The sequence below is a fragment of the Pelagovum sp. HNIBRBA483 genome (assembly GCF_040931995.1).
Lineage (GTDB): Bacteria > Pseudomonadota > Alphaproteobacteria > Rhodobacterales > Rhodobacteraceae > JAEPMR01.
Window position 1 is genome coordinate 2,682,283 of record NZ_CP162412.1, and the last position, 112,961, is coordinate 2,795,243.

Consider the following 112,961-nt stretch of genomic DNA (forward strand, 5'->3'; position numbering starts at 1 on the left):
ATCCGCAAGCTGTGGAACAGGCCGCCCGGTCCGCCGTTCTCGCCATAAACCTGCTGAATGCCGTATTGTTGGGGGATTCTCCAATCCATGTCCCACAGCTTGAAACGATCCCCCACTTCGATAGAGATCACAACAAAATCGGCACCGGGCAGCGCCTTGGCCAGATCCATCTCAACTGAAATGCTTTGCTTGAGCCCATGCTCTGAGATGAACGCCTTTGCGACCTCGGCGGTTTTGAGCGCGGCAGACTCGTTGATGTCATTTAGAATGATCTCGGCATCCGTCAGTACTTTTGACTGAAAGATGTCACCGAGCATTCCGGTTCCGAATTGCAGGCTACCAGCGCCAACAAGAACGATCTTTGTCATTGGCAATATCCTTTCATACCCGGTGAAGTTCCGAGCCGTGGTTGGGTCATCAATTTTGTCTTTTTCCTAGCGGATCGGTTTTTCGTCCGCTCCGAAACGATGGAGATGGGCGTCGAGCGGCCTGAGCGTCACCTCACGCCCCAGCGCACCGGACATTTTGCCGGGTTGGCGGACGATCACAGGCTCCTCCGTTCCGATCTCGACGAAGAGGAAGTGATCCGAACCAAGGTCTTCGGCATGAACGATCTTGCCCTTCCACGGTCCCGCGCCCTCTTCCACGATCTCGATATGCTCCGCGCGGATACCAAGCGTGGTGCAGTCAAACGCATCGGCAAACGCACCTTTAAGGAAATTCATCTTGGGCGAGCCAATGAAACCCGCCACAAAGATCGAATTCGGGCTGTCATAAAGCTCGGCAGGTGTGCCAACCTGCTCCACGATACCGTCACGCAACACACAGATACGGTCAGCCAAGGTCATCGCCTCGACCTGATCATGGGTGACGTAGATCATCGTCACATCGTCCATATCATGGTGCAGCTTGGCGATCTCGAGACGGGTCTGCACCCGCAGTGCTGCATCAAGGTTCGACAACGGCTCATCAAAGAGGAACACGCGCGGGTCACGCACGATCGCGCGCCCAATTGCCACCCGCTGCCGCTGACCGCCCGAGAGCTGCTTCGGCAAACGATCAAGCAAATGGTCGATCTGCAACAGCTCGGCGGCCTTGCGCACGCGCTCGTCTTGCTCCTGCTTGGACGCCTTCGCCAACTGCATGCCGAACGCCATGTTGTCGTAAACCGTCATATGCGGGTAGAGCGCGTAGCTCTGGAACACCATGGCGATGCCGCGCTTGGACGGCACCACGTTGTTCACCAACGCACCGTCAAACATCAGGTCGCCCGAGGTGATCTGCTCCAAGCCCGAGATCAGGCGCAGAAGGGTCGACTTACCGCAGCCCGACGGGCCGACGAAGACCATGAATTCGCCCTTCTGAATCTCCAGATCAATGCCTTTGATAACCTCGACATTCCCGTAGGACTTGCGGACGGCCTTGAGTTCAATATTTGCCATGTCGTCGCTCCTATCAGCCTTTGACGCCGCCTGCGGTGAGGCCTGCTACGATTTTTCTTTGGAAGATCAGCACCAGCACGATCAGCGGCACGGTCACCAACACGCTTGCGGCCATGATCGGCCCCCACGGGATTTCCTGCACGCTGGCGCCTGAGAGCAGCGCGATTGCCACTGGCACTGTTCGTTGAGTCTCTGAGATCGTGAAAGTCAACGCAAAGAGGAATTCGTTCCATGCCCCGATGAACGCCAGCAGACCCGTCGTGACCAGAGCAGGCCAAAGTAACGGCATGAAAACCTTCGTAATGATGACCCACGGCGTCGCGCCATCAACGATGGCAGCCTCTTCGATCTCCACCGGCAGTTCCCGCATGAAGGTCGTCAGCACCCAGACCGTGAACGGCAGCGTAAAAATCGTGTAGCTCAGGATCAGCGAGAACGGGCGGTTATATATGCCAAGGAAGTTGACCAGCTCATAAAGCCCAGACAGAACCGCAATCTGCGGGAACATCGAAACCCCAAGGATCGTCATCAACAACAGCCCACGCCCACGGAAGCGCACCCGCGCCAGCGCATAAGAGGCCGTCACTGCCAGAAGCAGCGCAAAACAGACCGTCGTGCTCGCGATAAAGACCGAGTTCAGCACCGAGCGCCCAAAGGAGCGCTGGTTCATCACCTGATCGTAGTTCTTCATCGAGAAGGCTTCAGGCAGCAGATTTGGCCGGAAGATCGCCGTCCCACTCTCGAAGCTCGTCAAAACCGCATAGTAGAAGGGGAACACCGCGATCACCACGATCACCAGCACGCCGAGATAGAACATCACGTTCCAGAAAGGTGTCCGTTCCATCAGCTTTTCTCCCCGCTCAGATCGACCTTGCCCAGCTTGATGTACAGGAGGACAAAGAGCGTGATGATGAAGAACAAGAGCGTCGACATCGCGGACCCTTCGCCGTAGTCACCGAACTGCTGGATTTCGCGATAGCTGAGAACAGACATCGTCACCGTTGCATCAGATTGCGGCGTCAGAAGGTAGATCAGGTCAAAGATCCGCAGCGCATCGAGAGCGCGGAAGATAACCGCCACCATGATCGCAGGGCGCAACAGCGGCAGCGTGATCTTGAAGAACACCCGCACCGGATGCACGCCGTCAATTTTGGCGGCCTCATACATATCGCGGGGGATCAATTGCAGGCCCGCAAGGATAAGCAGCGCCATGAAGGGCGTTGTTTTCCACACATCCACGATCAACACCGCGATCATCGACGTATCGGAGGATGCCGTCCACGCAATCGGCTGATCTATCAATCCGATCGACATCATCAAATGGTTGATGATCCCGAACTGGTCATTGAGCATCCAGCCCCACATCCGCGCCGAAACCACAGTTGGAATGGCCCAAGGTATAAGGATCGCCGCGCGGACCAGGCCACGGCCTTTAAACTCTGCGTTCAGAACAAGCGCGACGAGCAGGCCGAAGAATGTCTCCAGCGACACCGAAATCAGTGAGAACCGCACAGTATTCCAAACCGCGTTCCACCAATCGCCATCGGCCAGAATGCCGCGCCAGCGCACTTCGCCATTCGAGCGGACCCGCCGTTCGAGGTAGTTCTCGAAGCCGATCCACTCGGATTGTCCATTAAAAATCGTGTTCGCCGATGCATCGGTGAACGAAAAGCTGATCGAGCGGAAGAGCGGCCAAGCGGCGACAACGGCCAGCATCACCAGCATTGGTATCAGGAACATATAGGCCGCACGAACGCGCTGTTGTTGCAGGTTAAGCTCCCTGCCCCGCGCAGTCCGGGCCGTTCCAACATCTGTGGATGACATGATTTCCCCCGACCAGTTTTTGGCATCCTATCACAGGTGATGCCTTGTGTGGCGTCGGGCGGGTGGCCCGCCCGACGCGATCCTTGAAGGCGTGCGGATTACTCCAGCAGGTCTTCGAGATCCATTTCCAGATCGGCCAGCGCATCGGCTGCGCTCTCATCACCAGTCAGGACGCTGTGAACAGCGGAGAAGAACAAGGTCGAAACCTCGTTATAGTCCTGCTTGGTCGGCGCGGACGGACGCGGCACGGCCTGAAGGAAAACATCCTTCCACTGCGGGATGATCGGCTGTTCGCGCGCGATATCTTCGTCCTCATAGAGGTCGACGATGGTCGGCAGGTTGGAGGCGATCAGCGAACGGGTCTTCTGCGCTTCCGGACCTGCAAGATACATCGCAAGGCTGATAGCTGCTTCCTGGTTGTCGCCATACTTGGAAACACCGACGTTCCAGCCACCCAGCGTTGCCGCCGAAGTGTCATGGCCCTGACCTGTCGGCAGGGTGGTCACTTCAAAGAGGCCCTTCACAGCCGAATCGTCGCTGTTGCCGAGGCCGTAAGCATAGGGCCAGTTGCGCATGAATACGGCGTTGCCTGTTTGCCAGACGCCGCGTGCTTCTTCTTCTTGGTAGGATACAACGCCCTCAGGGGAGATCGTGCCGGGCCATGTTGCGGCCAGCTCGATTGCAGCGATTGCGTTCGGGTTGTTGATGGAGATCGTGCCATCAGGCTCGATGATCTGGCCACCGCCGGAGGACTTCACCCACTCAAGAGCGTCACAGGTCAGGCCTTCGTAGGAGTTACCCTGCCAGACAAAGCCCCAGATGTCGGCATTGCCTTCGGCACGCTCAGCATCCTGAACCGCTTGTGCAACTTCGGTCAGCTGCTCCCAAGTGGTCGGGACCGGCTGGTTATGCTTCTCCAGAAGGTCTTTACGGTAATAGAGCGCCGGAGCGTCGGTGAAGAGCGGCAGCGCCACGAGACGGCCATCAACGGTCTGCGATTCCACGATGGAGGGGAAGTGCGATTCCATCAGCTCGCCCGCAACATCCGACAAATCAACAAAGTGATCAGCCAACTGCGGCGCCCAGATCACGTCGGTCTGGTAGAGGTCGATATCGCCGTTACCAGCAGCGAGCCAGAGGCGGTACTGGCCGAACTGGTCGGTGGTGGAAGCAGGCATCGGCACCAGCGTCACGGTGTGGCCGGTTGCTTCTTCCCAAGGGGCGACGATTGTTTTGAAGTCTTCGATCGCGTTGCCGACAGCGCCCGAAACATATGTGATCTCGGCCGCAGACAGTGCCGACGCGCCGAAAGCAGCGATCGAAACAGCAGCGGTTGTCCGCAGCATGGCGGATTTAACGGATTTAATCATGTATTCCTCCCGGTTTTCAAAACCCGGCCTCCAGACCGAGTCAAAACGCCTCAAAGACTCAATTCTTCCGAAACGTTTCGGTTAACGCTAACGCAACAAATTGGCGACCGTCAACAAATTTTTTAGGGGAGGTCTATTGCCAACATTCGCGGCGCGGCGGCTACCGCAGCGCGCGCACGGAACCACGCTCGAGAAGCTCGTGGCTGGCAATCTCCTGCACATCAGAAAGCACCGCGCCTTTGAGATACCGCTCAAGCAATTGCGCCAGCGGCTCCCAGCTTTGCACCAGTGGCGCGCGGGTGCAGGTGATCGGAACGGGGAACATATTCACCGGACAATCCGGCAGGTCATCGTCATGCGCAACAACCGACAAATCATCAGGGATCGACAGGCCCAATGCCTTCGCCGCATCAAAAATACCCTGCAAAATCAGCATATTAGAGGCAACTATCGCCGTCGGCTTTGCCCCACTGCCCTGAAACATTCGCACCGTCTCAAGCAACCCCAACTCGCGGGTCATGGTCCCGCAGCTCTGCCATTCGTCACGCCATTTCAGCCCTGCTTCGGCAAGCGCTTTGCGATAGCCAGTGAAGCGCCGCTCAACGAAGGAGTCCCCCGCCTCACCGTTGATAAAGGCGATGTTTTTGTGACCGGCATCAACCAAGAGTCGGGTCAAGTCATAGCCGACCGCGACGTTATCAATGTCATAAAAAGGATAGTCCGGTTGATCCATGGTTTGCCCATGCAAGACGAAGGGAACCTTGCGTTCGCGCAGCAACTGAACGCGCTTGTCGTTCGCTTTTGGCACAATAATTACGAATCCGTCGATCGAACGGGTCCGAATGAGTTGGTCGTGAATTGCCAGACCCCGATCAGGCCCGTCGCTCATATGCAGCATGAACTGCATGCCGTGCTGCGAAAACCGTGAAGACAGACCACCAACAAATTGGGTGAAATACCATGCGTCAGCCTGATCGGGCATATAAGGATACACCAAGCCGACGATACCAGAACGCCCCGTAACCAACCGCCTCGCCGCAGTATTTGGGTGATAATTCAGAGCCTTAGCAGCCTCTTTCACGCGCTGTTTTGTCTTGGCGCTGACATCGTCGTGATTATTCAGCGCCCGACTAACCTGTGTCACGGACAGCCCAAGATGCTTGCTGAGTTCTTTAAGGGTGGTCACGCGATCACTTCCTGAATGCCATGCAAAATCTTAATGCACCTTGCCAATCCGAAACGATTTGGGCAATGCCTTTCCAAAACCGAAACGTTTCGGCAGTATTGGGAGGGGCTGTAATGACCATGACAGACGCAAATTGGTGGCGGGGTTCAGTCACCTACCAGATTTATCCACGCTCTTTCATGGACAGCAACGGCGATGGCGTTGGTGACATCAAAGGCATCACCTCGAAACTCGACTATATCGCCGATCTGGGTGTCGATGCGATTTGGCTCAGCCCCATTTTCACCTCGCCGATGAAGGACATGGGCTACGATGTCTCCGACTACCGCGACATTGACCCAAGCTTTGGCAGCTTGGCCGATTTTGATGAAATGGTCGCGAAGGCACATGCGCTTGGCCTGAAGGTGATCATTGATCAGGTTCTATCGCATTGCTCAAACGAGCATCCGTTCTTCCAAGACGCCCGCCAGAGCCGCGACAGCGCCAAATCTGATTGGTTCGTCTGGGCTGATCCGAACCCCGATGGCAGCGCCCCAAATAACTGGCAGTCCATCTTTGGCGGCATCGCATGGGAATGGGAGCCGCGCCGCAAGCAGTATTACTTCCACAACTTCCTAAAAGAGCAGCCCGACTTTAACTTCCATAACCCCGAGGTGCAGCAATACGCACTCGACACAATGCGGTTTTGGCTCGAACGGGGCGTTGATGGCTTCCGCCTCGATACCGTCAATTTCTATTTCCATGACAAGCTTCTGCGTAACGATGCGGCCGATTTCCGCCCCGAAGCCCGCGAAGCGTTCAACCCCTACTACATGCTGTATCACCTGTTCTCGAAGAACCAACCAGAGAACATCGCCTTCCTCGAAAGGATGCGCGCGCTCTGCGATGAGTACGATGCCCGCACTATGGTCGGAGAGGTGGGCGAATGGCACCATCCGATTGAATTGATGGGGAAATATACGACAGGAAAGCGCCTTCACATGGCCTATTCCTTTGACATGCTCGGCAAGACTTTCACCGCCGGACACTTCCGCAAAACAGTTGAGAGCTTCTACGAAATCGCGCCCAAGGGCTGGCCCTGCTGGGCATTCTCGAACCATGACGTGGTGCGCCATGCGACCCGCTGGCAGGACCACGGAACGGATAATGCAGCGCTCGCCAAGCTTTGCGGCGCGCTGTTGCTGTCTCTCGAAGGCTCGATTTGCATGTATCAAGGCGAGGAATTGGGCCAGACGGAAACGGTGCTCTCCTACGACGAACTGACCGACCCGCAGGGACTGACATTCTGGCCGGAGGACAAGGGACGCGACGGATGCCGGACGCCGATGGTCTGGGACAAGACCGCCCCCAATGGCGGCTTTTCGGATGCCCCGCGCACATGGCTCCCCGTCAAAGAGCCACAACTGGCCAAGGCCGCGTCAGAACAAGGTGATGGCAGTGTCCTATCGTTCTACAAAACCATGCTCGCGCTGCGGAAGTCCGAAACCGTTTTGAAAGATGGCAGAACATCCTTCCTTGACCTGCCCGAGCCGCTCCTCGGGTTCACACGGGGCGATGCGTTTATCTGCGTGTTCAACCTCTCCAGTGCTCCGCAATCCACACCGCTGGAAAAGGCGCGGGAGATCGTCCTCTCAGAAGGCGAGGAACTGGATCAAGGCGCCCTCAAACTCGCAGGGAATGGCTTCCTGATCGCACGGAAGGCACAGTAGCCAGCGGCCGAGGTGGGCGCAAAATGCGCTCACCCCGGCCCTGCGATTTTCTCGATGCCGCGGTCAATCGACACGGCCAGCACCAGCAACAGCCCCGTCACAATGAGCCGCGCCTCATTGGCAACGCCCATCAGGTTCAGGCCGTTGGAAACGGTCGAAATAATCATCGCGCCAAAAAGCACACCGACGATCCGGCCCCGCCCGCCAAAGAGGCTGACCCCGCCAATCACCGCCGCGGCGATGCTTTCCAAAAGCAGCGCACCGCCACCGATGCCACCGCCAGACGATACCGAAACGCCGAGGATTCGCGACGCCGCAAGGATACCGGCAAAGGCCGCAAGGCCACCCGCAATCGCAAACGCCGCGATCTTGATCCGGTTCACATTGATGCCCGCACGGCGCGCGGCTTCGGCACTGTTCCCGATCGCATAGAGATAGAGGCCAAAACGTGTTTCTCCGGTCAGGTAGGCGCAGGCCCCGAGCAAGCCGAGGAACAGGATAATCGGCATTGGCAAGCCCTTGAGGGACGAAAGCACCAGTACCAACACCAGCAACGCACCGCCGATGATTCCCACGGGCAGCAGCACCATCTGCCCAAACGAAGCAGGCAAGCGCTGCGCTTTGCGCGTGCGGTAACTGCTCCACCGCACCCAGCCGACGGCGCAAACAGCAATGGCAAAGATGACCCATGCGCCGGCGCCGCTGATCGTCGTTGATGCGATATCGTCCACGCCGGTATTGAGCAGGTTATAGCGCCCCGTACGCGGCAAGAGCATGAGCTGGATGCCATTCAGTACAAGGCCCACGCCCAGCGTCACCACGAAAGACGGCACACCGATCAGAGTGATCCACCGCCCCGAGGCCGCGCCGATCAATACGCCACACAACACGCCCGCCAGCACCGCCACGGGTACCGGCGCGCCAAAATCGACAACCATCTTCGCCATGAAGACACTGGCAACGCCGCTTGTTCCCGCGACTGACAGGTCAATTTCACCCGACAGAAGGACGAACACCAAGCCAAGCGCAATGATGCCCGTCACCGTGCTCTGGATCATGAGGTTATTGAGGTTGCGGCTGGTCAGGAAAACATCGCTTTGCGTGGCAAAGAAGATGAACAGCGCCAGCAGGCCAACCGCCACTGGTACAAACCGCAATTCATTGGCCAACCGATCCGCAAGGCTCCGCTTCGCTGTCGCCTTGAACGCTGTCTCCAGCCCTTGATCCGCGCTCTTCATTCTTCGGTCCTCTCTTGGGGGATATGGGGTCATGCGGGTCAGCCCGCGGAATTGATGCCTTCTTCGCCACCGACCATGGCGTTCACAACACGCTCGCCAGTGACGTCTTTGGAGGCGAAGCTCGCGGCGTTCCGGCCAAGTCGCAGCACTTCGATGCGGTCTGTCACATCGATTACAAAGTGATGAATATCGTGCGAAATCACGAGCACCGCCAAGCCCTGCGCAGCCAATTCCCTGATCAACACGCCAACCTGTTCGGCGGCCGAATGGCTCAGCGCAGCGGTTGGCTCATCAAGCAGCACAACCTTCGGCTCCCACAAAATCGAACGCGCGATGGCAATATTCTGGCGCTGCCCTCCAGACATGGCCCCCACATTGCGATCAAGCGCGATACTGTCGAGGCGCAACTTGCGGAGCACCTGACGGGCGCGCACTTCACATTCGGCGCGTCGGATACGGCCACCGCGCCACCACGGGCTTGCATCTTCTTTACCCAAGAACAGGTTCTGCACCGCGTCGAGGTTATTGCACAGCGACAAGTCCTGATAGACGGTCTGAATACCCAGATTCGACGCATCAGCAGGCCCGTTGATCGCAACAGCCTTACCTTCAAATGTGTACCGCCCGCTGTCCGGCTTCACGACACCTGCCATAGTCTTCACGAGGGTAGATTTGCCCGCGCCATTATCCCCTACCAGCGCGACAACCTCGCCCGCATGGAGCGAAAGCGAAACATCTGTGAGGGCTTTTACCCCTCCATAGGATTTGGAGATTCCCTCCAGTTGGAGGATCGGTTCTCGGGCCGAGTGATCTAGGGCCATATCAGCTCCCCTCGCTGTGGATGCGGAGACGCCCGGCCCCGAGGAACATGGGGCCGGGCAGGACACACCGCAGATTAGAGGTTATCAGCACAGATTGTGGAGTCTTCTGCGCCCTTGCAAACCTCTTCCCATGTGTAGATGCCAGCATCGACAACGTCAGAGATGTTCTCGATTGTTACGTTGTTCACTGGGAGGAACGCCGCTGGAACATCCATGAACTCGTTGTTCACTTCGCCATTCATCCACTCGCTGGGGAGCGGGTCTCCATTCAGGATGGCAACCGACATATCTGCCGCTGCCTCGGCCATCACGCGCAAATCCTTGAACACGGTGTTGTCCTGCCACCCTTGGGCAATGAACTGCAGTGCTTCGATCGTGGCGTCCTGACCGCCGGTAACGACGATCTCGCCCTTCTCGTAGCCTTGGCTGATCAGTGCGGCGACCGATCCACCCGTCGTACCGTCATTCATCCCGAGGAACATATCGACCCCACCGCCGGTACGGGTCAGGCAGTCTTCGGCAAATGCCTGCGCTCTGACCGGATCCCAGTTCGGGGTGAAGTCTTCACAAACGATTTCGACCTTGCCCTCAGCGATCAGCGGATCGAGGTATTCGTTTTGTCCAAGCTCATATTGGGTCGTGCCATATTCGCCCTGATTACCTTTCACGCGGGCGATATGAACTGTACCGTCCATACCTGCGATCAACTCGGCAGCACGCGCGCCCTGCGCACGTCCGACAGCCCGCGCATTGAACAGCACATGGCCCTCGGCCTTGCCGCCAATCGCGTCATGCTCATACAGCAGAACCGGAACGCCTGCATCCTCAGCGGCCTTCAGCGCACCAGCGGCAAGGTTGGCATCCGAAGATGTGTAAACGATCAGATCAGCGCCTTGGGCCAACGCATCTTCAACAAGGCGCTGCTGGCGCGTCGGGTCGCCTTCGCCGTTTTGTACGGTCACGGACGCACCCGGCATCCGCTCGGCCATCGCCGCCACAAACAGCGGCGCATCACGGCGCTCGAAGCGGATCGTGGTGCTGTTTGGCAGCATGAAGAACACGTTCGCGCCCTCCTGCGCGGCCAAAGGGGCCACTCCTGCCACTGCCGAGAGGCCCGCCGCGAGGGCCGTTCCGAGCATCATTTTCGATGTAAGTTTCATTTCAGTCTCCCTTGATTGGTCTTTTGTTCCGGCGCCCCTCCCCAGAGGCGTCATTCTTTCGGCTTCGGAAGCGGGGTCGCCTCGTAGCAGCCGATCACCCCATGATCGAAATCGATCACAGAACCCGTCATGATCCCTGACTCAGGCCCCGCCAGATGCGCGATCCAGCGTGCCACTTCAGGCATCTTCAGCAGGCGTCCAGCGGGTAGCGCCTTGCCTGCCGTTTCTTGCCAGCCATCTGGCATATCGTGGAATTTCTTCTGCGTTGCATCCTCTGCCGGCGTATCCATCCAGCCAATCGCCAGCGCATTGATGCGAATGCCATCCCGCGCCAGCGAAAATGCGGCATTCTTCGTGGTCGCGACCAGCGCCGCTTTGGATGCGGCATAAACCGTCAGGAACGGAACGCCGCCATGCGCCGTCACGGTGGCAACATTCACGATCGAGCCGGGCTTGCCCTGTTCAATCATGATCTGCGCGGCCCGCTGAATCAGGAAAAACGGCGCCTTGGCGTTGATCTCAAACGTCCGGTCCCAAAGGTCTTCATCGCCATCGAGAATGCCGCCACGGTCGGTGATGCCTGCCGAGTTTACCAAGATATCAAGCGTGCCAAATTCGCTCACCGCGCGGTCAATCACCGCCGTGCAATCTGCCCGCTTGCGGAGATCGGCTTGCTGATAAACCACCTTCTGGGCGCCACTGCTCAGGCGCGCGGCCTGCGCCGCTCCCGCCTCGGCGTTGCGTCCGCAAATCACCGCACCTGCCAGGCCTCGCTTGAGCATCAACTCGACCGCCGCAAGCCCAAGCCCTTGGGTCGAGCCGGTCACAACGGCGATCTTCCCGTCGAACTGGTGGTCCAGCGCCAGTTCATTCTGCGATGCCGCATGATCAGCGGCCTGCCCGAAGGGGCTGCGCGACACATTCATAGCACTCTCCTCAGTCATAGCGCACCGTCACGGGGCGGTTTTCACGGAACGATGTGATTGCCGCTTCTGAAAGGAGCAACGCACGGCGGCCGTCCTCAAAACTGACGCTCGGGGCGCGTTTAGCCCTTAACGATTCTATGAAGTCGCGGATTTCGCCCTCGTAGGCGGCGCGATAGCGCTCGATGAAGAAATACAGCAATTCATCGCGGCGTTGGGTGCCCGCGCCGGAGTAACGGGATACCTCCGTCGGGCGCAGGTTGTTCGACCGCACCATCCCCTCACCGCCAAAAGCCTCGACCCGCTGGTCATAGCCATAATTCGTGCGGCGCGAGTTATTGATGTGAACCAGAGCGCCAGATTCCGCCCGCATCACGATCATCGCGGTATCGACATCGTTCAGTTCAGCAAAGATCGGATCCACCCGATTTGCCGCCATCGCATAAACCTCGACAGGCTCCTCGCCCAAAACGTAACGCGCCATGTCAAAATCGTGGATCGTCGTATCCCTGAACAAACCTCCGCACGCCTCTAGGATCGGGCGGGGCGGCGGCGGGCCAGGGTCGCGGCTGGTGATCACCAGCAGTTCAAGCGGGCCAATCTCCCCCCGCGCCACGGCCTCGGCAACGGCGCGGTGGCTGGGGTCGAAACGGCGGTTGAAGCCGAGTTGCAACGGCACATCGAATGCGCGCAGCTTTTCGCGGCAATCCTCGACCTTGGAGATATCAACATCAATCGGCTTCTCGCACAGGATCGGCTTGCCCGCTTCTGCAGATTTCAAGATCAGCTCGACATGCGTATTGGTCGGCGAGGCGATCAGAACCGCATCAACGTCATCAGCGGCCAGAATGCTGTCCACGTCCGTCGAAGCGCGGGCGCCGACCTTCTCCGCGGTGATACCGGCACGGTCCGCATCCACATCGTAGCACCATGTCACCTCCGCATCAGGCTGCTGCGAAATGATCTCGGCGTGCATCTCCCCGATACGGCCAGTTCCAAGGACAGCAAATCGCGTCACGCTCCATCTCCCCATGTGATCTTGTTTCGAGGATCAGGTTAACTCGTCTCTGCCAACCGGACTCAGGTGCATTCTGTCCACTCTGGAATAGATAAAATTCCATCTTGGAATTTTTCTGTATTCCCACAGGCTGTCGGACCCCGTTGAATAAAGGGGTAAGAATGAAAGCGCGAAAGCCAGCTCCAGATGAAACATCGCCCCCCTACAGAAATGTCGGAACTGGAACTCCAGCGGTTCGTCGATTTCTTCGCGCAATACGTCTCAGAAACCGAAACAGCGCTGGGGCTTCAGAACGGACTCAGGGAGATTCGCGTGGCGCTTCCCCTGCTCAAGGGGCACTTCGAAGGCCGCTACGAAACGCCCTCTTCGCTGATCGACAGGTCCGGCCTGCCGCGTGGCACGGGGCATCGGACAATCGAGACAATGGTCGATCAAGGCCTGATCCTAAAGCGCCAGCGCACCAAAACCGGCAAGACATTCACCCTGCACCCCAGCGCCCAAATGCTGCAACAATGGCTCGACTATGCGCGCCGGATCAAATCGCTGGTCGGCTCGGTTTTCGGGCTCTCAAGCGGGCAAGACTACTTCTTTGGGGCTTCTTATCTGTCGAATGCCGTCATCTCCCCGCTCGAAGTGATGGGCGAGACGCTCAAGCTCAGGGGTGATCTGCGGGTTCTCCTCCACGCCGACCCCGCCTTCATGGCAATGCAACGCGTGCGCAAACAGTTCGAGGTCCATTTTGGAACGGACATCAACGTCCGCGCCCTCAGCATTGACCGGCTCCGTCAGGAAATTCTGTCCAACACGGAACTACAGCATTCCAAATACGATATCGTCACCTGTGATCTTTGCTGGATGCCCGAAATGATCGAACGTGGCGTCTTGCGCCCCATCGGGCGGCTTGATGACGCTGACTTTCCTGACCTTCAGGACTTCCACCCCGAAGCACTCTCCACCGCCGTCGCCGGAAACGAGCTGTTTGGCCTACCCGTCCAAACCACGCCGGAGCTGTTGATATACCGAAAGGACATCTTCGAGACGCAGAACCTAACCCCGCCGGAAACGCTCGATGACATGCTGTCCGTCGCCCAGCAGTTGCACAACACCGAGCCTGACATGGCCGGTATCTGCTGGAACGGCGCACACGGGACGCCAGTTGGCACGACATTCATGATGTTGATGGCCGACTTTGGCCAACCCGTGCTCGATCTCCCACCCCGCGGCGGCGGTTTCGCCAACCGTCCGCGCCTCCCCGAACAAAACCGCCCGCTGCTCAACAGCCCCGAAGCAATTGAGGCAGCCGAATACCTACTGGAACTGCGCCGATACTCGCCCGATACCGTGCTGCAAATGTCATGGTATGAACGCGCCCTGTGCTATGCCGAAGGGCGTGCTGCGATGGCCTATTGCTACACGCAAATCTCGCAGCTTTATGAAAGCGACGACCAATCGCCCGCCTACCGGCAAACCGGCTATACGCTCCACCCCAACAAACACGCCGATCAGCGGATCGCGCCGCTCGGCGGCTGGATGCTCTGCGCGCCCGTAAACCTCCCCGATGCACGGCTGGACGAGGTACGCCGTGCGATCTCGGGCCTCAGTTCACCGCAGGCAACCAAGCTCTACATTCAAAACGGCAGCATGGTCAGCTCGCGCTTCAGCGTTTGCAATGACCCTTCCGTCGCGCATGAACATCCAACGATCCCGATCGTTGACCGCATGGCGCGGTCGGGAAAGCTGCAAATGTGGCCCCGCCCCGCAGTGCCCGAGCTGAACCGGATCGTGACGATTCTGGGGGACGAAATCCACACAATGCTCCTGCGGAACAAGCGCCCGAAGGAAGCACTGCGCGATGCCCAAGCCAAGATCGACAAGCTGATGCGCGAGGAAGGTCATTACTGACCAACAAGCCAGCGCGGCGGCGTCAGATCACACCGCTTCGGCGAGCAAACACCCGCGCGGCAACCGAACGCCCTGCTTCGGTTACGCAACCCTCAGCTTTTTCGCGCCGGACAGCCAGCCAGGGAGCCAGTCTCCATGCTTCACGATCAGCTCGTCGACCATTTCCCAAATCTGGTCGAGATCCAGCTCCGCGCCCGTATGCGGGTCCATCATCGCGGCATGATAGATATGCTCGCGGTTCTCAGTCAGGAGCGCCTCTACGACCAACTCCTGCACGTTGATGTTCGACCGCATGATTGCTGCCAACTGCGGCGGCAGGTTTTCAACGCGGGTCGGCTGGATGCCGTTACGATCAACAAGGATCGGCACCTCCACCGCGCAGCCTTCCGGCAGTGCAGGAATATAGCCCTTGTTGGCGATGTTGCCGTAGATCACGCTCGGCGTGCCGGTCCAAACCGAGTTGATGATTTCGGACGCATTTTCGACCGAGTTCGGCACCTCGATCTTGTCTGCCGCGCGATATTCCTGAAGCTTGGTTTTCCAGTCAGCAATCTGTTCAACACAGCGCTTCGGATATTCGTCCAGCGGAATGCCAAACCGTTCGATCAAGTCGGGGCGGTCGCGCTTGATAAACCACGGCACATATTCGGCAAAATGCTCCGAGCTTTCAGTGGCAAAATAGCCAACACGCTTCATCATCTCGTAGCGAACCTTGTTAGGGCAGCGCGGGTTCCAGCTTGATTCAGGCCGCGGATAGGTGCCATCGGCATAGCCTTTGTGCAGCGCGGGATAGAGGTCGCGGTAACTGCCATCCTCCATGATCTCCTCGAACTTGAGGAAATAGGCAACGTGATTGATCCCCGCCGAAAGGTAGCGGATCTTCTCGACCGGAATTTGCAGGTCGCTTGCCAGTTCCGCCGCCGTGTGCTGCACCGAGTGGCACAGGCCCACTTGCTTGATTTTGGGATATTTCGCGGCAATCGCCCATGTGTTGATCGCCATCGGGTTGACGTATTGCAGCATCAGCGCCTCTGGGCAGACGTCCATCATGTCCTTGCAGATCGACCACAAATGCGGCACGGTCCGCAGCCCCCGCATGATGCCACCGATGCCGAGCGTGTCAGCAATCGTCTGGCGCAAACCAAACTGCTTCGGCACCTCGAAATCTGTGACAGTGCAAGGCTCAAACCCGCCGATCTGGAATGCCACAACCACAAAATCAGCGCCCTCAAGCGCCTCGCGCTGATTGGTATGAATCGAATGCGTCGCCTGAGCACCGACCGAAGAAACGAGCTTTTCAAAGACGATCTCGCTCTCTTTCAGCCGCTGTTCGTTGATGTCCATCAGCGCCACATGCGCTCCCGCCAGCGCGGGCCGCTGCAACACATCACCGATAATGTTCTTCATGAAAACCGTCGAACCGGCGCCAATGAAGGTAATTTTTGGATTGGCTTGCATGATTAATCCTCTTGCAGAACAGACACCGCGATTAAGCGGCTAAAACATTGAACGCAGCATCGACGAGACGCTGATTATACTCGGTTTTCGGGTCTTGCAGGACCACATCGATCAGCCCAGCCTCAGTAATATGGCCGTTTTCCATCACGATCATACCGACTGGCGCCATCAGTCGCCTGAGCAGGCGTTTTTCGATTGTCATGGAAAGCCCTCACTTATGACTGGGTACCCTTCTAGGGGATTCGTGACGGCAAGCTTCCGGTTTTCCCCTGAAGATTTCCGGAAACCGATTGCGAAATTCATTCTACCATTTATGGAATGGAACGACCCAGCATCGAGTAACCGATCATGCCCAGCAAACCACAAGACGCAGCAGATCTTATCCCGTTCTCCGAACAGGTGGATCAAACACGGGTTCCGGCTACCAACGATTTTATCATCGAACGGCATGTGCCCGCTCTCTTCGACACGCCCTACCATCACCACACGTCGGTCGAAGTGAATTTCCTACAAGGCTGCGAAATGACCTATTCGTTTTCCGGTGCTCCGGCGCGGCTATTGGGAAACCGGATCACTGTCTTCTGGGGCGCAGCGCCGCATCGGGTGACAAACGTCACCGGGGTTGGCCAGATCACCAACATTTACCTCTCGCTTGGGCAATTCGTCCGTTGGGGTCTCCCAACCGAACTGGTGGACGCCGTTCTTTCCGGCGCGGTCATCTCCTCGGCTGAGGTGGACGACATGGATGTTATGCTCTTCGACCGCCTGCTTGATGAGGGAAACAAGAAGTCAGCCGCATGGCGCCGCCTCCATATGTCCGAAATCGAAGGCCGCCTGCGCCGCCTCGCTTTGGAAGGCTGGACAACCCTCCTGACCGCCCGCAGCACCCCTCTCGAAATGGAACTCACATCCCACGCGATGATGCATGTCGAGTCCATGCTGCGCTTCATCGCTGACAATTTCACCATTCCGATCAATGTCGAGGATATCGCGAAAGCGGCCAATCTCTCCGCCGCGCGCGCGGGCTACCTGTTCCGGCAGGTGATGGGTATCAGCATCAAGCAACAACTCATGCGCGCGCGTCTGTCCCATGCGCGCATGCTGCTGACAGAGACCAACCTCAAGGTTTCCACCGTCGCCCTCGACAGCGGCTTTGCCTCGCTCTCGGCCTTCTATGAGGCGTTCTCCAAAGCGAACAACATGTCCCCCGCGCAATACCGCAACAGCGCCAAACGCTCCAATCCCTTCATCGCCGAGCACAGCAAGCTGTAAGCATCGCCAAGCGCAGGATGCGCGCTCGCCGCGAATAGATCCATCATTGCTTGTCTAGCAACTAGGAGCGGCACGCACTCACAAAATCTACGGCAATCAATTGAGGGTAATGGCGGAGACGATGGGATTCGAACCCACGAGACGGTTTCCCGCCTACTCCCTTAGCAGGGGAGCGCCTTCGACCACTCGGCCACGTCTCCGCCGGCGTGTCTATGTTCCGCTCACGGGGAAAACAAGAGGGAAATTGCCGCTTTTTCGATTCTCGATAGCCGCCGCCAAACCACCACTGGTTTCCGGCCCCCTAGCGGGGCGGGCACCACTGCGCTGGGATCAATCCCCGCAGGCTGTTGCCGACCCAGATCGCCCGCGCGGCGTCGAGATCCGCACAACACAGCGGCGCTTCCTCCCAGCCATCTTGCAGCAGCGCCTCGCGCAGCACGCCAGGCAGCACACCGCTGTAAAGCGGCGGCGTCACCCGCTGTCCGTCAGCCCGCTCGACAAAAAGGTTGGTGATCGTGCCCTCGCACAGCTCGTCGCGTTCATTGAGGAACAACACCTCGTCCACCCCGTCCGGCAAATCCGCCCGCACCTGATCGTAAAGCTGCCTTTGCGTCGATTTCACCTGCAACCACGGGTCATCGGAGGCAAGCCGCTGCGCGGCCAAGCCAACACGCCATTGTTGCGGAGATTCGCCCGCTGGCGCGGTGGTCAACGCCACTTGCCCTTGGGCATCCAGCGTCAGGCGACAGCGCAGCGCACCCCCACCCGCAATCGCCGCAACCGCGCGATCAATCTTTGCTTCCGGCGCGGGGAAGCCAAGCCGCGCGGCAGCCGCCAGCAAGCGGGCGCGGTGGCGCGGCCAGCGTGGCGCGCCCCCCTCCGGACGCCAGCCAAAGGTTTCGATCAGCTGGGTTCCGTCAGGAACGCTTGCACGAAACGGCTCTTCCACAGCGCCTCCTCATATTCCGATTGCGCGGTGCTGTCCCACACGACGCCCCCGCCCACATTCAGCACGCCACGGCCGTCGTCCTCAAGCATCAATGTCCGGATCGCAACGTTGAAATCCGCCCGCCCGTCCGGTGCCGCCCAGCCGATGCTGCCGCAATAAGCCTCGCGCGGGAAGGGCTCCAGATCGCGCAGAATCTCCATCGCGCGCAGCTTCGGCGCGCCAGTGATCGAACCACAGGGATAGAGCGCCGCAAAAATCTCGGCGAGCTGCGCATCGGGGCGCAGTTGCGCGGTGATCCGGCTGATCATCTGATGAACGGTGCGGTAGCTCTCTACATGAAAGAGCGCCGGCACCGCGACGCTGCCCGCCTTCGCCACGCGGCTCAGATCATTGCGCAGCAGATCGACGATCATCAGGTTCTCGGCGCGGTTCTTCTCATCAAAGCGCAGCCACGCGCGGTTTGCCTCATCCTCTTGCGGGGTCGCACCGCGCGGCATCGTGCCCTTCATCGGGCGGGTTTCGATCTGCCCGCCCTCATCAACACAGAAGAACAGCTCCGGCGACCGGCATAGGAGGTCCGGCAAATCCGGCTGGGTGATCAAAGCGCCGTGGCCAACGGGCTGATGCGTCGCCAACGCAGCATAGACCTCAGCCGCGCTGCCCGAGAGGCGCAGATCAATCGGAAAGGTCAGATTGGCCTGATAGATATCGCCCGCGCCAATGTAATCCCGCACGCAATTGAACGTCGCCCCATAACGGGCCGCATCCCAGCGCGGCGTCGCCTCCAACAAGGCAACAGGCTGTTCCGGCGCAGCAACGGGCGGAGCGGAACGTGGGCCATCATAAACCCCAAACCGCAACAGCGGCAGGCGGCGGTCCTGCGGCATCCGGTCTGCAAGCTTCGGCTCCAACGCATAGCCCAGCTCATAACTTGCAAATCCCGCAAGCCACTTCCCTTCGGCCCGCGCAACATCAAGCGCGGTCAGAGCATCCGGCACATCGGCGGGTTCATAAGCCTCGATCAGCCGTGACGGTGCATCAAAAACAACCGGCGCCGCGCCGCGCGTGCGGGCGGCGGGCCTGATCCCCGGTCCTTGATCGAAGCGAATCCTCATCGGTTTACCCCACCGTCACTGATGGCGATGAAATAGGCCGCTTCATCGCGAAACGACAGAAGAATTCCGGCATTTCACCGATTTCCCCGCCATCATCCACGTTGCCTTTACGCGCCTTGCGTGTAACCTGCCTTAAAAGTGCAAGCGAAGGCAGCAGCAGATGGCAGACATCACAGGCCAGAGACGGCGCGACAGCCGCCTGCTTCTTCTGCTTGTTGCCCTCACCGCATATTCAGTCTTGTTGCTGGCCGCCAAGACCTCTGCTGATCTGATGGCGTCATGGCTGGCGGGGCACTTTCACGCGATTGGCGCGATGGATCAGATCTACCCGCCCGACACCGATATTTTCACCATGCATCCGCCGTCCGACTGGGGGCCACTCCTCGCCGCGCGTGGCTATGAGGGCGCGGTGTTCCCATTCATCTACCCGCCGTTTTGGGTGGTTCTCCTGTCATGGATTACGCCGTTTACCACGCCTGAAGGGATGATTTGGCTCGCTTCGCTGCTCAATCCGGCGCTTATGTTCGGCATGGTGATGCTGGCTCTGCGCCTAACGAACCTGCCTGCGGAGCAGCGGTTCCTTGCCGCGGTCACAGCCCTGATTGTGTTGTTCTTCTCGGTGGGCGGCACCATCGCCCTGATCCAGAACCAGCCACAAATCCTCGTCTCGTTCCTGATCGTGCTGGCCATCGAACGGGACCGCGCCAACCGGCCACTGGCGGCAGGCACCGCACTGGCTTTTGCCGCCGCGCTAAAACTCTACCCCATCCTCTTCATCGCGCTCTGGGCCGCCGCTGGGCGCTGGCGCTCTGTCCGCTGGGCGCTCGTGGTCGGTGGCGGCCTTGGCCTTGCCTCGCTGCTGCTGGCCGGATGGCCACTCCACGCCAGCTTCCTGCAACAAACCCTGCTGATCAGCCGCACGGCGATGATGACACCGCTCAACTACGGCCTCGACTCGCTGATTGGCAATCTCGCCTTTGGCAGCAGCGCGATTCCTATCGAGCAATACACAATAGGCAGCACCAACGGCGTCGATATCGGCTGGCAAATCCTGCCAAAACCCCTCTGGTGGCGGCTCGCCTCGGTCGGGCTGTTGCTCGCAACGGTCGCTCTCCCCGCTTGGCGCATCGCGCAAGGCAAGGCCGACGCGCGATTCCTCTGGCCACTGACAATCGCCGCCATTGCCTTTTTCAGCCCGTTGAGTTGGACCTACTATTATCTGCCGCTCCTCGCCTTCACACCGCTCCTGTTCGAGAAAATCCCGCCAAGGCGCCTGCTCCTCGCGCTCAGCCCGCTGCTCGTGACCTATCTCGTCACCCTGATCCATAGCATCGGCTCGCTCAGCGACAATCCGTTGATTCACGGCCTCTTTTTGACCCTGATGACCAACCCCTATGCAGGGGTGATCACTATGGCTTGGCTCTTCGCCCTCTTCGTGTACGCTGCCCGCAAAACCTGATCGCCTCTTCTTTTTGCGGATTCTATGCTAAGGGCCTCTTGCGCCCCGCGTTCCCATCCCTATAACGCACGACAATTTGGGCACCGGTGGGTGCCGCAAACCCGAACATTAGAGGTCAGCGCCATGCCGAAGAGAACCGACATCCAGTCGATCATGATCATCGGAGCGGGGCCCATTGTCATCGGGCAAGCCTGCGAATTCGATTACTCCGGCGCACAAGCCTGTAAGGCACTGCGCGAAGAAGGCTACCGTGTCATTCTGGTGAACTCGAACCCCGCCACGATCATGACCGATCCGGGCCTTGCCGATGCGACATATATCGAGCCGATCACACCCGAGGTCGTCGCCAAGATCATCGAGAAAGAGCGCCCCGACGCGCTGCTGCCCACAATGGGCGGTCAGACCGGCCTCAACACCTCTCTGGCGCTGGCCGATATGGGCGTGTTGGAGAAATTCAACGTCCAGCTCATCGGCGCCAACCGCGAAGCCATCGAAATGGCCGAAGACCGCAAACTCTTCCGCGAAGCGATGGACCGCATCGGGCTGGAAAACCCCCGCGCCACCATCGTCACCGCTCCGAAGAAGGCCAACGGCAACCATGATCTCGATGCAGGCATCGCCCTCGCGCTCGACGCGCTCGAGGATATCGGCCTGCCCGCCATCATCCGTCCTGCCTACACACTAGGCGGCACCGGCGGCGGCGTTGCTTATAACCGCGAGGAATACATCCACTACTGCCGCTCCGGCATGGATGCCTCCCCCGTCGGCCAGATCCTCGTCGATGAATCGCTCTTGGGCTGGAAAGAATACGAAATGGAAGTCGTCCGCGACAAAGCGGATAACGCCATCATCGTCTGCTCCATCGAAAACGTCGATCCGATGGGCGTGCATACCGGCGACTCGATCACCGTCGCCCCCGCCCTGACCCTGACCGACAAAGAATACCAGATCATGCGCAACGGCTCGATTGCCGTTCTGCGCGAGATCGGCGTCGAAACCGGCGGCTCCAACGTGCAATGGGCGATCAACCCCGCCGATGGCCGTATGGTCGTGATCGAGATGAACCCCCGCGTCAGCCGCTCCTCCGCTCTGGCCTCCAAGGCCACCGGCTTCCCGATTGCCAAAATCGCCGCGAAGCTGGCCGTCGGCTACACGCTCGATGAGCTGGACAACGACATCACCAAGGTGACGCCCGCCTCCTTCGAGCCGACCATCGATTACGTTGTCACAAAGATCCCGCGTTTCGCTTTCGAGAAGTTCCCCGGCTCCGAGCCCTACCTCACCACGGCAATGAAATCCGTGGGCGAGGCGATGTCCATCGGCCGCACCTTCCACGAGTCGGTGCAAAAGGCGCTCGCTTCGATGGAAACCGGCCTCACCGGCTTTGACGAGGTCGAGATCCCCGGCGCGCCGGACAAAGCCGCCATCGTCAAGGCGCTCTCCGTCGCCACCCCCGACCGCCTGCGCACCATCGCGCAAGCCATGCGCCACGGCCTGACCGATGAGGAAATCATCGCCGTCACTGCTTTTGATCCGTGGTTCCTCGCCCGCATCCGCGAGATCATCGACGCCGAAGCCAACATTCGCAAAAACGGCCTCCCCGTCACCGAGGCCGAGCTGCGCGCACTCAAAATGCTGGGCTTCACCGATGCCCGCCTTGCCACCCTCACCGGCCGCAGCGAGGACAACGTCCGCCGCGCCCGCCAGAACCTCGGCGTCACCGCCGTGTTCAAGCGGATCGACACCTGCGCCGCCGAGTTCGAAGCGCAAACCCCCTATATGTATTCCACCTACGAAGCCCCCGCGATGGGCGATGTGGAATGCGAAGCCCGCCCCTCTGACCGCAAGAAGGTCGTGATCCTCGGTGGCGGCCCGAACCGCATCGGTCAGGGCATCGAGTTCGATTATTGCTGCTGTCACGCCTGTTTCGCGCTCACCGATCAGGGCTACGAGACGATCATGGTCAACTGTAACCCTGAAACCGTGTCGACCGACTATGACACCTCCGACCGCCTCTATTTCGAGCCGCTCACCTTCGAACATGTGATGGAAATCCTCCGCGTCGAGCAAGAGAACGGCACGCTGCACGGCGTCATCGTCCAGTTCGGCGGCCAGACCCCGCTCAAGCTCGCCAACGCTCTCGATGCGGCTGGCATCCCGATCCTCGGCACCTCGCCCGACGCGATCGACCTCGCAGAAGACCGCGAGCGCTTCCAGGATCTCGTCAACCGCCTGAACCTGAAGCAGCCGCATAACGGCATCGCCTCGACCGACCAACAGGCGCTCGATATCGCCGATTCCATCGGCTTCCCGCTGGTGATCCGCCCGTCCTACGTCTTGGGGGGCCGCGCGATGGAAATCGTCCGCGATATGGACCACCTCAAGCGCTACATCAAAGAGGCCGTGGTCGTCTCCGGTGATAGCCCCGTGCTGCTTGACAGCTACCTCTCCGGCGCCGTTGAGGTTGACGTTGACGCGCTCTGCGATGGCAAGAACGTCCATGTTGCAGGCATCATGCAGCATATCGAAGAGGCCGGCGTCCACTCCGGCGATAGCGCCTGCTGCCTGCCGCCGCATTCCCTGCCCGCCGACATCATCACCGAAATCCGCCGCCAGACCGAAGCCCTCGCGCTGGCGCTCGAGGTCAAAGGCCTGATGAACGTGCAATTCGCGGTGAAGGACGGCGATGTGTACCTGATCGAAGTCAACCCCCGCGCCTCGCGCACCGTGCCCTTCGTGGCAAAGGCCACCGACAGCGCCATCGCCTCCATCGCGGCACGCCTGATGGCTGGTGAGCCGCTCTCCAACTTCCCGCTGCGCCCCGCCTACCCCGAGGCCGATGACCCGATGGACGTGCTGCCGCTCGGCAACCCGTTCACGCTGGCCGATCCCAATACGCCTTGGTTCTCGGTGAAAGAGGCCGTCATGCCCTTCGCCCGCTTCCCCGGTGTCGATACGATCCTCGGGCCGGAAATGCGCTCCACAGGCGAGGTCATGGGCTGGGCTCGTAACTTCGCCCGCGCCTTCCTCAAAGCACAGCTCGGCGCTGGTACCAACCTGCCGACCGAAGGCACGGTGTTCTTCTCCATCAAGGACGCCGACAAAGGCACCGATATGCTCGAAGCCGCAGGTATCGTCCGCGAACTGGGCATGAAGATCGTCGCCACGCGCGGCACCGCTGGCTGGCTGACCGAAAACGGCATCACCTGCGAGATCGTGAACAAGGTCTACGAAGGCGGCCGCACCGTGGTGGATTGCCTGAAGGATGGCGAAGTGCAGCTGGTGTTCAACTCGACCGAGGGCGCACAAGCCGTCGAAGACAGCCGCGATATCCGCTCCGTGGCGCTCTACGACAAGATCCCCTACTTCACCACCGCCGCCGCCAGCCAAGCCGCCGCGCTGGCCATGAAAGCCCGCGCCGAAGGCGAGATCCGCGTCCGCAGCTTGCAAGGCTCGTAAGGCTCAAAGCCGCGACAGCGCCCGCCCGTGGGTTGGCGCCGTCGCGCTATTCTTGTGAATGACCTTCCAAGAACCGTGACAGGAAGTCGATCTCGGCCATCGTCGTTGCATATGCCAACTGGCTCGACGCCGAATTGACGTGGTCCTTGTCGGTTTCATGGTGCTCTGCCACGATCCTGCGCCGCATGGCGCACTGGGCTTCAAACATTTCGGTGACGTCCACGCCGCTGTCATGCAGCAACATCAGCGCCATCAACGGCGATAGCGAAAGCCCGCCTGCTTCTGCTGCCAACGGATGAATGGCTGCGCGCCCCTGATCGGTGATATGGCTCACACGCCGGTCAGGAAATTGGCCGCCCGCCTGCTCCTCGACGGTGATCCACCCACGCTCCGAGAAACGCGCAAGGATGCTGTAGACCGCAGCGCGCTTCAGCCCCAAACTGTGCAGCGGCCATTTCTCGAAAGCCGCTGCAACTTGGTAGCCATGCAAAGAATGCGTGTTCAACAGGCTCAAGACAGCCAGTTCACGCGCCTTTGTCAGGCTCATGCCGGCAGACGTCCGGCTTGAGGTGTCAAATTGAACATCTCGAATGTCTCGATGATTTGTTCCATTTCGCCAGCATCACCATGTTCAGCCTGTCCTTCAGGCGAACTCAGATATGCATCCATCGTCTCCTTGCGGTCAAGCGTGACCCAGATAACGACCGAGTTCTGCTCCCGATCAGCCGCGACCTGCCAGGCGATCACGCCGTCCGCGGCCTTATCAATAGCCGCCGGCGGCGCTTTTGTGATCCGGATCAAATCATCAAACCGCCCCGGCTTTGCAGTCGAACGCGACATAAACGTGTAGGTGGGATTCATTTCACTCTCCTAATCATTAATGACTAGTAATTAGTGACTTACAGACTGACATTCAAGCCCCCCATCAACCCCGCCGCTGCACTGGCGCGGCAGTTCAAGGCTTGTGAATTGGTGATGCCACTCCCCGGGGCCCAACAGCACCGCAGGTGCCGGCCCATCGCCAGACCGCCCCCCAGGGCTGGCGACTTGGTGGGGCAGGGTGTCTCGTTCAATCGCCATCCCGCAGTCTGCCACTCGGCCTCCTGTCAAAAACCGGTCGCAAGCGCGGCCCCACCAGCACCTACTCCCCCCGCTTCTCCCCTCCCAGAAACCGCTCGAAATCCCCCCACTCCCCGCGCTCTTTCGGCACTTGGGGCATGCTATCGGGCCGCAGGATGTAATCCGTCGTATCCGGCCCCTCGACGATCCCCGCCAGCCGGTAATGCATATAGGCCCGCAGCACACGGTTAATCCGTGGCTGGTACCCGTCCCCCATCGCCTTGAAAAACCGCACCACATCCGCATCAAGCGATATGGTGATCCGCGTGCGCTTCGCGTCGCGGCGGTCCTTGTCCTTCCACACCGCGTCCCATGCAGGCGGCATCGCCCGTTCCCGCTTCAGGAAGTCATGCAGATCATATTCGATCATCCGCCGCGCATCGATTGCGTAGCACAGCTCACGCCGTTGCGCTTTGGTCAGTTTCGGGGCTTGCGTCATGCGCCTACCCTGCCGCGCAACGGTTAACATCCCGATCCGCCACCGCGCGCCAGCGTTCATCCCACTTGCCCATTTCCACGCCTGAAGCTAACCAGCGGCATGGCCAAGCTCTACTTCAATTACTCCACGATGAACGCCGGCAAATCGACGGTGCTGCTGCAAGCCTCGCATAACTATATCGAGCGCGGCATGCAGACCTATCTGCTGACCGCCCAGTTCGACAACCGCGCCGGTGAAGGCCGCATCGCCTCCCGCATCGGCATCGGGGCGTCGGCCGATACCTTCGCCCCCGGCGAAGACCTCTTTGCCAAGCTCGAAAAGCGCCTCGCGGACGGCCCCTGCGCCTGCGCCTTCGTGGATGAGGCGCAGTTCCTCACCCCCGAGCAGGTCTGGCAACTCGCCCGCGCGGTGGATGACCTGTCGATCCCGATCATGTGCTACGGGCTTCGGGTTGATTTTCAGGGCAAGCTGTTCCCCGGCTCGGCCGCGCTGCTGGCCCTCGCCGACGAAATGCGCGAGGTCCGCACCATCTGCCACTGCGGCAAAAAGGCCACCATGGTCGTCCGCAAGGATGCCGAGGGCAACGTGCTGACAGATGGCGATCAGGTCGCGATCGGCGGCAACGAGCGCTACGTCTCCCTTTGCCGCCGCCACTGGCGTGAAGCCACGGGCGACTCCGCCTAAACCACCCGCTGCGGCAGGTCGCGCCCTTCCGCATGGGCGATAATGTTATCCAGCGCCATCTGACCCATCGCCTCGCGTGTTTCCAGCGTTGCCGATCCCAGATGCGGCAACAGGACCGCGTTATCGAGCGCTCTCAACGCCTCTGGCACAAACGGCTCCTGCGCATAAACATCCAAGCCCGCCGCGCCGATGCGCTTCTCGGCCAGCGCCGCGATCAGTGCCTCTTCATCCACCACATCGCCCCGCGCGATATTGATGAAGATGCCCTCCGGCTTCATCGCCGCCAGCGCCTCTGCATCGATCAGATGCCGTGTCTCCGCACCTCCCGGCACAGTCACGACAACGAAATCCGCCTGCGCCATCACCGTGGCCAAGCTCTCTACCTGCCGCGCAGGGAGGCCAGCATCCTTGGCGGAACGGTTGTAATAGATCACCGGCATATCAAACCCGTAATGGCAGCGCTTCGCCACCGCCTGCCCAATCCGGCCCATCCCGATGATGCCGACCGTCTTGCCGGTGACATGCGTGCCCATCATCTGCGTCGGGCCCCAGCCCTTCCAGCCGCCACCACGCACCAGCCGGTCCCCCAGCGCCGCCTGCCGCGCTGTCGCGAGCAGCAGCGTCATACCGATATCGGCGGTTGCATCGGTCAGCACATCCGGCGTGTTGGTCACTGCCACGCCCGCTGCGGCTGCCGCCGCCGCATCAATGTGGTTATACCCCACCCCGAAATTCGCCAGCACCTTACAGCGGATATCGCCCGCCATCTCGAAGGCCCGCGCCGAGAACTGATCGCCCAGCGTCAACAAGATCGCGTCATAGTCACGCAACGCAACGGCGGCCTCTTCCTCGGTCAGCCCCACGCACGGCTCGTCGCGGAAGGTCACATCAAACCGCGCCTTGGCCGCTTCGACGATCCGCTCGGGGATCTCTCTGGTGATCAGAACTTTCATCAATGCATCCTCTCTCCTGCGGCCACGTCCTTGTCAGGGCCGATCAACACGATCCCGCCCTCCGCATCCGCCACGCCCAATACCAAAACCTCCGACATAAATGGCCCGATTTGGCGCGGCGGAAAGTTCACCACAGCCATCACCTGTTTGCCAACCAGCGCTTCCGGCGTGTAATGCGCCGTCACCTGCGCGGAGGTCTTTTTCTCCCCGATCTCGGGGCCGAAATCGATCCACATCTTGATCGCGGGCTTGCGCGCTTCGGGGAACGGCTCGGCGCGGATCACCCGCCCCGCCCTGATATCCACCTTCAGGAAATCATCGAACGTAATCTCACCCACGCGACAGCTCCTTTGACCGCTCCGTCGCCGCCGCCACCGCCCGCGTCAACAGCGCGGGGAAGCCGTCAGCCTCATTCATCAGAACCTCCAGCGCCGCCTGCGTCGTGCCGTTGGGCGAGGTGACGTTGACCCGCAATTGCGCAGGGTCTTCCTCCGCTTGCTCGGCCAGCGCACCCGCCCCCGCGACCGTCGCCTTGGCAAGCTGCATCGCCAGTTCCGGCGGCAGCCCTTGCGCCGCACCCGCCGCCGCGAGCGTTTCGATCAGGTGGAACACATAAGCCGGGCCAGAGCCGCTCACACCCGTCACCGCATCCATCTGCGCCTCGGCCTCCAGCCGCACGACCTGCCCCACGGCAGAAAGCAATTCCTCCGCGAGCGCCAGCGCAGCCTCATCAACATGCGCATTGCCGATGATCGCCGTGATCCCACGGCCCACCGCCGCAGGCGTGTTCGGCATCGCGCGGATCACCGGCGTTTCTTGGCCCAACACCTCCTCGAACCGCGCAATCGGCGTGCCAGCCGCGACCGAGACAAACAGCGTCCCGCCATTGCCCAGCGCCTGCATCGCGGGCAGCGCCTCGCCCATCATCTGCGGCTTGACCGCGATCAGCGCAATCGCCGGATCGGTAGGCAGATCCGCGTTCACATGGCAGCCCTGCGCCTTCACCCAGTCGCTCGGAAACGGGTCGATGATCCAGACCGACGCGGCAGGCAACCCGCCTTTGAGCCAACCCGCCAGCATCGCTGATCCCATCTTGCCACAGCCCAGCAAAACCAGCCCGCGGCGCGCCACATCATCCATATTCATGGGGAACCTCCCTTTGCGTTGCCCAAGTGTTAGGCCGCGCCCGTGGGAGGTTCAAGAGCGCGGCCTGAGCCTGCGTCGCCAAGTGGGTGGCGCGGGCCGCGCGCGGGGAGATAACGCGCGCGTATGCAATCCCTTTGGCCGAACCCTCTGGCGCGGTTTACGCGCGCCCGTAAGCCTCGGCGATAGCAACCTGTAACGCCTCTTGCGGCGTCCTGTCGGCCCATGTGACCAGTTGCAGCGCCGGATAGAAGCGCTCGCAGCTCATCACCGCCGCATTGATCATCGTGTCGATCTGCTCTGGGCTGGCGACCTGATCACCGGCCAGCATCAGCCCGTAGCGGAAGACCATCATCTTCTGTTCGTCCCACCAGGTAAAATTACCCGCCCAGCATTGATCATTAATGCCGTTCAAAGTCTCGTAGAGCGCCGCCATACGCTCGCTGGGCGGCTCCATCTCGAAGGTGCAGATCAGCCGCAATGTTTCGTCATAGCCTGACCATGCCAGCGTAATCGCATATGTGCGCCACTGACCTTCGACCGCCATCGCGATCTGGTCGTCGGCAATGCGGTCAAATTCCCACTCGTGATGTTCGGCGATGGTTTCCACAAGGTCGATCGGATGGATTTCACCGGCGTCGATGAACTGCTCAGACAATGCCATAGCTCGGCCTCATTCGTTATAGCGCTGGGGAAATGGCAGCACCCCAAGCGCTAGGTGCCTGCTCTAGAAGCGGTGGGTGTTCCCTCCGTTCCTACGATATATGGTGGGCCTGAATGGGGCATTCTGTAAAGCAATTTCTTGGGGATAACTTCATTTTTCACACAACCGTCACGTCGCGTCCCCCCTTGCACCTTCCGCGAAGCCCCATCATCTTCGCCACCAATAAGGAGGCACTTCATGAATATCGATCTACTCAAAAGGCTCTGCGAAACCCCCGGCGTCCCCGGTCACGAGGACCGCGTCCGCGACCTCATCACCGCCGAAATCGAAGGCATGTTTACCGAGGTTAAGACCGATGCGATGGGCTCACTTCTGTGCCGCCGCGAGGCAACCAGCGCCGACGCGCCCCGCATCATGCTCCTGTGCCACATGGACGAGATCGGCTTCCTCGTCAGCCACATCAGCAAGGAGGGTTTTCTCTACCTCCAGCCGGTCGGCGGCTTCGACCCGCGCAATCTCTTCTCCCGCCGTGTCCGCGTCTGCACCGACGAAGGCGATCATATCGGGGTGATGAACCCCGGCGGCAAACCTGTGCACATCTCCTCCCCCGAAGAGCGCAAGAAAGTGCCCGAGCTGGGCGAATTCTTCGTCGATCTCGGCTTGGGGGAGAAAGCCCGCGATCTGGTGAAGGTCGGTGATTTCGTGGTGATGGAAGAACCGTTCCTCGAAATGGGCGATAAGGTCGTCTCCAAGGCGCTCGACAACCGCATCGCCTGCTGGCTCGGCATCGAAGCGATCCGCGCCTTGGGCGACAAGGGCCGCGGCGCTGAAATTCACGTTGCCTTCACCTGTCAGGAAGAGGTCGGCCTGCGCGGCGCCCGCACCGCCGCCTACGCGATCAAGCCAGACATCGGCCTTGGCATCGATGTGACACTGTCCTGCGACACCCCCGGCGTGCCGGAGAAAGACCGCACCACCAAACAGGGCGACGGCTTCGGCCTTCATGTGCGCGACAGCTCCTTCATCGCTGACAAAAAGCTGGTGTCAGAGATCGAGCAACTCGCCATCGCCAAGGATATCCCCTACCAGCGCACCATGCTCGGTGCCGGCGGGCAGGACGGTGCCGCCGCCCAGCAAGCCGCTGCCGGTGCTCGCGCCGTGGGGATCGTGGTCGGCACCCGCTACATCCACACCGTGACCGAAATGGCCGACAAGCGCGACCTCGAAGCCGCGCGCCAGATGCTCACCGAATACCTCGCCTCCTTCACAGGCTAGGCAAAAGCAAACGGGCGGCAGGTACACCCGCCGCCCGTTTAATCAATCTCCAAAAACGGCCAAGCCGCTCAGCCCTTCTGCCGGGCCTCCAGCGCCTCGATCCGCGCCAACAGTGCGGCGTTTTCCTCGCGGGCCTTCTGCGCCATCGCGCGGACCGCATCAAATTCCTCCCGCGTGACCAGATCGCGGCTCGCCAACCAGCGGTCAAACATCGACGACATCGCCGTCTCCGCTTCCTGACGCGCGCCCTGCGCCACGCCCATCGCATTGGTGAAAAGTTGCGACATATCGTCGAGTATCTTGTTGCGGGTCTGCATGTGAGCCTCCGTTTCGCTTGCCCCCTATATGGGCATCATAACCGCGCGGGGCAAGGCGCGATGGCGGTTGACTTCCCCCCGCGCCTTGCTCAGGACTTGTCGCATGTTGGCTGCACTTCCCTTCCCCGATATCGGCCCCGATATCTTTTCGTTCACGCTGTTCGGGCGTGACTTCGCGCTGCGCTGGTACGCCATGGCCTATGTGGTCGGCATTCTCATCGGCTGGCGCATCCTTGTCGCCGCGCTGCGCCGCCCCGCATTGTGGAAGGGCGGCACACCAGCGCTGAGCGAAACGCAACTCGAAGCGCTTCTTACATGGATCATCCTTGGGATCATCGGCGGCGGGCGCTTGGGCTATGTGCTGTTTTACCAACCTGCCTATTTCCTCGCCAATCCCGCCGAAGTGCTGGCCATCTGGCAGGGCGGCATGTCCTTCCACGGCGGCTTTCTCGGCGTGGTGCTGGCAATCCTGATCTTTTCCCGCCGCGAAGGCATAGCGCTCGGCTCACTGGCCGATTCCATCGCGCTGGCCTCGCCGCCGGCATTGCTCCTCGGGCGGATCGCCAATTTCATCAATGGCGAGCTGTGGGGCCGCCCCACCGATCTGCCTTGGGGTGTGATCTTCCCCGGCACCGCCGCGCAAGACTGCGGCGAAGAGCTGCTCCTGCTCTGCGCCCGCCACCCCTCGCAGCTCTATGAGGCGGCACTAGAAGGGCTGATCTTGGGCGGTCTGCTGGTCTGGCTGGTGTTCCGCCGCAAGGTTCTGCACCACCCTTGGCGCCTGGCGGCGACCTTCTTCACCGGCTACGGGCTTGCCCGTTTCGCGGTGGAATTCGTCCGCCAGCCTGACGCGCAATTTGTCTCCGAGGGCAACCCGCTCGGCCTCGCGCTGCACATTGGCGGCTATGGCCTGACGATGGGCCAGCTCCTCACCCTGCCGATGATCCTGATCGGGCTTTGGTTGCTCGCACGCACACGAGCTGCCCATGACTGAAGCAACGCTCGACACGCTGACCGATATCCTCGCCGCGCGGATCGCCCGCACCGGCCCAATCACGCTGGCCGATTACATGGCCGAAGCACTGCTCCACCCCGATCACGGCTATTACGCAACTCGCGAACCCTTCGGCAGTGCCGGTGATTTCGTCACCGCCCCCGAGATCAGCCAGATGTTCGGGGAGATGATCGGCCTCTGCCTCGCCCAATGCTGGATCGACCAAGGCAGCCCCGCGCCCTTCGCGCTGGCCGAGCTTGGCCCAGGTCGCGGTACGCTGATGGCCGACATCCTCCGCGCCACCCGCGCCGTGCCGGGCTTCCACGATGCGCTGGAGCTGCACCTCGTCGAAGCCTCGCCCCGCCTTGAAGCGCTGCAATCCGAAGCGCTCCCCGCCGCCACATGGCATGCACAGGTCCACGACCTGCCGCAAATGCCTCTGTTCCTCGTGGCGAACGAGTTCTTCGATGCTCTGCCCATCCGCCAGTTCCAGCGCGAAGGCGACGGCTGGCGCGAGCGCGTCGTCGGCCTCAACGACAAAGCCGCGCTCACCTTGGGCCTCACCGCCCCCGCCCCGATCGCCGCTCTCCAGCACCGGCTGGAGGACACCAGCGATGGCAATATCGTCGAGCTATGCCCCGCCCTGCCCGCGATTGTCGGCGATATCGCCTCCCGCATCGCGGAACACGGCGGCGCGGCGCTGATCATCGACTATGGCGACTGGCGTTCGTTGGGCGACACGCTTCAGGCGCTCAAAGAGCACCAGTCCGTCGATCCCTTCACCGATCCCGGCAGCGCCGATCTCACCGCCCATGTGGACTTTGAGGCCATCGCCAACGCCACGGCCCCCGCCGCCCATACGCGGCTCGCCACGCAGGGCGTGTTCCTCGAACGGCTCGGCATCACCCAGCGCGCGCAAGCGCTCGCCACGCGCCTCAGCGGGGATGCACTCACAAATCACGTCGCCGCACACAGACGCTTGACCCACCCCGCCGAAATGGGCGACCTATTCAAAGTGCTGGGCCTCTATCCCGCCAACACGCTGCCACCACCCGGGCTCGAACCATGACACTCGAAATCCTCACAGCTGATTGTCTCGCGCCCCTGCGACACGGGTTCTTTACCCGTCGTGGCGGCGCGTCTTCGGGCGTGTTCGAGGGGCTGAACTGCGGTTTTGGCAGTTCCGACCAGCATGCAGCAGTGTCGATCAACCGTGGCCGCGTCGCCCAAGCGCTCGACGTCGCCGCAGACAGGCTCTGCGGCGTGGTGCAGGTCCATTCCAGCCGCGTCGATACCGTGACCGAGGCGAACCCCACCCCGCCGGAGGCCGACGCCATCGTCACCGCCACCCCCGGCCTCGCGATCAGCGTGCTGACCGCCGATTGCCAGCCGGTGCTCTTTGCCGATGCGGAAGCAGGCGTCATCGGCGCGGCCCATGCGGGCTGGCAAGGCGCGCTGAACGGCGTGCTCGAAGAAACCGTCACCTCGATGGAGGCACTCGGCGCCACCCGCGAGGACATCTGCGCCGTGATCGGCCCGACGATCAGCCAACGCGCCTATGAGGTCGGCCCCGAATTTGTCGAGCGTTTTCTCGATGACGACCCCGACAATGCCCGCTTCTTCGCTAACGGCGAGGGCGGCAGATATCAGTTCGATCTGCCTGCCTATGGCCTCTACCGCCTCCGTTCCGCAGGGGTCGGCCATGCGGAGTGGACCCGCCACTGCACCTATTCCGATCCGGCGCGATTCTATTCCTATCGCCGCACCACCCACCGCAAGGAGGTGGATTACGGCAGGTTGATTGCGGCAATCCGGCTCTGATCGCGGCGGGATTGCGACAGCCACCCGTCCGATTTTCGCCTGATTTCCGGAAACAATCGCCACAACCTCTGCTGAACTGTCTACAGAAACGTGGCAAAATCTATATTTTTCAGCACCTTATCGAATTTGGCAGGAATGCCCCATTCATTGTTTCCAAGCTGGCAAAAAAGTCTCAAATTGTTTCTTCCGCGCCCAACTCATGCCCCGAACAGACATCAATTTGATCCCAACACGATCAGACACCAAGACGATTTCAAAGGTTGATAAGATGACAAAGACCCAGACCCAGATCAAAACCCGCTGGATGACCGCCATGATCAAGGAAGCCGAGGCCTGCACCACCCAGATGCCTTGGGCCCGTGGCGCCCGCCGCAAAGAGATGATCGCCCGCCGCGCCGCCACTGCTGTGGCCCCGCGCAAGGTCGCGTCTGCCTGATTCCTCCCTGTCCGGATTTCCCCTCCGGCATTCCCCGACTGGCCGCGCCTCGTTGCGCGGCCTTTTCTTTACGCAAAGCCCGTTTCGGGAAACAATCCAAATCCAACACCACCTTTGTTGCGAATTGAGCCGCTATTTGCCGCAATTCTTTGACAGAAGCGCCATAACAGCGGCATTTATGAAGAATAGACATGATGCACTCTGACGTTGTCGGTGGGGGCCGACGACAGAGGAAGCACACGGAGAGCATCGCATGAACATACGCCCCCAGACCGCCTCGATCCGCGAAATCCCCGCGCCATCCTCGCCTGCATCTGCCTCGGCGCAAGAGCCGCTGATTTCCCGCGCCGATTTCCTGTTTCTCAACAATCGTGGCGAGATCGAGGATCGCAACCGCCCGATCCCCCTCCGCGCGCCGTTCCTCGACGCCTTTTCCGCCTTCTCTCACGGCACCCTCCTGCCCACGCCCTCCGGCCCCGTCGCCGTCGAAGACCTCCTGCCGGGCGATAGCGTGTTGACAGAGAATGGCGGCCCGCAAACCCTCCTTTGGAAAGGCTCTTGGCAAACGACGCCTCACGCTGGCACGCAACTGATCCGCGTTGCCGCCGATGCGTTCGGTGATGGCTTCCCCTCCCGCGATATGATCTTTGGCCCTGCCACACGGGTCATCCGCCGCCATCCGGCGGTACAGGCTCGGCTCGGAATGGACAAAGTATCCCTGCCGCTCGCTGATCTGATCGACGGGATCGCGGTCGTCGGCATCACCCCGCCGCGCCCGATCACGCTCTGCCACCTTCTGTTCGACAGGCATCATTCGATCCGCGCCTGCGGGCTGGAGGTCGAATCCTACCATCCCGGCCCGCTGCATCGGCTCAGCCTCAGTCAGGAACTTCGCGCGATCTTCCTCGGCATGTTCCCGCATCTCGGCTGTATAAGCGATCTGGACGCCCCGCGTTTCACGCGGTTCAGCAGCGCCGATCTCGAATTGTTGGAAGTGTCCTAAGCGTCCTGCGCCAGCCGCGCTTCCAGCACGTCAAACGGCACACCCGGCTCGTCCTTTGCACCACGGATCACCAGCGATGTCTTGACGCTCGCCACATTCGGCGCGGCCGTCAGATGCTCGGTGAGGAAGTTCTGGAAGCTTCGCAAATCAGGCGCCACGCATTTGAGGATAAAATCCACCTCGCCGTTCAGCATGTGGCACTCGCGCACCAGCGGCCATCCTTGGCACCGCTGCTCGAACGCGCTCAGGTCCGCCTCGGCTTGGCTCACCAGCCCGACCATCGCGAAAACCTGCACCTCAAAGCCCAGTTCCCGCGCATCCACATCCGCATGGTAGCCCCGAATGTAGCCTTGCTCCTCCAGCGTGCGGACCCGCCGCAGGCACGGCGGCGCAGAAATGCCCACCCGCTTTGCCAGTTCCACGTTGGTCATCCGGCCATCGGCCTGCAATTCCGCAAGGATCATTCTGTCGATTTCATCCAGCTTCGTGCCTGGCATCGAATCGCTACCCCAAATTATTGAAATTTTGCAAAGGTTACACTGCCCGAGGTTTGTGCGCAATAATATTTCAAACTTCGGCAAGAAACTTGCGGACGCCTCGCATAACCCCGCCCATACGAGCCTGCAAGCCGGCGATGCACCTGCGGCAAAGCTCCGCTCTTTCAACCCCCGCGCGGGATGGCTATATCGGTTCGGAAACCGCGATGAAAGAGGCCCCCATGTCCGAATCCCGTCACACCCGCGTTCTTATTATCGGCTCCGGTCCGGCAGGCTATACCGCAGGCGTCTATGCCTCCCGCGCGATGCTCGAACCGGTGCTCGTGCAAGGCATGGAGCCGGGCGGCCAGCTCACCACCACCACCGAGGTTGAGAACTGGCCTGGCGATACCGAGGTCCAAGGCCCCGATCTCATGGTCCGCATGGAAGCCCACGCCAAGGCGATGGGCTGCGACGTGGTGATGGACTTGATCACCGATCTCGACCTCTCCAAGCGCCCCTTCACCGCCAAGGGCGACAGCGGCACCACCTACACCGCCGATGCGGTGATCCTCGCCACCGGCGCCCGCGCGAAATGGCTTGGCCTGCCGTCGGAGGAAAAGTTCAAAGGCTTCGGCGTCTCCGCTTGCGCCACCTGTGACGGCTTCTTCTATCGCGGGCAGGAAATCGTCGTCATCGGCGGCGGCAACACGGCGGTTGAAGAGGCTCTCTTCCTCACCAATTTCGCCTCCAAGGTCACGCTGATCCACCGCCGTAACGAATTGCGCGCCGAGAAGATCCTCATCGACCGCCTGATGAAAAACCCCAAGATCACCCCGCTCTGGGATCACGAGCTTGAGGAAGTCGTCGGCGGCGAGAACCCGCTCGGTGTCGAGGCGATCCGCGCCAAGCATGTCAAAACCGGCGAAATCACCGAGATTCCGGCCAAGGGCGTTTTCATTGCCATCGGCCACGCCCCCGCCTCCGAGCTCGTCGCCGACCAGCTTGAGTTGCACCACGGCGGTTATGTAAAGGTCAAGCCCGGCTCCACCGAGACGTCGATCCCCGGCGTTTTCGCAGCGGGCGACCTCACCGATCACGTCTACCGTCAGGCCGTTACCTCGGCAGGCATGGGCTGCATGGCCGCGCTCGATGCCGAGCGCTTCCTCGCCGCACAGGAAGACTAAGCCTCAAACCAACGGCGCGTCGCCCTCCGTGGGCGGCGCGACCACCCCCAATACGGCTGGCGCAGGCTCCACCGCGATCCGCGCCCGTCCCAGCCTTGGGTGCAACGTCCGCGCCAATACCCAGCAGGCAAAAAGCCCCGCACCGCCGGCGATAAATATCCCTGAAAGCGGCGCCGCCAGCAGCACCAGCCACGCCACACCCGGCGTCACGATGCCCGAAACATCGCGAAAGCTTGAATAGATCGCTGACATTTCGGTTCGTTCCGAGGGCTTCACCGCCAGCAAGAACGGCAATCCGCCGCAGACATCGAGCAGGATCAAGAACAGCGATCCCGCCATCAGGCAGGCCACCGACAGCATTGGCACCCCATGCGGCAGCCCCGCCAACAGGAACAAGAGCGCCGACATCAGGAACCCCGTCCGCACCGCCATCCGCACCGAACTGCGCTGCATGAACCACAGCATCACGGGCGAAAGGAATAGCGCGCCATTGGTGATCGATAGCGCCACCCCGCCCAGCGTGTCGCCCAGCCCGTTCTGCACCGCGTAAATCGGCAGATACACCACATAGACCCACCACCCGCAGGAGCGGATCACCGCGAATATCCAGCCCGTCACCAGTCGCGGCTGCACGGCAAACCGCCCGAAATAGGCAAACGGATTGGTCGGCGCGCGCTTGCGCCGCGTGATCAGGCGGCCATTGCCCAAACGCATGAACAAGAAGACCCCCAGCATCCCCGCCGCTGCCACCGCCGCGATGAGGAACGGCGCAGGCCGCCACCAGCCGTAAAGCACCACGCCCAGCGCTGGCCCCGCCGTCCAACCCGCCGCGCTGTAAAACAGCCGCGATGTCTCGAACCGTCCCAATTCGAACTTGGCAACATAATCCAGCACATAGGCGTTGAAGCAGACGAATGTGATGACCACGGCGAATGTGATCAGCGCCAGCCCCGTCACCACCATCGTAGGCGTTTGCAGGATCGTCACCAACGCCCCCGCGACAAACATCATCGCGCCCATCGAATAAAGATACCGGCGCGGGATGTAGCGGATCAGATACGGCACCAACAGCCCGATCATCAGCGAGATCACCCCGATCACGAAATACACGCCCGATACCAGCAGCGCATCGCCCAGCGCCTCGTAAACCACCAGCGGGTAAACCGAGATCAGGATCCCCCGCGCCACCGCCTCCGCACCGGCAAGCACAGCAAAGCCCCGCACACTGGGTGCGGGCGCATGGCGCAGCCATTCAGGTATTCGCCGCTCGTGCATGGGGACGGTCCGTTATTCCTGCACCCAGCAAACGGAATCGCCTCTGTGATTGCTGTGCCGGAACCGACCCTGTGTCGTTTTCGCACCAAGCCGCCCTGATTTTCTACCTCAGCGGGTGGATTTTCCCTTCCCAAACGGCCCAGTTTGTGAAATGTGTTCACCATTGAACACACTTGGACCCGCCATGCCCGCCGCGCAGCCCCTCTCCATGCGACCGGAAGATGACCACCTCTTCCGCCTCTTGCGTCAGCTCGATCTGGCGCCGGAAGCCTCGCAACGGGCCACTGCCAGCGCGCTCGGCATCAGCCTCGGGGCGCTGAACACGCAACTCCGCGCCGCTACTGATGCCGGTCTGATCCGCATCGCCCAGCGCCCCGGTCCCGACAAGCGCCAGCGCTTCGCCTATTCGCTCACCACCCGCGGCGCAGCCACCAAGGCACAACTCGCTGACCAGTTCCTCGCCCGTAAACTCGCTGAATATGATGCCCTGCACGCCGAGCTAACCGGCTCCGCCAGCGGCCTCCTCTCGCTCAAGAAAAGGACACCCTTGATGCTTAACAACCTCTCCCCCATCCCAGAGCTGTATGTCTCCTATGACAGCGCCCAAAAGCTGAAGGTCGAGGCCGCGGACCTCACCAGCCACGATCTCACAGCCCGCCAGATCTGCGATCTGGAGCTGCTGATGAACGGCGGTTTCAACCCGCTGAAGGGCTTCCTGTCCGAGGCCGATTACAACGGCGTCGTCGACAACATGCGCCTTGCCGATGGCACGCTCTGGCCGATGCCGATCACCCTCGACGTCTCCGAAGCCTTCGCCGACAGCATCGAACTGGGTCAGGACATCGCCCTGCGCGATCAGGAAGGCGTGATCCTCGCCACCATGACCGTGACCGACCGCTGGATTCCCAACAAATCGCACGAGGCCGAAAAGGTCTTCGGCGCCGATGATCTCGCCCATCCGGCGGTCAACTACCTGCACCACACCGCAGGCAAGGTCTATCTTGGCGGTCCGGTCGTCGGCATCCAGCAGCCCGTGCATTACGATTTCCGCGCCCGCCGCGACACGCCGAACGAACTGCGCGCCTATTTCCGCAAGCTCGGCTGGCGCCGCGTCGTCGCCTTCCAGACCCGCAACCCGCTGCACCGCGCCCATCAGGAATTGACCTTCCGCGCCGCGAAGGAAGCGCAAGCCAACCTGCTGATCCACCCCGTCGTCGGCATGACGAAGCCCGGCGACGTCGATCACTTCACCCGCGTGCGCTGCTACGAGGCGGTTCTGGATAAATACCCCTCCTCCACCACCTCGATGAGCCTGCTGAACCTCGCCATGCGCATGGCCGGCCCGCGCGAAGCCGTCTGGCACGGCATGATCCGCCGCAACCACGGCTGCACCCACATGATCATCGGCCGCGACCACGCCGGACCGGGCAAAAACTCCGCAGGCGAGGATTTCTACGGCCCCTATGACGCGCAGGAACTCTTCCGCGCGCATCAGGAGGAGATCGGCATCGAAATGGTCGATTTCAAACACATGGTCTATGTGCAGGAACGCGCCCAATACGAGCCCGCCGACGAAATCGAAGATCGTGACAACGTCACCATCCTCAACATCTCCGGCACCGAACTGCGCCGCCGCCTGCGCGAAGGGCTGGAAATCCCCGAGTGGTTCTCCTTCCCCGAAGTTGTCCGCGAATTGCGCCGCACCTCGCCGCCGCGTTCACAGCAGGGCTTTACCGTGTTCTTCACCGGCTTCTCCGGCTCCGGCAAATCCACCATCGCCAACGCGCTGATGGTCAAGCTGATGGAAATGGGCGGCCGCCCCGTCACGCTGCTGGATGGCGATATCGTGCGCAAGAACCTCAGCTCCGAGCTGGGCTTCTCCAAAGAGCACCGCGATCTCAACATCCGCCGCATCGGCTATGTGGCCTCCGAGATCACCAAGAACGGCGGTATCGCCATCTGCGCCCCCATCGCGCCCTACGCCGCGACGCGCCGCGCGGTGCGCGAAGATGTCGAGCAATTCGGCGCGTTCGTCGAAGTGCATGTCGCCACCTCGCTCGAGGAATGCGAGCGCCGCGACCGGAAAGGCCTCTACAAACTGGCCCGCGAAGGCAAGATCAAGGAATTCACGGGCATTTCAGACCCTTACGATGTGCCAGTCGAACCCGAACTCCGCGTCGAAACCGAGAATGTCGAGGTTGATAACTGCGCCCATCAGGTGATCCTGAAGCTCGAAAGCCTCGGCCTGATCACCGCCTGATCCGGCACCACCGCAAAGAAAAGGCCGCAGCGCCCCGCTGCGGCCTTTTTTCTTTCCCGAAGGGGTACGCACATACGCCTAGCGCATCCGGTTCAGCAATCCGTCTTTCAGCACCACATGATAGTAAATCGCCATCAACGCATGGCCCAACACGAGCAACAAAAGCAGGCTCGTCAGCGCTTCATGCACCTCGCCCAGCGCCTCGATCTGCCCGTTAAAGGCCACCGCGCCGGTGATCGGCACCGCCAAAATCAGCGCGTAGAGCGCCACATGCCCCGCCTTCGCCGCCGGTTGCAGCCACAGCGGCCCAGCCGTGCTTTCCGCCGGTGCGCCCAAGCGCCAGCGCAGCACCAGCCGCACCAGCACGAGCAAAATCACCGCAACCCCAATGGCGCGGTGGCTGTTCGCCGCAAGGCCAATGTCTCCGACCACGCCCGTGTCGATGACCCGCTCAAACGCCTCGCCCATGAAATCGCCCAGCAAGTAGTTGGCGCCGATCAACACCGCCACCAACCAATGTAAGATTATCTGCGAACGCGCGTATTTTTCCTGTTGCGCCATAAAACCCTGCCTCTCGTTATCCATTACAATGGCAGGGCCTGTCCTTTGCGGATCAGTGCACCGCCACGGGTGTCATATCATATTGCCGCGCAAGCACGAAGGCCAAACGCCGGTCCGCGACCAGCGCCAGTTGCTCACCCTCGGCGTTATGCACCGCAAACAGCTCTTTCAGATCACCGACCTTGTTGCGCACCTCATCGGGCAGATCGTCTACCAGCACCGGCTTCACATAGACGATCTTTTCCCCCAGAGCGGACAGATCAACCTTTGTATGCATCAGCTTGTGCCCTTCCGGATTTTGATGGTCTGCACCACGCTCTCCGGCACCTTGCGGGTCAGATCAACATGCAGCAGCCCGTTTTCGATGATTGCCTCGCCCACATCCACGCCGTCTGCCAGCACAAACGAGCGCTGGAACTGCCGCGCCGCGATGCCACGGTGCAGATAGATGCGGTCCTCGCCGTCGTCGTTCTGACGCCCGCGAATGACCAACTGGTTGTCCTCAACCGTGATCGCCAGATCGTCCTCGGCAAAGCCCGCGACAGCAAGCGTGATCCGGTAGGATCGATCCGATGTTTGTTCGATGTTGTAGGGGGGGTAGCCGTCATTTCCGGTTTTCGCGGTGCGTTCCACGAGCCGTTCCAGCTGCTCAAACCCCAGAAGGTAGGGGTGCGTCCCCAATGTAAGTTTCGTCATACGACATGCCCTCTTTGCAAGCGACCGTCCAACAGGCCCCATTCAGGCGACCCTTCAGAGTGAAATATGGGGTGCAATCCGCGACGACGCAAGAGGAAGGGCTAGGCGAAACGCCGCTGACCCCCTATCTATGGGTCAGGGCAACAACCACCGGATCGAGTCGATGAACAGTTCTGCGAAGATGGAACAGATCGAAGTTTTGCGCGTCGAGCTTGCCGTTCTCAAGCGCGAGCATCGCGATCTCGATGAGGCAATCAATGCCCTGCAAGAGCGCGGCTCTTCGGATATGTTCACTATCCGCCGTCTGAAAAAGCAGAAACTGCAATTGAAAGACCAGATCGCCCGCCTCGAAGACCGTATCTTCCCCGATATCATCGCCTGAGGCCCCCGCTTCCCCATTGCGCCGCACCGCAGCACCGCTATAGTGCCGTTTCCTTAAATACGGGGATGGATCATGAGCCAGCAGCCACCTGTCGGAATCATCATGGGCAGCCAGTCGGACTGGCCCACGATGAAAAACGCCGCCGATATTCTCGATGAATTGGGCATCAGCTACGAAACCCGCATCGTCTCGGCGCACCGCACCCCTGACAGGCTCTGGTCCTATGGAAAAACCGCCGCCGAACGCGGGCTGAAAGTGATCATAGCAGGCGCGGGCGGTGCCGCCCATCTGCCCGGCATGATGGCCTCTAAAACCCGCGTGCCGGTCGTCGGCGTTCCGGTGCAGACCAAGGCACTCTCCGGCGTCGATAGCCTCTATTCCATCGTGCAAATGCCCAAGGGCTATCCGGTGGCGACGATGGCGATCGGTGCCGCCGGTGCGGCCAACGCCGGCCTGATGGCCGCTGGCATCCTCGCCACCTCCGATGACGCCCTCGCCGCCCGCCTCGATGCGTGGCGCGATGCCCTTTCCGCCTCCATCCCCGAAGAGCCGACCGATGACTGATACCCCTCTCGCCTCAGGCGCGACCATCGGCATTCTGGGTGGCGGTCAGCTTGGCCGGATGCTGTCCGTTGCCGCCGCGCGGCTCGGCTTCCGTACCCATATCTTCGAACCGGGCGCCAACCCGCCCGCCGGTCATGTGGCCGATCAGGTCACAACCGCCGCCTATGAGGACGAAGCCGCGCTGCGCGCCTTTGCCGCCAGCGTCGATGTGATCACCTATGAGTTCGAGAACATCCCTACCGCCGCGCTCGATATTCTGGAAAAACTGCGCCCGATCCGCCCCAACCGCCGCACATTGGCGGTGAGCCAGGATCGCCTGACCGAGAAAGCCTTCCTCTCAGAGCAAGGCCTCATGACAGCGCCCTTCGCCGCCGTGGACGATTCTATCGATCTGGCCGAAGCCATTGCCGAGATCGGTACCCCCGCGATCCTCAAAACCCGCCGCTTTGGTTACGATGGCAAAGGGCAGGCCCGCCTCAAATCCGCCGATGATGCCGAACAGGCTTTGGCGGATATGGCCGGCGCACCCGCGATCCTCGAAGGCTTCGTCAATTTCAGCCACGAGGTTTCCGTCATCGGCGCGCGCGGGCTTGATGGCAGCGTTTCCTGCTTCGATCCGGGCGAGAATGTGCACCGCGACGGCATCTTGCACACCACCACAGTGCCCGCCCGCCTGTCGCCTGCGCAACGCACCGATGCTGTGCTCCTAACCGCCAAGATCCTCGGCGCGCTTGATTATGTCGGCGTGATGGGCGTCGAGCTGTTCGTCACCCCCGCAGGGCTCGTGGTCAACGAAATCGCCCCCCGTGTCCACAATTCCGGCCACTGGACGCAGAACGGCTGCACCATTGACCAGTTCGAGCAGCACATCCGCGCCGTTGCGGGCTGGCCGTTGGGTGATGGCAAGCGTCATTCCGATGTGGTGATGGAGAACCTGATCGGTGACGACATCGCCCGCATCCCCGAGATCGCCAAAACCGATACCGCGATCCACCTCTACGGCAAGGCCGAGGCCAAGCCCGGCCGCAAGATGGGCCACATCAACCGCATCACCGGCCCCGCGCCGCGCTAGGTGCCCTGTCACCCATTTGCGAGGGGGTCAATGAGCAGGTGTCTGTTCGGGCGCCTGTCGATGAACTCCTCCTTGATCCAGCGCAGAACGCATCGCTGGCCACCAAATGGAACGAGCGCAACCGCCTCATCAAAGCTCAGCCATCGAAATGCGCTGTGCTCGTCATTTAGTAGACGTCAGCGGCGCGGTCTAGGAACGCCACAAAGACCGGCGCGATGGTAATCGCATCACGATCCGCCTCGTAGAATTGCTCACAGATATCAGCGGAACAAAAGGCATCCGGCGCTAAATCGGTTTCTTCATAAAGCTCGCGCAGCGCCGCCTGCCAAGCGGTTTCTCCACCCTCGACCTTTCGTGCAATCTGGCACCAGATCCCTGCCAAAGGCCACAAGTCATACCCAAGGCAAGCCGAGCCGACAACCTGTCCCTCCAACATGCGGAACAGTCTCATTGCCGCCAGTTCGATGCGGCACCCGTCAGCATAAACCACTGGCTTTGTGGCAATGGCATGAACCATCACCGCGCCGCGCTAGGTGTCAGCCTCCACGCGGTGCAGCGAGGATCACCGCCGCGCCGGTCAGGCAGATCGCCGCGCCGATGAGATCCCAGCGATCTGGCGGCGATTTTTCCACCAGCCCCATCCAGCCCAACGATGCCGCGATGTAGACCCCGCCATAGGCGGCAAAGGCGCGGCCCGCATTGGGGCTTTGCGCCCATGTCAGCGCCACGGCAAAAACGAAAAGCGCTCCCAGCGCGGGGATCAGCCACAGCGCCGAGCGGTCCAGCCTCAACCACATCCAGACGGCATAGCAGCCCGCAATCTCAGCGACTGCCGCAATCAGATAGGCAGCAACCGTCTGCATCAGCCGTCGTCACCCGAGTGAGAGTCGTCCTCCTCATCGCCAAAGACGATATCGCCCAAATCCAGATCAGGGTCGAACGCGCCCGTCTCGAGGAAGGTCGCCACCTGCACCATCGCCACCGGATCGTTCATCATGAACGTGTGGGTGACTGGCAGCACCAGATGGTCAGCCATCCCCTCCATGCGGGTCGATTCCACTGACACTTTCCCGTCATCCGGCCCGTCGATCATGCTCGAATAGATCGGGTTCAGCGATTGGTTCCCCGCGATGATCCCCACCTCATAGGCGGGCAGCGCGAGCCGGTTCGGCAGGCTGTTCTCGCCCGTGCCCAGTTGCAGCCCCGCAGGGCCGTTCACCCATTGAAACGGCTCGAAATCGCCAAACATATCCACCAACTGGCTGCCCTTGTTCGGCGGTCCGAGCATCACCACGCGGCCCATATCGGCGGGGCGGTTCTTGCTCAGCCATGCCCGTACCAGAATCCCGCCCATCGAGTGGGTCACGAAATTCACCCGCCGGTCGCCACAGGCCTCCACATCGCGCGGCAGGGCGATCTCCACCAGCGTCTGGATCGTCTGTTCGGTCGAGGGATAGCCGCGATTAACCACCGTGTAGCCAAGGCTTTCGAGGTAGAGCTGCATCGGCGTCAGCGAGATCTCCGTCCGCGCCAGCCCGTGCAGCATCACCACGCAATCCCGCTCGGGCGAGACAGAGCCGCCATCATCGGCGGCAGCGACCACGCCAATCAGCGTCAAAAAGGCAATAATCAGGCTGTTCATAGTCCTCCATATAACGTTTTTGCACTGCAGCGTAAGGTCACGCCCTTGCCTGACCCTGCGTCACAGGCCACTCTCCGCCTATGACAAAGCCCCCTGCTCCACGAGTCGCCGTGCGCGGCATCATCCTGCACGAAAATCGTCTGCTTCTGGTTAACGCTTGGAAGGGCCGGACCCATCTGTGGTGCGCGCCCGGTGGCGGGGTCGAATCGCACAGCTCCCTGACCGACAATCTCCAACGCGAGATCATGGAGGAAACCGGCCTCACCGTCCGCGTCGGCGCGCCCTGCCTCGTGAACGAGTTCCACGATCCGCACGGCACCTTCCATCAGGTCGATGTCTATTTCCGCTGCACCATCGTCAGCGGCGACCCCTTCGGTGATTGGACCGATCCCGAAGGCATCGTCAGCCACCGCCGCTGGGTCACACGGGCAGAACTGGCCGATCTCCGCGTCAAGCCCGACAGCCTCGCCGCCGTTGCATGGCGCGATCCCGATGCCCCCGCCTATGATCCGCTGGAGCCGATCCTGCGCTAGCCGCCGAACGCCTTGGCATAGATCAGTTCCACCTCCGGCGCCTCGCCCTCCGGCCCCGCCAGCGCCAGATGCTCCACCGGATAGGGTGCGCGCAATTGCGCCGCCCGCGCATGGCTAAAACCGGCCCGCTCGTAAAACCGCACATCGCCCAGAACCACCACATGCGCCCGCGCGATCCGCGCCCATTCGGCGCACATGCCGACCATCCGCCGCCCCACGCCGCGCCCCTGATGCTCCGGCGCGACAGCCACCGGCCCCAGCGCCAGCCAGCCCTTCGGCGCGACCATCTTTGAGAGCGCGTAATAGCCTATGATCCCGCCCGTGCCGGGCACCACCATTTCTCCCGCCATCGCGCCGCTCTTGCGCAACTGCCGCACCAGCTTGGCCTCGTCCTCACCGCCAAAAGCGGCGCGCAGCAGCGCCTCGGCCTCATCCTCCTCGCCCCGCTTCATCTCCCGCTGAAAATTCATCCCCGCCTCCCTGCGAAAGTCGAAATCCCGATACCGCCCAATACCAGCGCCGCCGCGACGATCAACTCCCGCGTCACCGGCTCGCCCAGCAGCACCGCGCCTGCCGCCACCGCGATCACCGGCACGCTCAGCTGCGCTATCGCCGCTGTCGCGCCTGCCATCTGCGGCAGCACCCGATACCACAGCGCATAGCCCAGCCCTGATGTCACCGCGCCAGACGTCACCGCCAACGCCTGCGCCACAGGGCTCAGCGCCCATTCTGCCACCAGCGCGGGCAGTACCATCACCGGCAGCAGCAATCCAAAATTGGCAGCCGTGCCTTCCAGCGCATCCGCCGCGCCACGGCCAAGGATTGAATAGATCCCCCAGCCCAGCGCGGCACCGGCCATCAGTACCGCACCCCCCGCATCCACGCTCACCGCCCCGCGCGGCCACAGGAGGTAAACCAACCCCGCCATCGCCACCACCGCGCCCAGCCAGCGCAAGGGCGGCACTGACTCCCGCGCCATGACGCTCGCGGCAAACATGGTGATCTGCACCCCACCAAAGAGGATCAACGCGCCAATCCCCGCATCCAGCGTCAGGTAAGCCAGCGAGAACCCGACCATATAAAGCCCGAGGCTCGCCACCCCCTTCCACCGCCGCGAAGGTGCATAATCCGGCAACCGCCCCACGCGCCGCCACACCAGCGCCGCCAGCACCACTGCCCCCGCCGCCACGCGGATCACGGCAAAGGCCAGCGGGTCCATGCCTGCGTCCCAAACCGCCATCCGGTTCAAGATCGAATTCGCAGCAAAAGCCAGCATCGTCAGAGCGGTGAGCAGAAAGAGTGTCATGCCCCATGCTACGCGCCGCGCCGCCATCCGTACCAGCGTTTTCGCCCCGCACCCTTTCATATTCTCGCGCCCGCCCACGCCTTGCATAAACCGCCACATCAGACAAAAGTGCCCGCAATGGAACACAGCCCCGCCTCCCCCGCGCCGGATACCGGCTGGCCGCGCATTCGCACCGCCGGATATGACGGCTTTCTGGTGAGCTTCGCGGACCGCCTGAGCGAACCGGCCAACCGCGCGGCACTGGCCTTTCGCGCAGCGCTGGATGCCGCAGGCTGGGCAGGCGTCGAGGAAACCTCCACCTCTCTCACCTCCGCCTATCTCCGCTTCGATCCTATGTGGAAGCCCCACGCCGAGGTGCAGGCGCTTCTTGCCGATCTGCTTGCCACGCAGGACTGGTTCGCCGCCGCCCTGCCAACCGGCCGCCGTTTCTGGCGGGTGCCAACCGTCTACGGCACCGACCGCGCGCCGCAACTGGCCGAGGCCGCAGCCGCCGCTGGCGTGACGCCCGAGGCCGCGATCGCAACAATTTCCACCACCCGCGTCCGTGTGCAGACCATCGGCTTTGCCGCGGGCCAGCCCTACCTTGGCGAATTGCCCCCCAAATGGGACATCCCCCGCCAAACCGCGCTGACCCCGCGCGTGCCTGTTGGCGCACTGACCGTGGCGATCCGGCAATTGGTGCTGTTCTCTGTCTCCACCCCTACCGGCTGGCGTCACATCGGGCAAACCGGCTTCCGCCTGTTCCGTCCCGAAAGCGATGCGCCTTTCGTCCTCCGCCCCGGCGACGAGGTGCTTTTCGAGCCAGTGTCGGGCGAGGAGCTTGACCGCCTTGCCGCGACCGGCCCCGATGGCGGGGCGATAGCGGAGCCGATCCGATGAACGCCGCGCTGATCATCCACCAAGCTGGCCCCAGCGTCACCGTGCAAGACCTCGGCCGCAGCGGCACCCTGGCTTTCGGCCTCTCGCGCGGCGGCGCGGCGGATCGGCTTGCCTTGGCCGAAGGGGCCGCCCTTCTGGGCCATCCCGAGGGCGCGGCCTGTATCGAGATGGCAGGCATGGGCGGCATGTTCGAGGTCACCGCCGATTGCCGCATCGCGCTCACTGGCGCCCCCATGCGCGCCAGCATCGACGGCACGCGGCTTGCGTGGCACGCCAGCCATCTCCTCCCCGCAGGGGCGCGCCTTAGCATCGGCGCGGCGGAGAGCGGCACCTACGGCTACCTGCATATCGGCGGCGGCATCGCCACGCCGCCCGTACTCGGCGCCCGCGCCACGCATCTTGCCGCAGGTATCGGCGCACCGCTCGCAGCGGGCGACCGTCTCCCCCTCGGCGCGGATACCGGCACCCGCACCGGCATGACCTTCGACCCTGAGCCGCGCTTTTCCGGCGGGGTGGTGCGGCTTGTCCCCAGCTTGCAGACCGATCTCTTCAGCCCTGCCGAGCGCACCCGCTTCACCGCCGCCACCTTCACCCGCGACACGCGCGGCAACCGCATGGGCGTGCCGCTCCCGTCGGATGGTGCAGGTTTCCACAGCGAGGGCGGCCTGTCGGTCCTGTCCGAGGTGATCGTCCCCGGCGATGTGCAGATCACCGGCGATGGCACGACCTTCGTCCTGCTCTCCGAATGCCAGACAACCGGCGGCTATCCCCGTATCGGCGCCGTCCTGCCCGCCGATCTGCCCCGCGTTGCCCAAGCCCGCGCGGGCGACACGCTGCGCTTCAGCTTCGTCACGCTCGACGAGGCCCGCGCCATCGAAACCCGCGCCACACAGGCCCGCGCGAAGCTGCCCCGCTTGCTCCGGCCGCTGATCCGTGATCCCCATAGCATCAGCGATTTGCTTTCCTATTCCCTGATCAGCGGCGTGACCGCTGGCGACGATCTCGAAAGGAACACCCCATGACCCGCACCGTCGATCTCAATGCCGACATGGGCGAAAGCTTCGGCCCTTGGGTGATGGGCAATGACGCCGCTCTGCTGAAGATCGTCACCTCCGCCAATATCGCCTGCGGTTTCCACGCGGGCGACCCCGATGTGATGGCCACCACCATGCGGCTGGCGGGGGACAACGGCGTCGGCATCGGTGCGCATCCCGGCTTCAACGATTTGCAAGGCTTCGGGCGGCAGCGGATCAAGCTGCCATCTGACACGCTCGCCAACCTCGTCCGCTACCAACTTGGCGCGGCACAGGGGATGGCCCGCGGGCTGGGGGTGGAGCTACGCCACCTGAAACTACATGGCGCGCTCGCAAACATGGCCGCCGAAAATCAGGAAATGGCCGAAACCTGCTACCGCGCCGCGCTCTCCGTCGCGCCCGAGATCACCATCATGGTCCTCGCAGGCACTGCCCAGCAAAAGGCGGCGCAAGCGCTCGGCTGCAACACCGCCTGCGAGATCTTCGCCGACCGCGCCTATAACGACGACGCCACGCTGGTGGACCGCTCCCTGCCTGGCGCGGTGATCCACGACGCGCAAAAAGCCGCCGCGCGGATCGTCGCCATGGTGCAGGAAGGCGCGATCATCGCCGAAAGCGGCAAACGCATCCCCACGCGGATCGACACGATCTGCCTGCACGGTGACACCCCCGAGGCCATCGACATCGCCCGCGAAACCCGCGCCGCACTCGAAGCCGCTGGCATCACGCTGGCAAAATTCGCAGGCTCGCCGCTCTAAGCGCGCGACCTGGCAATCCTTTGGGCAACATTAACCGTTTCGAGAAGATAAACTTGCTTTTTACGAATCTCTGACTATGTTTCCAACCAAAGGTTCCCTCCCGATGACAAGAACCCAAGGGGTTCTCCGAAAGGTAGTCGGGGGGGTCATATTTTTAGTAGTAAAAACTCGATCCATTTTTAAAAATCTCGAACTCGCTTTGGATCTGTTGCGAAATGATGTTGTGAAACGAAACATCGCCCTTCTCCCAGCGCCGAAAAATTGCCCAGTTGAAATAATCCGCTATTTGTAGGCCATAATGTGCACGGGATGCATGATGCATAACCCGATAAGGTGTTGCAGCCGGCAACATCTCAGCTAATGAAATTTTTACGGCTTTCTCGATGGCTTTTCGTTTCTTGGCGACAGGCAGACTGTCAGTAATAACCACAACCTCACCTATACCGTGTGTCGCTCTCGAAATAGCGTACCGCAATAGATATCCGAGCATCTTTGGATAGAACTTTTCAGGCGGCTGCAATGCCGGACCAGTCTTGCGCTTTTCGACAACAACTGAGTCAACCGAATTAGGAGGAATTGACCCCGCGAGTAGCGAAAAAACCTTGCGCCGCACGAACCGATTATCATTGCCGCAATGAAAGTATTCCATTTCGATACGGGGTGCTATCCGGTGTTCAATAAGGTCATATTTGTAGGTGTCTAGGTCAGTATGAAGCGTAAACGGACGATACAAACTAACGCAAGTGAGCGTAAAATATGTCGAACCTGAGGGTGAAAAATCGAAATTCCCACCCTCATCTAGAAAAATATAGAGAGTGTCTAATCCGGGTAATGGTGCAAAATTTGGCATCAAGAGTCAAAAAAGTGAAGGTGCATTAGCCATACACGCTAAGGTTTAGCTCCCCAAATTGGAAGGCGACTTTTCGCCATTTTGAAAATTCAATCACTTCATCGATACGATGCGCCCCCGCGCGCGGCAGCACTCCCCGCGCGGCACCCCCCAAAAGAAAAAGGGCCGCCCGAAGGCGACCCTCAAACTGTTCCGCGAGGAACGGCGTGATTACATCATGCCGCCCATACCGCCCATGTCACCCATGCCGCCCATGCCGCCGGCCGGAGCGTCTTTCTGCGGCTTGTCGGCCACCATTGCTTCGGTGGTGATCAACAGGCCAGCAACGGATGCTGCGTCTTCCAGAGCGGTACGCACGACCTTCGCAGGGTCGATGACGCCGAACTTGAACATGTCGCCATATTCATCGGTCTGTGCGTTGTAGCCGAACTTCAGGTCAGAGGATTCACGGACCTTGCCAGCAACGACGGAACCGTCAACGCCAGCGTTCTCGGCGATCTGGCGCAGCGGAGCTTCCAGAGCCTTACGAACGATGTTGATGCCGTTGTTCTGGTCAGCGTTTGCACCTTCCAGACCGTCGAGCGCCTTCGCACCCTGAACCAGAGCAACACCACCGCCGACGACGATGCCTTCCTGAACGGCCGCACGGGTCGCGTTCAGCGCGTCATCAACGCGGTCCTTGCGCTCTTTCACTTCAACTTCGGTCATGCCGCCAACGCGGATGACAGCAACACCGCCAGCGAGCTTGGCAACGCGCTCTTGCAGCTTCTCACGGTCATAATCGGAGGAGGTTTCCTCGATCTGGCCACGGATCTGCGAAACGCGTGCTTCGATCTCCGCCTTGTCGCCAGCACCGTCGACGATGGTGGTTTCGTCCTTGGAGATGGTCACTTTCTTGGCGGAGCCGAGCATGTCGATGGTGACGTTCTCGAGCTTCATGCCGAGGTCTTCGGAGATCACCTGACCACCGGTCAGGATCGCGATGTCCTGCAACATGGCCTTACGACGATCACCAAAGCCCGGTGCCTTCACGGCAGCGATCTTCAGGCCGCCACGCAGCTTGTTGACCACCAGCGTTGCAAGAGCTTCGCCTTCCACGTCTTCTGCGATGATCAGAAGCGGCTTCTGCGACTGGATGACCGACTCGAGCAGCGGCACCATCGGCTGAAGCGAGGAGAGCTTCTTCTCGTGCAGCAGGATCATGCAGTCTTCGAGATCTGCAATCATCTTCTCCGAATTGGTCACGAAGTAGGGCGACAGGTAGCCACGGTCGAACTGCATACCTTCGACAACATCAGTCTCGGTTTCGAGGCCTTTGTTTTCTTCGACGGTGATTACGCCTTCGTTGCCAACCTTCTGCATCGCGTCTGCGATCTGACGGCCGATTTCAGCTTCGCCGTTGGCGGAGATGGTGCCAACCTGCGCAACTTCTGCGCTGTCGTTTACCGGGCGTGCAGCCGCTTTGATGGCGCCGACAACCTTTGCGGTGGCGAGGTCGATGCCGCGCTTGAGGTCCATCGGGTTCATGCCAGCAGCAACCGACTTCATACCTTCTTTAACGATGGCCTGAGCCAGAACGGTTGCAGTGGTGGTGCCGTCGCCGGCTTCGTCATTGGTGCGGCTGGCGACTTCTTTCACCATCTGCGCGCCCATGTTCTCGAACTTGTCTTCCAGTTCGATTTCCTTCGCCACGGAAACACCGTCCTTGGTGATGCGCGGTGCGCCGAAGGATTTGTCCAGAACCACGTTACGGCCTTTCGGGCCGAGAGTTACCTTCACCGCGTCAGCAAGCGTGTTTACGCCGCGAAGCATGCGGTTGCGGGCATCGGTATCGAATTTGACGTCCTTAGCCATTGAGCTTTCCTCGTCTATAAATCAGTTGAGTTGTTCAGGTGGAAGCCGTCGCTCAGGAGATGATCCCGAGGATGTCGCTTTCCTTCATGATGAGCAGTTCTTCACCGTCAACGGTGACTTCAGTGCCCGACCATTTGCCAAACAGCACCTTGTCGCCAGCCTTGACAGCCATTGCGATCAGCTCACCGCTATCCTTGCGGGCACCTTCGCCACAAGCAACGATTTCGCCTTCAGCAGGCTTTTCCTTGGCGCTGTCGGGGATGATCAAGCCGCCAGCGGTTTTCTCGTCGCTTTCCACACGGCGGACCAGAACGCGGTCGTGCAGCGGTTTAAAAGCCATATTCGTAGCTCCTCAGCTATCTGTTGTTTCCTAAAACCTCCGCAGGGCGGAGGTGTTATCACTCACTCACTGCGAGTGCTAACGGCGGATAGGTAAGGAGGTCGCCCCCGCCTGTCAAGAAGACTCGCGGTAAAAAAGTCACGCCGTCGTGATGGTTTTTTAACGCCGCGAAAAATTCCCTTGAGACTCCCGCTCCGGTTGCTATCAGCGCCCCATCGAATGCCCCAACGGGGCAAGGAGGCCGCTATGTATCTAGGATCTTTCTTTACCGCCTGGTGATCCCACCAAGCCCGCGCCCCCTTTCTGGCCTCGCGCCACTCCCGTTTTCAGGACAGTTCGATGTATCCCCCGATCTTTGTGGCCGATCACCGTATCGGCCCCGCAGCCTCCCTCGGCGATTCCCGCCACCATGACCGCCCACCCGCGCCGCGCCGTGGTGCGCCCGTGGTGCTGGTGATGATGCCCGATCCCGCCACCGCGCCACATGGCCCACATGCGGCAGTGATTCCGGTCGTTCCCGCCCCGCCAGAGATCCGCCGCGCGGCGCTCGTCGCCCTCGCCGCCGATCCCCGCTTCCAGCGCCGCGCCCTGCCCGCGCCCCGCACCGGCCTGCGCGTCCGGCTCGGCCAATGGCTCATGGCGCTCGGCTGGCAGCTGGTGCGGCGGGCGCCATAACCTGCATCAACGTGAATTATCGACGCGCACAAGGTTACAAGAATAACAAAGTATTAACGATTCAGCCTCACCTTGAATTCGTATTCAGAAAAACACACCATGATCAATGTCAGGACCACGAATTGACGAATCCTCCTCCAGTGCTCACATATAGTCAGCAGGTAACAAGCGAAGGAACAAAGGGTGAGCGACTTTATTGAGGGACAACCCGCGCGTGCCGATGCCTCGACTGATGAAATCATCGAGGCTTATCGCGTCCCTGCGCCAGGTGCCAATAAGTTTATCATAAACCTTGGGCGACCTGGGCTTCGCATAGCCTTCGGTGAGATGCATGACCAATTAGAGAAGCCAGTCTTCCACAGCGGAGTGACACTTCACCCATTGGATGCAATCCGACTTTACAAGATATTACAGGAAATGCTCGAACCAATCGAACGGAATTTTCGCGAGCAAGGTGTCATTTCCAGCGAGCCGTCAGAAGACGGAGGTCACTAATGGCTGACAAAAGCAATATTTATGACTTCTCACCCGCACAGGGACACGGAGGAAGCGGTGGATCAGGAGGGGGGAACATTTCATGGAGAGACTATGTAGATGCCCAAGACAAATTAACTCGAGCAGAAAACAGCGCGAGTTTTGCAGAAATCCGATATGGATTGGCTCACATCGGAGATCAATTCGAGATCCAAAAAGAGCTACTTCAAACTACTAAATCGGCGGCGAATGAAGCAAAAACGGCAGCGGAGGGAGCCATGGCAGCCGCGACCAATACGAAATGGAACATCATCGCGACGGCAATTGGTGTTGTTGGCGTTTTGTTTGCCGCTTGGGCGATATGGGGCCAAGGTATTGAAATGGTAGCCAGCATTCTGAACTCAGCGGGTTCAATCTCAAAATAGTGCTTGGTCTGACATCTGAATCCTAGCGCAGCAAGCACAGATTATTCCGAATTGACCTTCCACACTTGCCGCCATCGCGCGGCCATATCGTCGCGCAACCCCGCTTTGCGCGCGCGGCAGGGTGACAACCGCCGCGCGCCTTTCTATAAGGCCCGCGATTTCCATTCCTTCTTCTAAGGACACATCATGACGACGCTCGTTTTCGGCCACAAAGCCCCCGACACCGATTCCACCGGCGCCCCGCTGATCTGGGCGTGGTATCTCTCCCATAAGGGCGAGGCTGCCGAGGCCCGCCTGCTCGGCCAGCCCAACACCGAAGCCACCTTCGTCGCCCAGCGCTGGGGCTTCGACCTGCCGCAGGTGATCGAGGACGTCGCCAATGATCAGCCCTGCGTGATCGTTGACACCAACAACCCCGCCGAACTGCCCGCCAACATCAATAACGCCGATGTCCGCGCGATCATCGACCACCACAAGCTCGTCGGCGGGCTGGAAACCAAAGGCCCGATCGACATCACGATCCGCCCGCTTGCCTGCACCGTCACCGTCATGCACGGCCTGATGGGCGCAGACGCCGCCGCGATGCCCGACGCGATCAAGGGCCTGATGCTCTCCTGCATCCTGTCCGACACGCTGGAATTCCGCTCCCCCACCACCACCGAGACAGACCGCGCGCTGGCCGAAACCCTCGCCGCTGACCTCGGCATCAACATCGCTGACTACGCAGCCGAGATGTTCGCCGCGAAATCCGATGTCTCGGCCTTTTCTGACGCCGAGCTGATCCGCATGGATTCGAAAGCCTACGAAGTCGGCGGCACCAATTTCCGCGTCTCTGTGCTGGAAACTACCGCCCCGCAGATCGTCATGGACCGTAAAGACAGCCTGATGGCCTCCATGCCCACCGTCGCCACTGAGGATGGCGTCGATCAGGTGCTCCTCTTCGTGGTGGATATCCTCAAGGAAGAGGCCACCCTGCTCGTCCCCAACGATCTGGTGAAAACCGTCGCCGAAAAGAGCTTCGGCGCCAGCGTTTCGGGCGATACGGTCGTCCTGCCCGGCATCATGAGCCGCAAAAAGCAGATCATCCCGAACCTCGCGGTTTAAGAGTTTCGGATCGGGCCGCCTCGTGCGGCCCTTTTCATTTGAGGAGGAGCCATGACCTACCGCAACACCATACTGGCAACGGCCATCCTCTTCCTCGCACTTGCCACAGGGCTGCTGACTGCGCCAGGTGTCTTTGCCACAACATTCGGCCTTGAGCCGCTCTCAGGTACCGCAGTTATGGCACGCCGCGCGGGCATTCTTATGATAGGGCTGGCAGGTCTCGCCTACGCGGTGCGCGATCTCCCCTCAGGCGCCACGCGAAAAACCGTTATCCAAACATTCGCCGTGGTCTTCATCGCCTTCATCATTCTGGGCCTCATCGACCTGATCCGTGGCACGGCCGGTGCTGGCATCTTCGTGGCGATCCTGCCGGAAACCGTCTTCGCCGCGCTCTTTCTCCGCCTGTGGTTCAAAACCGGATAACGCAGCAACGCAGAGCTCCCGTCACCCGATGCAAAACGGCGGCGCCCAGGCCGCCGCTATTCACCGCGCCGCATCCCGCCGTTACGCGGCCCAGCCACCATCGCGGAACACAGGCACCCGCGTGCCATCGGCCTTGATCCCGTCGATCTCTGTTTCCGGCCCGCCGATCATCCAATCCACATGGATCAGGCTCTCGTTGCCACCCGCTGCCGCCATCTTCTCCTTGTCACCGCTCACGCCCTCGACAAAGCACTCCGAATAGCACTGCCCCTGCGCAATATGACAGGCGGCGTTCTCGTCGAACAACGTATTGAAGAACAGCACACCCGTATCCGAGATCGGTGAGCGGAACGGCACCAGCGCCACCTCGCCCAACCGCGCCGCGCCCTCGTCGGTGTCGATCAGCTTGCGGAACACATCCTGCCCGCTGGCGCATGTCACCTCTACGATCCGCCCTGCCTCGAACCGCGCCTCGATCCCGTCGATCAGCGTACCCTGATGCACCAGGGGCTTGCTCGCCCGCACCGTGCCATCCACCCGCTGCGCATGCGGCGTGGTAAAGACCTCCTCTGTCGGGATATTCGGGTTACAGGCCACGCCGTTCTTCGCCATCGACGAGCCGCCATTCCAGCTATGCCCCTCGGCCAGACCCACCGTCAGATCGGTGCCCGGCCCCTTGAAATGCAGCGCTTGGAATTTGTGCTGGTTCATCCAATCCTTCCGCGCATGCAGCCGCGCATCATGCTCAGCCCATGCGGCGACCGGATCAGCCTCGTTCACCCGCGAGGCTGCAAAAATCGCCTCCGCCAACTGGCCGACCGCCGTATCCTCATCCACATCGGGGAAGACCTTCTTCGCCCAAGCGACCGTCGGATAGGCCACGATGGACCAGTTGATGTTAAAGCCGGTGATCCGCTCCATTGCAGGCCGTCCGGCGATGGAGTTGGCCTTGCCGATCCGCGAGATCTTCTCGGGGTCTTGCCCCGCCAACAGCCCCGGATTCTCGCCCGAGATATTCATCCGCGCCGCGTTGTTGTCATAGGCTTCCGCCATCCCGTTGAAGAGCCAGTTCGCCGCGCGGTCAAAGCTCGCGTCACTGCCATGCGCAAATCGCGCCAAAACAACATGTTCGTCATGCACCAAGGGCGTCACCAGCCCCGCACCCGCGCGATAAGCCACCGCCGCGATCCGGCGCACCAACGGCATCGCCTCCAGCGGCGCGGTCAGCACCAGATCCTGCCCCTCTTGCAGGTTCAGCCCCACATGCACCGCCACCTCGGCGAGCTTGTCGAGCTTTTGCGGGTCGATTGCGGGATGTGCCTCCAAAATGGCCATGAAACTCTCCTAAAAATGCTGTTTCGAGGGACTGTAAAGTTTTCGCAAACGCCGTCCAGACCGATTAACCATTCATCAATTTTGCTGCATGTGCGATATGCATCGGATGTGCATGGATTGTGCATCACTTGTGCATCGCCGTTTTCGCCGTTTCAGGAGCCCCCATGACCCGCATCATTTCCCGCTTTTCCGAGATCTCCGACGCCTATGATCTCGCCTATGTCGATCTCTGGGGCTGCATGCATAACGGCCTGCGTGCCTTCCCTGATGCCGTGGCCGCGATGCAGGCGTTTCGGGTCTCCGGCGGGCGCGTCGTTCTGGTGACGAACGCCCCCCGCCCCCGCGCCGATGTCGAACGCCAAGTGGCGCATTTTGGCATCCCTGATGACGCATGGGATGTCGTCGCCACCTCCGGCGATGCCGCGCGTCTGGCGCTGTTTCGCGGTGTGGTGGGCAGCAAGGTCTATTTCATGGGCGAAGAGCGTGATCTCACCTTCCTCGATCCCCTGAAGATCGTCGAAAATCCCGTTGAAATTCAGCGCGTTCCGCTGGCAGAGGCCGAAGGCATCGTCTGCTGCGGCCCGTTCGATTCCCACGCTGATCCAGCCGTGAACCGCCCCGATTTTCTCTATGCCAAACAGAAGGGGCTGAAGCTCCTCTGCGCCAATCCCGATGTGGTCGTAGATCGCGGCGAGAGCCGCGAGTGGTGCGCCGGTGCGCTGGCCGAACTCTATACCGAAATGGGCGGCGAGAGCCTCTACTTCGGCAAGCCCCACCCCCCCATCTACGACCTCGCCCGCAAACGGTACGATGCCCTCCCAGATGCGAAACCCGATCCGCGTATCATTGCTATTGGGGACGGGATTCGCACCGACATCCTCGGCGCGCTGGGAGAGGGGATCGACAGCCTGATGATCACCGGCGGCCTCGCCGCCCGCGAAACCGGCACCCATACGCAACCGGACGCGGATATGCTAAGTACTTACATTCAAAAGGAAAAAGTCGAACCGACCCATGCCATCGGCTATTTACGCTAGCTTAACTTTTTCTGCACTTGCAAAGTAATTAAATTGCGCCTACTCTCGCTGAATAGGATATTTATTGCGCGACGGATGAGGTCATGTTGGATAATTTCCCCAGAGGGACGATCTGCATCGAGGATATCGAGATCGGGATGACCCGCTCGCTCCGCAAGGAAGTGACCGACCGCGACATCGAACTTTTCGCCGAGGTATCGACCGATAGAAACCCCGTTCACCTTGATGAAAGCTACGCGCAAGACACCATCTTCGAAGGCCGCATCGCCCACGGCATGCTGACCGCTGGCCTGATCTCCGCCGTCATCGGCGAGCAGCTCCCCGGTCATGGCACGGTCTATCTCGGCCAGTCGCTAAAGTTCCTCGCCCCCGTCCGCCCCGGCGATGTCGTTTTGGCCGAGGTTGAGGTCACGGCGATCGATCATTCCAAGCGCCGCGTCTCGCTCGACACCCGCTGCATGATCGGCAACAAGAAAGTTCTGATAGGCGAAGCCACAGTTCTCGCCCCAAGCCGCAAGTTCGACTGATCACACCGCTTGCGCAGCCCCGCGCGAGCCGCTAGGCATCGCTCATGCGCATCATACGGGACACGCTCTATCTTGATCCGGCCGACCGCGGCGCCGTCGCCGCCATCGGCAATTTCGATGGTGTCCATCTCGGCCACCAAGAGGTCATCGCCCAAACGCGCAAGGCGGCTGCCGCCCTATCCGCCCCCCTCGGCGTGATGACCTTCGAGCCGCATCCCCGCGAGTATTTCGCATCTGTCCACGGTGCGGATCTCCCCCCTTTCCGCCTGATGAGCCCCGAGGCAAAGGCCCACCGGATGCAAAAGATCGGCGTCCAGCGGCTCTACGAGATCACCTTCAACGAAACGCTTGCGGCGCTCGAACCGGCTGATTTCGCCCGTAAAATCCTGCACGAACGTCTGGCGCTCAAACATGTCGTCGTCGGCGCTGATTTCTGCTTTGGCAAGGGCCGCGCTGGCACCGCTGCCGATCTTCAGGCCTATGGCACCGAGTTCGGCTTCGGCGTTTCCATTGCCGAGATGGTCACGCTCTCCGCCGGCGAGGTGTCCTCCACCGCCATCCGCAATGCCCTGTCGGAGGGCCGCCCCCGGGACGCTGCCGCCATGCTCGGCCATTGGCACCGGATCGACGGCGAGGTCATTCGCGGCGACCAACGCGGCCGCGACCTCGGCTACCCCACCGCCAATATGTCCATCGCCGGACTGCACCCGCCCCGGTTCGGAGTCTATGCCGTCCGCGTGGATATTCTCAGCGGTCCGCATCAAGGCACCTATAACGGCGCAGCCTCCATCGGCGTGCGCCCAACCTTTGGTGAGAACCACCCCAATTGCGAAACCTTCATCTTTGATTTCAAAGGCGATCTCTACGGCGCGGGGCTCTCTGTCGCGCTGGTCGATTACCTCCGCCCCGAAGAGCGGTTCGACGATCTCGATGCCCTCATCACCCAGATGGACGCGGACTGCCATAAGGCCCGTGAAATCCTCGCCAATGTCTAAGAAACCCGCCGCCTCCGGCCTGCGAGAGCGCTTCTGGGCCACCGTCCCTATGGCCCAGATGACCGAGGCGGAATGGGAGGCCCTCTGCGACGGCTGCGGCAAATGCTGCCTCAACAAGCTCGAAGACGAAGACACAGGTGAGGTCGCCCTCACCCGCGTCGCCTGCCGCCTGCTCGACGATAGCACCTGCCGCTGCTCTCAATACCCGATCCGGCACCAGTTCATCCCCGAATGTATCGTCCTGTCACCCACGTCGATCACCGAGCACCTTTACTGGCTGCCGCAAACCTGCGCCTACCGCCTCGTTTACGAAGGCCGCGACCTCTATGACTGGCACCTGCTGATCTCCGGCGATCCGCAAAGCGTGCATGACGCGGGCGTCTCCATGCAGGGCCGCACCGTGCCAGAGTTCGAGATCGAAGAAGACGATTGGGAAGATCACATCATCGAGGAACCGCTCTGATGTCTTTCGCCTCCGACAATACCGGCCCCGCCCACCCCAAAGTGCTCGACGCGATCATCGCCGCCAACGTGGGCTATGTCCCGAGCTATGGCGCTGATCCCCTTACGGTTGAGGCCGCAGACATGGTGCGCGAGCTGTTCGAAGCGCCCGAGGCAAGCGTCCATTTCGTCGCCACCGGCACAGCCGCGAACAGCCTCATTCTTGCGTCGCTCTCCACGCCATTTGACGCAATCCACTGCACCGCCTGCGCCCATATCACCGAGGATGAGTGCAACGCGCCCGAATTCTTCACCGGCGGCGCCAAGTTGCTGCATGTGCAGGACGAACACGGGCTGATGGACCCAGCTGCACTGGCCGCAGCACTCGGCTCGCATGACCCGCGCAGCATCATGGTTCCGCAAAAAGGGCCGGTTTCCCTCACCCAAGTGACCGAAACCGGCACGCTCTACACGCTCGAGCACCTCCGCAGCCTGACCGACATCGCCCATAGCCACGGCGTCAAGGTTCACCTTGACGGCGCGCGCTTCGCCAATGCCATCGCCGCGCTTGGTTGCACCCCTGCCGAAATGACGTGGAAAGCTGGCATTGATGCCGTCAGCTTTGGCGGCACAAAGAACGGCTGTCTTGGCGTCGAGGCATGCGTAATCTTCGATCCGTCCTTGTCTCGCGAGATGGAACTGCGCCGCAAACGCGCGGGCCACCTGTTTTCCAAGCACCGGTATCTCGCAGCGCAGATGCAAGGCTATCTGTCGGATGGCCTCTGGCTCGATCTGGCGCAGCGGGCGAATGCTGCAGGCCAAAAGCTCGCCGCCATTTTGCGCGCCCACCCCGAGGCGCGCCTCCTTCATGAGCCGCAAGCCAACATGATCTTCGCAAGCCTGCCACGGCGGATACACAAAGTCTTAATTGCTGCCGGTGCAAACTATGATCTGCACGGTAAGCTCGATTCCGGCAGCGATCATGATCTGATGACAGCGCGTTTCGTCTGTGATTGGTCCACAACCGACGAAGCGATTAACACTTTCGAAACGCTTCTCGCCCCGCGTTAGAGCTTCCCTGCCAGATGTAGGTCCAGATCGTCGATCCGGTCCTGCCCCCAGAATCGCTGATCATCGTCAGTGATATAGAAAGGCGCGCCAAATGCGCCGCGATTAACCGCTTCTTCAAGATTGGCAGCATACGTCTCCGCGCCAACCATCATCCCGCTATCCGCGAGCGCCGGATCAAACCCCGCCGCGCTGAGGCAATCACGGATCACGTCGTCTTCCGCGATGTTCTTCTCCCGCGCCCAAACCGAGCTGGTAATCTCCTGCACCAGCTTGCCCAGATCACCACCACCCGCATTCTGCGCCGCGATGATCGCATAGGCCGCAGGCGCCCCATTGGTCGGCCAGAAGGCCGGTTGCAGGTTGATCGGCATGTCATGTTTCTTGGCGATCCGCGCCAATTCCTGAAGCCGGTACGCAGCCCTGTTCGGGTGCCGGTCCTTCGGCGGCGTGCCCCCGGTCCGTGCGAATAGCTGCATGATATCCAGCGGCTTATAGGTCACGCTCGCCCCATGCTTGGCAGTAACCGCCTCGAACCGCCCACCAGCAAGATAGGTGAAGGGCGAAATCGTTGCGAAAAAGTAGTCAATATGCGGCATTTAGCCCTCCCTGAGGCGCTCGATTCTTTGCGCGAGGGTAGTGGTGTGCTAGGCGGTGTCAACGACACGATTCTGTTACGTCGTCACTGTGCGCTTCACTTGGGGATCCCTGCTCATGCCATCCATCACAGAACCGAAACTCATCTCGGGCAACGCGAACCTGTCGCTTGCCAAGGCGGTCGCCCGCCGCATGTCCATGCACCGTGGCATGAATGTCGGGCTGGTCGATGCGCGTGTCGAACGGTTCAACGATCAGGAGATCTTCGTCGAGGTTTTCGAAAACGTGCGCGGCGAGGATATGTTCATCATCCAGCCGACCTCGAACCCCGCCAACGACAACCTGATGGAATTGCTCATCATCGCCGATACCCTACGCCGCTCCTCGGCCGCGCGTATTACTGCGGTAATCCCCTATTTTGGCTATGCCCGCCAAGACCGCCGCGCCAAGGCCCGCACGCCGATCTCCGCCAAGCTGGTATCCAACCTGATCGCAGAGGCCGGCATCGAGCGCGTCTTGACGATGGACCTTCACGCAGCGCAAATTCAGGGTTTTTTCGACATCCCCGTCGATAACCTCTACGCCGCGCCGATCTTCGCCCTCGATATCAAGCACCACTTCCGCGACAAGCTGTCAGACGTGATGGTCGTCTCTCCCGATGTCGGCGGCGTGGCCCGCGCTCGTGAACTGGCACAGCGTATCGGCGCGCCGCTCTCGATCGTAGACAAGCGCCGTGAAAAGCCCGGCGAAGTGGCCGAAATGACCGTTATCGGGGATGTCACTGGCAAGACCTGCATCATCGTCGATGACATCTGCGACACCGCTGGCACGCTCTGCAAGGCCGCCGAAGTCCTGATGGAAAAAGGCGCAACCGAGGTCCATTCCTACATCACCCACGGCGTGCTTTCCGGCCCAGCCGTCGAGCGGATTTCCAAATCAGTGATGAAATCGCTGGTGATCACCGACTCCATCGAACCGACCGAGCCGGTCAAAGCGACGAGCAACATCCGCATCGTGCCGACCGCCCCGATGTTCGCTCAGGCAATCCTCAACATCTGGAATGGCACCAGCGTTTCGTCCCTGTTCGAGCACGAAACCCTCGGCCCGATCTACGAAGGCATGTACCAGTCTTCCTGATTTAGTAGAGATCCCATTCATCGGCATGGCGGGCCTCACCAATGGCCTGCCATCCGGCACGGGCACGGGCGACCTTGGTGTCGCCCCATGTCTTTACCACAATGTCGAAACCCGCCTTGGTGACGTTCTCCACCACGATGTCCAGCCGTGCGGTATCGTTATTGGCAATATCCCACAGGGTAAACCACGCCGTTACCGCAGGCTCGCTGCGGAACGTTTCCGAGAATGCTACGCTGGTGCGGTGTTCACGATCACCGCTGCCGCTCCACATCGGGCCATCATCTTCGAAATCCGAGAACAACAGCAGGTCGCCCTGCTCGACGCCCAGCATGTGATTTCTAAAACGCTTCATCCAATCACTCGTTCAAAACCTTTCGGGCAGCATATACGAAGATCAGGCAAATTTTGGTTCAAAAAATGAAAATGGCCCCACGAAGGGGCCATTTCTCAATTTGCAAAGCGAGCTGGGCCTTAGCTACGCGCGGTCAATCCGATGTGACCGCCCATCGCCACCATGTCAGAGAGCAGCTTCGCTGCATCATCGACTGGGCCAGGCTCGTTCTTGAATGTCTCTTTCGCCTTGTCCAGAGCCGTACGCGCATCGGCGACCATCGCGTCATAGACGTCTTGGGTCACTTCCGCGCTCGGCATGGCTTTCTCGGCCAGAACCGAAACGCCCTTCGCGGTGATCTCGGCGAAACCGCCGGATACCACATAGTCGTCGGATCCACCCCCATGCACGACGCGCAACACACCCGGACGGAGCGTGGTGATCGTCGGCGCATGGTCAGCCATGGCCGTCAGGTCGCCATCGGCGCCTGGGATCTGGACCTCGCGAGCCTGAACAGAAGCGAGCTTCCGTTCAGGAGAGACGAGATCGAATTGCAGAGTATCTGCCATGATTTCCCCTTAGGCCGCGGAGGCCATCTTTTCGGCTTTGGCGATCACTTCGTCGATGCCACCGACCATGTAGAAGGCTGCTTCCGGCAGGTGATCGTATTCACCAGCGACAACTGCCTTGAACGAACGGATGGTGTCCTCGAGCGGAACCTGAACCCCCGGGCTGCCGGTGAAGACCTGAGCAACGTCGAACGGCTGGCTGAGGAAACGCTGGATCTTACGCGCACGGGCCACGGTCAGCTTGTCCTCTTCGCTCAGTTCGTCCATGCCGAGAATGGCGATGATGTCCTGAAGCGATTTGTAGCGCTGAAGCACACCCTGAACGTCACGCGCAACCTGGTAGTGCTCTTCACCGACGATGGCCGGGTCAAGAATACGCGAGGTCGAGTCGAGCGGGTCCACAGCAGGGTAAATACCGAGCTCGGAAATCGCACGCGACAGAACGGTCGTTGCGTCGAGGTGGGCGAACGAGGTTGCCGGCGCAGGGTCGGTCAAGTCGTCGGCCGGAACGTAGATTGCCTGAACCGAGGTGATCGAACCAGCCTTGGTCGAAGTAATACGTTCCTGCAGCGCTCCCATGTCGGTTGCCAGCGTCGGCTGGTAGCCCACAGCGGACGGGATACGGCCCAGAAGTGCGGACACCTCGGAACCTGCCTGCGTGAAGCGGAAGATGTTGTCCACGAAGAACAGAACGTCGGTACCGGACTGGTCGCGGAACTGTTCTGCAAGGGTCAGACCAGACAGAGCAACACGCATACGCGCACCCGGCGGTTCGTTCATCTGGCCGTAGACCAACGCCACTTTGGACTCTTCGAGGTTATCGGGAACGATAACGCCGGATTCAATCATCTCGTGGTAGAGGTCGTTACCTTCACGGGTCCGTTCACCAACACCAGCGAACACGGAGTAACCCGAGTGCACCTTTGCGATGTTGTTGATCAGTTCCATGATGAGAACCGTCTTGCCCACGCCGGCACCGCCGAACAGACCGATCTTACCACCCTTGGAGTAGGGCGCGAGAAGGTCCACGACCTTGATGCCGGTCACGAGGATTTCGGATTCGGTGGACTGTGCTTCAAACTCCGGTGCTTCCTGGTGGATCGCACGGGTTTCTTTCGCATTCACGGGGCCCTTTTCGTCAACCGGCTCACCGACGACGTTGAGGATCCGGCCAAGGGTCGCGTCACCAACCGGAACCGAGATCGGCTCGCCAGTGTCTACGACCGCGGCGCCACGAACAAGACCTTCGGTCGCGTCCATCGCGATGGTGCGGACAGTGTTTTCGCCAAGGTGCTGGGCCACTTCAAGAACCAGCTTCTTGCCGTTGTTTTCGGTGTTTAGTGCGTTGAGGATCGCCGGCAGGTGATCGTCGAACTGCACGTCCACAACGGCGCCAATCACCTGCGTGATCTTGCCTTTTGCGTTTGCCATATTCGTTTCTCCGGTTCTCTTAGAGCGCCTCGGCGCCCGAAATGATTTCGATAAGCTCGTTGGTAATGACCGCCTGACGCGAGCGGTTAAACTCGATGGTCAGTTTGTCGATCATGTCGCCTGCGTTGCGCGTGGCGTTATCCATCGCGCTCATCCGTGCGCCCTGTTCGGACGCGCCGTTTTCCAGAAGCGCCGCAAAGATTTGCGTCGCAACACCGCGCGGCAGAAGGTCGGCCAGAATGGCTTCTTCGCTCGGCTCGTAGTCATAGAGCGTCGAAGCACCTTCCTCTTCACCTGCCTCGAACGAAGCGGGGATCACCTGTAGCGCCGTCGGCACCTGGCTGATCACGCTCTCGAAGCGGCTATAGAAGATCGTCGCCACGTCGAACTCGCCCGCATCGAACCGTCCAAGGATGTCCTTGGCGATGTCCTGTGCGTTCGCGTAACCGACGCGCTTGACCTCGGAGAGGTCAACATGAGCAACGAAGTAGTCGCCGTAGCCGCGGCGCATGTTGTCGCGGCCCTTCTTTCCGACGGTGATGATCTTGACGGTCTTACCCGCTTTGACCAGCTCGTCGGCCTTTTGCTTTGCAAGCTTCGCGATGTTGGCGTTGAAACCACCGCACAGGCCACGTTCCGCAGTCATGACCACCAGCAGGTGGGTCTGATCGCTTCCTGTTCCCGACAGCAGCTTCGGCGCGGAATCCGAACCACCCACCGAAGACGCAAGCCCCGCCATCACAGCGTTGAAGCGTTCGGTATAGGGGCGGGCCTGCTCGGCCGCATCCTGTGCCCGCCGCAGTTTCGCGGCGGCCACCATCTGCATGGCCTTTGTGATCTTGCGGGTCGATTTGACCGACTCGATCCTGTTTTTCAGGTCCTTAAGACTTGGCACAGCCGTGTCTCCTTATCCCAAAGCCAACTTAGGCGAAATCAGCGGCGTATTCGTCCAGCGCAGCTTTGATCTTGTCCTCGGCTTCACCTTTGATCTTCGGATCTTCCTTGGTCAGGTAGTCCAGCAGATCCTGATGCTTCGTGCGCAGGTGCTTGATAAGACCCTGCTCGAAACGGCCCACGTCACGCACAGCCACTTTGTCGAGGTAGCCTTTGGTACCTGCGTAGATGACAACGACGATCTCGGCGTTGGTCATCGGCGAGTACTGCGGCTGCTTCATCAGCTCGGTGAGGCGCGCACCACGGTTCAGCAGCTGCTGGGTCGCGGCGTCGAGGTCGGAGCCGAACTGCGCAAATGCTGCCATTTCGCGGTACTGGGCGAGTTCCAGTTTAACCGGACCAGCAACAGATTTCATTGCCGAAGTCTGTGCCGAGGAGCCCACACGAGACACCGACAAACCGGTGTTCACAGCAGGGCGGATACCTTGATAGAACAGTTCCGTTTCAAGGAAGATCTGGCCGTCGGTGATCGAGATCACGTTGGTCGGAATAAACGCGGAAACGTCACCACCCTGGGTTTCGATGACAGGCAGCGCCGTCAACGAGCCGGAACCGTGCTCCTCGTTCAGCTTTGCAGAACGCTCAAGCAGGCGGGAGTGGAGGTAGAAAACGTCACCCGGATAAGCTTCACGGCCCGGCGGACGGCGGAGCAACAGAGACATCTGACGGTAAGACACGGCCTGCTTGGAAAGGTCATCGTAGATGATCAGAGCATGGCGGCCATTGTCACGGAAGTATTCTGCCATTGCAGTTGCCGCATAGGGGGCAAGGAACTGCATCGGTGCCGGATCGGATGCTGTCGCAGCCACAACGATGGAGTAAGCCATCGCGCCGGTTTCTTCGAGCTTCTTCACCAGCTGTGCAACGGTCGAGCGCTTCTGGCCGACAGCCACATAAACGCAGTAGAGCTTCTTGCTCTCGTCGTCGCCTGCGGCTTCGTTGTATGATTTCTGGTTCAGAATGGTGTCGAGCGCGATTGCGGTCTTGCCGGTCTGACGGTCACCAATGATCAGCTCACGCTGGCCACGGCCAATCGGGATCATCGCATCAACGGACTTGAGGCCGGTCGCCATCGGTTCGTGAACCGATTTACGCGGAATGATGCCCGGTGCCTTAACGTCAGCAACGCGGCGCTCGGTCGAGGCGATCGGGCCTTTGCCGTCGATCGGGTTGCCAAGTGCGTCGACAACGCGGCCCAGCAGCGCTTCACCAGCGGGAACGTCCACAATGGCGTTGGTCCGCTTAACAGTGTCGCCTTCTTTAATGTCACGGTCAGAACCAAAGATAACAACACCAACGTTGTCTGCTTCGAGGTTCAGCGCCATCCCGCGGATACCACCGGGGAATTCGACCATTTCACCGGCCTGGATGTTATCGAGCCCGTAAACGCGGGCAATACCGTCACCGACGGACAGCACCCGGCCTACTTCGGCCACTTCGGCATCCTGACCGAAGTTCTTGATCTGCTCCTTAAGGATAGCAGAGATTTCTGCAGCTTGGATCGCCATTATCCGACCTCTTTCATGGTGTTCTGGAGAGCGCTGAGCTTGGAGCGGATCGACGTGTCGATCATCTTCGAGCCCACCTTAACGACAAGACCGCCAATGAGGGATTCATCGACGGCCGCATTGATTTTCACATCGGAACCAACCTGTGCCTTCAGCACCTTGGCCAGCTTGTCCGATTGTGTCTTGGTAAGTACCTTGGCCGAAACCACCTCAGCCGTCACTTCACCCTTTTCGGCGGAGATCTGGTCACGCAGGGAAGCCAGCAACTGCGGCAGCACGAACAAACGGCGCTTGGCAGCGAGCAGACCCAACGTATTGGTCATAGTTTCGGAGAGTTTCATTTTAGAAGCGACGGCAGTCACGGCCGCGGCTTGATCTTCACGGCTGTAAAGCGGCGAGGAGATCAGATCACGGAGATCGTCGCTTTCGGCAAGAGCCGCGTCGAGTGCTGCAATATCGGCTTCAAGGCCAGCAAGGCCCTTCCCCTCTTTGGCAAGATCGAACACGGCTGTGGCATAGCGCTTGGCAATGCCGGTTGAGATCGAAGCTGGTTCGGACACGTCCACCCTTCCGATTTTTGTGGCCCATACCGCATGATCTAAGTGCGCAGCAGGGCAGCCTTCTTTACCTCGGGCAGTCCCAAGGCGCCAAAATCAGGGGGGATGTAGCAGAGCATTTTCATTGGGGCAACCGCCTTGCGCCGGAATATGAACCCCTGCCAACACCTTTTAACACTGGGTTTGCCGCTAACTGCGACTCTATGCGCCATATCCTGCGTCAAACTCGGCATTTCTGATGCTGTCTTGCCGTTGCTGCGGTGCAGAATGATTCTATCGCTGCGGCAGGCGCCCAACGGGCTTCGGCTCGGCCACGCCCAACCCCTCGAAGGCCCGCAAAGGTCGCCGCACGGCTTCGCCCAGGCCGGGCCTCCTTGGTTGCGGAACCTGCTTCGTTGCCTCAACGATCAGCACACCCCCCGCCGCAAATACCGGAATATGCCGCCCGGCTCGCTCCATCACCGGCGCAAACTTGCGCCAAACCGGCCGTGCAGATGGCGGCTGGTACAGCGTCGACAAAGCCCGTTTGGGGATCAGCCCATGCCGCTTCAGTTGTGCTTCCAGTTGCAACAGCGAATATGGCCGCCCGAAGCCGAAGGGCGTATCATCCGTCCGCGACCACAGCCCCGCACGGTTCGGAACGATGAACACAGCATGGCCCTGCGGCGCCAGAACACGCCAGCATTCGTCCAGAACGGCAGAGGGGTTCTCCGATGTTTCCAAACCGTGGAGCAGAACCAGACGGTCAACCTGCCCCGTTTGCACTGGCCACAGCATCTCCTCGCACAAGACGCTGACATTCGGCTTCCGATCCGGCCATGCCATCACCCCTTGCGGCCCCGGCATCAGGGCCACCACCCGCCGCGCGTCGGTCAGGAAAGGCCGTAACAAGGGGTTGGCAAAACCGTATCCGACAATGGTTTGGCCCCGCACATTCGGCCAAAGCTCGACAAGCTGCTCCCGAACCACTTTCTGCGCCGCACGGCCAAGGCGGCTGCGGTAATAGAAATTTCGTAGGTCATGAACGTCCAGATGCATTGATGATCCCGCGCGTCTGCGTCACTCTCACTAACGACATTAACAAGAATACGGGAGTTTGGAATGCCTTGGGAAATTATCGTTGTCCCCTGCCTCACGGATAACTACGCCTGCCTGCTTCACAATTCCGAAAAGGGCTTTACCGCGCTGATTGATGCACCAGAGGCTGCGCCGATCGAAGCCGAACTGGCAGGGCGCAATTGGGGGCTCGATGCCATCCTGATCACCCATCATCATTACGACCATATCGATGGCCTCGAAGATCTACGCAGCAAAACCGGCGCGCGCGTCTACGGAGCCGCCGCCGATGGCCACCGCCTGCCGCCACTCGATGTTGCTCTGCATGACGGTGACAGCTTCGAACTCGCCGGCTCAAAGGTCAACGTGATGGATGTTTCGGGGCATACCGTCGGGCATATCGCCTTTTACATGGCCGACGCGGCTGCGGTGTTCACCGCCGACAGTCTGATGGCCCTCGGCTGCGGCCGCCTGTTCGAAGGTACACCGGCACAAATGTGGGAAAGCCTTTCCCGTTTGCGCAGCCTACCGCCCGAAACGATGGTCTATTCGGGCCATGAATACACGGCCAGCAACGCCCGCTTCGCCCTAACCATCGAACCGGAGAACGCGGCCCTTCAGGCCCGCGCCATCGAAATCGAACATCTGCGCGCTGTCCAGAAATTCACCGTTCCGTCGTTGTTATCACTCGAATGTGACACAAATCCTTTCCTTCGTGCCGATTTGCCAGAGGTCAAAGCAGCAGTTGGCATGGAATCGGCAAGCGATGTTGATGTTTTCGCGGAAATCCGAGCAAGAAAAGATCGATTCTGACAACGCAACCGTTTGACAACTGGACAACAAAGATCAACCATCAGACTACAAAAGAAACCCGCGCAAATGACCGCAAGACCCTTGAAGATTTGAGCAGAAAACCAAACTTTAAGGGAAACAAGCCACGGTGTGACGAGCAACCGCCGAAACACCCCGGATAAAGGAGCGCATATAGTGCCGTCGTTTTCGACAACTTTAGAGCAGTCCATCCATGCAGCCTTGGCCCTCGCCAACGCCCGCAGACACGAACTGGCAACGCTCGAACATCTGCTGCTCGCCTTGATTGACGAGCCGGATGCCGCCCGCGTTATGCGGGCCTGTGCCGTCGATCTCGACGAGTTGCGCAAAACTCTTGAAGAATTCATCGAGGATGACCTCTCCACTCTAGTCACGGATGTCGAAGGGTCGGAAGCCGTTCCGACAGCTGCGTTCCAGAGGGTGATCCAACGCGCCGCGATCCACGTTCAATCTTCCGGACGCACCGAAGTCACCGGCGCAAACGTGCTCGTCGCCATATTTGCCGAGCGCGAGTCGAACGCGGCCTATTTCCTGCAGGAGCAGGATATGACCCGTTATGACGCGGTGAACTTCATTGCCCACGGCGTCGCCAAGGATCCGGCATATGGCGAAAGCCGCCCTGTCACCGGCTCCACGGCCGAAGGCGAGGAAGCTGCTGAAGCGGCCGATGCCGGTGATGAGAAAGAAAGCGCGCTTGGCAAATATTGCGTCGATCTGAACACAAAGGCCCGCAAAGGGGATGTCGATCCGCTGATCGGCCGCGACCACGAGGTCGAACGCTGCATTCAGGTGCTTTGCCGCCGCCGCAAGAACAACCCGCTTCTGGTTGGTGATCCAGGCGTTGGTAAAACCGCAATTGCCGAGGGCCTTGCGTATAAGATCGTCGAGGGCGAAGTTCCCGAGGTGCTCTCTGAAACGACGATTTACTCTCTCGATATGGGCGCGCTTCTTGCAGGCACCCGCTATCGTGGTGATTTCGAGGAACGCCTGAAAGCAGTTGTGACCGAGCTTGAAGAACACCCAGATGCGGTCCTGTTCATTGACGAAATTCACACCGTGATTGGCGCTGGTGCCACCTCCGGCGGCGCGATGGATGCCTCCAACCTCCTGAAGCCCGCCCTCCAAGGCGGCAAGCTGCGCTGCATGGGGTCCACCACATATAAAGAGTTCCGCCAACACTTCGAGAAAGACCGCGCGCTAAGCCGTCGCTTCCAAAAGATCGACGTGAACGAACCCACTGTCGAGGATTCGGTCAAAATCCTGCGCGGGCTGAAGCCCTACTTCGAGGATCACCACTCGATCAAATACACGCACGATGCGATTCGCAGTGCCGTGGAGCTTTCGGCGCGCTACATCAACGATCGTAAACTGCCTGACAAAGCGATCGACGTGATCGACGAAGCAGGCGCCGCGCAACATCTCGTTGCCGAAAGCAAGCGCCGCAAGACCATCGGCACGAAGGAAATCGAAGCCGTCGTGGCCAAGATCGCCCGCATCCCGCCGAAAAACGTCTCAAAGGATGACGCGGAAGTGCTCAAGGATCTCGAGCGTTCGCTCAAGCGGGTCGTGTTCGGGCAGGATCCAGCGATCGAGGCGCTTTCCGCCGCCATCAAGCTTGCACGCGCTGGTCTGCGCGAGCCGGAAAAGCCCATCGGCAACTACCTTTTTGCTGGCCCCACCGGCGTCGGCAAGACCGAGGTTGCCAAACAGCTGGCCCACACGCTTGGTGTCGAACTTCTGCGCTTCGATATGTCCGAATATATGGAGAAACACGCTGTCTCCCGTCTGATCGGTGCGCCTCCGGGCTATGTCGGCTTCGATCAGGGCGGCATGCTCACCGATGGCGTAGACCAAAACCCGCATTGCGTGCTGCTGCTCGACGAGATCGAAAAGGCGCACCCCGATGTCTACAACATCCTGTTGCAGGTGATGGACCACGGCAAGCTGACCGACCATAACGGCCGCACCACGGACTTCCGCAATGTAGTCCTGATCATGACCTCTAACGCCGGCGCATCCGAGCAGGCAAAAGAGGCCATAGGCTTTGGTCGTGACCGCCGCGAGGGCGAAGATACCGCCGCCATCGAGCGCACTTTCACGCCTGAATTCCGCAACCGTCTGGATGCGGTGATCTCCTTCGGCGCCCTGCCGAAAGAGGTAATTCTGCAAGTGGTCGAAAAGTTCGTGCTGCAACTCGAAGCACAGCTGATTGACCGCAACGTCCATATCGAGCTGACCAAACCGGCTGCTGAATGGCTGGCTGACAAGGGCTATGACGATAAGATGGGCGCGCGGCCCCTGTCGCGCGTGATCCAGGAACACATCAAGAAGCCGCTCGCCGAGGAACTCCTCTTCGGTAAACTGACAAAGGGCGGCTTGGTCAAAGTCGGCGTTAAGGATGGCGCGCTAGATCTACGGATCGAATCGCCCGAGCAGGGCAAAATCGGCAAGAGCCGCAAGCCCCCGCTCCTAACGGCGGAATAACCGCACAGACAATAAAACGCCCGCCCGACAACGGCGGGCGTTTTCTTTTGTCCTAACGCTCTGTCAGTTTCAGCTCGATCCGGCGGTTCTGCGCCCGTGCCTCGGCACTGTTCTCGGCATTCAGCGGCTGGAACTCCCCAAACCCGTTAGCGGAAAGGCGGCGCGGCGAAATGCCTTCCTCCTCGATCATGTAGAGCACGACCGAAAGCGCCCGCGCTTGGCTCAATTCCCAGTTATTGGCAAAATCGGCATTGTTGCGGATCGGCACGTTATCCGTATGCCCATCCACGCGGATCACCCAATCGATATTTTCGGGGATCGAGCCGGAAATCCGGCGTAAAATCTCTGCCACAGCCGAAATTTCCGCCTGCCCCTGCTCTGAAAGCTCCGCCTTACCCGGCGCGAATAGCACTTCTGACGAAAACACGAACCGGTCCCCTTCGATCCTGATCCGGTCCTGCCCCGCCAAGACCTGCCGCAACTCGCCGAAGAACTCGGAACGATACTGCGCAAGGTTCTGCGCTTCCGCCTCCAGCCGCGCCCGTTCCTCCTCCAGCCGGCGGCGCTCGGCCTCCTCCAGCTCTCGGCGGCGGCGTTCTTCGGCCGCCACGCGCGCCAACGCGGTGTTCAACTGGCTGCCCAACGCCTCGATCTGCACCTGCGAGTCCCGATCCGCCTCTTCTGCCAGATTGAGCAGCGATTGCAGCTCCGCCACCTGTGTCCGCAACGCGGCAACTTGCTGGTTTAGCACTGTGACCTGCCGTTGGCTGCGGGTCGAGATCTCTTTCTCGTCTTCCAACTCCCGCTGCGCTGTCGCAAGCAGTGCCGCTTGTCGTTCGGCCTCGGTCATTTGATCGAGCGTTTCCGCCTCCGCCGCAGCGATCGCGGCCAGCGCCTCGGCAAGCCGCGCTTCCAGATCGGCGCGCTCAGCTTCCGTTTCGGTGCGGTTCTCCGACAATGCCCGTACCCGCGCCTGCAAGCTTTCCTGTGCCAACAAGGCCTCTGCCAAGCGCGTCTCTAGATTGGCCCGCTCTTCCTCGCTGCGATCACCGGCGGCGCGGGTGGCGTTCAACTCTGTTTCAAGCGCGGTCTTCGCCAAGAGCGCCGCAGCAAGCCGTTCCTCAATCTCTTCACGGCTCACCGATGCCTCTGCCAAAGCCTCATCCATCGCCCTGCGCACAGCATCCAGATCGCTCAATGCGTCCTCCTCAGCGGCCAATGCCGCGGCAAGCCGAACCGATAGCGCCTCCTGCTGGTTTTCCGCTTCTTCCAGTGCCGTCTCAGCCGCTGCCAGTTCGGCCGCCGTATTCTCCTGCAAGCTCAACGCCGCCAACAACCGCGCATCCAGATCATCACCCTCGCTCAACGACCACTGCAAATCGTTCTCGGCTTGCTGCTGCGCCAACAACGCTGCCGCCAGTTTCATGTCGAGGGTATCACGCGCCGCTTCCGCCGCAGCCAGCAGGGACAGCGTATTTTCCGCCTTCTGCCGCTGCTCTTCGAGCGCCAAAGTCATCGCGGTCAGTTCCGCGTCCGCTTCCTCCAGCCGCCGCCGCAGGGCCTCCGCGGCAGCAGCTTCTGCCAACCGCGCCGCTTCCACTTCGTCAAGCGCCTCAAGGTCAGCAGCCCGTGCAGCAAGCAATTCGTTGATCTGTTCAGCGCTGGCGACGGCCTCGCTCTCCAGCGTTTCGATCGTGGCAAGGCGCTCCTCGTCTTGCGCGAGAAGGGCCGCGATCTGCGCCGCGCTGGCCTCGGCAGTGCTCTGCATATCAGCGATCATCGCCTCAAGCGCCTCGCGCCGCGCCGCGGCCAAACGCGCTTCTTCCGCCTGCGAGTCGATCTCGTCCCGCGCCTGCGCTAAGGCAAGGTTCAGCGCCTCTTGCTCATCAAGCAAGCTCGCCTTTTCCGCCTCCAACGCCTCAACCGATCCTCGCAAATCCGCTCGCTGCGCCAGCAACCCTGCAACCTGCGCTTCGAAGCCCGTAATCCGGTTTTCGGCCTCCGCCAATGCGGCCGCCTGCCTGTCCCGTTCCATCGTCAATGCAGCAATCAAGGCGGCCTGCTTATCTGCACGCTCGCTCATGTCATTCAGGGAGGTCGAGAGGTTCCCGACCTGATTGGCAAGGTTGGACGAGCGTGTGCGCTCCAGCCCCAACGCTTCGGTCAGCGAGGCGATCTCGGCCGTCAGTTCCGAAAGCCGCGTTTCCTGCCCGCTGATTGTCTCCTGAAGCACGAATTGCAGCACCATGAAAATGGTCAGCACGAACATCAGGACAAGCAAAAGCCCCGTCATCGCATCTACGAAACCTGGCCAGATTGAGGTCTGGAAACGGTTGCCGGATCTGCGACTGAGCGCCATCTCTTAGGCCTCGCGGTCGCGGTCGCCTTGTGCCCCGCGCCCACCGTTTCGCGCCTGCCGCAAAGAGCGTGTCAAAGCCGAGACTTCATTGCGAATCTCCGATACGGTTTCCTGCCTTCCCGCGCTCATTTCCTCGAAGATCCGCAACAACTGCACATCAATCGAGCGCAAACGCATCCTGCTTTCGGCGTCGATACCGTCCAGCCCGGTTTCACGCAGCTTCTGGATCAACTCCTCCTGCCCTTCCGCCACCCGCGCCAAAGCAGCTGGCAAAGTCGCATCCGTCGAAGACCCGATACTGGCCGCCAGATTATCCATCGAGGTCGCGATTTGATCGAGCCGTTCCTCAACCGCGCTGCGGGCAATGTCCGACTGCGTAAACATCAATTGCAGCGCCTCAATCTGCTCGTTGAGGTGCTCCACAACACCTGACATCGCCGCGCTGCCGTCACCCTCATGCCCGTCATCGCCGGTCGAAAACCCGACCCGCGTGATGGATGACAGCCATTCTTCCAGCTCCCGATAGAAACGGTTTTGCCCGTGGCTCGCGAACAGCTCCAACAGCCCCACAATCAGCGATCCCGCCAACCCTAGAAGCGACGATGAAAACGCGGTTCCCATACCACCCAGTTGGCCTTCCAACCCTGCCTGCAAGCGCTCGAACACCACAGCGCCGGTTTCCGCTTCGTCAGGGTTCAATGAGCGGATCGTCTCTACCAGTGCCGGCACGGTTGTCGCCAATCCGTAGAATGTCCCCAGCAGACCAAGGAAAATCAGCGTATTTCCGAGATATCGAGTGATCTCCCTGTCCTCATCGATGCGGCTGCCCACCGAGTCGAGGATGGAGCGGGACGAGGAGGAGGACAGATGCATCCGCCCCCGCGCACGCAGCAGTGTCGCCAACGGAGCCAGCAGTGCGGGCACTTTGACCATCTCATGCCCGAGCACCTGACTGGCAAAGCCTTCAATCCACCGCACAGAGCCAAAAATCTGCGTGACTTGCTGGAAACAGGACAAAACCCCGATCGCAAAGACCGCGAGGATCAGGCCATTCAGATACAGGTTCGACTGAAAGATCGCCAAAAGCGTGGCATAGCCGAAATAAACACCGGCACCGATCAGCCCCATGGCGATCAGCATCGACAAAACCTGTCTTACCGGCAACGTAAAATGCGGCTCGGCCTCGGGTTCCCTCACGACCATATTGTTGAGGTTCCTCGTATTTACTGTTCCTAGGACCATAGGCGCGCCACGCCCAAAACCCAAATGATAATTAATAACTTATGACTGATCTGCGCGCAGCTCGGCCACCCGTCTTACCAGCCAGCGCATCTCCGCGTCGTCGATACCCAGTTCACGCAAATGCGCTGCCGTATTATTGAGATAATCCACATTCGGCCCCCGCCCGCCAACAGCCTGGGCGATGATCTGCGCCTGACGTTCCAGATCAAAACGGCAATACTGCCGGTGACCGGTATCAACGATATAGGTCAGCGCCTCAATCTCGCGGCCATCATCCAGCGCAAGAGGCACCCGATCCTCATAATAAGCAGACGATATCAGCTCCCGCTCGCGCAGCTCAGTGAGCACGCGCTCTTGCTCATGCTCCGCCACCCGCAGCGCCAAGCCAACACACTGCCCACCACGCATCCGGTCCAGCGCCAGCACGAGTCCGGGATCTTCCTCCGATCCGCGATGATGGATCGAAAGCATACAAAAGGAGCGATGATAGCCATCCAACCGCGCGCGCGCTGTCTCGCTCGGCGTAAAGCCCGGATCCCACAAAAGTGACCCATATCCGAATACCCACAGTGTCATAGCTCTGGCCCTCGCATTCGCCCCCCTTTAAACACGGCCTCGCAGACGGAGAAAAGGGGCCTTTATGCGTCGTCTTACCTACCTCGTGCTGGCGCTCGCCACACTCTATGGCGGCTATTGGTTCATCGCCCGCGCGACCTTCCTTGCCCAGGTCGAGAACGGTCTTTCCCGCATGCAGGATGACGGCTGGGCAATCGCTTATGACGACTTGTCCATCATCGGCTTCCCATCGCGCTTCGATGTCACCGCGGATCGGCTATCGGCTGCCTCGCCGGATCGCAGCTTCCAATGGGACGCACCGTTCTTTCAAGCGCTCATGCTGAGCTACCGCCCCAATGAGGTTATAGCCGTCTGGCCCGAAAGCCAGAGCTTTACACTTCGCGGAGCAGCTTTTGACCTTGCCGCGCGCGGCCTGCGCGCTAGCCTGTCGGTCAATCTCGACAGCAGCGCCAGCCTCAGCGCGGCAACCCTCGAAAGCGCTCCTTTGCTGCTAAGCGGGGCAAACGATTGGTCCCTAGGCGCGGAAAGCATACTGCTCGCCCTACGCGAAACCCCGAATGCGGCGGTAGATGCAACCTATGACCTCTACCTCAGCGTCGAGGGGCTTACCCTGCCGGACACGCTCCGACAACAAATCGACCCAACCGGCCAATTGCCCTCCAGCTTCGGCAAGAGCACGGTCGACGCGACCTTCAAAAACGCAGCACCCATCGCGCTCAACGGAGCAACCGGTGCCGTGCAGGAGATCACGTTGAACAGCGCGCAAATCGTCTGGGGCGGGTTCCGGCTTTCTGGTTCCGGCGCGCTGACGATCACCGCAAACGGTATTCCCGAAGGCCGCATTTATCTCGTTATTCAGGATTGGGAGCGCCTGATCGCCATCGCTAAGGCATTGGGTTGGATTGACGCTGGCGTCGTTCCGACTTGGCGCAATATGGCGGAAATGCTCGCCGGCGGCAACGATACGCTGACCCTGCCTCTTGCGTTCCAGAACGGGTTCATGTCCATCGGCCCGATCCCGCTCGGCCCTGCGCCACGCTTCTAGATTACAGCGTTAGCGCTTGGCACCACTGCGCCCGAAGTCAGGCGCATCAGTATCCTGCCCAGCTTCGATGATCCCCCGCCGGATCGCCCGTGTCCGGGTGAAATAGTCATGCAGAAGATCCCCATCCCCCGCACGAATGGCCCGCTGCAAAACAAACAGCTCCTCCGTGAAGCGGCCCAGAATTTCCAACGTTGCATCTTTATTGCTCAGGAACACATCCCGCCACATGGTCGGGTCACTCGCTGCAATGCGGGTAAAGTCACGGAAACCTGCCGCTGAATATTTGATGACCTCGCTATCCGTCACCCGCCGCAGATCATCGGCCACGCCGACCATCGTGTAGGCAATCAGGTGCGGCGCATGGCTGGTCACGGCCAGCACCAAATCATGATGCTCCGCTTCCATCTCGTCCACATGCGCACCGAGCGCTTCCCAGTAGCCACGGTACTTCACCGTTTCGCTTGCATCCGCGCCCTCCGGCACCAAAATGCACCAGCGATTGTCGAACAGCTCCGCAAAGCCCGCGCGTGGGCCGCTGTGCTCGGTCCCTGCCAGCGGGTGCGCGGGGATAAAATGCACGCCTTCGGGCAAATGCGGACCAACAGCTTCGATCACCGCGCGTTTAACCGACCCGACATCGCTCACCACCGCGCCCGCCTTCAAAGCTGGCGCGATTTCCTGGGCGACCGCCTCCATCGCACCCACCGGCACACAAAGCACCACTAAGTCAGCACTATCGACAGCTTCCGCCGCCGTAGCAACAACGCGATCACAGAGGTTGATCTCTTCAGCGATCCGGCGTGTCTCATCCGAGCGGGCCGTCCCCACGATCTCGCCGGCCACACCCGCGCGGCGCATCGCATGCGCCATCGACGACGCGATCAGACCAAGCCCGATCAGCGCCACGCGGTCATAGATCACGGCCATCAGCGCACCCCTTTGAATTGGGCAATCGCGTGCAGCACACGGCGGCAGCCGGATTCGTCACCCACAGTGATGCGCAAACAGTTCGGTAGTTTGTATCCGGCCACGCGGCGCACAATGATCCCGGCCTCTTTCAGATGTGCGTCGCAGGCATCCGCCTCATCGGCATCGGCAAACCGCGCCAGAACGAAATTCGCATGCGACGGATCACATTCTACCCCGATTTCCACAAGAGCGCTGCGCAGCCATTCCCGCAGCCGTGCGTTGTCGAGGCGGCATTTCTCGGTATAGGCCGTATCGCGCACCGCAGCTTCGGCAACCCGCAACTGCGTTTCCGAAAGGTTGAACGGTTGGCGTACCCGCTGCATCACGTCGATCAACTCTTTTGGCCCATAGCCCCAGCCAATCCGCAAACCGCCCAAGCCATAAATCTTCGAGAAGGTGCGCGTCATCAGCACATTTTTTTTCGCCTCAACCAGCGCCGCGCCGCCGTCCGATCCTTCCACAAACTCGGTATAGGCCCCGTCATGCACCAGCAAAACGCCGTCCGGCAGATTGTCGGCCAGCCGCGCCACTTCCGCATCTGGGATCATGGTGCCGGTCGGGTTGGCGGGGTTCGCGATAAATACAATCCTAGTTTTCTTGGTGCAGGCCCTCAGGATCGCATCTACATCGACCGTCCGGTCGGTTTCCTTCACCTCAACCGGCGTTGCGCCCACAGCCCGCGCGAGGATCGGATACATGGAGAACCCATGCTCGGTGTAAATCACCTCATCCCCCGGCCCCGCGAAGCACTGCGCCGCAAACTGCAATACCTCGTCCGATCCGGCACCACAGATGATCCGGTCAGCATCCAAACCATGAACTTCCGCAATCGCTTTTCGCAGATTTGCATGGTCTGTTGACGGGTAACGGTGCAGATCATGCCCTGCACGCAGGTAGGCATCTCGCGCCGCATCGCCTGCCCCGAACGGGTTTTCGTTCGAAGACAGCTTCAGAACTTCACTCTTACCTGCCACGGTGGAAGCGCCGCTCTCATAGAGGGCGATCTCCATAATTCCGGGTTGTGGCGTAATCTTTGACATTGATCTTCGTCTCCACAGGCGTCCGGCTTGTTCTAGCGGCCCTTCGGCACCCTTTCCAGTAGAACCGGCAAAGAAAAAGGGCCGCGGCGGTATCCCCGTCGCGGCCCTGAACTCGGATGCCCGTGAACCTTAGTTCTGGGCGTAGAATTCGATGACGAGGTTCGGTTCCATGTGTACCGGATACGGCACATCCGACAGACCCGGCTGGCGCACGAAGGTCGCTGTCATCTTGGAGTGATCGACATCGAGATAATCCGGTACATCGCGCTCAGGCAGCTGCGATGCTTCGAGAACCAGAGCCATCTGCTTGGACTTCTGGCGCACTTCGATCACATCGCCTTCCTTCACACGGTAGGACGGGATGTTGACGCGCTTGCCGTTCACGGTGACGTGGCCGTGGTTCACGAACTGACGTGCAGCGAACACGGTCGGCACGAACTTCGCACGGTAGACAACAGCGTCCAGACGGCGCTCGAGCAGGCCAATGAGGTTTTCACCAGTATCGCCACGACGACGCTCGGCTTCACCAAAGATGCGGCGGAACTGCTTCTCGGTCAGATCACCGTAGTAGCCCTTCAGCTTCTGCTTGGCGCGCAGCTGCAAACCGAAGTCGGACAGCTTGCCTTTACGGCGCTGACCGTGCTGGCCGGGGCCGTATTCACGGCGATTGACGGGGGATTTCGGACGACCCCAGATGTTTTCACCCATCCGGCGGTCAATTTTGTACTTGGCAGAGGTGCGTTTGGTCACCGTCTGATCTCCTTCGTTTGGTCGACGCCACCCAATGCGGCATCTATGAAGGGCGTTGTCCTCTTGAGCTAGGCTCATGACAGGCATCCCCTTGCGGGGGCCACCAACACCAATAGAGCCGCGCGTATACAGGCCTCGCGCGGGGAGTCAACACCTCTATCACTCACATAAAGATCGGGCGCCGCCCTGTGTCATATTGCAAAACAGCCGCTTCACTGGCCGAAAGTGCCCGGCGGGCGAAATGGCCGTAGGCATACGGGTCGTCCACCAATTCCGGCATCCGTTCATAAAGCCGCTGCCGTTCGTAGGGTTCGATCGTCGAAAGATCCGCCGCGCCGGGGTGGAAACTTTCTGTTTCGATCCGGTTGGCAAAGACGACCTCATGACTCGGCAGGAACAAATGGTAATACTCCACCTCGCGGACCGTCCGGTCAAACAGGATACTATGGTCGTTGACCAGATCGCGCGCCATCACGAGCACTTCATCCGCGTTGAACAGCGCCCGCGCCTGCAAGCCTGAAATCACAATCCGATGATCCGGCGATACAAGAAGCTCTGCATCCGGCACCTTCTCACCCAGCGCACCAGCCCGAAGCCGCACCGGCGCCAGTTGCGGCATCGCGTGGAGCCGCGCGCCATTGATCCGGCGATGACCCTTCCACAGCAACTCGACACATCCATTGTCCTTGGTCTGGATCAGATTGCCCTCGCGCAGATCCTCCACCCGCCGTGGCCCGTCCTGTGTCTGGATCAACGTACCTGGCGTAAAACAGATCACCCCGCCTGGTTTCCCTTTGATCGCCTCTTGCGCAGCAAGGTCGATATTGTGCCCCACCACCCATAAATCGACATTTCGAGGCGGGATTTCACCGTGGAACATCAAAAGCGGCGCGTTGCCGCCCTGCACACCCAAGATGGTCACAGTCCATGTGCTGCGCCCGTCCGTTACAACAAAATGAACGTCGAAAAGCGGATCCCCCACCGCGACCTCATCAAGCCGCGTAAGATCCGCCTCAACCGCCTTTAGCAAGCGCCGCACGGTCATTGCCGCACGTCTGCGCAAGTCTGCCGACCCAGCCGCATCTCCCAACGGCAACACGCCGCTGGGACCATCCACACGCACAGCCTCGCCGGTCCACCGCCAGCCGGTACCCACACGAAGAGCATCCATTGGCGCAGACCAAAGGCCGTCTATTTCTGTTTGCGACCAGGAAATGACAAACGTGCCACGAAAGCCCGTTTTCATCCTGCTCTGCCTCAAAAGCGCTACGTCTTTTGCGTAGCTTTTGTCTCAAAAGGATAGCAGTGATGATTCGTTCGGATCAAGCCTTGATTTGAGCCAAAGCCCCGCGAGGGGCATCAGAAGTTGAAATTGAGCTTCAAAGATCCCAGAAATTGGCCCTCAGGCTGGCCTTTCACTTCCTTCGACAGATAGGTCAGCCCGTAGAAGAACGACATATCCGGCGCGATCTGCCAGTGCAGGCCAGCCCGCGCGCGATACCGCAGCGCCTCGGTTTCCAAGCCACTTGCCGCAGGAAAATAAATACTATCACTGACATAGGCCGCATCAGCGCCAAGAATATAGCCAAAGCCACCCGCTGGCCCCTCAATCGCCCGCGACATCTGGCCGGTGACAACATCCCGCAGATAGAAGTCCTCATGGCCGACACTGCCGATGATCACATCCGTCCCCACCCGCGCGATCTGCTCAGAGCCAAGCTGCCCTTCGGCAAAGGGGCGGACAGTCAGGCGATCATTGACTTTGTACTCATGTGAGATCTCGACAGACCCCGCCAGATGGAAGGCATTGGCAAGCTGCGCATCCAGAACCGCGTCAGAAATCGAAGGTAAGCTGAACAGATCATGCCAGCCCGATTGCAATCGCGACATCCCGCTCTGTGGACCAACCGCAATCAGGTCCGCACCTGCGCGCATGTTCAATCCGGTCACCGGCTGGAAATGGGTCAATACCCCCGCTGATATGGCACCGACATAGGGGCGGTCATCCGATCCCGCACCGCTCAGCGTTGAAGGGGCGATGATCTCGCTGCGCAGACGGTATTCCATCAGCTCGAAGGGACTGTCCGGCGCCTCTCCGGTGAAGCCTTTGCCGCGCAGAATCGAGAAACTGTACGAGCCAGTCCGCCAACGGTCCCCGCCATCGCCAAAGAAGTCATTGCTGAACATCCGCCCGTATCCGAGTGTGCTATGCCCCTCGAGCGCGCCAAAAGCGCTCCAGATTCCCTCAGCGGCGGCACCGCTTCCAATTAATAAAGCGCCCACAACGGCAAAACTACGCACCAGCTTCATCGCTTGCTCCGTTTTTGCCCCCCCGGCTCCTCCCTTATGGCGTAACCATAGGGTGAGGAGCAAGCGTTTCTTAACTACTATATGGTGTATGTTGGCGCGATCAGCCGCATTTGGAGTAGCCGCAGGATGCACAGGTCATGCAGCCTTCGACCATCCGCATCTCGTAAGATCCGCAGGAGGTGCAGGCCTTTCCGCGCGGCGCATCGAGGTTGACCACCTCGGATTGCGGATCGCTTTTCAGCCCCTGCCCTTCGCCCGCCAAAAATCCGGTGGCGATCATGTGCTTTTCGATCACGCCACCAATGGCCGCCAGAATGGACGGCACATATTTGCCCTTCATCCATGCCCCGCCGCGCGGATCGAACACCGCCTTCAGCTCCTCAACCACAAAGGAAACATCGCCCCCGCGCCGGAACACCGCTGACACCATCCGCGTCAGCGCCACGGTCCATGCATAATGTTCCATATTCTTTGAGTTGATGAACACCTCGAATGGCCGGCGATGCCCGCCCACCACCAAGTCATTGATGGTGATATATATTGCATGCTCACTATCGGGCCATTTCAGCTTGTAGGTGGCACCTTCCAGCTCCTGTGGCCGGTCCAGCGGCTCGGACATATAGATTACATCACCATTTTCCCGCACGGGCGCGGGGCTGTCGGCTGGCGTCTTGTCTTCTGACACACTCAGCACACTGCCGGTCACATCGTTCGGGCGATAGGTCGTGCAGCCCTTACAGCCCGTCTCATAGGCCTCCATATAGACGCTCTTGAAAGCTTCGAAATCGATGTCTTCGGGGCAGTTGATCGTCTTGGAAATGCTTGAGTCGATCCACTTTTGTGCTGCCGCCTGCATCCGCACATGGTCGAGCGGCGCCAGCGTTTGTGCATTGACAAAATAGTCAGGCAACGGCGCATCACCGAACTTGTCGCGCCACATCTGCACTGCGTAATCGACAACCTCTTCCTCAGTCCGGCTTCCGTCTTTCTGTAAGACCTTACGCTTATAAGCATAGGCAAAGACAGGCTCGATCCCACTCGATACGTTGCCTGCATAAAGGCTGATCGTACCCGTCGGCGCGATTGAGGTCAGCAGCGCGTTGCGAATGCCGTGCTTGCCGATTGCTGCACGCACATCCTCATCCATTTCTTCAAGTGCGCCTGAGGCGAGGTACTTCTCCTTATCAAAAAGCGGGAAGGCGCCCTTCTCCTTGGCCAGTTCAACACTTGCCGAGTACGCCGCGCGCGCGATGGCTTTCATCCACTCTTCGGTCTTAGCGGCGGCCTCCTCCGACCCGTAGCGCAAGCCCATCATCAACAGCGCATCGGCCAGTCCCGTCACACCCAGCCCGATCCGGCGCTTCGCCTGCGCCTCGGCCTCTTGCGCCGGAAGCGGGAACCGCGACGCATCAACCACGTTGTCCATCATCCGCACGGCGGTGGCGACAAGGCTGCTCATCTCGTCAATGTCGAGCTTGGCGTTGGTTTCAAACGGGTCTGCCACCAACCGTGCAAGGTTGATCGACCCCAAGAGACAAGCACCATAGGGCGGCAACGGTTGCTCGCCGCAAGGGTTCGTCGCGGCAATCGTCTCGCAATAGGCGAGGTTGTTCATCTTGTTGATCCGGTCGATGAAAATCACCCCGGGCTCGGCAAAGTCGTAGGTTGAGCGCATGATCTGATCCCACAGCGCACGCGCCTCGACCGTCTTGTAGATCTTGCCGTCAAACACCAGCTCCCAAGGGCCATCCGCTTTCACCGCTTCCATGAACGGGTCCGTCACCAGAACCGACATGTTAAACATCCGCAGCCGCGCTGGATCGGATTTCGCTGTGATGAAATCCTCAATATCGGGGTGGTCGCACCGCATCGTTGCCATCATCGCGCCGCGCCGCGATCCTGCGCTCATGATCGTGCGGCACATCGCATCCCACACATCCATGAAAGACAGCGGGCCAGACGCATCCGCAGCCACGCCCTTCACAATCGCGCCGCGCGGTCGAATGGTCGAGAAATCATAGCCGATTCCGCCGCCCTGCTGCATGGTGAGCGCAGCCTCTTTGAGCGCGTCGAAGATGCCGCCCATCGTATCTGGCACCGTTCCCATGACGAAACAGTTGAACAATGTGACCGAGCGCGCCGTTCCCGCACCTGCGGTGATCCGGCCTGCTGGCAGGAATTTGAAATCCTCCAAAGCGGCATAGAAGGTGTCTTCCCACGCTTCCGGCTTCGATTCAGGCGCCGCCAACGCCCGCGCAATACGCCGCCAGCTGTCCTCGACACTGGCATCTATCGCTGTGCCATCCGCCTCTTTGAAACGGTATTTCATATCCCAAATCTGTTCAGCGATGGGGGCAGCAAAACGGCTCATAGGGTCGATCCTCTGGCAGGAGTAGGGGAAGCAGGCCCAGAAGATATTGAGAAGATTTCTCAGGGTCAAACACTATATAGGGGGTGGCGCCCCTTGATCTTCGTTTAAGGCACGCTAGGCTGACGTCTTCTCGCGAGGAAGCCAATGAGCAACTACACCCACCTGGTCAAACTCTCCGTCGGCACTGAAGCGATTGCCGATCTTGCTGCTTGGCAAAGTTCACCCCGCGCCAAAGGGCCGGATGGCCTGCCCTGCCACGTCACCCGCATGTGGCCAAAACGCGAGAAAGAGATCCTGAACGGCGGCTCGATATATTGGGTCATCAAGGGGGTGATCCTCTGTCGCCAGCGCATCGTCCGGCTCGACGAGGTGCATGGCAGCGATGGCGTCCGCCGCTGCGCCATTGTGCTCGATCCGACGCTGGTGCGCGTTAATCCCACACAGAAACGCGCCTTTCAGGGCTGGCGCTACCTCAGCCCCGCCGACGCCCCTGCTGACCTGCGCACCCAAGGCAGCGCCGGCGAGGAGGCCATCCCCCCGCAGCTATCGGCGGAACTCGCCAAAATCGGCGTGCTGTAGCAAACCTCCCTCACCCCGCATCCACGCTCACGCGCCCGCCGCCACGCCGGATCACGGCAGATGTTCCGTTTCGGCGCCAAACGGTTTCGCCGGCCGGAGAGATGCTCCGCGCAAATCCGATATCTTCCAGCACATGCGGCGCGGCCTCGGCCAAGCGCTTTAGGTCATCTTGAAAAGGATCACCCTGATCATCCCCACGCTTGAAAAAGGCAAATCCCCCAAACGTCTCGATGAAAGAAAAACTGAACAACTTGTGATGACGTGGAAGTACAAAAACTTTCTGCATTTGCGATATATCCCCATTTTTGTTGATTATCGCAGACCAGAACATTGCAAACAAACCAAGTTTCTGTATCCTTAGGATCAGATAAATTGAACCTATGCTATGTTGAAACTGCCACCTCTCAACGCCCTACGCGCCTTTGAATCCGCCGCCCGCCACCAAGGGTTCATTGCGGCGGGGGAGGAATTGCACGTTACGCGCGGCGCCATCAGCCGCCATGTCAAACTTCTCGAGGATCATCTCGGCGTTCAGCTTTTCGTTCGCCATGCCCAAGGCGTCCGTCTGACCCCCGCTGGCAGGCGGCTCCAGCCGGTATTGGCAGATGCGTTCGCAATGATTTCGGCGGAGGCTCAAAAGCTCGCCTCAGATGCGTCGGTTCTGCGGGTGCTCTGCCCCCCTGGTACATCGATCCGCTGGCTGATCCCAAAGCTCGACAGCTTTCGCGAACGCCACCCTGACATCCAGCTCCAACTGACGACCGACTTTCATCCCAATGGTGGCTTTGCGCCGCAGGAGGTGGATGTCGCCTTTTCAGTCACCAACTGGCCATCACGCGCCAAAACGGTGGAGACACTGCCCCTCTTCCCCATCACCATGATTCCCGCCTGTGCGCCGGATTATCTCCGTGCGCACCCAATGGCGGACCCGACCTCACTCGCCGCCTGCGAGTTGCTTCATGAGTCAAAAACCCACGAAGACTGGAGAGAGTGGGCCGTTTGTTTCCCTGAGGCCGGCATCAATCCAAACGCGGGCCAACAGTTTCCCAATCTCGATATGGCGACAAAGGCCGCCGTCATGGGTATCGGCGTCGTCATGGCTGATCTCGTCCTATGCAAAGACGAACTGACCTCCGGCGCACTCGTCGCGCCTTTCCCCGATATGGCAGCACAGTCCCCGCGCGGGGAGATCTGCCTCATCGCCAGTCAGGAGGTCTGGACCGCGCCCAAGGTCGAAGCCTTCAAGGCTTGGGTCAGCGAAGCAGCCGAAATCGACCGTGAAATGATCGCGGGCAAAGCCCTCGCAACCGACTAGTGCTGCATCACCTCTGATTGCCGCGTCTCACCCGCCATAAACGGGCGCGGGCCACCATCAGGAATAATCGTCGTCACATAGAGCCAGCGCTGCATCGTCCGCGCCAGCAACGCGTCGCCCGTGACGAACATCCGCTCCGCTTCGATCTCGCGCGCAACGGTGGAACGGGCTAAGATCACCGCGCTCAACGATGCAACCGTCGTCTCGACCCACAGATCAACCTCAAATCCGGGGATAGAGGAGCAAATCTGCACCGGCTCCCCCGGCTTCACAACGATCCAGTAGGTGTCATAGTCCAGATCGTCATCCTTGAAATGAAACCGGATCACCACGCGGCGCTGGGGCAATTCTTCCGGCACGATATATTTCCGCATCTTCCACGTCAGCGAGGAGAGGTTCGCCTCGCACGCGATCTCGGCCTCGATATATTTCTGCGCCCAAACCGCCATCGCATTCAGCGCAGGTTCCAGATCAATCGCCATTTGCGTCCGGATGTAATCAACCGCACCCGTCGCCGGATCTTCGACCCGCTCGATCATGCCAAGCTCTTCCAGATCTTTCAGCCGTTTCGAGAGCAGCGCGGGAGAAATGCTGCCAACACCACGCCGGATCTCGTTGAACTTCGTCGATCCGGCCCAGATCTCCGATACGATCAGGATCGTCCAGCGCGGCTCGAGAACGTCACAGGCACGCGTTATCGGGCAAATAAGTCCGTATGGCTTCTTGTTCATGATCGGCACCTCCATGGTCATAGAGTGCCACAACCCCTCCAGCGCGATCCAGTTCACAATCTGTACCGGCGAGAGTTCATTTCCTGCACTACCCGAAAAAGGCGCTTCCCGGTCAGTCTGGGTGCATCACGAAACGCAACCCGAGGAGACTGACAATGACCAGCTTCACCACCAATATCTTCATCCCGTCCCGCCATGAGAAGGCCACCGCCCGGCTCCTTTGGCACCGCCTGATTGCTACCGCCAACGAACTGCGCCGCCGCCAGTCAGATGCCCGCGCCCTGCGAGAGCTGGACGCCCGCAATCTGAAAGATATCGGCCTGACTGAAAACGACCTCACCGCCGCGCACAGCATGCCCCTGAGCATCGACGCAAGTGATGCACTTCACCGGACAAGCCTCCAGCGCTGCCGCAACTGGTAAGCAAGCGGCTCAGACGCCCAGCACTTGCTCCAGATTCCGCCAAATGTCGCGGTTGTCCCCGTCCCAATCCGCCGCGCGGCTTTTGAACAGTGTCGCTTGGCTTGAATGGATCAATCCGTCTGACAGGATTTTCAACCCGTTCGCACGCAATGTCTCTCCGGTCGAGGTGATATCCGCAATCGCCTCGGCCGTTTCGTTGCGCACGGTGCCTTCGGTGGCGCCTTGGCTATCGACCAACTGGTAATCGGCCACACCATTGGCTTGCAGGAAATCCCGCACCAGCCGGTGATACTTCGTGGCAATCCGCAAGCGGAATCCGTGCGCTCTACGAAACGCCGCCGCAGCCGCGTCGAGGTCATCAAGCGTATCCACATCAACCCAGAAATTCGGCACCGCGATAATCAGGTCAGCACCGCCAAACCCCATCGGTGCCACTTCCTTGACCCGCGCACCCCAATTCGCCAGCTTCTCGCGCACCAGATCAGAGCCCGTCACCCCTAGATGAATGCGGCCAGCGGCCAGTTCACGGGGGATTTCGCCAGCCGACAGGAGCACCAGCTCGACACCCTCTACCCCTTCGACCACGCCAGAATATTCCCGTTCCGATCCGGTCTTGGCGAGCGCAACGCCCCGTGATCCGAACCAGTCAAAGGTCTTTTCCATCAGCCGCCCCTTGGACGGCACACCGAGCTTGATCGTCATGCCGCGCCCTCCCCGAGGCTCACAACCACCTCCGGCCGGATCACCGCGCCAACGGCAGGTACAGCACGCCCCTGCCCAAGAACCCGCGTCAGCGCATCATAGCGCCCGCCCGTCGCTACCGGCGGCAGGTCGGGCCTGTCAGCCGCATAGAAACCAAAGACAAAGCCGTCATAATACTCCATCGACGTGCGCCCGTAGCTGCCTTCGAACTCCAGCGTCGCCACGTCGATGCCACGCGCCGCCATAGCTTCAAGGCGCTCTTCCAAGCGATCCACCGCAGCGCCGATGGCAGGCAGATCCACCGCAATATCACGCAAGTTCGCCAGCACGTTTTGCGCCGTTTCCCTGAGCGAGAGGATCATATCGAGCAGAGAGATCTCCTCAGCAGAAATCGGGGACAGCGCCGTGTCCTGCCGCAGCGCATCGATCCGCTTTTCCACCTCACCACGGCTCCGAAGGCCAAATTCCGCGCCAGAACCGGCGAACGGATCATCCGCGTTCAGCAGCGCTATACGGCTCGCAGGTGGAGCGATCTTTCCACCAAAGCGATCCAACAGCGCCCTGAACCTCCGCGGCCGCCACAAATGACGCATCAGCGCGGCTTTGCGGGCCTCGCTGGTTGCCAGCCCGCTCACAGCGGCCATCAAAATCCCGAAATCCCCCGTTGCCGCCCGCAGCGACAAACCGTCGAGCGCCTTGGCGATCACCGCGAACACTTCCGCATCCGCCTGCGCAGGGGCTTTACCGTCAAACACCTCGTAACCCACCTGCAAGAATTCATGCGGTCGACGCTCGTCGCTTTCCTGTTTGCGGAACACTTCGCCGCAATAGGTATAGCGGGCAGGCTCCGCCTGACTTTCCATATGCATCTGCACCACCGGCACGGTGAAATCGGGCCGCAGCATCAACTCGCCCGCCAGCGGATCAGCCGTCACATAGGCCCGCGCGCGGATGTCCTCACCATATAGGTCCAAGAGCGTATCGGCGGGCTGCAATATCGCCGCTTCCACCGGCAGCGCTCCCGCCGCCGCGAACTGCGCGGCGATCCGCGCCGCTTCCGCCCGTCCTGCCGCCGAAATGGTCACGATCCACCCTGCCCGTCGAGGATTTCCCGTACCTTCGCCACCAGATCACCCCGCGCGACCTCGTATTGGCTCGGGCGGTCTTTCCATTCGTCAAGGCTGGCGCTCTTGGCGATTTCGGCACCAAGGATCAAATCCTTGATCTGCACCACGCCGGCATCCTTTTCCGCCGTGCCTTCGATCACCGCCACCGGCGCATTGCGCTTGTCGGCGTATTTCAACTGGTTGCCAAAGTTCTTCGGATTGCCCAGATAGACCTCGGCCCGAATGCCCGCATTGCGCAGCTCGGCCACCATCGCCTGATAGTCGGCCATCCGGTCACGATCCATCACGGTAACAACCACCGGCCCCTGCGCCGCATCCGCTCCGATCCGCCCCTTCGCCCGCAGCGCAGCAAGCAAACGGTCCACCCCGATGGATACACCCGTCGCAGGCACTTCCTGCCCCGTGAAGCGTTTCACCAGATCATCATAGCGCCCGCCACCAGCGACCGAGCCGAACTGCCGCGGGCGGCCCTTTTCATCGAGGATTTCAAAGGTCAGCTCCGCTTCGAACACAGGGCCGGTATAATAGCCAAGGCCGCGGACGACAGAGGGGTCGACCCGAATTCGATCTGCACCATAGCCTTGCGCCTGCAACAGTTCGAACATTTCGCGAAGTTCTTCGACGCCAGAGAACCCAATATCCGAAGACCCAACAATATCTCTCAGGTGGTTGAAGACGCGAGAGTTCCAGATCGAAAGTGCTTCTGGGTCAGATGAAACGGGATCGTCTTTGAACTCAGGCGAAACGCAATAGCGCGCGCGATCCAATTGCTCGCCCCGTCCTGCATTTCCCTCGTCGTATGCTTGGCTTGCTTCTAAGGAAAGCTTGTTCTGAACGAAAGCAAAGTAGTTGATGAAGCCAAGAACTGGGGCCATTTCCGCATCGCTCAAGCCAACCCCGTCAATATACGCGCCCGAGGCATCAAGCCGCCCCTTGCCCAAAAGCTGGCGCACACCGTCCTCGCCCACCTTGTCGAACTTGTCGATGGTGCGCAGAACAGCATCCTTGCGATCCTGATCGTCGCCAAGGCCCATCGCCTCCAGCACGCCGTTCAGCACCTTGCGGTTATTGACACGGACCACATAATCTCCGCGCGGAATGCCAACGGTTTCCAGCGTATCGCTGAGCATCGCGCAAATCTCGGCGTCAGCAGCGACGCTCGGCGCGCCAACGGTATCTGCATCGCATTGATAGAACTGCCGAAACCGCCCCGGCCCCGGCTTTTCGTTGCGCCAGACAGGCCCCATCGCATAGCGGCGGTAGGGCGTCGGCAGGTCGTTGCGGTACTGTGCATAAACCCGCGCCAGCGGCGCGGTCAGGTCATAGCGCAGCGCCACCCAGTCGCTGTCATCCTCCTGCCAAGCAAAGACACCCTCGTTCGGGCGGTCCACATCCGGCAGGAATTTCCCCAAAGCTTCGACAGTTTCCACCGCGCTCGATTCCAGCGCATCGAAGCCGTAGCGATGATACACGCCCGCAATCTGTTGCAGCATCTCGGCGCGCTCTGTCACCTCAGCGCCAAAATAATCGCGAAAGCCCTTTGGCGTAATCGCCTTGGGCCGGGGCTGTTTCTTCTGCTTTGCCATCGGAACCTCAGGTCTTGGTCGCGCCAGCCTTTACCCTGCATGGCGATGCGGGGCAACGGGCGATGCCGCTGATTCCGCTTGTGGAAAGGGCAAAACTGGTTATCTCAGGATCATGACCGATATTACCGCCCTCGAAGAACGGATCGCCCACCTCACCCGCATGGTCGAAGACCTCTCCGACGAGGTTGCCCGCCAGGCTAAGGAACTGGCCATTACCTATCGCCGTGTCGAGGTCTTGATGGAGCGCGAGGCTGAACGCGAGATCGCCGATTCCAGCTCCGTACCGCTCGCGGATCAGAAGCCCCCGCATTGGTAGCGTACGTTATGATCCGTCTGCGCCCCTTGCTGTTACTCTTTGCTGGCCTCGCCGCCACCCCGCTGACCGCCGAGCCGCAGAGCTTTAACTTCAAGGGTTTCGGCGCGGATGTCGGGCGCATGACCCTCAATATCGCAGCCGATGGCGCACATTGGCTCGACTCTCAAACCGACAACATGCCCTTCGGCTTCCTCAATGGAACCTATGTCGCGCGAACGGATTTGCAGCGTGGCGTCGGCAATCGCAGTTTCCTTGCGGACAGGATCGCCGCAGATGGCGATACCCGCTACTACCGTTTGGCCTTTTCGGGCGACACTGTCACCGAAACCGTGATCAAACCCGCCGCCGACCTGACCGAGATGAGCGATATTACACGCATCGATCGCCCGGTTGCCTCGCCGCTCGAAGCACTTGTGTCGCTGTTCGACCTCTCCCGCTGCGGCGAAACGCGGTCCTTCTACGATGGTCGCCGGATCGTCGACATCACCCTCTCACCACCCGAGCCTGAAGGTGAAAACAGCGTCTGCAAAGGCCGCTATGAAATCGTCGCAGGGCCGGGGCATGGTGGAATCGTCGGCCTGAAAGACCTGCCACTGACGCTCACATTCGATGGTGAAGGCACGCTCCAGCGGATCGCCACGCGGCTCCTGTTCTTCCGCGTCGCAGCTGAGCGCGTCGAGTGATCAGCCGCCCTGCGAGGGCGACGGCGATGGCACAGCACCCGCATAGCCGCGCCGCCGTTCAAGCGCCGGATCAAGCGGTGTTTTAGAGACTCGCAGCAAACCCTCCAAGGCAAAGCCTTCAGGCGGCAGGTTCAGCGTCGCTGTCTGCAAATGCTTGATCGCATCATCAGGATTGCGCGGCAACGACTCAGATGAGATCGGCGCCCCGATGGTGACTTTGAAGGGTTCTTTGCCCTTGTTCAGCAGTTCGTAAAACAGCGTGATGTCGCGCAAGGTTGGGTGCAAAAAGTCAAAAAGATAGAACAACCACGAGTTCTTCGCCTGCACATTAACCGGCACCACCGGCACCTTGTATTTGCGCGCGATTGTCGCGGCTCCTGCCATCCATTCCCGCTCGTGCAGCCACCGGCCACGGCGCTTGGCAATCCGGCCAGAGGGGAAAATCACGCACAGCGCATTCGCATCATACGCGCTCTTATAGGCTTCGAGCGTCTTGCGCATCGCCGACATGCTGCGCTTCTGGGTACGCCACTCGACCGGAATAACGATCTGCTCAAACTGCGGCAGAACGCGATTAATGTCTCCATTGGCAAAATAACGCACATCCTTGCGCACCTTGCCGAACACATGTTCGAGCACGATCCCGTCACCGATGCCGGTAGGGTGGTTCGCAACGATCAGCACCGGCCCGTCTTGGGGCAGGTTCTCCAACCCCGAAATCTCGACCTTCCGCGCGATCAGTTCTTCCAGTTCGCGCATGATTCCGTCTAGCGGCAGATCCTTGTAGCGGTTTCCCCGCTCAAGCGTCCGGTCGTAATCCAGCAGCAGCTCTAGGCTCCGCTTGATCACGCCGACATACCACTTGCCATTGTACAGCCACGGAGCGCGCTCCTTGATCAGCGTATCGACACGTTCTTTCAAGTCAGACCCCGATGTGGTGCGTTGCTTCGCGCTCTCTCTACCCTGCATCCCTCTAAACACCAAGTGCGCAGAGCGGCTTTTCGCCGTTTATCAGGGGTTTTTACATGTTTGACACAAAACTCAGAACCAGCCCAACCGGCGTTCCCAGTGCAGCGCCACGCCAAAATCAGCGCTCCCGCGCGCCAGAACCGAGCCGATCCCCTCGCGCCCTGCCGCATTGGTGGCAAAGGCTTCGACGCTTAGCGGGGTGCCCGCCAGATCATGCCGCACGCCCACGGCCCAAACATCGCCATGCGCAGGGCCAGTGTAGCTGTACTCGCCCATTACCACCGTCCGCTCGCCCAGCGCCACCGAAGCGCCAAGACCAATTCCGTAGCGCCCGCCATAACCTGTTGCGCCATAGCGCGGGTTGAGCACCAGTTGCCCCCAGTCGCCAAACTCCCGCGCCGCCATCGCCTCGCCAAAGATCACGCCGGTGGTGGGCTTGCGGATGTCACGCCCCACCAACGTGCGAAAGCCAAGGCTCACAGGATGCCCATAGCGCTGATCCATCGCCTGCCAGCGCCCACCGATCTGGTAGCGCAGATCCTCCACCGCCGCAGATCGGAAACCCGTCGCGGCATCAATCGCGTATTGCTCCAGCGTCACATCATACTGGATATCAGGATCGGTGGTAAAATACCCCGACACCGCATAATTCCCGCTCGCGGTATAGGATGCCCGCACCCGCAGTTGATCGGGCGCCAAAGTTTGTGGGCTGGTAATGGTGATCCCATCGGCAAAGCCCTCCGGCCGCAGCGCCGCCACGCGGTCTTCGACAAACGGCGCATAGCGGGGGATCGGCTCATCACGGCGGCTTGGCACATAGCTCAGCACCAACCCGAAGGAAGGGTTTTGCTTGTCCGCGAAAAACAGCATGTCATCGGTGATCGGCGAGACGCCAAAGCCATTGGTCGCATAAAGGTCCAGCGCCATTTGCGGCGTCAGCGCCCAGCGCCCGCCCAGCGACCACAGCATCTGCGGATCGGTTGCGCTCGGCGCATCAATCGCGGCCGATCCCAGCTCACGCCGCACACCCTTCGCGCCCGCATGGAGGAAGAGCCTGTCCACCGGCTGCCAGATCACGCTTGCGCCAGCGGTCAGCCGTTTGCCAAATCCTGTTTCGCCCTGCTGGGTATCTGGCAGGAAGGTCACGCCCGCATCCGCGCCCAGCGCCCAACGCTCGGTCAGCCGCCATGTCACCGGCAGGCTCACCCCGAACCCATAGGTCTGTCGCCCCTTGGCGGTGTTATCCGGCCCGCCCGCGCGATAGAAACCGGCCTCCGCAGCCACCCGCAGCGCCGCTGACAACGTTTCACTCTCGGTCAGCGGAAATTTCAAATCCCCCCCAAACGAGAAATAGGTGATGTTGGTCATCCGCCCGTTGATCGGCGTATTGGGCGGGTCGTCGAATACCTGAATATTCCACGCCGCTTGTGGCTGGTTGCCATGCCGCCAACGCGCGCCGCCAAAATAGGTCTGCTTGCCAGTGCCGGAGGTCGTGTTCGGCGCCGTCTGCTGCGACCCAACATAACCCTTGAACGTATCGGGCGGCAGCAACACGCCGGTATCCACACCCGCCAAATGCTCGGGGAACTCCTCAAAAGGGAAATTCGGATCGGCAAAGGCGATCCCGCTTGCGGTAACGATCCCCGCAACGGCTGCGGCAACAAAGCGAATGAAAGGCATAATACTCAACCGGCAGTCATGAACTGACAGCTTCATGCGCCACCAGCCCACCGAAGGCAACCACCCGCTGTCATAAAGCCGAGGTGATCAGACCTCCTCAACCTCCAATACCCCGCCCAAACTGCGTAAGGCCCCCTTGATCTGCGGATTCACGGGGAACTCCTGCCCCAGATCAATCTCCACCTCACCGGGCAGACCATGCCCCATCAAGCAGAAATAGACCGGCCCACGCCCGCCGCGCACTTTGTCGCGCGCCGCGTTTTGCAGCACCGTCGCCACCGTCGTAATCGCGCCCTCTTCTTCGATGAACACCCGCAAACCGCTGCTTCCAGCATCCGCCACAGCCACGTCAATGGGGGATACCGAGCGCGCCAAAAGCTTCAGTTGGTCGCTCTCCATCGTGGCTTCCACCTGCAAAACCACCTGCGAACCCGTCTCCAGATGATCGCGGCATGCCTCCAACGTGTCAGAGAACATGGTCACTTCATACTGCCCTGTCGGATCGGACAGCTGCACAAAGGCAAAGCGATTGCCCCGCGCCGATTTGCGCTCCTGCCGCCCCGCGATCGTGCCAGCCATCTTGACGATACAGGCACCACGCTCGGCCTTCGCTGTCACCTCATCGAGGGTCAGCACACCCTTACGCTTCAACGGCGCGATGTAATCATCCAGCGGGTGGCCGGAGAGGTAGAAGCCAATCGCCTTGAATTCCTCCGCCAACCGCTCAGCCGGCAACCAGTCATCCCGATTGGGTAGGCGCGGCTCGGGCAGGTCGTCGCCCGCCTCGCCAAACAGCGACACCTGATTCGAGGATTTCTGCTCATGCACCGCCGCCGAATAGGCTGCCAGCGCATCAAGGCTCTCGAACACCCGCCGCCTGTTACTGTCGAGCTGGTCAAACGCACCGGCCCGCGCCAGCATCTCCAGTGGCCGCTTACCGATCCGCTTGATATCCACCCGCCGCGCAAAATCGAAGAGGTTCACGAAAGGCCGCTCCCCGCGCCCCTCCACGATCAGCCGCATTGCCTCGACGCCAACGTTCTTCAGCGCGCCCAGCGCATAAACGAGCTTGCCCTCCTCCACGTCAAACGTCGCCTGCGAGCGGTTCACGCATGGCGGGATGTAATCCAGCTCCAGTCCCTTTTTCACCTCTTGAAAGTAAACGCCCAGCTTGTCGGTCAGATGAATATCGCAGTTCATCACACCCGCCATGAACTCGACCGGATGGTTCGCCTTGAGCCATGCCGTCTGGTAGCTCACCACCGCATAGGCCGCCGCGTGGGATTTGTTGAAGCCGTAGTTGGCGAATTTTTCGAGCAGGTCGAAAACCTCGGTGGCCTTCTTATTGTCGACCCCGTTCGCCTTCGCCCCTTCAACGAACTTCGGCCGCTCGGCGTCCATCGCCTCTTTGATCTTCTTACCCATCGCGCGGCGCAAAAGGTCTGCACCGCCAAGGCTATAACCCGCCATCACCTGCGCGATTTGCATCACCTGCTCCTGATAGACGATGATGCCCTGCGTCTCCTCCAGAATATAGTCGATGGTCGGGTGAATGGATTGCAGCTCTTTCTGCCCGTTCTTCACCTCGCAATAGGTGGGGATGTTCTCCATCGGACCCGGGCGATAGAGCGCCACAAGCGCCACGATATCCTCGATGCAGGTGGGCTTCATGCGCTTGAGCGCATCCATCATGCCCGAGCTTTCCACCTGAAACACCGCCACCGTCTTGGCGCTGGAATAGAGCTTGTAGGTCTTTTCATCATCGAGGGGGATTTGCCCGATGTCATTCTCGGCCCCCTCGAACGGCTCGTAGATGGTGCTGCCATCCTCGGCCACATGCAGCGGGCGGCCCGATTTATGGATCAGGTTGATCGCGTTCTGCACCACCGTCAGCGTCTTGAGGCCCAGAAAGTCGAACTTCACCAGCCCCGCCTGCTCGACCCATTTCATGTTGAACTGCGTCGCGGGCATGTCAGAGCGCGGGTCTTGATAGAGCGGCACCAGCTCGTCGAGCGCACGATCACCGATCACCACGCCCGCAGCGTGGGTCGAAGCGTTCCGCAACAACCCCTCCACCTGCTGCGCATAGGTCAGCAGCCGGTCAACAACCTCCTCGTTGCGCGCCTCTTCTCGCAGGCGCGGCTCGTCTTGCAACGCCTTGGCGATGGAAACAGGCTTCACCCCCTCCACAGGGATCATCTTTGAAAGCCGGTCCACCTGCCCATAGGGCATTTGCAGCACCCGCCCCACATCCCGCACAGCGGCCTTCGATAGCAGCGCGCCGAATGTGATGATCTGCGCCACTTTCTCGCGGCCGTATTTCTCCTGCACATACTGGATCACCTCCTCCCGGCGATCCATGCAGAAGTCGATATCGAAGTCCGGCATCGACACACGTTCAGGGTTCAGAAAGCGCTCGAACAGCAGCGAATAGCGTAGCGGATCAAGGTCGGTGATCGTCAGCGCATAGGCGACGAGACTACCCGCGCCCGAACCCCGCCCCGGCCCGACCGGAATGTCGTGATCCTTGGCCCATTTGATGAAGTCCGCAACGATCAGGAAGTATCCAGGAAAGCCCATCCCCTCGATGATGCCCAGCTCGAACTCCAGCCGCTTTTCATACTCCTCAACTGAGGCCGCATGCGGAATCACCGCCAATCGCGCGGCCAGTCCTTCCTTGGCCTGACGGCGCAGTTCATCCACCTCGTCATCCGCGAACTTCGGCAGGATCGGGTCGCGCTTATAGGCTTTGAACGCACAGCGCTGGGCGATTTCAACCGTGTTTTCCAGCGCTTCGGGGAGATCGGCAAATAGCGTCGCCATCTCCTCGGTGGATTTCAAATAATGCTGCGCGGTCAACCGACGGCGCGGCTCCTGCTGATCTACATAGGCGCCTTCAGCAATACAGATCAGCGCGTCATGCGCCTCGTATAGCTCGGTTTTCGGGAAATAGGCGTCATTCGTGGCCACCAGCGGCAGGCCCATCTCGTAGGCCATTTCCACATGGCCACGTTCCGAATCCCGCTCCGCTTGCGGCAGCCCGTCCTCGGTGGGGTGTCGCTGCAACTCCACATAGAGCCGATCTGGGTAAATCCCCGCCAGCCGCTCCATCAGCGCCTGTGCCTTGGGCCGCTGCCCCATCCGCAACAGCCGCCCAACAGGACCATCCGGCCCACCGCTCAGGCAGATCAGATCCGCTGAATATTGTTGCAGATCATCCAGCGTCACATGCGGCAGCTCTCCCCCTGCATCCACATAGAGCGCAGAGTTGAGCTTCATCAGGTTCATGTAACCCACTTCCGACTGCGCCAGCAGCACCACCGGTGCCGGTGCCTCGGGCCGCTTACCCGGCTCTGGTTCCATATACTGCAGATCGACCTGACAGCCGATGATCGGCTGAATGCCCTCCTTGCTGGCGTATTCCGAGAATTCGAGCGCGCAAAACAGGTTGTTGCTGTCCGTCACAGCCACCGCAGGCTGGCCAAACGCCTTCACCATTTCTGGTAACATCTTGACGGGAATCGCCCCCTCTAGAAGCGAGTATTCCGTGTGGGTTCTGAGGTGGATAAAGCGCGGCAGACTGGTCATTCTTGCAAGCTAACCCACCCCTCGACCATCGAAAAGCGGGAATCGCACCGCTGCCACTCACCGCGCACCCTTCAGGCGAAACTTGTCTATATCATTCAACTTAATAGCTTTTTCTGCCTCTTTTTTGACTATTCGCAATTTTTTGAAGGTCTTTCTTCCATTTCTGGGTGTGACACACTTGCCTTGCGGCCAAAGTCGGGCTTTCCTGCTTGTCACAACAGGGGGCGCTGGTTTTACGTCGCATCGGACCAGCGCAAAGCGGCAAAGCCGCAAAACAGAAGGCGACAGAGATCAGGCATGACCGAGATCGCGTTTCTTCTCAACGGAGAGACCGTACGGGTTGCGGCCACCCCAACTCGTACACTCCTCGATTTTCTGCGCGAGGATCATCATCTTAAAGGCACCAAAGAAGGCTGCAACGAAGGCGATTGCGGCGCTTGCACCGTTGTTGTCAGCGATGGCAGCGGCACCCGGGCGCTCAACGCTTGCATTCTGTTCCTTCCTCAATTGCACGGCAAATCCGTCCGCACGGTCGAGGGGCTTTCCGGCCCGAATGGAGAACTGCACCCCGTGCAGGAGGCCATGGTCGCCCATCACGGCTCGCAGTGCGGTTTCTGCACACCAGGCTTTATCGCGTCGATGGTCGCCGCCCATCAGCTGGGGCGCACCGATCACGACAATGTTCTGGCAGGCAATCTCTGCCGCTGCACCGGCTATGCCCCGATCATCCGCGCGGCCGAATCCCTCGAAGGCGTGCAAGCGCCCGATTGGTTCGATGGCGATCTCCACGGCACCGACGCCGCTGAAATCGACATCGCCCCGACCACGCTCGACGCGCTCGCCTCTTGGTACGCCGATAACTCCGACGCCACGCTAATTGCAGGCGCGACCGACGTCGGCCTCTGGGTCACCAAACAGCAACGCGACCTGCCCAAGGTCGCCTTCCTCAATCAATGCGCCGAGCTGCGCGAGGTTGATCTCTCCGGCGATCTGATCCGCGTCGGCGCTGGCGTCAACATGACCACCATGCGTGAGCTGATGGAGGTCTATCATCCTTCCTATGCCGAGATGATCCGCCGCTACGCCTCCGAACAGGTGCGCAATGCCGCCACCATCGGTGGCAATATCGCCAACGGCTCCCCCATCGGGGACAACCCGCCGGTGCTGATCGCGCTGGATGCCACCCTGCACCTGCGCCACCGCGACGTGACCCGCGACCTGCCAATCGAAGATTTCTTCATCGACTACGGCAAACAGGACCGCGCGGCAGGCGAATTGGTCATCGGCGTCAGCCTGCCCAAATCCGCGCCTGCCCTGCGGGTCTACAAGCTGTCCAAGCGCTTCGATCAAGACATCTCCGCCGTCTGCGGCGCGTTTAACGTGACCATCGAGGATGGCACCGTCACCGCCGCCCGCATCGCCTTTGGCGGCATGGCAGGCACCCCCAAACGCGCCAGCGCGGTCGAGGCCGCACTCATCGGCCAACCGTGGACCGACGCCACCATCACCGCCGCACTTCACGCCTTTGCTGAGGATTTCACCCCTCTCAGCGATATGCGTGCCTCCGCCACTTACCGGCTGGAAACCGCACAAAACATGCTGCGCCGCTACTTCTACGATCTCGCCGGTCAGACGGTGAATGTGCTGGAGGTGCAGCCATGAGCGTCCACAAGCCCCTCCCCCATGACAGCGGCCCACTGCACGTCACCGGCCAAGCCCGCTATATTGATGACATCCCAGTTCCCGCTGGCACGCTGCACCTCGCCTTCGGCCTCTCGACCGTCGCACGCGGCCGCATCACCGCGCTTGATCTCGCTTCTGTGCGCGCCGCGTCAGGCGTTGTCGCGGTGCTGACGGCGGATGACCTGCCCTTCGCCAATGATGTCTCCCCCTCGATCCACGACGAGCCGCTCCTGTCGGACGGCACGGTCCATTATGTCGGTCAACCGATCTTTCTGGTGGTCGCATCCTCCCATCACGCTGCCCGCCGCGCCGCGCGGCTGGCCGAGATCAGCTATGAGGCCGAAACCCCGATCCTGACAGTGGATGACGCCCTCGCCGCCGGCAGCTATTTCGAGGATGGCCCCCGCACATGGACCAAGGGTGACGCCGATACCGCGCTCACCTCCGCCACCCACCGCCTGCAAGGGCGGCTCGAAATGGGCGGTCAGGAGCATTTCTACCTCGAAGGCCAAGCCGCCCTCGCCCTTCCACAAGAAGGCGGCGATATGGTGGTGCATTCCTCCACCCAACACCCCACCGAAATTCAGCACAAAGTGGCCGAAGCCCTTGGCGTCCCGATGAACGCTGTGCGCGTCGAAGCGCGGCGCATGGGCGGCGGCTTCGGCGGCAAAGAGAGCCAAGGCAACGCACTTGCCTGTGCCTGCGCCATTGCCGCCCGCGCCACCGGCCGCGCCTGCAAAATGCGCTATGACCGCGACGACGATATGGTCATCACCGGCAAGCGCCACGACTTCCGCATCGATTATGACGTCGGCTTCGATGACGAGGGCCGCATAACCGGCATCACCTTCGAGCAGTTCACCCGTGGCGGCTGGGCGCTCGACCTCACGATCCCCGTCGCCGACCGCGCGATGCTCCACGCAGATAACGCCTATCTGCTGGACCACGTCCGCATCACCTCTCACCGGCTCAAGACCAACACCCAATCCGCCACCGCCTATCGTGGCTTCGGTGGTCCGCAGGGCGTCTTGGGCATCGAACGGGTGATGGATCATATCGCGCATTACCTTGGCCGCGATGCGCTCTCCGTTCGGCAGACGAATTTTTATGCTCCGATGGCCGATGTCCGCGCCGGAAAGGTTACCAACAATACCACCCCCTACGGGATGGAAGTGCGCGATTTCCTCCTGCACGAAATGACCGAGCGCTTGGTGGCGCAAAGCGACTATTCCGCCCGCTGCGTCGAAATCGCAGAATGGAACGACGCCAACCCGCTGATGAAACGCGGCATCGCCTATTCTCCGGTAAAGTTCGGCATTTCATTCACCCTGACCCATCTTAATCAGGCCGGTGCGCTGGTGCATGTCTATCAAGACGGCTCGATCCACCTCAACCACGGCGGCACTGAAATGGGCCAGGGCCTTTTTCAGAAGGTAGCGCAAGTTGCCGCGTCCCGCTTCAGTGTTGATCCCTCGCTGGTGAAGATCACCGCGACCGATACCGCCAAAGTGCCCAATACATCCGCCACCGCCGCGTCATCCGGCTCTGACCTCAACGGCATGGCCGCCAAGATCGCCTGCGACACCATCCGTGACCGCATGGCCGAGGCTCTGGCTGCGCTCCACCAAACAACCGCTGACAAAGTGCAATTTAGCGATGGCCGCGTCCAGATCGGCCGCGAAAGCATGAGCTTCGCCGAGGCCGCCGCCACCTGCTATCAGAACCGCGTCAGCCTCTCGGCCACCGGCTTTTACAAAACCCCCGATCTCAGCTGGGACCGCATCGCGGGCCATGGCCGCCCGTTCTTCTACTTCGCCCATGGCGCTGCGATCACCGAGGTCGTCGTCGATACCCTTACCGGCGAGAACCGCATACTCCGTGCCGATATCCTCCATGATGTGGGCAAGAGCCTCAATCCAGCGCTCGACATCGGGCAGGTCGAAGGCGCCTATGTCCAAGGGGCAGGCTGGCTCACCACCGAAGAGCTCGTCTGGGACGATGCCGGCCGCCTGCGCACCCATGCGCCTTCCACCTACAAAATCCCCGCCTGTTCGGACCGCCCCCGCGAGTTTAACGTGGCCCTCTGGGATGGCGAAAACCCCGAAGCCACGATCTACCGCTCCAAAGCAGTGGGCGAGCCGCCCTTCATGCTGGGCATTTCCGCCTATCTTGCGCTTTCCAATGCGGCCACCGCCTGCGGCCCGAACTACCCCGATCTCCGCGCGCCCGCCACGGCGGAGAACCTCCTCGCCGCAATCAAACGGGCACGCGGATGAGCTTTGACCGTGACACCCTCGCGGCTGCGGTCGCGGATCATGGCACGGTGGTCCGCATCCTTGTGCTGCGCAGCGCCGGTTCCGCCCCGCGCGACGGTGGCACCTCCATGCTCGTCTGGGCCGACGGCATGTCCGGCACCATCGGCGGCGGCACGCTCGAGTGGCAGGCCATTACTGAGGCCCTTACATTGCTGAACAGCGACAACGCAATACAACACCGCACGCTCCCGCTCGGCCCCGCGCTCGGCCAATGCTGCGGCGGCGCAGTCACCCTCGTCTGGGAACGGTTCAACGCCGCCACCCTGCCGCAGCACTTCCCCTTCGCCCGCCCTCTGCAACAGGGCGCAGCCATGCCCGCGAGCCTCACCCGCCGCCTGCCGCATCTGGGCGACAGCTTCGCCCCGTTCGAGCAAGACGGCTGGATCGTCGAATCCGCTTTGCCACAAGGCCGCCCGCTCTGGGTCTGGGGCGCAGGTCATGTGGGCCGCGCGCTTGTCGATGTGCTGGCCCCGCTGCCCGATCTTTCCATCACATGGGTCGACACCGCCCGCGAACGGTTCCCCGCGCATATCCCTGAGGGTGTCACGATCCTCCCCGCAGCTGAGCCTACGCGCCTCACCCCGCATGCGCCTCGCGACGCGGATCATATCGTGCTCACCTACAGCCACGAGCTGGACCTTGCGCTCTGCTACGCGCTTCTCGGCCACGGCTTCGCCAGCCTCGGCCTGATCGGTTCCGCCACAAAATGGGCGCGCTTCCGCAGTCGCCTTGCCGCACTCGGCCACAGTCACGAACAAATTGCGCGTATCGCTTGCCCCATCGGGGACCCGTCATTAGGAAAACACCCGCACGCCATCGCGCTCGGGGTCGCAACAAGCCTGCTCAGACAGGTGCAAAAACAAACAGATAACAGGGGGACGTTATCCAGTGAGAGAGACACTGCTTGAACTCGACGGCCTGACCAAGGCCTATCCGGGGGTCGTCGCCAACAGCGATGTCTCCTTCCAGATCGGCAAGGGTGAGGTCCACGCGCTCTTGGGCGAAAACGGCGCTGGAAAGTCCACGCTGGTCAAAACGATCTACGGCCTCGTCAAGCCCGACACCGGCACGATGACCCTCGAAGGCAAGCCCTTCGCCCCCGCCGAACCACGCTCCGCCCGCGCCTCCGGTATCGCGATGGTGTTCCAGCATTTCTCGCTTTTTGACGCGCTCGACGTGGCCGAGAATATCGCCCTTGGCATGGAAAACCCGCCCGCAATGGGCGATCTGGCCGACCGCATCCGTGACGTGTCCGAAACCTATGGCCTGCCGCTTGATCCTTCGCGGATCGTCGGCGATCTCTCCGCCGGTGAGCGTCAGCGGGTCGAAATCATCCGCTGCCTTCTACAAGACCCCAAGCTCCTGATCATGGACGAACCCACCTCCGTGCTCACCCCGCAAGAGGTCGAGATCCTGTTCGAGACGCTCCGGCTCCTCTCGTCTGAAGGCACCGCCATCCTCTACATTTCCCACAAGCTCGAAGAGATCCGCGCCCTGTGCGAAAGCGCCACGATCCTGCGTTTGGGCAAGGTCGTCGGCACCTGTGACCCGCGCCAGACATCGGCCCGCGAAATGGCCGAGATGATGGTCGGCTCCACCCTCCATACCCCCGAGCGCGAGGCCAAAGACCCAGGCGAGGTCGTACTCTCGATCAAATCGCTCTCCGCCCCCGCGCCGCACCGCTTCGGCACGGCGCTCAAGGACATCTCCATTGATGTCCGCGCCGGCGAAGTGCTCGGTATCGGCGGCGTCGCGGGCAACGGTCAGGACGAACTCGTCGCCGCCCTCTCCGGCGAGATGCGCACTGGTGCGGGCATGGTATCGCTCAACGGCCAGTCGATCGGCCACCTGATGCCCAATGCCCGCCGCGCGCGCGGCCTCTGCGCCGCGCCGGAGGAGCGCAACGGCCATGCCGCCGCCCCCGATATGAGCCTGACCGAGAATGCCACCCTCACCGGCACCGTCCGCATGGGGCTCACCAAGAACGGCTTCGTCCAATGGCACAAGGCCCGCAGCTTTGCCGAAGAGGTGATAAAGGCCTTTGATGTCCGCACCCCCGGCCCCGACAATGCGGCGCGGTCGCTCTCCGGTGGCAACCTGCAAAAATTCGTCATCGGCCGCGAAATCATGCAAAAACCCCGCGTGTTTGTGGTCAACCAGCCCACATGGGGCGTCGATGCTTCCGCCGCCGCTGCGATCCGGCAGGCGCTCCTTGATCTGGCCGCCGACGGCGCAGCCGTCGTGGTGATCTCCCAAGACCTCGACGAATTGATGGAAATTTCTGACCGCTTCGCCGCTCTCAACGGTGGTGCCCTGTCAGCCCCGCGCCCCGCCCAAGGCCTGACGGTCGAAGAGATCGGCCTGATGCTCGGCGGCGCTCATGATATGGAGGTGGCCCATGTTGAGGCTTGAGAAACGCCCCCAGCCCTCACAGGTATGGACCTACACCACCCCGCTTCTGGCGGTCGCGATCACCATGGTTATGGGCGGCATCCTGTTCGCCGCACTGGGCAAAGACCCCCTGATCGCCATCCGCACCATCTTCTGGGATCCGATGTTCGGCCAGTTCGCCAGCTACTCGCTGCCGCAACTTCTGGTCAAAGCCGGCCCGCTGATGCTCATCGCCATTGGCCTGTCCTTCGGCTTCCGCGCGGGCGTGTGGAATATCGGCGCTGAAGGCCAGTATATCATCGGCGCGATATGCGGCGCGGCGGTGGGGCTTGCCTTCTACCCGATGGAGGCCCGCTGGCTGATCTTCCCCCTGATGATTATCGCAGGCTTTGCAGGGGGCATGCTCTGGGCGCTGATCCCCGGCTTCCTGCGGGTGCGCTTTGGCACCAACGAAATCCTTGTTTCCCTGATGCTCGTCTATGTGGCAGAGCAGCTTCTGGCCTCGATGTCGCTCGGCCTCCTCCGCAATCCAGAGGGCATGGGCTTCCCCGGCAGCCGCAACCTGGGCCAGATCACGTCGAGCCAAAACCTCGAACTCATCTCCGGCACTGGCATGCACTGGGGCGTTGTCTTTGCCTTCATCGCGGTGATCTTCGCCTATATCGCGCTCTCGCGGCATATGTTCGGCTTCAATGTCCGCCTTGCAGGGCAAAGCCCCAAGGCCGCAGCCTTCTCCGGCGTGAACCCCAAGCGCCTCGTGCTGATCTGCATGGGCCTTTCGGGTGCGCTGGCAGGTGCTGCGGGCCTGTTCGAGGTCGCTGGCCCCTCGGGCCAAGTCTCGATTGATTTCAACGTGGGCTACGGCTTCACAGCGATCATCGTGGCCTTCCTCGGAAGGCTGCATCCGGTGGGTATCCTCTTGGCGGCACTCCTGATGGCGCTGACCTATATCGGCGGCGAAATCGCCCAGCTGACCCTCGGCCTGCCCGGCGCAGCGATCCAGCTGTTTCAGGGGATGCTTCTGTTCTTCCTCCTCGCCGTGGATGTGCTGACCAACTACCGCATCGTTCTTGCCAAGTCGGAGGCCGCGTAATGGATTTCTCTTCAATCAACCCGATCCTGCTGCTGGCCTCGCTGATGGTCGCCTCCACCCCGATCCTGCTCGCCGCGATTGGCGAACTGGTGGTCGAACGCGCAGGCGTGCTGAACCTCGGCGTCGAAGGCATGATGATCACCGGCGCGGTCTGCGGCTTTGTCGTTGCCTACCACTCCGGCTCGCCTTGGCTCGGCTTCATCTGCGCGGCGCTTGGCGGCGCGGCGCTGTCCATGCTCTTCGCTTTCCTGACCCAGTTCCTCCTGTCCAATCAGGTTGCCACCGGCCTCGCGCTGACGCTTTTCGGCCTCGGCCTCTCAGCGCTCATCGGGCAAGGCTACAACGGGATCAAAGCCCCCAACTTCCCCGACTGGCATATCCCCCTTCTGGGCGACATTCCCGTCATTGGCCCAATTGTTTTCCAGCATGACCCGATGGTCTATGTTGGGCTGCTGATCGTGGGCGCTGTCTGGGCGTTTCTCAAGTATTCGCGGGCTGGCCTGATTCTGCGCGCCGTGGGTGAAAACCACGACGCGGCGCACGCATTGGGCTACAACGTCATCTTTATCCGCTTCCTTGCCATAGGCTTCGGCGGCGCCTGCGCAGGGCTTGGCGGCGCCTACATCAGCCTCGTCCGCGTGCCACAATGGACCGAGGGCATGACCGCCGGCGCTGGCTGGATTGCCCTTGCTATCGTGGTATTTGCAAGCTGGAAGCCGAGCCGTCTTTTGCTCGGTGCCTATCTATTCGGCGGAGTGACCGTCTTGCAGCTGAACCTTCAGGCAGCAGGGCTTGCGATCCCCGTCGAATATCTTTCCATGTCGCCATACCTTGCGACGATCATTGTTCTTGTCATTATGTCAGCCGGACGTGCGCCGGGATCGCTTGGCAAGATCTTCCATGCCTCGCGTTGAGGCGACCCAAGACCACCAACAGGGAGTAACAGTATGAACCTTAAATCAATCCTGACCGGCGCCACGGTTGCGCTTGGCATGTCGACGGCTGCCATCGCCGACAGCCATGTGACCAAAGTGGGCTTTGTCTACGTCGGCCCCGTCGGCGACGGCGGCTGGACCTACGAACATAACGAAGGCCGCCTCGCCGTCGAAGAGCACTTCGGCGATGCCGTCGAAACCGTTTTCGTCGAAAGCGTCCCCGAAGGCCCCGACGCAGAGCGCGTGATGACCCAGATGGCGCTCGGCGGCGCTGACCTGATCTTCACCACGTCCTTTGGCTACATGGACCCGACAATCAACGTCGCTGCCAAGTTCCCCGATGTGAAGTTCGAACACGCCACCGGCTACAAGCGCGCCGATAACGTGTCCACCTACTCGGCCCGCTTCTACGAAGGCCGCGCCGTTCAAGGTCACATCGCTGGTCAGCTGACCGAGAGCAACATCGTTGGCTACATCGGCTCTTTCCCGATTCCGGAAGTGATCCGCGGTATCAACTCCGCGTATCTCCACGCCAAGGAAGTAAACCCCGACGTTGAGTTCAAGATCGTCTGGGCCTTCACATGGTTCGATCCGGCGAAAGAAGCCGAGGCCGCCTCCGTGCTCATCGAGCAGGGCGCTGACGTGATCCTCCAGCATACCGACTCCACCGCGCCTCAGGCGGCGGCACAGGCTGCTGGCAACGTCTATACCTTTGGTCAGGCCTCCGACATGGGCGAATACGCCCCGATGCCGCGCGTGTCCTCGATCATCGATAACTGGGCACCCTACTACATCGCCCGCACCCAAGCTGTCATCGACGGCACATGGGAAAGCACCGATACTTGGGATGGCATCGGCCCGGGCATGGTCGGCATCGGCGAGATTTCCTCCGCTGTTCCGGCAGACGTGAAAGCCTCCGCCGAAGCGCTGCGCGACAGTCTGGCCTCCGGCGAATACCACGCCTTCACCGGCCCGATTAACAAGCAGGACGGCAGCGCATGGCTCGCAGAGGGCGAAACCGCAGATGACGGCACCCTTCTGGGCATGAACTTCTATGTCGAAGGCATCTCCGGCGACATTCCGCAATAAGCGGACCCGTCACCTAACAACAAAGCACCCGGGCCTCGGCTCGGGTGTTTTTGTTTCTACCAGCGGAACGGCTCGAACGAGACACCGATCACCGGCGCGCGTTCGTCGAAATAGTCGATGCTGCTGTCATTGCGCCGGTAGCCCACCTGCACTGAAAGCGCATCGGTCAGCGCATAGCTCGCTTGCAGCGACCAACCGCGATCCTCCCGCGCAATGCCGAAAATCTGGCTGCCATAGGCCCGCTGCACGCCCGCCGAAAGCGTCAAAGCGCGGTCATTCAGCTTGGTGCTATAGCTTGCTTGGAAGCCAAAGCGCTGGACATGCTGGCCGCTCACCGGCAGCCCAAACGTGGCATTCAACCCGATCTCATCACCCGCGCGTGTTTTCTGCCGCGCCGCAAAGCCCAGCGATGTCACCGCCGTATCGCCGCTAAACACGCGCTCGATCTGCGCCCCCAGCCCCGTGTAGCGGCGCGGGGCCGTCTGGAAATAGCGCGTGAATCCCGCCGTCAGGCTCCGCTGGCGGCTCTCGCTCAATTCATAGCGCGTCACCGAACGCGCCCCACAGAAATTAGCAAAGGTGTTGTCGCCCATGTAATTCTGATAGCAAAGCTGCTGGCTTTGCCCGATCACCTCAGCCCCATGCTGCGGCGCACGCGAGGCATTGAACCCCAGCGCGCCGGTAATCGTGTCGCCGCCACCCAGCCGGTAAAGCCCGCTCGCCTGAAGGCCCGCACCCACCAGTACGCCCGCCTTCCGCAAAAGGTCGGGATCGGTTTCAAAGGTGATTGCTCCAAGGGTCAGCTCATCGGAATTGTTTCCACCATTCACATTCCGCGAATAGGAAAAGATCGGCGTCACCGTCAGATCGGTGTCAAACCGCGGCAACGCACCGGGGAAACCTAATCCCTCCTCGAAACCGGCCTTCTTAAGCCGCCCGTCGGTCGTCAAAATCCCGCGCGGATCGGTCAGGCGCTCGGCGTTGATCTCATTGATCAAACAGTAATTCGCCAGCCGCGTATCCCCCGAGGCCGAGAGGCATAAATCACCCGAGTCGATACGCCCACCCGCCTCCTGCGCAAACACGGCGCCGGCCCCGCTTAGGCTTGAAAGCACAATCACAGGCGCAAAGATGCGACGGATCAGTTTTCCATAATTCATTGCAAAAAATCATCTTCTGAAAAAGCAAACGGCGGCCGGAGTCCGGCCGCCGCGATAGCAATCGGTCTACTCGGACCCGACAAACCCACCGACGAGCGACGGGCTATCGCCAATCGTATCGTAGTAGATACCGCTGACTTCGCCGTCATCGTAATAGTATCCACCTCCGCCGGAGAACTGGCCGTTCACAGCAGCCGGGGCGGTCCGATCCCCGTTATAGATCGTAAGGTCACCCGAAAGCTCCCCCGTGCCCGGATTGATGCTCAGTCCGCTGCCGCCGAGGGAGACGATACCAGCGTCAATCGAAATTGTAGCAGTGCGCGACGCGAAATCTGCGTTCAGGGTGAACGTCCCAAAGTAAGGCGTCTCTCCCTCATCACGCAAAATGGTCACAGTCGAGCCAGAGTACCTGGCGGCACCACTCGGGAGCGTGGAGCTCGTGCCTTCCGAAGCAGTCGCCCAGATGTCAACGACCTCGTCGGTAGAGTCATCAATGATCAGCGCCATCCACTGCGGATCAGAGGTATAATTCTCCTCCCAGTAATAGTAGCTGACCCGCTCGCCATCACGGGTGCCAGTGTTATAATACCATGTTCCACCTGCGATAGAACCAATAGCAGTAGGTGTCCCCGACGATGTCATCGTGCTCGCTCCGCCGCTCGGATCATCTGCCCAATTCGACTGATCGCTCAAGAAATACACGCCGCTACCATCTGCAAACCTGACTTCGAGATCAGGCCCGCTCGATCCGCCAAAGAAGTCCGACGCATCGTCGAAATCGAGGTCGGCATCATCGTCAGAATCATTCTCCCAATAATCGTCGTCGTAACCATAAACACCCGCGCTGCCCGAGCTGCCGGACCCGCCAGAGCTGCCCGTCACCGAGCCACTGCCAACGCCCACGGTGGTCCCGTCGAAAGTCAGTGCGGTATCTGTATTAAACGTCGACCCACTCGCATCCACATTCACATTACACGCGCTCAAAAGCGCCGCCGTGCCGGCAGCCAACAGCAATCGCCCGCCGTTCTTTGTCTCTAATTGATAGATCATCATCGTCTGTCCCGTTCCAACCTGTTTTCGCAACGCGAGGACTTTCTCGCGCAATCGTTTAAAGGTTAGTTCGGCACTGCGGCCCCGACACCCGCCCGAACAGGCAGGTCGGCCTCTCAAAAGAGTATCAATATGATACAAATTGGGACTCCTAGTCGGGCCATGACAATTTTGATGCCCAATCACGCTCGGAAACTCGTCAGAGTCTCCATTTGAGCGAAGCCTCGCCGTTCCTAACGTTTGCGTGAGGCAGCTATTGATCCAAACCCACCGCTCTCCTACATTTGACCCATGAAAAAGTATCTCAAACTCGCGCAAGTCCGCGCGCTATTGGCGGATATGGAAGGCGAACTTGGCCTTTCTGAACTCTCCGCCGTGGAGCGCGATGTCCTCTATGCTTTCACCGAGGCGGCAGAACGCCAATCAACGATCGCGACCAGAGATGTCATGTCCCACCCGCTGGTGACACCGATCTCCCGCCCGACCGTTTTTCGCGCGATTGACCGCCTCAAGGCCCGCGGCTTGCTCCAGCATGTCGAAGGCCGCGAGCGTGGCCTCTACACACTCACGGGCTGACCGGTGCGCGCGCTGGCCATCGAAACCTTCACCGGCTCGGTGGCCTACATTCTGGCCTTCACCCTCGTGGTATTGCTGATTGGCCCGATGCAAAGCGCGCTCATCACAATTCCGGGGACACCAAACGCGCCGGACCCGAGCCTCCTGTTCCTCCCCCATGGTGTGCGAATCCTCGCCGCATGGCTGTTCAAGTGGCGTGCCGTTGTCATTTTGCTGCCCGGTGCAGCGATCATGCACTTCGCCTTCCTCGGCAGCGCGGGCTTCTCCGGCTACGCGCTCATGCCGCTCTTTGTCGGCGTGTTCGTCGCGCCCTTCACCTTCGAACTCTTCAAACGCCTCGGCTGGAACCTATATGCCGGCACGGGCGCACCCCGCTGGCGCGGCGTGATGCTCGTGGGATTCTGCGCATCAATCCTGAACTCACTTCTCACCAACTATGCCTATGCGGCGAGCCCGTCGTCCTATTTCGGCTACCTGATCGGCGATTTCTTCGGCCTGTTCTTTGCCTTCCTGATCCTGCTCGCCGTGTTCCGCGCCTATGAGCGCCGCACGAACGTCGACCCAACAGGCGGCGCACCGAAAGAACAGTGACCGCCTGACATACCCGGTGCGCGCGCTTTAAGCAGATCAGATTTATACAAACGTATAAGTTCAAGAAGCGGGTGTAAGAACACCGCACGGGGCTACCAAATCGCCACCTCACCCGCTGTAGACTAGGCGGAATTACGAATACAAAGCTGCGCGGGAAAGAGCTTCTCTACCGGCTTGCGCCCCTTATCCAAGTCGGCGCGCGCCTGACTGGATATGCTATCAACCGCCGCACGCCCGATGCGGGAAACGTCCTGCGAAACGGTCGTCATCGCCGGCCACATGTACTGGCTCAGCGGATGATCGTCATGGCCGGCAATCCGCAAGCGCGGCCCGTCCACATCCGGCGCACCAATCAGGCCTGCCTCGTTGGCAGCCCTGAGCGCGCCCATGGCAAGGCGGTCATTGGCGCACAAAATCGTCGCATCCACTTCCAAGCCACCTGCGATCAGCTCCCGCATGACCTCATAACCATGGGATTCGAAGTCCCAGATCGACGCGCTTGACGTACCCCTGATCACTTGCGGCTCAAGCCCAACTTCGATCATCCGCGCTATGTATGCTTGCTCGCGTTCATCGGAGTTACTGTTCACCGATGGCATGCTCAAGAACTTTGGAGGCGTCCCCGAACGGCGCAAGTAATCCACCATAAGCTTCATACTTTGCGCATTATCCGTCCCGACAAAGGAAAACTCCTTCTCCAGCCCCGGACACCGCGCATCGACGAACACCATCGGCAAATCCTCCGACAGCCGCTTGAATGCAGGTGTATTCTGCACAGCCCCTATCGGTGCGACGATCACGCCTTCCGCGTTCATCGAGCGCAGGTTTTTGACAGCCTGCACCTCCTTCTCCGGATCACCGTGTGAGTTCTGGATCAATACCGAAAAATCCAGCTCCTCCGCACGTCGCTCAATCTCGCGCAGCAATGTCATGTAGA

At 60.7% G+C, this 112,961-nt stretch carries 114 protein-coding genes and 1 tRNA gene (2 of these 115 only partly in view); 49 read left to right on the forward strand and 66 right to left on the reverse strand.

Annotation, left to right across the window (positions count from 1 at the left end; genetic code table 11):
* From AB1E42_RS13115 to AB1E42_RS13140, 6 genes are all read right to left on the reverse strand, one after another.
* Positions 1–368, reverse strand: the 5' end (the start) of a protein-coding gene (locus AB1E42_RS13115) for a hypothetical protein (protein ID WP_368344682.1). Its footprint begins 988 nt before the window's first position; the window shows 368 of its 1,356 coding nt (coding positions 1–368); its start codon is at positions 366–368; its stop codon lies off the left edge, out of view.
* A 66-nt stretch (positions 369–434) separates the two neighbouring features.
* Entirely contained in the window at positions 435–1,442 is a 1,008-nt protein-coding gene (locus AB1E42_RS13120) for an ABC transporter ATP-binding protein (RefSeq protein ID WP_368344683.1), read from the reverse strand.
* Between the two features lie 13 nt (positions 1,443–1,455).
* On the reverse strand, positions 1,456–2,286 hold the full coding sequence (locus AB1E42_RS13125) for a carbohydrate ABC transporter permease (protein WP_368344684.1): 831 nt from the start codon (positions 2,284–2,286) through the stop codon (positions 1,456–1,458).
* Positions 2,286–3,266, reverse strand: a complete 981-nt coding sequence (locus tag AB1E42_RS13130) for a carbohydrate ABC transporter permease (RefSeq protein ID WP_368344685.1) — start codon at positions 3,264–3,266, stop codon at positions 2,286–2,288. The genes AB1E42_RS13125 and AB1E42_RS13130 overlap by 1 nt, the downstream gene beginning before the upstream one ends.
* Positions 3,267–3,364: 98 nt before the next feature.
* On the reverse strand, positions 3,365–4,636 hold the full coding sequence (locus AB1E42_RS13135; RefSeq protein WP_368344686.1) for an ABC transporter substrate-binding protein: 1,272 nt from the start codon (positions 4,634–4,636) through the stop codon (positions 3,365–3,367).
* 160 nt (positions 4,637–4,796) lie between these two features.
* The gene (locus AB1E42_RS13140) at positions 4,797–5,822 is read right to left on the reverse strand and encodes a LacI family DNA-binding transcriptional regulator (RefSeq protein ID WP_368344687.1); all 1,026 of its coding nucleotides are present in this window, start codon (positions 5,820–5,822) and stop codon (positions 4,797–4,799) included.
* A 119-nt stretch (positions 5,823–5,941) separates the two neighbouring features.
* Between AB1E42_RS13140 and AB1E42_RS13145 the strand changes: the two genes are divergently transcribed.
* Positions 5,942–7,531, forward strand: coding sequence for an alpha-amylase family glycosyl hydrolase (locus tag AB1E42_RS13145; protein ID WP_368346436.1), 1,590 nt, complete (start codon positions 5,942–5,944; stop codon positions 7,529–7,531).
* A gap of 29 nt (positions 7,532–7,560) precedes the next feature.
* Here AB1E42_RS13145 and AB1E42_RS13150 read toward each other — a convergent pair whose 3' ends face one another.
* The 5 genes from AB1E42_RS13150 to iolG all read right to left on the reverse strand — a co-directional run bounded on the left by AB1E42_RS13150 (position 7,561) and on the right by iolG (position 12,691).
* The gene (locus AB1E42_RS13150) at positions 7,561–8,769 is read right to left on the reverse strand and encodes a sugar ABC transporter permease (RefSeq protein WP_368344688.1); all 1,209 of its coding nucleotides are present in this window, start codon (positions 8,767–8,769) and stop codon (positions 7,561–7,563) included.
* A gap of 38 nt (positions 8,770–8,807) precedes the next feature.
* Positions 8,808–9,590, reverse strand: coding sequence for an ATP-binding cassette domain-containing protein (locus AB1E42_RS13155; RefSeq protein WP_368344689.1), 783 nt, complete (start codon positions 9,588–9,590; stop codon positions 8,808–8,810).
* Between the two features lie 74 nt (positions 9,591–9,664).
* A complete protein-coding gene (locus AB1E42_RS13160) occupies positions 9,665–10,750 on the reverse strand; it encodes a sugar ABC transporter substrate-binding protein (RefSeq protein WP_368344690.1) in 1,086 nt (361 codons plus the stop codon).
* A 50-nt stretch (positions 10,751–10,800) separates the two neighbouring features.
* The gene (locus AB1E42_RS13165; RefSeq protein WP_368344691.1) at positions 10,801–11,676 is read right to left on the reverse strand and encodes an SDR family oxidoreductase; all 876 of its coding nucleotides are present in this window, start codon (positions 11,674–11,676) and stop codon (positions 10,801–10,803) included.
* 10 nt (positions 11,677–11,686) lie between these two features.
* A complete protein-coding gene (gene iolG / locus AB1E42_RS13170; RefSeq protein WP_368344692.1) occupies positions 11,687–12,691 on the reverse strand; it encodes an inositol 2-dehydrogenase in 1,005 nt (334 codons plus the stop codon).
* Positions 12,692–12,877: 186 nt separating this feature from the next.
* On the opposite strand from iolG, the gene AB1E42_RS13175 reads away from it, so the two are divergent.
* On the forward strand, positions 12,878–14,593 hold the full coding sequence (locus AB1E42_RS13175) for an ABC transporter substrate-binding protein (protein ID WP_368344693.1): 1,716 nt from the start codon (positions 12,878–12,880) through the stop codon (positions 14,591–14,593).
* A gap of 81 nt (positions 14,594–14,674) precedes the next feature.
* Here AB1E42_RS13175 and AB1E42_RS13180 read toward each other — a convergent pair whose 3' ends face one another.
* Both AB1E42_RS13180 and AB1E42_RS13185 read right to left on the reverse strand, forming a co-directional pair.
* Entirely contained in the window at positions 14,675–16,051 is a 1,377-nt protein-coding gene (locus AB1E42_RS13180; protein WP_368344694.1) for an alpha-glucosidase/alpha-galactosidase, read from the reverse strand.
* Between the two features lie 31 nt (positions 16,052–16,082).
* Entirely contained in the window at positions 16,083–16,253 is a 171-nt protein-coding gene (locus AB1E42_RS13185) for a hypothetical protein (protein WP_368344695.1), read from the reverse strand.
* A 146-nt stretch (positions 16,254–16,399) separates the two neighbouring features.
* Between AB1E42_RS13185 and AB1E42_RS13190 the strand changes: the two genes are divergently transcribed.
* Positions 16,400–17,323, forward strand: coding sequence for a helix-turn-helix domain-containing protein (locus tag AB1E42_RS13190; protein ID WP_368344696.1), 924 nt, complete (start codon positions 16,400–16,402; stop codon positions 17,321–17,323).
* Positions 17,324–17,433: 110 nt separating this feature from the next.
* Here the strand turns inward: AB1E42_RS13190 and AB1E42_RS13195 are convergent.
* From AB1E42_RS13195 to AB1E42_RS13205, 3 genes are all read right to left on the reverse strand, one after another.
* Positions 17,434–17,523, reverse strand: a tRNA-Ser gene (locus AB1E42_RS13195).
* A 101-nt stretch (positions 17,524–17,624) separates the two neighbouring features.
* The gene (locus tag AB1E42_RS13200) at positions 17,625–18,272 is read right to left on the reverse strand and encodes an aminotransferase class IV family protein (protein WP_368344697.1); all 648 of its coding nucleotides are present in this window, start codon (positions 18,270–18,272) and stop codon (positions 17,625–17,627) included.
* Positions 18,227–19,387, reverse strand: a complete 1,161-nt coding sequence (locus tag AB1E42_RS13205; protein WP_368344698.1) for an aminodeoxychorismate synthase component I — start codon at positions 19,385–19,387, stop codon at positions 18,227–18,229. The genes AB1E42_RS13200 and AB1E42_RS13205 overlap by 46 nt, the downstream gene beginning before the upstream one ends.
* Positions 19,388–19,547: 160 nt before the next feature.
* Here AB1E42_RS13205 and AB1E42_RS13210 point away from each other — a divergent pair, with 160 nt between their 5' ends.
* Both AB1E42_RS13210 and carB read left to right on the forward strand, forming a co-directional pair.
* Positions 19,548–20,846, forward strand: coding sequence for a glycosyltransferase 87 family protein (locus tag AB1E42_RS13210; protein ID WP_368344699.1), 1,299 nt, complete (start codon positions 19,548–19,550; stop codon positions 20,844–20,846).
* Positions 20,847–20,969: 123 nt separating this feature from the next.
* Positions 20,970–24,305, forward strand: a complete 3,336-nt coding sequence (carB, locus tag AB1E42_RS13215) for a carbamoyl-phosphate synthase large subunit (protein ID WP_368344700.1) — start codon at positions 20,970–20,972, stop codon at positions 24,303–24,305.
* Positions 24,306–24,351: 46 nt separating this feature from the next.
* Here carB and AB1E42_RS13220 read toward each other — a convergent pair whose 3' ends face one another.
* From AB1E42_RS13220 to AB1E42_RS13230, 3 genes are all read right to left on the reverse strand, one after another.
* Positions 24,352–24,852: a PadR family transcriptional regulator gene (locus AB1E42_RS13220; RefSeq protein WP_368344701.1), complete on the reverse strand. Its 501-nt coding sequence runs from the start codon at positions 24,850–24,852 to the stop codon at positions 24,352–24,354.
* Positions 24,849–25,166, reverse strand: a complete 318-nt coding sequence (locus AB1E42_RS13225; RefSeq protein ID WP_368344702.1) for a hypothetical protein — start codon at positions 25,164–25,166, stop codon at positions 24,849–24,851. The genes AB1E42_RS13220 and AB1E42_RS13225 overlap by 4 nt, the downstream gene beginning before the upstream one ends.
* 280 nt (positions 25,167–25,446) lie before the next feature.
* Complete coding sequence (locus AB1E42_RS13230) at positions 25,447–25,863, reverse strand: BrnA antitoxin family protein (protein WP_368344703.1); 417 nt, start codon at positions 25,861–25,863, stop codon at positions 25,447–25,449.
* A 99-nt stretch (positions 25,864–25,962) separates the two neighbouring features.
* Here AB1E42_RS13230 and AB1E42_RS13235 point away from each other — a divergent pair, with 99 nt between their 5' ends.
* Complete coding sequence (locus AB1E42_RS13235; RefSeq protein ID WP_368344704.1) at positions 25,963–26,547, forward strand: thymidine kinase; 585 nt, start codon at positions 25,963–25,965, stop codon at positions 26,545–26,547.
* On the opposite strand, the gene AB1E42_RS13240 is transcribed toward AB1E42_RS13235, so the two are convergent.
* The 4 genes from AB1E42_RS13240 to AB1E42_RS13255 form a co-directional block, all read right to left on the reverse strand.
* Positions 26,544–27,500, reverse strand: coding sequence for a 2-hydroxyacid dehydrogenase (locus AB1E42_RS13240; RefSeq protein WP_368344705.1), 957 nt, complete (start codon positions 27,498–27,500; stop codon positions 26,544–26,546). The genes AB1E42_RS13235 and AB1E42_RS13240 overlap by 4 nt on opposite strands.
* A complete protein-coding gene (locus AB1E42_RS13245) occupies positions 27,500–27,838 on the reverse strand; it encodes a tRNA-binding protein (RefSeq protein WP_368344706.1) in 339 nt (112 codons plus the stop codon). Before AB1E42_RS13245 ends, AB1E42_RS13240 begins: the two co-directional genes overlap by 1 nt.
* A complete protein-coding gene (gene proC, locus AB1E42_RS13250; protein WP_368344707.1) occupies positions 27,831–28,646 on the reverse strand; it encodes a pyrroline-5-carboxylate reductase in 816 nt (271 codons plus the stop codon). Before proC ends, AB1E42_RS13245 begins: the two co-directional genes overlap by 8 nt.
* A 157-nt stretch (positions 28,647–28,803) precedes the next feature.
* Positions 28,804–29,307 carry a YbjN domain-containing protein gene (locus AB1E42_RS13255; protein WP_368344708.1) on the reverse strand — a complete coding sequence of 168 codons (504 nt, stop codon included), beginning with the start codon at positions 29,305–29,307 and terminating at the stop codon, positions 28,804–28,806.
* A 237-nt stretch (positions 29,308–29,544) separates the two neighbouring features.
* Here AB1E42_RS13255 and AB1E42_RS13260 point away from each other — a divergent pair, with 237 nt between their 5' ends.
* Positions 29,545–30,582, forward strand: coding sequence for a M42 family metallopeptidase (locus AB1E42_RS13260; protein WP_368344709.1), 1,038 nt, complete (start codon positions 29,545–29,547; stop codon positions 30,580–30,582).
* Positions 30,583–30,650: 68 nt separating this feature from the next.
* Here the strand turns inward: AB1E42_RS13260 and AB1E42_RS13265 are convergent, their stop codons facing one another.
* Positions 30,651–30,899, reverse strand: a complete 249-nt coding sequence (locus AB1E42_RS13265) for an accessory factor UbiK family protein (RefSeq protein WP_368344710.1) — start codon at positions 30,897–30,899, stop codon at positions 30,651–30,653.
* A 103-nt stretch (positions 30,900–31,002) separates the two neighbouring features.
* Between AB1E42_RS13265 and lgt the strand changes: the two genes are divergently transcribed.
* The 5 genes from lgt (at position 31,003) to AB1E42_RS13290 (ending at position 35,153) form a co-directional block, all read left to right on the forward strand.
* Positions 31,003–31,893: a prolipoprotein diacylglyceryl transferase gene (gene lgt / locus AB1E42_RS13270; protein ID WP_368344711.1), complete on the forward strand. Its 891-nt coding sequence runs from the start codon at positions 31,003–31,005 to the stop codon at positions 31,891–31,893.
* Entirely contained in the window at positions 31,886–32,962 is a 1,077-nt protein-coding gene (locus AB1E42_RS13275) for a class I SAM-dependent methyltransferase (RefSeq protein ID WP_368344712.1), read from the forward strand. Before lgt ends, AB1E42_RS13275 begins: the two co-directional genes overlap by 8 nt.
* Complete coding sequence (pgeF, locus tag AB1E42_RS13280; RefSeq protein ID WP_368344713.1) at positions 32,959–33,714, forward strand: peptidoglycan editing factor PgeF; 756 nt, start codon at positions 32,959–32,961, stop codon at positions 33,712–33,714. The genes AB1E42_RS13275 and pgeF overlap by 4 nt, the downstream gene beginning before the upstream one ends.
* 268 nt (positions 33,715–33,982) lie before the next feature.
* Positions 33,983–34,150 (forward strand): hypothetical protein, encoded by a 168-nt coding sequence (locus tag AB1E42_RS13285; protein ID WP_368344714.1) that lies wholly within the window; start codon positions 33,983–33,985, stop codon positions 34,148–34,150.
* A gap of 253 nt (positions 34,151–34,403) precedes the next feature.
* Positions 34,404–35,153: a Hint domain-containing protein gene (locus tag AB1E42_RS13290; RefSeq protein ID WP_368344715.1), complete on the forward strand. Its 750-nt coding sequence runs from the start codon at positions 34,404–34,406 to the stop codon at positions 35,151–35,153.
* Here the strand turns inward: AB1E42_RS13290 and AB1E42_RS13295 are convergent.
* On the reverse strand, positions 35,150–35,650 hold the full coding sequence (locus AB1E42_RS13295) for an Lrp/AsnC family transcriptional regulator (RefSeq protein WP_368344716.1): 501 nt from the start codon (positions 35,648–35,650) through the stop codon (positions 35,150–35,152). The genes AB1E42_RS13290 and AB1E42_RS13295 overlap by 4 nt on opposite strands.
* Before the next feature lie 221 nt (positions 35,651–35,871).
* On the opposite strand from AB1E42_RS13295, the gene trxB reads away from it, so the two are divergent.
* Positions 35,872–36,816, forward strand: coding sequence for a thioredoxin-disulfide reductase (gene trxB / locus AB1E42_RS13300; protein WP_368344717.1), 945 nt, complete (start codon positions 35,872–35,874; stop codon positions 36,814–36,816).
* A gap of 3 nt (positions 36,817–36,819) precedes the next feature.
* Here trxB and AB1E42_RS13305 read toward each other — a convergent pair whose 3' ends face one another.
* Positions 36,820–38,091 carry an MFS transporter gene (locus tag AB1E42_RS13305; RefSeq protein WP_368344718.1) on the reverse strand — a complete coding sequence of 424 codons (1,272 nt, stop codon included), beginning with the start codon at positions 38,089–38,091 and terminating at the stop codon, positions 36,820–36,822.
* Between the two features lie 184 nt (positions 38,092–38,275).
* Here AB1E42_RS13305 and AB1E42_RS13310 point away from each other — a divergent pair, with 184 nt between their 5' ends.
* The gene (locus AB1E42_RS13310) at positions 38,276–40,351 is read left to right on the forward strand and encodes a bifunctional sulfate adenylyltransferase/adenylylsulfate kinase (RefSeq protein WP_368346437.1); all 2,076 of its coding nucleotides are present in this window, start codon (positions 38,276–38,278) and stop codon (positions 40,349–40,351) included.
* A gap of 78 nt (positions 40,352–40,429) precedes the next feature.
* Here the strand turns inward: AB1E42_RS13310 and AB1E42_RS13315 are convergent, their stop codons facing one another.
* Genes AB1E42_RS13315 through AB1E42_RS13325 form a run of 3 tightly spaced genes read right to left on the reverse strand, consistent with a single transcriptional unit; the run spans position 40,430 to position 41,608 of the window.
* The gene (locus AB1E42_RS13315; protein ID WP_368344719.1) at positions 40,430–40,912 is read right to left on the reverse strand and encodes a cytochrome b; all 483 of its coding nucleotides are present in this window, start codon (positions 40,910–40,912) and stop codon (positions 40,430–40,432) included.
* A gap of 52 nt (positions 40,913–40,964) precedes the next feature.
* The gene (locus AB1E42_RS13320) at positions 40,965–41,189 is read right to left on the reverse strand and encodes a DUF1150 family protein (RefSeq protein ID WP_368344720.1); all 225 of its coding nucleotides are present in this window, start codon (positions 41,187–41,189) and stop codon (positions 40,965–40,967) included.
* Positions 41,189–41,608 carry an Hsp20 family protein gene (locus AB1E42_RS13325; protein WP_368344721.1) on the reverse strand — a complete coding sequence of 140 codons (420 nt, stop codon included), beginning with the start codon at positions 41,606–41,608 and terminating at the stop codon, positions 41,189–41,191. Before AB1E42_RS13325 ends, AB1E42_RS13320 begins: the two co-directional genes overlap by 1 nt.
* A 163-nt stretch (positions 41,609–41,771) precedes the next feature.
* Here AB1E42_RS13325 and AB1E42_RS13330 point away from each other — a divergent pair, with 163 nt between their 5' ends.
* The 3 genes from AB1E42_RS13330 to AB1E42_RS13340 all read left to right on the forward strand — a co-directional run bounded on the left by AB1E42_RS13330 (position 41,772) and on the right by AB1E42_RS13340 (position 43,626).
* On the forward strand, positions 41,772–41,990 hold the full coding sequence (locus tag AB1E42_RS13330; RefSeq protein WP_368344722.1) for a YdcH family protein: 219 nt from the start codon (positions 41,772–41,774) through the stop codon (positions 41,988–41,990).
* 72 nt (positions 41,991–42,062) lie between these two features.
* Positions 42,063–42,554, forward strand: coding sequence for a 5-(carboxyamino)imidazole ribonucleotide mutase (gene purE / locus AB1E42_RS13335; protein ID WP_368344723.1), 492 nt, complete (start codon positions 42,063–42,065; stop codon positions 42,552–42,554).
* Positions 42,547–43,626: a 5-(carboxyamino)imidazole ribonucleotide synthase gene (locus AB1E42_RS13340; RefSeq protein ID WP_368344724.1), complete on the forward strand. Its 1,080-nt coding sequence runs from the start codon at positions 42,547–42,549 to the stop codon at positions 43,624–43,626. The genes purE and AB1E42_RS13340 overlap by 8 nt, the downstream gene beginning before the upstream one ends.
* A 166-nt stretch (positions 43,627–43,792) precedes the next feature.
* On the opposite strand, the gene AB1E42_RS13345 is transcribed toward AB1E42_RS13340, so the two are convergent.
* The 3 genes from AB1E42_RS13345 to AB1E42_RS13355 are packed head-to-tail and all read right to left on the reverse strand — an operon-like array spanning position 43,793 to position 45,268.
* Positions 43,793–44,143: an NUDIX domain-containing protein gene (locus AB1E42_RS13345; RefSeq protein ID WP_368344725.1), complete on the reverse strand. Its 351-nt coding sequence runs from the start codon at positions 44,141–44,143 to the stop codon at positions 43,793–43,795.
* Between the two features lie 19 nt (positions 44,144–44,162).
* Positions 44,163–44,489 (reverse strand): YnfA family protein, encoded by a 327-nt coding sequence (locus tag AB1E42_RS13350; RefSeq protein ID WP_368344726.1) that lies wholly within the window; start codon positions 44,487–44,489, stop codon positions 44,163–44,165.
* A complete protein-coding gene (locus tag AB1E42_RS13355) occupies positions 44,489–45,268 on the reverse strand; it encodes an esterase/lipase family protein (RefSeq protein WP_368344727.1) in 780 nt (259 codons plus the stop codon). The genes AB1E42_RS13350 and AB1E42_RS13355 overlap by 1 nt, the downstream gene beginning before the upstream one ends.
* A gap of 80 nt (positions 45,269–45,348) precedes the next feature.
* Between AB1E42_RS13355 and AB1E42_RS13360 the strand changes: the two genes are divergently transcribed.
* Entirely contained in the window at positions 45,349–45,801 is a 453-nt protein-coding gene (locus tag AB1E42_RS13360; RefSeq protein WP_368344728.1) for an NUDIX domain-containing protein, read from the forward strand.
* Here AB1E42_RS13360 and AB1E42_RS13365 read toward each other — a convergent pair.
* Both AB1E42_RS13365 and AB1E42_RS13370 read right to left on the reverse strand, forming a co-directional pair.
* Positions 45,798–46,271, reverse strand: a complete 474-nt coding sequence (locus AB1E42_RS13365; protein WP_368344729.1) for a GNAT family N-acetyltransferase — start codon at positions 46,269–46,271, stop codon at positions 45,798–45,800. The genes AB1E42_RS13360 and AB1E42_RS13365 overlap by 4 nt on opposite strands.
* Entirely contained in the window at positions 46,268–47,206 is a 939-nt protein-coding gene (locus AB1E42_RS13370) for a DMT family transporter (RefSeq protein WP_368344730.1), read from the reverse strand. Before AB1E42_RS13370 ends, AB1E42_RS13365 begins: the two co-directional genes overlap by 4 nt.
* A gap of 18 nt (positions 47,207–47,224) precedes the next feature.
* On the opposite strand from AB1E42_RS13370, the gene AB1E42_RS13375 reads away from it, so the two are divergent.
* From AB1E42_RS13375 to AB1E42_RS13385, 3 genes are read left to right on the forward strand one after another with little or no spacing between them, the layout of a single operon-like run.
* A complete protein-coding gene (locus AB1E42_RS13375; protein WP_368344731.1) occupies positions 47,225–47,986 on the forward strand; it encodes an allophanate hydrolase subunit 1 in 762 nt (253 codons plus the stop codon).
* A complete protein-coding gene (locus AB1E42_RS13380; RefSeq protein ID WP_368344732.1) occupies positions 47,983–49,008 on the forward strand; it encodes a biotin-dependent carboxyltransferase family protein in 1,026 nt (341 codons plus the stop codon). The genes AB1E42_RS13375 and AB1E42_RS13380 overlap by 4 nt, the downstream gene beginning before the upstream one ends.
* Positions 49,005–49,778 carry a LamB/YcsF family protein gene (locus AB1E42_RS13385; protein ID WP_368344733.1) on the forward strand — a complete coding sequence of 258 codons (774 nt, stop codon included), beginning with the start codon at positions 49,005–49,007 and terminating at the stop codon, positions 49,776–49,778. Before AB1E42_RS13380 ends, AB1E42_RS13385 begins: the two co-directional genes overlap by 4 nt.
* A 154-nt stretch (positions 49,779–49,932) precedes the next feature.
* Here AB1E42_RS13385 and AB1E42_RS13390 read toward each other — a convergent pair whose 3' ends face one another.
* From AB1E42_RS13390 to groES, 3 genes are all read right to left on the reverse strand, one after another.
* Complete coding sequence (locus tag AB1E42_RS13390; protein ID WP_368344734.1) at positions 49,933–50,628, reverse strand: DUF3800 domain-containing protein; 696 nt, start codon at positions 50,626–50,628, stop codon at positions 49,933–49,935.
* Between the two features lie 210 nt (positions 50,629–50,838).
* Complete coding sequence (gene groL / locus AB1E42_RS13395) at positions 50,839–52,482, reverse strand: chaperonin GroEL (RefSeq protein WP_368344735.1); 1,644 nt, start codon at positions 52,480–52,482, stop codon at positions 50,839–50,841.
* Positions 52,483–52,534: 52 nt separating this feature from the next.
* Positions 52,535–52,822: a co-chaperone GroES gene (groES, locus tag AB1E42_RS13400; protein WP_368344736.1), complete on the reverse strand. Its 288-nt coding sequence runs from the start codon at positions 52,820–52,822 to the stop codon at positions 52,535–52,537.
* Positions 52,823–53,161: 339 nt separating this feature from the next.
* On the opposite strand from groES, the gene AB1E42_RS13405 reads away from it, so the two are divergent.
* The 5 genes from AB1E42_RS13405 to AB1E42_RS13425 all read left to right on the forward strand — a co-directional run bounded on the left by AB1E42_RS13405 (position 53,162) and on the right by AB1E42_RS13425 (position 55,923).
* Positions 53,162–53,497, forward strand: coding sequence for a hypothetical protein (locus AB1E42_RS13405; RefSeq protein ID WP_368344737.1), 336 nt, complete (start codon positions 53,162–53,164; stop codon positions 53,495–53,497).
* A 183-nt stretch (positions 53,498–53,680) separates the two neighbouring features.
* Entirely contained in the window at positions 53,681–53,992 is a 312-nt protein-coding gene (locus AB1E42_RS13410) for a hypothetical protein (RefSeq protein WP_368344738.1), read from the forward strand.
* Positions 53,992–54,396, forward strand: coding sequence for a hypothetical protein (locus tag AB1E42_RS13415; protein WP_368344739.1), 405 nt, complete (start codon positions 53,992–53,994; stop codon positions 54,394–54,396). The genes AB1E42_RS13410 and AB1E42_RS13415 overlap by 1 nt, the downstream gene beginning before the upstream one ends.
* 186 nt (positions 54,397–54,582) lie before the next feature.
* Positions 54,583–55,500, forward strand: coding sequence for a manganese-dependent inorganic pyrophosphatase (locus tag AB1E42_RS13420; protein ID WP_368344740.1), 918 nt, complete (start codon positions 54,583–54,585; stop codon positions 55,498–55,500).
* 51 nt (positions 55,501–55,551) lie between these two features.
* Positions 55,552–55,923 (forward strand): hypothetical protein, encoded by a 372-nt coding sequence (locus AB1E42_RS13425; RefSeq protein ID WP_368344741.1) that lies wholly within the window; start codon positions 55,552–55,554, stop codon positions 55,921–55,923.
* A gap of 81 nt (positions 55,924–56,004) precedes the next feature.
* On the opposite strand, the gene AB1E42_RS13430 is transcribed toward AB1E42_RS13425, so the two are convergent.
* Positions 56,005–57,258 carry an aminopeptidase gene (locus tag AB1E42_RS13430; RefSeq protein ID WP_368344742.1) on the reverse strand — a complete coding sequence of 418 codons (1,254 nt, stop codon included), beginning with the start codon at positions 57,256–57,258 and terminating at the stop codon, positions 56,005–56,007.
* A 164-nt stretch (positions 57,259–57,422) separates the two neighbouring features.
* Between AB1E42_RS13430 and AB1E42_RS13435 the strand changes: the two genes are divergently transcribed.
* From AB1E42_RS13435 to AB1E42_RS13455, 5 genes are all read left to right on the forward strand, one after another.
* Positions 57,423–58,295: a TIGR01459 family HAD-type hydrolase gene (locus AB1E42_RS13435; RefSeq protein WP_368344743.1), complete on the forward strand. Its 873-nt coding sequence runs from the start codon at positions 57,423–57,425 to the stop codon at positions 58,293–58,295.
* 83 nt (positions 58,296–58,378) lie between these two features.
* Positions 58,379–58,822 (forward strand): MaoC family dehydratase, encoded by a 444-nt coding sequence (locus AB1E42_RS13440; protein ID WP_368344744.1) that lies wholly within the window; start codon positions 58,379–58,381, stop codon positions 58,820–58,822.
* Positions 58,823–58,866: 44 nt separating this feature from the next.
* Positions 58,867–59,817, forward strand: a complete 951-nt coding sequence (locus AB1E42_RS13445; protein WP_368344745.1) for a bifunctional riboflavin kinase/FAD synthetase — start codon at positions 58,867–58,869, stop codon at positions 59,815–59,817.
* Positions 59,810–60,280 (forward strand): YcgN family cysteine cluster protein, encoded by a 471-nt coding sequence (locus AB1E42_RS13450; RefSeq protein ID WP_368344746.1) that lies wholly within the window; start codon positions 59,810–59,812, stop codon positions 60,278–60,280. Before AB1E42_RS13445 ends, AB1E42_RS13450 begins: the two co-directional genes overlap by 8 nt.
* Positions 60,280–61,329, forward strand: coding sequence for a low specificity L-threonine aldolase (locus tag AB1E42_RS13455; protein WP_368344747.1), 1,050 nt, complete (start codon positions 60,280–60,282; stop codon positions 61,327–61,329). Before AB1E42_RS13450 ends, AB1E42_RS13455 begins: the two co-directional genes overlap by 1 nt.
* Here the strand turns inward: AB1E42_RS13455 and AB1E42_RS13460 are convergent.
* Positions 61,326–61,925 carry a 2-hydroxychromene-2-carboxylate isomerase gene (locus tag AB1E42_RS13460; RefSeq protein WP_368344748.1) on the reverse strand — a complete coding sequence of 200 codons (600 nt, stop codon included), beginning with the start codon at positions 61,923–61,925 and terminating at the stop codon, positions 61,326–61,328. The two genes, AB1E42_RS13455 and AB1E42_RS13460, sit on opposite strands and share 4 nt — an antisense overlap.
* A 115-nt stretch (positions 61,926–62,040) precedes the next feature.
* Between AB1E42_RS13460 and AB1E42_RS13465 the strand changes: the two genes are divergently transcribed.
* On the forward strand, positions 62,041–63,060 hold the full coding sequence (locus AB1E42_RS13465; RefSeq protein ID WP_368344749.1) for a ribose-phosphate pyrophosphokinase: 1,020 nt from the start codon (positions 62,041–62,043) through the stop codon (positions 63,058–63,060).
* 1 nt (position 63,061) lies between these two features.
* Here AB1E42_RS13465 and AB1E42_RS13470 read toward each other — a convergent pair whose 3' ends face one another.
* From AB1E42_RS13470 to AB1E42_RS13500, 7 genes are all read right to left on the reverse strand, one after another.
* Positions 63,062–63,412: an H-type lectin domain-containing protein gene (locus AB1E42_RS13470; RefSeq protein ID WP_368344750.1), complete on the reverse strand. Its 351-nt coding sequence runs from the start codon at positions 63,410–63,412 to the stop codon at positions 63,062–63,064.
* A 119-nt stretch (positions 63,413–63,531) separates the two neighbouring features.
* Positions 63,532–63,960 (reverse strand): F0F1 ATP synthase subunit epsilon, encoded by a 429-nt coding sequence (locus tag AB1E42_RS13475; protein ID WP_368344751.1) that lies wholly within the window; start codon positions 63,958–63,960, stop codon positions 63,532–63,534.
* A gap of 9 nt (positions 63,961–63,969) precedes the next feature.
* Positions 63,970–65,391 (reverse strand): F0F1 ATP synthase subunit beta, encoded by a 1,422-nt coding sequence (gene atpD, locus AB1E42_RS13480; RefSeq protein ID WP_368344752.1) that lies wholly within the window; start codon positions 65,389–65,391, stop codon positions 63,970–63,972.
* A 19-nt stretch (positions 65,392–65,410) separates the two neighbouring features.
* On the reverse strand, positions 65,411–66,286 hold the full coding sequence (locus AB1E42_RS13485) for a F0F1 ATP synthase subunit gamma (RefSeq protein WP_368344753.1): 876 nt from the start codon (positions 66,284–66,286) through the stop codon (positions 65,411–65,413).
* Positions 66,287–66,314: 28 nt separating this feature from the next.
* Positions 66,315–67,853 (reverse strand): F0F1 ATP synthase subunit alpha, encoded by a 1,539-nt coding sequence (gene atpA / locus AB1E42_RS13490; protein WP_368344754.1) that lies wholly within the window; start codon positions 67,851–67,853, stop codon positions 66,315–66,317.
* On the reverse strand, positions 67,853–68,413 hold the full coding sequence (locus AB1E42_RS13495) for a F0F1 ATP synthase subunit delta (RefSeq protein ID WP_368344755.1): 561 nt from the start codon (positions 68,411–68,413) through the stop codon (positions 67,853–67,855). The genes atpA and AB1E42_RS13495 overlap by 1 nt, the downstream gene beginning before the upstream one ends.
* A 270-nt stretch (positions 68,414–68,683) precedes the next feature.
* A complete protein-coding gene (locus AB1E42_RS13500) occupies positions 68,684–69,448 on the reverse strand; it encodes a methyltransferase domain-containing protein (RefSeq protein ID WP_368344756.1) in 765 nt (254 codons plus the stop codon).
* Between the two features lie 63 nt (positions 69,449–69,511).
* Between AB1E42_RS13500 and gloB the strand changes: the two genes are divergently transcribed.
* Positions 69,512–70,279, forward strand: coding sequence for a hydroxyacylglutathione hydrolase (gloB, locus tag AB1E42_RS13505; protein ID WP_368344757.1), 768 nt, complete (start codon positions 69,512–69,514; stop codon positions 70,277–70,279).
* 174 nt (positions 70,280–70,453) lie between these two features.
* A complete protein-coding gene (gene clpA, locus AB1E42_RS13510; RefSeq protein ID WP_368344758.1) occupies positions 70,454–72,781 on the forward strand; it encodes an ATP-dependent Clp protease ATP-binding subunit ClpA in 2,328 nt (775 codons plus the stop codon).
* Between the two features lie 52 nt (positions 72,782–72,833).
* On the opposite strand, the gene AB1E42_RS13515 is transcribed toward clpA, so the two are convergent.
* From AB1E42_RS13515 to AB1E42_RS13525, 3 genes are all read right to left on the reverse strand, one after another.
* Positions 72,834–75,140, reverse strand: a complete 2,307-nt coding sequence (locus AB1E42_RS13515) for a peptidoglycan -binding protein (protein WP_368344759.1) — start codon at positions 75,138–75,140, stop codon at positions 72,834–72,836.
* A 3-nt stretch (positions 75,141–75,143) separates the two neighbouring features.
* Entirely contained in the window at positions 75,144–76,343 is a 1,200-nt protein-coding gene (locus AB1E42_RS13520; RefSeq protein WP_368344760.1) for a biopolymer transporter ExbB, read from the reverse strand.
* Positions 76,344–76,421: 78 nt separating this feature from the next.
* Complete coding sequence (locus AB1E42_RS13525) at positions 76,422–76,958, reverse strand: gamma-glutamylcyclotransferase (RefSeq protein WP_368344761.1); 537 nt, start codon at positions 76,956–76,958, stop codon at positions 76,422–76,424.
* Between the two features lie 64 nt (positions 76,959–77,022).
* On the opposite strand from AB1E42_RS13525, the gene AB1E42_RS13530 reads away from it, so the two are divergent.
* Positions 77,023–78,003 (forward strand): DUF2125 domain-containing protein, encoded by a 981-nt coding sequence (locus AB1E42_RS13530; protein ID WP_368344762.1) that lies wholly within the window; start codon positions 77,023–77,025, stop codon positions 78,001–78,003.
* Positions 78,004–78,012: 9 nt separating this feature from the next.
* On the opposite strand, the gene AB1E42_RS13535 is transcribed toward AB1E42_RS13530, so the two are convergent.
* From AB1E42_RS13535 to AB1E42_RS13560, 6 genes are all read right to left on the reverse strand, one after another.
* Entirely contained in the window at positions 78,013–78,930 is a 918-nt protein-coding gene (locus AB1E42_RS13535) for a prephenate/arogenate dehydrogenase family protein (RefSeq protein ID WP_368344763.1), read from the reverse strand.
* Positions 78,930–80,012 (reverse strand): histidinol-phosphate transaminase, encoded by a 1,083-nt coding sequence (gene hisC, locus AB1E42_RS13540; protein WP_368344764.1) that lies wholly within the window; start codon positions 80,010–80,012, stop codon positions 78,930–78,932. The genes AB1E42_RS13535 and hisC overlap by 1 nt, the downstream gene beginning before the upstream one ends.
* Positions 80,013–80,141: 129 nt before the next feature.
* Entirely contained in the window at positions 80,142–80,762 is a 621-nt protein-coding gene (gene rpsD, locus AB1E42_RS13545) for a 30S ribosomal protein S4 (protein WP_368344765.1), read from the reverse strand.
* A 163-nt stretch (positions 80,763–80,925) separates the two neighbouring features.
* Entirely contained in the window at positions 80,926–82,008 is a 1,083-nt protein-coding gene (locus AB1E42_RS13550) for a Hint domain-containing protein (RefSeq protein WP_368344766.1), read from the reverse strand.
* A 113-nt stretch (positions 82,009–82,121) separates the two neighbouring features.
* Positions 82,122–83,072: a lipid A-modifier LpxR family protein gene (locus AB1E42_RS13555; RefSeq protein WP_368344767.1), complete on the reverse strand. Its 951-nt coding sequence runs from the start codon at positions 83,070–83,072 to the stop codon at positions 82,122–82,124.
* Positions 83,073–83,172: 100 nt separating this feature from the next.
* Complete coding sequence (locus AB1E42_RS13560) at positions 83,173–85,443, reverse strand: adenosylcobalamin-dependent ribonucleoside-diphosphate reductase (RefSeq protein ID WP_368344768.1); 2,271 nt, start codon at positions 85,441–85,443, stop codon at positions 83,173–83,175.
* A gap of 144 nt (positions 85,444–85,587) precedes the next feature.
* Between AB1E42_RS13560 and AB1E42_RS13565 the strand changes: the two genes are divergently transcribed.
* Complete coding sequence (locus tag AB1E42_RS13565) at positions 85,588–86,022, forward strand: DUF1489 family protein (RefSeq protein ID WP_368344769.1); 435 nt, start codon at positions 85,588–85,590, stop codon at positions 86,020–86,022.
* A 10-nt stretch (positions 86,023–86,032) separates the two neighbouring features.
* Here AB1E42_RS13565 and AB1E42_RS13570 read toward each other — a convergent pair whose 3' ends face one another.
* A complete protein-coding gene (locus tag AB1E42_RS13570) occupies positions 86,033–86,308 on the reverse strand; it encodes a hypothetical protein (RefSeq protein ID WP_368344770.1) in 276 nt (91 codons plus the stop codon).
* A gap of 99 nt (positions 86,309–86,407) precedes the next feature.
* Between AB1E42_RS13570 and AB1E42_RS13575 the strand changes: the two genes are divergently transcribed.
* On the forward strand, positions 86,408–87,337 hold the full coding sequence (locus AB1E42_RS13575; protein WP_368344771.1) for a LysR substrate-binding domain-containing protein: 930 nt from the start codon (positions 86,408–86,410) through the stop codon (positions 87,335–87,337).
* Here the strand turns inward: AB1E42_RS13575 and AB1E42_RS13580 are convergent.
* On the reverse strand, positions 87,334–88,068 hold the full coding sequence (locus AB1E42_RS13580) for a winged helix-turn-helix transcriptional regulator (RefSeq protein ID WP_368344772.1): 735 nt from the start codon (positions 88,066–88,068) through the stop codon (positions 87,334–87,336). The genes AB1E42_RS13575 and AB1E42_RS13580 overlap by 4 nt on opposite strands.
* Positions 88,069–88,223: 155 nt before the next feature.
* Here AB1E42_RS13580 and AB1E42_RS13585 point away from each other — a divergent pair, with 155 nt between their 5' ends.
* Entirely contained in the window at positions 88,224–88,490 is a 267-nt protein-coding gene (locus AB1E42_RS13585; RefSeq protein ID WP_368344773.1) for a DUF1127 domain-containing protein, read from the forward strand.
* A gap of 9 nt (positions 88,491–88,499) precedes the next feature.
* Here the strand turns inward: AB1E42_RS13585 and hisG are convergent, their stop codons facing one another.
* The 3 genes from hisG to hisS are packed head-to-tail and all read right to left on the reverse strand — an operon-like array spanning position 88,500 to position 91,905.
* Positions 88,500–89,192 (reverse strand): ATP phosphoribosyltransferase, encoded by a 693-nt coding sequence (gene hisG / locus AB1E42_RS13590; RefSeq protein WP_368344774.1) that lies wholly within the window; start codon positions 89,190–89,192, stop codon positions 88,500–88,502.
* Positions 89,189–90,277, reverse strand: a complete 1,089-nt coding sequence (locus AB1E42_RS13595; protein WP_368344775.1) for an ATP phosphoribosyltransferase regulatory subunit — start codon at positions 90,275–90,277, stop codon at positions 89,189–89,191. Before AB1E42_RS13595 ends, hisG begins: the two co-directional genes overlap by 4 nt.
* On the reverse strand, positions 90,274–91,905 hold the full coding sequence (gene hisS / locus AB1E42_RS13600; protein ID WP_368344776.1) for a histidine--tRNA ligase: 1,632 nt from the start codon (positions 91,903–91,905) through the stop codon (positions 90,274–90,276). Before hisS ends, AB1E42_RS13595 begins: the two co-directional genes overlap by 4 nt.
* Before the next feature lie 112 nt (positions 91,906–92,017).
* On the opposite strand from hisS, the gene AB1E42_RS13605 reads away from it, so the two are divergent.
* Both AB1E42_RS13605 and AB1E42_RS13610 read left to right on the forward strand, forming a co-directional pair.
* Positions 92,018–92,221: a SlyX family protein gene (locus AB1E42_RS13605; protein ID WP_368344777.1), complete on the forward strand. Its 204-nt coding sequence runs from the start codon at positions 92,018–92,020 to the stop codon at positions 92,219–92,221.
* On the forward strand, positions 92,215–92,904 hold the full coding sequence (locus AB1E42_RS13610) for a hypothetical protein (RefSeq protein WP_368344778.1): 690 nt from the start codon (positions 92,215–92,217) through the stop codon (positions 92,902–92,904). The genes AB1E42_RS13605 and AB1E42_RS13610 overlap by 7 nt, the downstream gene beginning before the upstream one ends.
* Here the strand turns inward: AB1E42_RS13610 and AB1E42_RS13615 are convergent, their stop codons facing one another.
* The 3 genes from AB1E42_RS13615 to dnaE all read right to left on the reverse strand — a co-directional run bounded on the left by AB1E42_RS13615 (position 92,905) and on the right by dnaE (position 99,141).
* On the reverse strand, positions 92,905–93,825 hold the full coding sequence (locus AB1E42_RS13615) for a 1-acyl-sn-glycerol-3-phosphate acyltransferase (protein ID WP_368344779.1): 921 nt from the start codon (positions 93,823–93,825) through the stop codon (positions 92,905–92,907).
* A 120-nt stretch (positions 93,826–93,945) separates the two neighbouring features.
* Positions 93,946–95,589: a hypothetical protein gene (locus AB1E42_RS13620; protein WP_368344780.1), complete on the reverse strand. Its 1,644-nt coding sequence runs from the start codon at positions 95,587–95,589 to the stop codon at positions 93,946–93,948.
* A 51-nt stretch (positions 95,590–95,640) separates the two neighbouring features.
* Positions 95,641–99,141: a DNA polymerase III subunit alpha gene (gene dnaE, locus AB1E42_RS13625; RefSeq protein ID WP_368344781.1), complete on the reverse strand. Its 3,501-nt coding sequence runs from the start codon at positions 99,139–99,141 to the stop codon at positions 95,641–95,643.
* 297 nt (positions 99,142–99,438) lie between these two features.
* Here dnaE and xdhA point away from each other — a divergent pair, with 297 nt between their 5' ends.
* From xdhA to AB1E42_RS13660, 7 genes are read left to right on the forward strand one after another with little or no spacing between them, the layout of a single operon-like run.
* Complete coding sequence (gene xdhA, locus AB1E42_RS13630; protein WP_368344782.1) at positions 99,439–100,803, forward strand: xanthine dehydrogenase small subunit; 1,365 nt, start codon at positions 99,439–99,441, stop codon at positions 100,801–100,803.
* A complete protein-coding gene (xdhB, locus tag AB1E42_RS13635; protein WP_368344783.1) occupies positions 100,800–103,100 on the forward strand; it encodes a xanthine dehydrogenase molybdopterin binding subunit in 2,301 nt (766 codons plus the stop codon). Before xdhA ends, xdhB begins: the two co-directional genes overlap by 4 nt.
* Positions 103,097–104,047, forward strand: coding sequence for a xanthine dehydrogenase accessory protein XdhC (gene xdhC / locus AB1E42_RS13640; protein ID WP_368344784.1), 951 nt, complete (start codon positions 103,097–103,099; stop codon positions 104,045–104,047). Before xdhB ends, xdhC begins: the two co-directional genes overlap by 4 nt.
* Positions 104,028–105,551 carry an ABC transporter ATP-binding protein gene (locus tag AB1E42_RS13645; RefSeq protein ID WP_368344785.1) on the forward strand — a complete coding sequence of 508 codons (1,524 nt, stop codon included), beginning with the start codon at positions 104,028–104,030 and terminating at the stop codon, positions 105,549–105,551. The genes xdhC and AB1E42_RS13645 overlap by 20 nt, the downstream gene beginning before the upstream one ends.
* On the forward strand, positions 105,538–106,623 hold the full coding sequence (locus tag AB1E42_RS13650; RefSeq protein WP_368344786.1) for an ABC transporter permease: 1,086 nt from the start codon (positions 105,538–105,540) through the stop codon (positions 106,621–106,623). The genes AB1E42_RS13645 and AB1E42_RS13650 overlap by 14 nt, the downstream gene beginning before the upstream one ends.
* Positions 106,623–107,537: an ABC transporter permease gene (locus AB1E42_RS13655; RefSeq protein WP_368344787.1), complete on the forward strand. Its 915-nt coding sequence runs from the start codon at positions 106,623–106,625 to the stop codon at positions 107,535–107,537. Before AB1E42_RS13650 ends, AB1E42_RS13655 begins: the two co-directional genes overlap by 1 nt.
* Positions 107,538–107,570: 33 nt before the next feature.
* A complete protein-coding gene (locus AB1E42_RS13660; protein WP_368344788.1) occupies positions 107,571–108,647 on the forward strand; it encodes a BMP family ABC transporter substrate-binding protein in 1,077 nt (358 codons plus the stop codon).
* A 56-nt stretch (positions 108,648–108,703) separates the two neighbouring features.
* Here AB1E42_RS13660 and AB1E42_RS13665 read toward each other — a convergent pair whose 3' ends face one another.
* Positions 108,704–109,807, reverse strand: coding sequence for a hypothetical protein (locus AB1E42_RS13665; RefSeq protein WP_368344789.1), 1,104 nt, complete (start codon positions 109,805–109,807; stop codon positions 108,704–108,706).
* A 66-nt stretch (positions 109,808–109,873) separates the two neighbouring features.
* Positions 109,874–110,860 (reverse strand): hypothetical protein, encoded by a 987-nt coding sequence (locus tag AB1E42_RS13670; protein ID WP_368344790.1) that lies wholly within the window; start codon positions 110,858–110,860, stop codon positions 109,874–109,876.
* Between the two features lie 288 nt (positions 110,861–111,148).
* Between AB1E42_RS13670 and AB1E42_RS13675 the strand changes: the two genes are divergently transcribed.
* Together AB1E42_RS13675 and AB1E42_RS13680 are read left to right on the forward strand one after the other, a co-directional pair.
* Entirely contained in the window at positions 111,149–111,433 is a 285-nt protein-coding gene (locus AB1E42_RS13675) for a hypothetical protein (RefSeq protein ID WP_368344791.1), read from the forward strand.
* Positions 111,434–111,436: 3 nt separating this feature from the next.
* Entirely contained in the window at positions 111,437–112,024 is a 588-nt protein-coding gene (locus AB1E42_RS13680) for a hypothetical protein (protein ID WP_368344792.1), read from the forward strand.
* A gap of 122 nt (positions 112,025–112,146) precedes the next feature.
* Here AB1E42_RS13680 and AB1E42_RS13685 read toward each other — a convergent pair whose 3' ends face one another.
* A protein-coding gene (locus tag AB1E42_RS13685) for a LacI family DNA-binding transcriptional regulator (protein WP_368344793.1) crosses the window boundary here: on the reverse strand, positions 112,147–112,961 show its 3' portion. It continues 235 nt past the right edge of the window; the window shows 815 of its 1,050 coding nt (coding positions 236–1,050); the start codon falls outside the window, past its right edge; the stop codon is at positions 112,147–112,149.

Coding starts and splice junctions, on each gene's coding strand:
- xdhA (WP_368344782.1), top strand. CDS start 99,439: ATGACCGAGATCGCGTTTCTTCTCAACGGAGAGACCGTACGGGTTGCG.
- AB1E42_RS13345 (WP_368344725.1), bottom strand. CDS start 44,143: ATGGTTCATGCCATTGCCACAAAGCCAGTGGTTTATGCTGACGGGTGC.
- AB1E42_RS13125 (WP_368344684.1), bottom strand. CDS start 2,286: ATGGAACGGACACCTTTCTGGAACGTGATGTTCTATCTCGGCGTGCTG.
- atpA (WP_368344754.1), bottom strand. CDS start 67,853: ATGGCGATCCAAGCTGCAGAAATCTCTGCTATCCTTAAGGAGCAGATC.
- AB1E42_RS13655 (WP_368344787.1), top strand. CDS start 106,623: ATGGATTTCTCTTCAATCAACCCGATCCTGCTGCTGGCCTCGCTGATG.
- AB1E42_RS13315 (WP_368344719.1), bottom strand. CDS start 40,912: ATGGCGCAACAGGAAAAATACGCGCGTTCGCAGATAATCTTACATTGG.
- AB1E42_RS13380 (WP_368344732.1), top strand. CDS start 47,983: ATGAACGCCGCGCTGATCATCCACCAAGCTGGCCCCAGCGTCACCGTG.
- hisS (WP_368344776.1), bottom strand. CDS start 91,905: ATGGCAAAGCAGAAGAAACAGCCCCGGCCCAAGGCGATTACGCCAAAG.
- AB1E42_RS13160 (WP_368344690.1), bottom strand. CDS start 10,750: ATGAAACTTACATCGAAAATGATGCTCGGAACGGCCCTCGCGGCGGGC.
- AB1E42_RS13620 (WP_368344780.1), bottom strand. CDS start 95,589: ATGAAGCTGTCAGTTCATGACTGCCGGTTGAGTATTATGCCTTTCATT.
- purE (WP_368344723.1), top strand. CDS start 42,063: ATGAGCCAGCAGCCACCTGTCGGAATCATCATGGGCAGCCAGTCGGAC.
- AB1E42_RS13470 (WP_368344750.1), bottom strand. CDS start 63,412: ATGAAGCGTTTTAGAAATCACATGCTGGGCGTCGAGCAGGGCGACCTG.
- carB (WP_368344700.1), top strand. CDS start 20,970: ATGCCGAAGAGAACCGACATCCAGTCGATCATGATCATCGGAGCGGGG.
- AB1E42_RS13305 (WP_368344718.1), bottom strand. CDS start 38,091: ATGCACGAGCGGCGAATACCTGAATGGCTGCGCCATGCGCCCGCACCC.
- AB1E42_RS13530 (WP_368344762.1), top strand. CDS start 77,023: ATGCGTCGTCTTACCTACCTCGTGCTGGCGCTCGCCACACTCTATGGC.
- AB1E42_RS13295 (WP_368344716.1), bottom strand. CDS start 35,650: ATGCCAGGCACGAAGCTGGATGAAATCGACAGAATGATCCTTGCGGAA.
- AB1E42_RS13555 (WP_368344767.1), bottom strand. CDS start 83,072: ATGAAGCTGGTGCGTAGTTTTGCCGTTGTGGGCGCTTTATTAATTGGA.
- AB1E42_RS13415 (WP_368344739.1), top strand. CDS start 53,992: ATGGCTGACAAAAGCAATATTTATGACTTCTCACCCGCACAGGGACAC.
- AB1E42_RS13665 (WP_368344789.1), bottom strand. CDS start 109,807: ATGAATTATGGAAAACTGATCCGTCGCATCTTTGCGCCTGTGATTGTG.
- AB1E42_RS13235 (WP_368344704.1), top strand. CDS start 25,963: ATGGCCAAGCTCTACTTCAATTACTCCACGATGAACGCCGGCAAATCG.
- AB1E42_RS13390 (WP_368344734.1), bottom strand. CDS start 50,628: ATGCCAAATTTTGCACCATTACCCGGATTAGACACTCTCTATATTTTT.
- AB1E42_RS13675 (WP_368344791.1), top strand. CDS start 111,149: ATGAAAAAGTATCTCAAACTCGCGCAAGTCCGCGCGCTATTGGCGGAT.
- AB1E42_RS13660 (WP_368344788.1), top strand. CDS start 107,571: ATGAACCTTAAATCAATCCTGACCGGCGCCACGGTTGCGCTTGGCATG.
- AB1E42_RS13445 (WP_368344745.1), top strand. CDS start 58,867: ATGCGCATCATACGGGACACGCTCTATCTTGATCCGGCCGACCGCGGC.
- AB1E42_RS13210 (WP_368344699.1), top strand. CDS start 19,548: ATGGCAGACATCACAGGCCAGAGACGGCGCGACAGCCGCCTGCTTCTT.
- AB1E42_RS13455 (WP_368344747.1), top strand. CDS start 60,280: ATGTCTTTCGCCTCCGACAATACCGGCCCCGCCCACCCCAAAGTGCTC.
- hisC (WP_368344764.1), bottom strand. CDS start 80,012: ATGTCAAAGATTACGCCACAACCCGGAATTATGGAGATCGCCCTCTAT.
- AB1E42_RS13285 (WP_368344714.1), top strand. CDS start 33,983: ATGACAAAGACCCAGACCCAGATCAAAACCCGCTGGATGACCGCCATG.
- AB1E42_RS13425 (WP_368344741.1), top strand. CDS start 55,552: ATGACCTACCGCAACACCATACTGGCAACGGCCATCCTCTTCCTCGCA.
- trxB (WP_368344717.1), top strand. CDS start 35,872: ATGTCCGAATCCCGTCACACCCGCGTTCTTATTATCGGCTCCGGTCCG.
- AB1E42_RS13275 (WP_368344712.1), top strand. CDS start 31,886: ATGACTGAAGCAACGCTCGACACGCTGACCGATATCCTCGCCGCGCGG.
- proC (WP_368344707.1), bottom strand. CDS start 28,646: ATGAATATGGATGATGTGGCGCGCCGCGGGCTGGTTTTGCTGGGCTGT.
- AB1E42_RS13580 (WP_368344772.1), bottom strand. CDS start 88,068: ATGAACAAGAAGCCATACGGACTTATTTGCCCGATAACGCGTGCCTGT.
- AB1E42_RS13405 (WP_368344737.1), top strand. CDS start 53,162: ATGTATCCCCCGATCTTTGTGGCCGATCACCGTATCGGCCCCGCAGCC.
- AB1E42_RS13520 (WP_368344760.1), bottom strand. CDS start 76,343: ATGGTCGTGAGGGAACCCGAGGCCGAGCCGCATTTTACGTTGCCGGTA.
- lgt (WP_368344711.1), top strand. CDS start 31,003: ATGTTGGCTGCACTTCCCTTCCCCGATATCGGCCCCGATATCTTTTCG.
- groL (WP_368344735.1), bottom strand. CDS start 52,482: ATGGCTAAGGACGTCAAATTCGATACCGATGCCCGCAACCGCATGCTT.
- AB1E42_RS13535 (WP_368344763.1), bottom strand. CDS start 78,930: ATGGCCGTGATCTATGACCGCGTGGCGCTGATCGGGCTTGGTCTGATC.
- AB1E42_RS13265 (WP_368344710.1), bottom strand. CDS start 30,899: ATGCAGACCCGCAACAAGATACTCGACGATATGTCGCAACTTTTCACC.
- AB1E42_RS13430 (WP_368344742.1), bottom strand. CDS start 57,258: ATGGCCATTTTGGAGGCACATCCCGCAATCGACCCGCAAAAGCTCGAC.
- AB1E42_RS13205 (WP_368344698.1), bottom strand. CDS start 19,387: ATGAGGATTCGCTTCGATCAAGGACCGGGGATCAGGCCCGCCGCCCGC.
- AB1E42_RS13310 (WP_368346437.1), top strand. CDS start 38,276: ATGCCCGCCGCGCAGCCCCTCTCCATGCGACCGGAAGATGACCACCTC.
- AB1E42_RS13320 (WP_368344720.1), bottom strand. CDS start 41,189: ATGCATACAAAGGTTGATCTGTCCGCTCTGGGGGAAAAGATCGTCTAT.
- AB1E42_RS13465 (WP_368344749.1), top strand. CDS start 62,041: ATGCCATCCATCACAGAACCGAAACTCATCTCGGGCAACGCGAACCTG.
- AB1E42_RS13605 (WP_368344777.1), top strand. CDS start 92,018: ATGACCGATATTACCGCCCTCGAAGAACGGATCGCCCACCTCACCCGC.
- AB1E42_RS13360 (WP_368344728.1), top strand. CDS start 45,349: ATGACAAAGCCCCCTGCTCCACGAGTCGCCGTGCGCGGCATCATCCTG.
- xdhC (WP_368344784.1), top strand. CDS start 103,097: ATGAGCTTTGACCGTGACACCCTCGCGGCTGCGGTCGCGGATCATGGC.
- AB1E42_RS13560 (WP_368344768.1), bottom strand. CDS start 85,443: ATGAGCCGTTTTGCTGCCCCCATCGCTGAACAGATTTGGGATATGAAA.
- dnaE (WP_368344781.1), bottom strand. CDS start 99,141: ATGACCAGTCTGCCGCGCTTTATCCACCTCAGAACCCACACGGAATAC.
- AB1E42_RS13220 (WP_368344701.1), bottom strand. CDS start 24,852: ATGAGCCTGACAAAGGCGCGTGAACTGGCTGTCTTGAGCCTGTTGAAC.
- AB1E42_RS13355 (WP_368344727.1), bottom strand. CDS start 45,268: ATGAACAGCCTGATTATTGCCTTTTTGACGCTGATTGGCGTGGTCGCT.
- AB1E42_RS13190 (WP_368344696.1), top strand. CDS start 16,400: ATGCCCAGCAAACCACAAGACGCAGCAGATCTTATCCCGTTCTCCGAA.
- AB1E42_RS13385 (WP_368344733.1), top strand. CDS start 49,005: ATGACCCGCACCGTCGATCTCAATGCCGACATGGGCGAAAGCTTCGGC.
- AB1E42_RS13230 (WP_368344703.1), bottom strand. CDS start 25,863: ATGACGCAAGCCCCGAAACTGACCAAAGCGCAACGGCGTGAGCTGTGC.
- AB1E42_RS13155 (WP_368344689.1), bottom strand. CDS start 9,590: ATGGCCCTAGATCACTCGGCCCGAGAACCGATCCTCCAACTGGAGGGA.
- xdhB (WP_368344783.1), top strand. CDS start 100,800: ATGAGCGTCCACAAGCCCCTCCCCCATGACAGCGGCCCACTGCACGTC.
- AB1E42_RS13350 (WP_368344726.1), bottom strand. CDS start 44,489: ATGCAGACGGTTGCTGCCTATCTGATTGCGGCAGTCGCTGAGATTGCG.
- AB1E42_RS13525 (WP_368344761.1), bottom strand. CDS start 76,958: ATGACACTGTGGGTATTCGGATATGGGTCACTTTTGTGGGATCCGGGC.
- AB1E42_RS13130 (WP_368344685.1), bottom strand. CDS start 3,266: ATGTCATCCACAGATGTTGGAACGGCCCGGACTGCGCGGGGCAGGGAG.
- AB1E42_RS13440 (WP_368344744.1), top strand. CDS start 58,379: ATGTTGGATAATTTCCCCAGAGGGACGATCTGCATCGAGGATATCGAG.
- AB1E42_RS13225 (WP_368344702.1), bottom strand. CDS start 25,166: ATGAATCCCACCTACACGTTTATGTCGCGTTCGACTGCAAAGCCGGGG.
- AB1E42_RS13375 (WP_368344731.1), top strand. CDS start 47,225: ATGGAACACAGCCCCGCCTCCCCCGCGCCGGATACCGGCTGGCCGCGC.
- AB1E42_RS13340 (WP_368344724.1), top strand. CDS start 42,547: ATGACTGATACCCCTCTCGCCTCAGGCGCGACCATCGGCATTCTGGGT.
- atpD (WP_368344752.1), bottom strand. CDS start 65,391: ATGGCAAACGCAAAAGGCAAGATCACGCAGGTGATTGGCGCCGTTGTG.
- AB1E42_RS13650 (WP_368344786.1), top strand. CDS start 105,538: ATGTTGAGGCTTGAGAAACGCCCCCAGCCCTCACAGGTATGGACCTAC.
- AB1E42_RS13570 (WP_368344770.1), bottom strand. CDS start 86,308: ATGCAGAAAGTTTTTGTACTTCCACGTCATCACAAGTTGTTCAGTTTT.
- AB1E42_RS13585 (WP_368344773.1), top strand. CDS start 88,224: ATGACCAGCTTCACCACCAATATCTTCATCCCGTCCCGCCATGAGAAG.
- AB1E42_RS13420 (WP_368344740.1), top strand. CDS start 54,583: ATGACGACGCTCGTTTTCGGCCACAAAGCCCCCGACACCGATTCCACC.
- AB1E42_RS13565 (WP_368344769.1), top strand. CDS start 85,588: ATGAGCAACTACACCCACCTGGTCAAACTCTCCGTCGGCACTGAAGCG.
- AB1E42_RS13670 (WP_368344790.1), bottom strand. CDS start 110,860: ATGATGATCTATCAATTAGAGACAAAGAACGGCGGGCGATTGCTGTTG.
- pgeF (WP_368344713.1), top strand. CDS start 32,959: ATGACACTCGAAATCCTCACAGCTGATTGTCTCGCGCCCCTGCGACAC.
- AB1E42_RS13575 (WP_368344771.1), top strand. CDS start 86,408: ATGTTGAAACTGCCACCTCTCAACGCCCTACGCGCCTTTGAATCCGCC.
- gloB (WP_368344757.1), top strand. CDS start 69,512: ATGCCTTGGGAAATTATCGTTGTCCCCTGCCTCACGGATAACTACGCC.
- AB1E42_RS13460 (WP_368344748.1), bottom strand. CDS start 61,925: ATGCCGCATATTGACTACTTTTTCGCAACGATTTCGCCCTTCACCTAT.
- AB1E42_RS13290 (WP_368344715.1), top strand. CDS start 34,404: ATGAACATACGCCCCCAGACCGCCTCGATCCGCGAAATCCCCGCGCCA.
- hisG (WP_368344774.1), bottom strand. CDS start 89,192: ATGACGATCAAGCTCGGTGTGCCGTCCAAGGGGCGGCTGATGGAAAAG.
- AB1E42_RS13240 (WP_368344705.1), bottom strand. CDS start 27,500: ATGAAAGTTCTGATCACCAGAGAGATCCCCGAGCGGATCGTCGAAGCG.
- AB1E42_RS13365 (WP_368344729.1), bottom strand. CDS start 46,271: ATGAATTTTCAGCGGGAGATGAAGCGGGGCGAGGAGGATGAGGCCGAG.
- AB1E42_RS13550 (WP_368344766.1), bottom strand. CDS start 82,008: ATGAAAACGGGCTTTCGTGGCACGTTTGTCATTTCCTGGTCGCAAACA.
- AB1E42_RS13450 (WP_368344746.1), top strand. CDS start 59,810: ATGTCTAAGAAACCCGCCGCCTCCGGCCTGCGAGAGCGCTTCTGGGCC.
- AB1E42_RS13330 (WP_368344722.1), top strand. CDS start 41,772: ATGAACAGTTCTGCGAAGATGGAACAGATCGAAGTTTTGCGCGTCGAG.
- AB1E42_RS13370 (WP_368344730.1), bottom strand. CDS start 47,206: ATGTGGCGGTTTATGCAAGGCGTGGGCGGGCGCGAGAATATGAAAGGG.
- AB1E42_RS13515 (WP_368344759.1), bottom strand. CDS start 75,140: ATGGCGCTCAGTCGCAGATCCGGCAACCGTTTCCAGACCTCAATCTGG.
- AB1E42_RS13185 (WP_368344695.1), bottom strand. CDS start 16,253: ATGACAATCGAAAAACGCCTGCTCAGGCGACTGATGGCGCCAGTCGGT.
- AB1E42_RS13120 (WP_368344683.1), bottom strand. CDS start 1,442: ATGGCAAATATTGAACTCAAGGCCGTCCGCAAGTCCTACGGGAATGTC.
- AB1E42_RS13150 (WP_368344688.1), bottom strand. CDS start 8,769: ATGAAGAGCGCGGATCAAGGGCTGGAGACAGCGTTCAAGGCGACAGCG.
- AB1E42_RS13500 (WP_368344756.1), bottom strand. CDS start 69,448: ATGCATCTGGACGTTCATGACCTACGAAATTTCTATTACCGCAGCCGC.
- groES (WP_368344736.1), bottom strand. CDS start 52,822: ATGGCTTTTAAACCGCTGCACGACCGCGTTCTGGTCCGCCGTGTGGAA.
- AB1E42_RS13145 (WP_368346436.1), top strand. CDS start 5,942: ATGACAGACGCAAATTGGTGGCGGGGTTCAGTCACCTACCAGATTTAT.
- AB1E42_RS13255 (WP_368344708.1), bottom strand. CDS start 29,307: ATGGCATTGTCTGAGCAGTTCATCGACGCCGGTGAAATCCATCCGATC.
- AB1E42_RS13165 (WP_368344691.1), bottom strand. CDS start 11,676: ATGAATGTGTCGCGCAGCCCCTTCGGGCAGGCCGCTGATCATGCGGCA.
- AB1E42_RS13135 (WP_368344686.1), bottom strand. CDS start 4,636: ATGATTAAATCCGTTAAATCCGCCATGCTGCGGACAACCGCTGCTGTT.
- AB1E42_RS13175 (WP_368344693.1), top strand. CDS start 12,878: ATGAAACATCGCCCCCCTACAGAAATGTCGGAACTGGAACTCCAGCGG.
- AB1E42_RS13325 (WP_368344721.1), bottom strand. CDS start 41,608: ATGACGAAACTTACATTGGGGACGCACCCCTACCTTCTGGGGTTTGAG.
- AB1E42_RS13180 (WP_368344694.1), bottom strand. CDS start 16,051: ATGCAAGCCAATCCAAAAATTACCTTCATTGGCGCCGGTTCGACGGTT.
- AB1E42_RS13260 (WP_368344709.1), top strand. CDS start 29,545: ATGAATATCGATCTACTCAAAAGGCTCTGCGAAACCCCCGGCGTCCCC.
- AB1E42_RS13475 (WP_368344751.1), bottom strand. CDS start 63,960: ATGGCAGATACTCTGCAATTCGATCTCGTCTCTCCTGAACGGAAGCTC.
- AB1E42_RS13435 (WP_368344743.1), top strand. CDS start 57,423: ATGACCCGCATCATTTCCCGCTTTTCCGAGATCTCCGACGCCTATGAT.